Annotated in this window: 123 protein-coding genes, 4 tRNA genes and 2 pseudogenes (1 of these 129 only partly in view); 60 read left to right on the top strand and 69 right to left on the bottom strand. The window is 66.5% G+C overall.

All coding sequences use genetic code 11. From position 1 onward, the window contains the following. On the top strand, window positions 1–470 hold the 3' portion of the coding sequence (locus KUH32_RS11905) for a DUF4174 domain-containing protein (RefSeq protein WP_217778655.1). 61 nt of this gene lie to the left of the window's left edge; the window shows 470 of its 531 coding nt (coding positions 62–531); the start codon falls outside the window, past its left edge; the stop codon is at window positions 468–470. Window positions 471–506: 36 nt separating this feature from the next. Here the strand turns inward: KUH32_RS11905 and KUH32_RS11900 are convergent, their stop codons facing one another. The 9 genes from KUH32_RS11900 to KUH32_RS11860 form a co-directional block, all read right to left on the bottom strand. Then, a complete protein-coding gene (locus tag KUH32_RS11900) occupies window positions 507–2507 on the bottom strand; it encodes an acetyl-CoA carboxylase biotin carboxylase subunit (protein ID WP_217778653.1) in 2001 nt (666 codons plus the stop codon). Between the two features lie 119 nt (window positions 2508–2626). Next, window positions 2627–2833, bottom strand: coding sequence for a hypothetical protein (locus tag KUH32_RS11895; protein WP_217778651.1), 207 nt, complete (start codon window positions 2831–2833; stop codon window positions 2627–2629). 334 nt (window positions 2834–3167) lie between these two features. Further along, window positions 3168–3527 (bottom strand): hypothetical protein, encoded by a 360-nt coding sequence (locus tag KUH32_RS11890; protein ID WP_217778649.1) that lies wholly within the window; start codon window positions 3525–3527, stop codon window positions 3168–3170. Between the two features lie 69 nt (window positions 3528–3596). Beyond that, complete coding sequence (locus KUH32_RS11885) at window positions 3597–3851, bottom strand: hypothetical protein (protein ID WP_217778646.1); 255 nt, start codon at window positions 3849–3851, stop codon at window positions 3597–3599. 156 nt (window positions 3852–4007) lie between these two features. Next, entirely contained in the window at window positions 4008–4151 is a 144-nt protein-coding gene (locus KUH32_RS11880; RefSeq protein ID WP_217778644.1) for a hypothetical protein, read from the bottom strand. A 214-nt stretch (window positions 4152–4365) separates the two neighbouring features. After that, window positions 4366–4824, bottom strand: a complete 459-nt coding sequence (locus KUH32_RS11875) for a DUF6497 family protein (protein ID WP_284438339.1) — start codon at window positions 4822–4824, stop codon at window positions 4366–4368. After that, complete coding sequence (locus KUH32_RS11870) at window positions 4821–5159, bottom strand: hypothetical protein (protein WP_217778640.1); 339 nt, start codon at window positions 5157–5159, stop codon at window positions 4821–4823. The genes KUH32_RS11875 and KUH32_RS11870 overlap by 4 nt, the downstream gene beginning before the upstream one ends. Beyond that, entirely contained in the window at window positions 5156–5557 is a 402-nt protein-coding gene (locus tag KUH32_RS11865) for a cupin domain-containing protein (protein ID WP_217778638.1), read from the bottom strand. Before KUH32_RS11865 ends, KUH32_RS11870 begins: the two co-directional genes overlap by 4 nt. A gap of 33 nt (window positions 5558–5590) precedes the next feature. Continuing rightward, window positions 5591–7123 (bottom strand): acyl-CoA carboxylase subunit beta, encoded by a 1533-nt coding sequence (locus tag KUH32_RS11860; protein ID WP_217778636.1) that lies wholly within the window; start codon window positions 7121–7123, stop codon window positions 5591–5593. A gap of 175 nt (window positions 7124–7298) precedes the next feature. On the opposite strand from KUH32_RS11860, the gene KUH32_RS11855 reads away from it, so the two are divergent. Together KUH32_RS11855 and KUH32_RS11850 are read left to right on the top strand one after the other, a co-directional pair. Next, window positions 7299–8525: a multidrug effflux MFS transporter gene (locus tag KUH32_RS11855; RefSeq protein ID WP_217778635.1), complete on the top strand. Its 1227-nt coding sequence runs from the start codon at window positions 7299–7301 to the stop codon at window positions 8523–8525. A gap of 44 nt (window positions 8526–8569) precedes the next feature. Continuing rightward, window positions 8570–9964, top strand: coding sequence for a helix-turn-helix domain-containing protein (locus KUH32_RS11850; protein WP_217778634.1), 1395 nt, complete (start codon window positions 8570–8572; stop codon window positions 9962–9964). On the opposite strand, the gene KUH32_RS11845 is transcribed toward KUH32_RS11850, so the two are convergent. From KUH32_RS11845 to KUH32_RS11825, 5 genes are all read right to left on the bottom strand, one after another. After that, window positions 9949–10563, bottom strand: a complete 615-nt coding sequence (locus tag KUH32_RS11845; protein WP_217779803.1) for an N-acetylmuramoyl-L-alanine amidase — start codon at window positions 10561–10563, stop codon at window positions 9949–9951. The two genes, KUH32_RS11850 and KUH32_RS11845, sit on opposite strands and share 16 nt — an antisense overlap. A gap of 72 nt (window positions 10564–10635) precedes the next feature. Continuing rightward, complete coding sequence (locus KUH32_RS11840) at window positions 10636–11373, bottom strand: hypothetical protein (RefSeq protein WP_348541113.1); 738 nt, start codon at window positions 11371–11373, stop codon at window positions 10636–10638. Between the two features lie 32 nt (window positions 11374–11405). Further along, complete coding sequence (gene gatA / locus KUH32_RS11835) at window positions 11406–12893, bottom strand: Asp-tRNA(Asn)/Glu-tRNA(Gln) amidotransferase subunit GatA (protein WP_217778630.1); 1488 nt, start codon at window positions 12891–12893, stop codon at window positions 11406–11408. Further along, complete coding sequence (gatC, locus tag KUH32_RS11830; RefSeq protein ID WP_217778629.1) at window positions 12893–13180, bottom strand: Asp-tRNA(Asn)/Glu-tRNA(Gln) amidotransferase subunit GatC; 288 nt, start codon at window positions 13178–13180, stop codon at window positions 12893–12895. Before gatC ends, gatA begins: the two co-directional genes overlap by 1 nt. A 32-nt stretch (window positions 13181–13212) precedes the next feature. Further along, the gene (locus tag KUH32_RS11825) at window positions 13213–13875 is read right to left on the bottom strand and encodes a ceramidase domain-containing protein (RefSeq protein ID WP_217778627.1); all 663 of its coding nucleotides are present in this window, start codon (window positions 13873–13875) and stop codon (window positions 13213–13215) included. A gap of 118 nt (window positions 13876–13993) precedes the next feature. On the opposite strand from KUH32_RS11825, the gene KUH32_RS11820 reads away from it, so the two are divergent. Then, entirely contained in the window at window positions 13994–14692 is a 699-nt protein-coding gene (locus tag KUH32_RS11820; protein ID WP_217778625.1) for a metal-dependent hydrolase, read from the top strand. Here KUH32_RS11820 and KUH32_RS11815 read toward each other — a convergent pair. Further along, complete coding sequence (locus KUH32_RS11815; protein ID WP_217778623.1) at window positions 14689–14835, bottom strand: hypothetical protein; 147 nt, start codon at window positions 14833–14835, stop codon at window positions 14689–14691. The genes KUH32_RS11820 and KUH32_RS11815 overlap by 4 nt on opposite strands. 274 nt (window positions 14836–15109) lie before the next feature. On the opposite strand from KUH32_RS11815, the gene KUH32_RS11810 reads away from it, so the two are divergent. Together KUH32_RS11810 and KUH32_RS11805 are read left to right on the top strand one after the other, a co-directional pair. Continuing rightward, window positions 15110–16114 carry a hypothetical protein gene (locus tag KUH32_RS11810; protein WP_217778621.1) on the top strand — a complete coding sequence of 335 codons (1005 nt, stop codon included), beginning with the start codon at window positions 15110–15112 and terminating at the stop codon, window positions 16112–16114. A 61-nt stretch (window positions 16115–16175) separates the two neighbouring features. Further along, window positions 16176–17333 carry a sialidase family protein gene (locus KUH32_RS11805; protein WP_217778620.1) on the top strand — a complete coding sequence of 386 codons (1158 nt, stop codon included), beginning with the start codon at window positions 16176–16178 and terminating at the stop codon, window positions 17331–17333. A gap of 63 nt (window positions 17334–17396) precedes the next feature. Here the strand turns inward: KUH32_RS11805 and KUH32_RS11800 are convergent, their stop codons facing one another. Further along, complete coding sequence (locus KUH32_RS11800; protein WP_217778618.1) at window positions 17397–17957, bottom strand: hypothetical protein; 561 nt, start codon at window positions 17955–17957, stop codon at window positions 17397–17399. Between the two features lie 216 nt (window positions 17958–18173). Between KUH32_RS11800 and KUH32_RS11795 the strand changes: the two genes are divergently transcribed. Then, entirely contained in the window at window positions 18174–19466 is a 1293-nt protein-coding gene (locus KUH32_RS11795; protein ID WP_217778615.1) for an O-acetylhomoserine aminocarboxypropyltransferase/cysteine synthase family protein, read from the top strand. Between the two features lie 57 nt (window positions 19467–19523). Here KUH32_RS11795 and KUH32_RS11790 read toward each other — a convergent pair whose 3' ends face one another. After that, window positions 19524–20234, bottom strand: coding sequence for an SIMPL domain-containing protein (locus KUH32_RS11790; protein WP_254899157.1), 711 nt, complete (start codon window positions 20232–20234; stop codon window positions 19524–19526). A gap of 168 nt (window positions 20235–20402) precedes the next feature. On the opposite strand from KUH32_RS11790, the gene KUH32_RS11785 reads away from it, so the two are divergent. Continuing rightward, on the top strand, window positions 20403–23111 hold the full coding sequence (locus KUH32_RS11785) for a hypothetical protein (RefSeq protein WP_217778613.1): 2709 nt from the start codon (window positions 20403–20405) through the stop codon (window positions 23109–23111). A 114-nt stretch (window positions 23112–23225) separates the two neighbouring features. Here the strand turns inward: KUH32_RS11785 and hppD are convergent, their stop codons facing one another. Beyond that, window positions 23226–24335 (bottom strand): 4-hydroxyphenylpyruvate dioxygenase, encoded by a 1110-nt coding sequence (gene hppD / locus KUH32_RS11780; RefSeq protein WP_217778611.1) that lies wholly within the window; start codon window positions 24333–24335, stop codon window positions 23226–23228. Between the two features lie 133 nt (window positions 24336–24468). Here hppD and KUH32_RS11775 point away from each other — a divergent pair, with 133 nt between their 5' ends. Then, the gene (locus tag KUH32_RS11775; protein ID WP_217778608.1) at window positions 24469–24930 is read left to right on the top strand and encodes an Lrp/AsnC family transcriptional regulator; all 462 of its coding nucleotides are present in this window, start codon (window positions 24469–24471) and stop codon (window positions 24928–24930) included. An 80-nt stretch (window positions 24931–25010) separates the two neighbouring features. On the opposite strand, the gene KUH32_RS11770 is transcribed toward KUH32_RS11775, so the two are convergent. Next, window positions 25011–27365, bottom strand: coding sequence for an ATP-dependent helicase (locus KUH32_RS11770; protein WP_217778606.1), 2355 nt, complete (start codon window positions 27363–27365; stop codon window positions 25011–25013). 145 nt (window positions 27366–27510) lie between these two features. Between KUH32_RS11770 and KUH32_RS11765 the strand changes: the two genes are divergently transcribed. The 12 genes from KUH32_RS11765 (at window position 27511) to KUH32_RS11710 (ending at window position 38040) form a co-directional block, all read left to right on the top strand. Beyond that, window positions 27511–28665 (top strand): alpha-hydroxy acid oxidase, encoded by a 1155-nt coding sequence (locus tag KUH32_RS11765; protein ID WP_217778604.1) that lies wholly within the window; start codon window positions 27511–27513, stop codon window positions 28663–28665. Window positions 28666–28793: 128 nt separating this feature from the next. Beyond that, the gene (locus KUH32_RS11760; RefSeq protein WP_217778601.1) at window positions 28794–32252 is read left to right on the top strand and encodes a pyruvate carboxylase; all 3459 of its coding nucleotides are present in this window, start codon (window positions 28794–28796) and stop codon (window positions 32250–32252) included. A 616-nt stretch (window positions 32253–32868) separates the two neighbouring features. After that, window positions 32869–33294 carry a VOC family protein gene (locus tag KUH32_RS11755; RefSeq protein ID WP_348541137.1) on the top strand — a complete coding sequence of 142 codons (426 nt, stop codon included), beginning with the start codon at window positions 32869–32871 and terminating at the stop codon, window positions 33292–33294. 55 nt (window positions 33295–33349) lie between these two features. Next, window positions 33350–34078 carry a helix-turn-helix transcriptional regulator gene (locus tag KUH32_RS11750; RefSeq protein ID WP_217778592.1) on the top strand — a complete coding sequence of 243 codons (729 nt, stop codon included), beginning with the start codon at window positions 33350–33352 and terminating at the stop codon, window positions 34076–34078. A gap of 132 nt (window positions 34079–34210) precedes the next feature. Continuing rightward, a complete protein-coding gene (locus tag KUH32_RS11745; RefSeq protein WP_217778590.1) occupies window positions 34211–34726 on the top strand; it encodes an SH3 domain-containing protein in 516 nt (171 codons plus the stop codon). Between the two features lie 98 nt (window positions 34727–34824). After that, window positions 34825–34899: transfer RNA gene (locus tag KUH32_RS11740), tRNA-Gly, on the top strand. Window positions 34900–35122: 223 nt separating this feature from the next. After that, window positions 35123–35284: a hypothetical protein gene (locus KUH32_RS11735; protein ID WP_217778588.1), complete on the top strand. Its 162-nt coding sequence runs from the start codon at window positions 35123–35125 to the stop codon at window positions 35282–35284. 35 nt (window positions 35285–35319) lie between these two features. Then, the gene (gene hemP / locus KUH32_RS11730) at window positions 35320–35439 is read left to right on the top strand and encodes a hemin uptake protein HemP (protein ID WP_348541136.1); all 120 of its coding nucleotides are present in this window, start codon (window positions 35320–35322) and stop codon (window positions 35437–35439) included. Continuing rightward, complete coding sequence (locus KUH32_RS11725; protein ID WP_217778586.1) at window positions 35436–35912, top strand: hypothetical protein; 477 nt, start codon at window positions 35436–35438, stop codon at window positions 35910–35912. Before hemP ends, KUH32_RS11725 begins: the two co-directional genes overlap by 4 nt. A 137-nt stretch (window positions 35913–36049) precedes the next feature. Further along, window positions 36050–36637 carry an imidazoleglycerol-phosphate dehydratase HisB gene (gene hisB / locus KUH32_RS11720; RefSeq protein WP_217778584.1) on the top strand — a complete coding sequence of 196 codons (588 nt, stop codon included), beginning with the start codon at window positions 36050–36052 and terminating at the stop codon, window positions 36635–36637. Window positions 36638–36739: 102 nt separating this feature from the next. After that, window positions 36740–37375: an imidazole glycerol phosphate synthase subunit HisH gene (hisH, locus tag KUH32_RS11715; RefSeq protein ID WP_217778582.1), complete on the top strand. Its 636-nt coding sequence runs from the start codon at window positions 36740–36742 to the stop codon at window positions 37373–37375. Next, entirely contained in the window at window positions 37372–38040 is a 669-nt protein-coding gene (locus KUH32_RS11710; protein ID WP_348541112.1) for a Dph6-related ATP pyrophosphatase, read from the top strand. Before hisH ends, KUH32_RS11710 begins: the two co-directional genes overlap by 4 nt. Window positions 38041–38073: 33 nt before the next feature. Here KUH32_RS11710 and KUH32_RS11705 read toward each other — a convergent pair whose 3' ends face one another. Continuing rightward, a complete protein-coding gene (locus KUH32_RS11705) occupies window positions 38074–38463 on the bottom strand; it encodes a DUF2147 domain-containing protein (RefSeq protein ID WP_217778580.1) in 390 nt (129 codons plus the stop codon). A gap of 107 nt (window positions 38464–38570) precedes the next feature. Continuing rightward, complete coding sequence (locus tag KUH32_RS11700) at window positions 38571–38957, bottom strand: DUF2147 domain-containing protein (protein ID WP_217778578.1); 387 nt, start codon at window positions 38955–38957, stop codon at window positions 38571–38573. Between the two features lie 135 nt (window positions 38958–39092). Here KUH32_RS11700 and hisA point away from each other — a divergent pair, with 135 nt between their 5' ends. Together hisA and KUH32_RS11690 are read left to right on the top strand one after the other, a co-directional pair. Then, window positions 39093–39812 (top strand): 1-(5-phosphoribosyl)-5-[(5-phosphoribosylamino)methylideneamino]imidazole-4-carboxamide isomerase, encoded by a 720-nt coding sequence (hisA, locus tag KUH32_RS11695; RefSeq protein ID WP_217778576.1) that lies wholly within the window; start codon window positions 39093–39095, stop codon window positions 39810–39812. After that, window positions 39805–40686: a DMT family transporter gene (locus KUH32_RS11690; protein ID WP_254899156.1), complete on the top strand. Its 882-nt coding sequence runs from the start codon at window positions 39805–39807 to the stop codon at window positions 40684–40686. The genes hisA and KUH32_RS11690 overlap by 8 nt, the downstream gene beginning before the upstream one ends. A gap of 92 nt (window positions 40687–40778) precedes the next feature. Here KUH32_RS11690 and KUH32_RS11685 read toward each other — a convergent pair whose 3' ends face one another. Next, window positions 40779–41222 carry a DUF302 domain-containing protein gene (locus KUH32_RS11685; RefSeq protein WP_217778574.1) on the bottom strand — a complete coding sequence of 148 codons (444 nt, stop codon included), beginning with the start codon at window positions 41220–41222 and terminating at the stop codon, window positions 40779–40781. 91 nt (window positions 41223–41313) lie between these two features. Between KUH32_RS11685 and hisF the strand changes: the two genes are divergently transcribed. Together hisF and KUH32_RS11675 are read left to right on the top strand one after the other, a co-directional pair. Continuing rightward, complete coding sequence (gene hisF, locus KUH32_RS11680; protein WP_217779797.1) at window positions 41314–42075, top strand: imidazole glycerol phosphate synthase subunit HisF; 762 nt, start codon at window positions 41314–41316, stop codon at window positions 42073–42075. Next, window positions 42072–42383, top strand: coding sequence for a phosphoribosyl-ATP diphosphatase (locus KUH32_RS11675; RefSeq protein WP_217778572.1), 312 nt, complete (start codon window positions 42072–42074; stop codon window positions 42381–42383). The genes hisF and KUH32_RS11675 overlap by 4 nt, the downstream gene beginning before the upstream one ends. A gap of 127 nt (window positions 42384–42510) precedes the next feature. Here the strand turns inward: KUH32_RS11675 and KUH32_RS11670 are convergent, their stop codons facing one another. Further along, entirely contained in the window at window positions 42511–42978 is a 468-nt protein-coding gene (locus KUH32_RS11670; RefSeq protein WP_217778570.1) for a CoA-binding protein, read from the bottom strand. A 76-nt stretch (window positions 42979–43054) separates the two neighbouring features. Here KUH32_RS11670 and rlmJ point away from each other — a divergent pair, with 76 nt between their 5' ends. The 15 genes from rlmJ to KUH32_RS11595 all read left to right on the top strand — a co-directional run bounded on the left by rlmJ (window position 43055) and on the right by KUH32_RS11595 (window position 56121). Further along, window positions 43055–43849: a 23S rRNA (adenine(2030)-N(6))-methyltransferase RlmJ gene (rlmJ, locus tag KUH32_RS11665; RefSeq protein ID WP_217778568.1), complete on the top strand. Its 795-nt coding sequence runs from the start codon at window positions 43055–43057 to the stop codon at window positions 43847–43849. A 26-nt stretch (window positions 43850–43875) separates the two neighbouring features. Then, window positions 43876–44553, top strand: a complete 678-nt coding sequence (locus tag KUH32_RS11660) for a hypothetical protein (RefSeq protein ID WP_217778566.1) — start codon at window positions 43876–43878, stop codon at window positions 44551–44553. A 16-nt stretch (window positions 44554–44569) separates the two neighbouring features. Further along, window positions 44570–45016, top strand: coding sequence for a tellurite resistance TerB family protein (locus tag KUH32_RS11655; protein ID WP_217778565.1), 447 nt, complete (start codon window positions 44570–44572; stop codon window positions 45014–45016). A gap of 40 nt (window positions 45017–45056) precedes the next feature. Then, complete coding sequence (locus tag KUH32_RS11650) at window positions 45057–45494, top strand: tellurite resistance TerB family protein (RefSeq protein ID WP_217778563.1); 438 nt, start codon at window positions 45057–45059, stop codon at window positions 45492–45494. Continuing rightward, a complete protein-coding gene (locus KUH32_RS11645; protein WP_217778561.1) occupies window positions 45491–46222 on the top strand; it encodes a phosphate/phosphite/phosphonate ABC transporter substrate-binding protein in 732 nt (243 codons plus the stop codon). The genes KUH32_RS11650 and KUH32_RS11645 overlap by 4 nt, the downstream gene beginning before the upstream one ends. A 124-nt stretch (window positions 46223–46346) precedes the next feature. Continuing rightward, window positions 46347–47123 (top strand): ABC transporter ATP-binding protein, encoded by a 777-nt coding sequence (locus KUH32_RS11640; RefSeq protein ID WP_217778559.1) that lies wholly within the window; start codon window positions 46347–46349, stop codon window positions 47121–47123. A 46-nt stretch (window positions 47124–47169) separates the two neighbouring features. After that, complete coding sequence (locus tag KUH32_RS11635) at window positions 47170–47898, top strand: transporter substrate-binding domain-containing protein (RefSeq protein WP_217778557.1); 729 nt, start codon at window positions 47170–47172, stop codon at window positions 47896–47898. A 37-nt stretch (window positions 47899–47935) separates the two neighbouring features. Next, window positions 47936–48217 carry a hypothetical protein gene (locus tag KUH32_RS11630; protein ID WP_217778555.1) on the top strand — a complete coding sequence of 94 codons (282 nt, stop codon included), beginning with the start codon at window positions 47936–47938 and terminating at the stop codon, window positions 48215–48217. A gap of 15 nt (window positions 48218–48232) precedes the next feature. Continuing rightward, window positions 48233–49114: an ABC transporter permease gene (locus KUH32_RS11625; protein WP_217778553.1), complete on the top strand. Its 882-nt coding sequence runs from the start codon at window positions 48233–48235 to the stop codon at window positions 49112–49114. Continuing rightward, window positions 49111–49917, top strand: coding sequence for an ABC transporter permease (locus KUH32_RS11620; RefSeq protein WP_217778551.1), 807 nt, complete (start codon window positions 49111–49113; stop codon window positions 49915–49917). Before KUH32_RS11625 ends, KUH32_RS11620 begins: the two co-directional genes overlap by 4 nt. Before the next feature lie 76 nt (window positions 49918–49993). Beyond that, window positions 49994–51328, top strand: a complete 1335-nt coding sequence (locus tag KUH32_RS11615) for a glutamine synthetase family protein (protein ID WP_217779796.1) — start codon at window positions 49994–49996, stop codon at window positions 51326–51328. A gap of 56 nt (window positions 51329–51384) precedes the next feature. Beyond that, window positions 51385–52065: a type 1 glutamine amidotransferase gene (locus KUH32_RS11610; protein WP_217778549.1), complete on the top strand. Its 681-nt coding sequence runs from the start codon at window positions 51385–51387 to the stop codon at window positions 52063–52065. Next, window positions 52065–53429, top strand: coding sequence for a glutamine synthetase family protein (locus KUH32_RS11605; protein ID WP_217778548.1), 1365 nt, complete (start codon window positions 52065–52067; stop codon window positions 53427–53429). Before KUH32_RS11610 ends, KUH32_RS11605 begins: the two co-directional genes overlap by 1 nt. Window positions 53430–53521: 92 nt before the next feature. Further along, on the top strand, window positions 53522–54826 hold the full coding sequence (locus tag KUH32_RS11600) for an NAD(P)/FAD-dependent oxidoreductase (protein ID WP_217778546.1): 1305 nt from the start codon (window positions 53522–53524) through the stop codon (window positions 54824–54826). Window positions 54827–54939: 113 nt separating this feature from the next. Then, window positions 54940–56121 carry a DegT/DnrJ/EryC1/StrS family aminotransferase gene (locus KUH32_RS11595; RefSeq protein ID WP_217778545.1) on the top strand — a complete coding sequence of 394 codons (1182 nt, stop codon included), beginning with the start codon at window positions 54940–54942 and terminating at the stop codon, window positions 56119–56121. 55 nt (window positions 56122–56176) lie between these two features. Here KUH32_RS11595 and phaR read toward each other — a convergent pair whose 3' ends face one another. The 8 genes and pseudogenes from phaR to KUH32_RS11560 form a co-directional block, all read right to left on the bottom strand. Continuing rightward, window positions 56177–56728 carry a polyhydroxyalkanoate synthesis repressor PhaR gene (phaR, locus tag KUH32_RS11590; protein ID WP_217778544.1) on the bottom strand — a complete coding sequence of 184 codons (552 nt, stop codon included), beginning with the start codon at window positions 56726–56728 and terminating at the stop codon, window positions 56177–56179. Window positions 56729–56831: 103 nt separating this feature from the next. Beyond that, window positions 56832–57797 (bottom strand): Gfo/Idh/MocA family protein, encoded by a 966-nt coding sequence (locus KUH32_RS11585; RefSeq protein ID WP_217778542.1) that lies wholly within the window; start codon window positions 57795–57797, stop codon window positions 56832–56834. Window positions 57798–57948: 151 nt separating this feature from the next. Beyond that, window positions 57949–58845: an RNA polymerase sigma factor RpoH gene (gene rpoH, locus KUH32_RS11580; RefSeq protein WP_217778540.1), complete on the bottom strand. Its 897-nt coding sequence runs from the start codon at window positions 58843–58845 to the stop codon at window positions 57949–57951. A gap of 178 nt (window positions 58846–59023) precedes the next feature. Beyond that, window positions 59024–59260: pseudogene (locus tag KUH32_RS18485) on the bottom strand (Rid family hydrolase); the annotation flags it as partial. Between the two features lie 15 nt (window positions 59261–59275). After that, window positions 59276–59419, bottom strand: a complete 144-nt coding sequence (locus KUH32_RS18480) for a RidA family protein (RefSeq protein ID WP_254899154.1) — start codon at window positions 59417–59419, stop codon at window positions 59276–59278. Then, on the bottom strand, window positions 59416–60450 hold the full coding sequence (locus KUH32_RS11570) for an RluA family pseudouridine synthase (RefSeq protein ID WP_217778537.1): 1035 nt from the start codon (window positions 60448–60450) through the stop codon (window positions 59416–59418). The genes KUH32_RS18480 and KUH32_RS11570 overlap by 4 nt, the downstream gene beginning before the upstream one ends. Before the next feature lie 184 nt (window positions 60451–60634). Next, window positions 60635–60711, bottom strand: a tRNA-His gene (locus tag KUH32_RS11565). Window positions 60712–60771: 60 nt separating this feature from the next. After that, window positions 60772–61251: a GNAT family N-acetyltransferase gene (locus KUH32_RS11560; RefSeq protein ID WP_217778536.1), complete on the bottom strand. Its 480-nt coding sequence runs from the start codon at window positions 61249–61251 to the stop codon at window positions 60772–60774. A gap of 78 nt (window positions 61252–61329) precedes the next feature. On the opposite strand from KUH32_RS11560, the gene KUH32_RS11555 reads away from it, so the two are divergent. Then, window positions 61330–61524, top strand: coding sequence for a DUF6324 family protein (locus KUH32_RS11555; protein WP_217778534.1), 195 nt, complete (start codon window positions 61330–61332; stop codon window positions 61522–61524). Between the two features lie 54 nt (window positions 61525–61578). Here KUH32_RS11555 and KUH32_RS11550 read toward each other — a convergent pair whose 3' ends face one another. Further along, on the bottom strand, window positions 61579–62034 hold the full coding sequence (locus KUH32_RS11550) for an MmcB family DNA repair protein (protein WP_254899153.1): 456 nt from the start codon (window positions 62032–62034) through the stop codon (window positions 61579–61581). Window positions 62035–62129: 95 nt separating this feature from the next. Here KUH32_RS11550 and KUH32_RS11545 point away from each other — a divergent pair, with 95 nt between their 5' ends. From KUH32_RS11545 to KUH32_RS11530, 4 genes are all read left to right on the top strand, one after another. Beyond that, on the top strand, window positions 62130–63425 hold the full coding sequence (locus KUH32_RS11545) for a hypothetical protein (RefSeq protein ID WP_217778532.1): 1296 nt from the start codon (window positions 62130–62132) through the stop codon (window positions 63423–63425). Next, window positions 63422–64156: a COG3904 family protein gene (locus KUH32_RS11540; protein WP_217778531.1), complete on the top strand. Its 735-nt coding sequence runs from the start codon at window positions 63422–63424 to the stop codon at window positions 64154–64156. The genes KUH32_RS11545 and KUH32_RS11540 overlap by 4 nt, the downstream gene beginning before the upstream one ends. Before the next feature lie 87 nt (window positions 64157–64243). Next, window positions 64244–64570, top strand: a complete 327-nt coding sequence (locus KUH32_RS11535; protein WP_217778529.1) for an ArsR/SmtB family transcription factor — start codon at window positions 64244–64246, stop codon at window positions 64568–64570. Beyond that, entirely contained in the window at window positions 64567–65004 is a 438-nt protein-coding gene (locus KUH32_RS11530) for an SRPBCC family protein (protein ID WP_217778527.1), read from the top strand. The genes KUH32_RS11535 and KUH32_RS11530 overlap by 4 nt, the downstream gene beginning before the upstream one ends. Window positions 65005–65262: 258 nt before the next feature. Here the strand turns inward: KUH32_RS11530 and KUH32_RS11525 are convergent, their stop codons facing one another. From KUH32_RS11525 to KUH32_RS11500, 6 genes are all read right to left on the bottom strand, one after another. Further along, window positions 65263–65592, bottom strand: a complete 330-nt coding sequence (locus KUH32_RS11525; protein ID WP_217778525.1) for a hypothetical protein — start codon at window positions 65590–65592, stop codon at window positions 65263–65265. 86 nt (window positions 65593–65678) lie between these two features. Next, on the bottom strand, window positions 65679–66152 hold the full coding sequence (nusB, locus tag KUH32_RS11520; protein ID WP_217778523.1) for a transcription antitermination factor NusB: 474 nt from the start codon (window positions 66150–66152) through the stop codon (window positions 65679–65681). Further along, window positions 66149–66697: a 6,7-dimethyl-8-ribityllumazine synthase gene (locus tag KUH32_RS11515; RefSeq protein ID WP_217778521.1), complete on the bottom strand. Its 549-nt coding sequence runs from the start codon at window positions 66695–66697 to the stop codon at window positions 66149–66151. Before KUH32_RS11515 ends, nusB begins: the two co-directional genes overlap by 4 nt. Beyond that, window positions 66697–67824, bottom strand: coding sequence for a 3,4-dihydroxy-2-butanone-4-phosphate synthase (ribB, locus tag KUH32_RS11510; RefSeq protein ID WP_217778519.1), 1128 nt, complete (start codon window positions 67822–67824; stop codon window positions 66697–66699). Before ribB ends, KUH32_RS11515 begins: the two co-directional genes overlap by 1 nt. 120 nt (window positions 67825–67944) lie before the next feature. Continuing rightward, the gene (locus KUH32_RS11505) at window positions 67945–68283 is read right to left on the bottom strand and encodes a hypothetical protein (RefSeq protein WP_217778517.1); all 339 of its coding nucleotides are present in this window, start codon (window positions 68281–68283) and stop codon (window positions 67945–67947) included. A 43-nt stretch (window positions 68284–68326) separates the two neighbouring features. Then, window positions 68327–69100, bottom strand: a complete 774-nt coding sequence (locus KUH32_RS11500; protein WP_217778514.1) for a TrmH family RNA methyltransferase — start codon at window positions 69098–69100, stop codon at window positions 68327–68329. A gap of 128 nt (window positions 69101–69228) precedes the next feature. Between KUH32_RS11500 and KUH32_RS11495 the strand changes: the two genes are divergently transcribed. Next, window positions 69229–69312: transfer RNA gene (locus tag KUH32_RS11495), tRNA-Tyr, on the top strand. A gap of 40 nt (window positions 69313–69352) precedes the next feature. On the opposite strand, the gene KUH32_RS11490 is transcribed toward KUH32_RS11495, so the two are convergent. The 4 genes from KUH32_RS11490 to KUH32_RS11475 form a co-directional block, all read right to left on the bottom strand. Then, window positions 69353–69982: a dienelactone hydrolase family protein gene (locus tag KUH32_RS11490; RefSeq protein WP_217778512.1), complete on the bottom strand. Its 630-nt coding sequence runs from the start codon at window positions 69980–69982 to the stop codon at window positions 69353–69355. An 82-nt stretch (window positions 69983–70064) separates the two neighbouring features. Further along, window positions 70065–70850 carry a metal ABC transporter permease gene (locus KUH32_RS11485; protein WP_217778511.1) on the bottom strand — a complete coding sequence of 262 codons (786 nt, stop codon included), beginning with the start codon at window positions 70848–70850 and terminating at the stop codon, window positions 70065–70067. Then, the gene (locus tag KUH32_RS11480; protein ID WP_217778509.1) at window positions 70843–71583 is read right to left on the bottom strand and encodes a metal ABC transporter ATP-binding protein; all 741 of its coding nucleotides are present in this window, start codon (window positions 71581–71583) and stop codon (window positions 70843–70845) included. The genes KUH32_RS11485 and KUH32_RS11480 overlap by 8 nt, the downstream gene beginning before the upstream one ends. After that, window positions 71580–72065, bottom strand: coding sequence for a Fur family transcriptional regulator (locus tag KUH32_RS11475; protein WP_217778508.1), 486 nt, complete (start codon window positions 72063–72065; stop codon window positions 71580–71582). The genes KUH32_RS11480 and KUH32_RS11475 overlap by 4 nt, the downstream gene beginning before the upstream one ends. 82 nt (window positions 72066–72147) lie before the next feature. On the opposite strand from KUH32_RS11475, the gene KUH32_RS11470 reads away from it, so the two are divergent. Next, a complete protein-coding gene (locus KUH32_RS11470; RefSeq protein ID WP_217778507.1) occupies window positions 72148–73107 on the top strand; it encodes a zinc ABC transporter substrate-binding protein in 960 nt (319 codons plus the stop codon). A 3-nt stretch (window positions 73108–73110) separates the two neighbouring features. Here KUH32_RS11470 and KUH32_RS11465 read toward each other — a convergent pair whose 3' ends face one another. The 14 genes from KUH32_RS11465 to hisD form a co-directional block, all read right to left on the bottom strand. After that, window positions 73111–73881, bottom strand: coding sequence for a LamB/YcsF family protein (locus KUH32_RS11465; protein WP_217778505.1), 771 nt, complete (start codon window positions 73879–73881; stop codon window positions 73111–73113). Between the two features lie 11 nt (window positions 73882–73892). After that, a complete protein-coding gene (locus KUH32_RS11460; RefSeq protein WP_217778503.1) occupies window positions 73893–74903 on the bottom strand; it encodes a 5-oxoprolinase subunit C family protein in 1011 nt (336 codons plus the stop codon). Then, on the bottom strand, window positions 74900–75625 hold the full coding sequence (locus KUH32_RS11455) for a 5-oxoprolinase subunit B family protein (RefSeq protein ID WP_217778501.1): 726 nt from the start codon (window positions 75623–75625) through the stop codon (window positions 74900–74902). Before KUH32_RS11455 ends, KUH32_RS11460 begins: the two co-directional genes overlap by 4 nt. Window positions 75626–75658: 33 nt before the next feature. Further along, window positions 75659–76918: an aminotransferase class V-fold PLP-dependent enzyme gene (locus KUH32_RS11450; protein ID WP_254899152.1), complete on the bottom strand. Its 1260-nt coding sequence runs from the start codon at window positions 76916–76918 to the stop codon at window positions 75659–75661. Continuing rightward, entirely contained in the window at window positions 76915–77106 is a 192-nt protein-coding gene (locus KUH32_RS11445) for a DNA gyrase inhibitor YacG (protein WP_217778499.1), read from the bottom strand. The genes KUH32_RS11450 and KUH32_RS11445 overlap by 4 nt, the downstream gene beginning before the upstream one ends. Next, window positions 77103–78137, bottom strand: a complete 1035-nt coding sequence (locus KUH32_RS11440; protein ID WP_217778497.1) for a ribonuclease E/G — start codon at window positions 78135–78137, stop codon at window positions 77103–77105. The genes KUH32_RS11445 and KUH32_RS11440 overlap by 4 nt, the downstream gene beginning before the upstream one ends. After that, window positions 78134–78721 carry a Maf family protein gene (locus KUH32_RS11435; protein WP_217778496.1) on the bottom strand — a complete coding sequence of 196 codons (588 nt, stop codon included), beginning with the start codon at window positions 78719–78721 and terminating at the stop codon, window positions 78134–78136. Before KUH32_RS11435 ends, KUH32_RS11440 begins: the two co-directional genes overlap by 4 nt. A gap of 70 nt (window positions 78722–78791) precedes the next feature. Next, window positions 78792–79010: a translation initiation factor IF-1 gene (infA, locus tag KUH32_RS11430; protein ID WP_005978431.1), complete on the bottom strand. Its 219-nt coding sequence runs from the start codon at window positions 79008–79010 to the stop codon at window positions 78792–78794. A gap of 82 nt (window positions 79011–79092) precedes the next feature. After that, complete coding sequence (locus KUH32_RS11425; protein ID WP_217778494.1) at window positions 79093–79977, bottom strand: carbon-nitrogen hydrolase family protein; 885 nt, start codon at window positions 79975–79977, stop codon at window positions 79093–79095. Continuing rightward, window positions 79974–80567 (bottom strand): GNAT family N-acetyltransferase, encoded by a 594-nt coding sequence (locus KUH32_RS11420; protein ID WP_217779793.1) that lies wholly within the window; start codon window positions 80565–80567, stop codon window positions 79974–79976. The genes KUH32_RS11425 and KUH32_RS11420 overlap by 4 nt, the downstream gene beginning before the upstream one ends. Then, window positions 80567–80962 (bottom strand): ketosteroid isomerase-related protein, encoded by a 396-nt coding sequence (locus KUH32_RS11415; RefSeq protein WP_217778493.1) that lies wholly within the window; start codon window positions 80960–80962, stop codon window positions 80567–80569. Before KUH32_RS11415 ends, KUH32_RS11420 begins: the two co-directional genes overlap by 1 nt. Beyond that, window positions 80959–81405, bottom strand: a complete 447-nt coding sequence (locus tag KUH32_RS11410; RefSeq protein ID WP_217778491.1) for an arsenate-mycothiol transferase ArsC — start codon at window positions 81403–81405, stop codon at window positions 80959–80961. The genes KUH32_RS11415 and KUH32_RS11410 overlap by 4 nt, the downstream gene beginning before the upstream one ends. Before the next feature lie 2 nt (window positions 81406–81407). Then, window positions 81408–81887, bottom strand: coding sequence for a UPF0262 family protein (locus KUH32_RS11405; protein ID WP_217778489.1), 480 nt, complete (start codon window positions 81885–81887; stop codon window positions 81408–81410). Window positions 81888–81992: 105 nt separating this feature from the next. Then, on the bottom strand, window positions 81993–83294 hold the full coding sequence (hisD, locus tag KUH32_RS11400) for a histidinol dehydrogenase (protein WP_217778488.1): 1302 nt from the start codon (window positions 83292–83294) through the stop codon (window positions 81993–81995). A gap of 99 nt (window positions 83295–83393) precedes the next feature. Between hisD and KUH32_RS11395 the strand changes: the two genes are divergently transcribed. Then, complete coding sequence (locus tag KUH32_RS11395; protein WP_217778486.1) at window positions 83394–86597, top strand: 4Fe-4S dicluster domain-containing protein; 3204 nt, start codon at window positions 83394–83396, stop codon at window positions 86595–86597. Here the strand turns inward: KUH32_RS11395 and KUH32_RS11390 are convergent. Genes KUH32_RS11390 through KUH32_RS11380 form a run of 3 tightly spaced genes read right to left on the bottom strand, consistent with a single transcriptional unit; the run spans window position 86594 to window position 88506 of the window. Then, complete coding sequence (locus tag KUH32_RS11390) at window positions 86594–87073, bottom strand: DUF2948 family protein (RefSeq protein ID WP_217778484.1); 480 nt, start codon at window positions 87071–87073, stop codon at window positions 86594–86596. The two genes, KUH32_RS11395 and KUH32_RS11390, sit on opposite strands and share 4 nt — an antisense overlap. Continuing rightward, entirely contained in the window at window positions 87070–88341 is a 1272-nt protein-coding gene (gene murA / locus KUH32_RS11385) for a UDP-N-acetylglucosamine 1-carboxyvinyltransferase (RefSeq protein WP_217778483.1), read from the bottom strand. Before murA ends, KUH32_RS11390 begins: the two co-directional genes overlap by 4 nt. Window positions 88342–88344: 3 nt before the next feature. Then, window positions 88345–88506, bottom strand: a complete 162-nt coding sequence (locus tag KUH32_RS11380) for a hypothetical protein (RefSeq protein WP_217778482.1) — start codon at window positions 88504–88506, stop codon at window positions 88345–88347. 100 nt (window positions 88507–88606) lie between these two features. On the opposite strand from KUH32_RS11380, the gene KUH32_RS11375 reads away from it, so the two are divergent. The 5 genes from KUH32_RS11375 (at window position 88607) to KUH32_RS11355 (ending at window position 92550) form a co-directional block, all read left to right on the top strand. Further along, a tRNA-Thr gene (locus tag KUH32_RS11375) sits at window positions 88607–88681 on the top strand. Between the two features lie 117 nt (window positions 88682–88798). After that, a complete protein-coding gene (locus tag KUH32_RS11370) occupies window positions 88799–90028 on the top strand; it encodes a 3-deoxy-D-manno-octulosonic acid transferase (protein ID WP_217778480.1) in 1230 nt (409 codons plus the stop codon). A 51-nt stretch (window positions 90029–90079) separates the two neighbouring features. Next, window positions 90080–90511 carry a DUF1178 family protein gene (locus tag KUH32_RS11365; RefSeq protein WP_217778478.1) on the top strand — a complete coding sequence of 144 codons (432 nt, stop codon included), beginning with the start codon at window positions 90080–90082 and terminating at the stop codon, window positions 90509–90511. A gap of 1 nt (window position 90512) precedes the next feature. Continuing rightward, entirely contained in the window at window positions 90513–91157 is a 645-nt protein-coding gene (locus tag KUH32_RS11360; protein WP_217778477.1) for an SDR family oxidoreductase, read from the top strand. 154 nt (window positions 91158–91311) lie between these two features. Then, window positions 91312–92550 (top strand): aspartate kinase, encoded by a 1239-nt coding sequence (locus KUH32_RS11355; protein WP_217778475.1) that lies wholly within the window; start codon window positions 91312–91314, stop codon window positions 92548–92550. A gap of 115 nt (window positions 92551–92665) precedes the next feature. Here the strand turns inward: KUH32_RS11355 and KUH32_RS11350 are convergent, their stop codons facing one another. Further along, entirely contained in the window at window positions 92666–93094 is a 429-nt protein-coding gene (locus tag KUH32_RS11350; RefSeq protein ID WP_217778473.1) for a GFA family protein, read from the bottom strand. Between the two features lie 214 nt (window positions 93095–93308). Between KUH32_RS11350 and ptsP the strand changes: the two genes are divergently transcribed. Beyond that, window positions 93309–95549 (top strand): phosphoenolpyruvate--protein phosphotransferase, encoded by a 2241-nt coding sequence (gene ptsP / locus KUH32_RS11345; protein WP_217778470.1) that lies wholly within the window; start codon window positions 93309–93311, stop codon window positions 95547–95549. A 172-nt stretch (window positions 95550–95721) separates the two neighbouring features. On the opposite strand, the gene KUH32_RS11340 is transcribed toward ptsP, so the two are convergent. Together KUH32_RS11340 and KUH32_RS11335 are read right to left on the bottom strand one after the other, a co-directional pair. Continuing rightward, window positions 95722–96477, bottom strand: coding sequence for an EcsC family protein (locus KUH32_RS11340; protein ID WP_217778468.1), 756 nt, complete (start codon window positions 96475–96477; stop codon window positions 95722–95724). A 47-nt stretch (window positions 96478–96524) separates the two neighbouring features. Then, complete coding sequence (locus KUH32_RS11335; RefSeq protein WP_431358191.1) at window positions 96525–97070, bottom strand: GNAT family N-acetyltransferase; 546 nt, start codon at window positions 97068–97070, stop codon at window positions 96525–96527. Window positions 97071–97098: 28 nt separating this feature from the next. Between KUH32_RS11335 and KUH32_RS11330 the strand changes: the two genes are divergently transcribed. Further along, window positions 97099–97704 (top strand): flavin reductase family protein, encoded by a 606-nt coding sequence (locus tag KUH32_RS11330; protein WP_217778465.1) that lies wholly within the window; start codon window positions 97099–97101, stop codon window positions 97702–97704. Window positions 97705–97717: 13 nt separating this feature from the next. Here KUH32_RS11330 and KUH32_RS11325 read toward each other — a convergent pair whose 3' ends face one another. The 3 genes from KUH32_RS11325 to KUH32_RS11315 form a co-directional block, all read right to left on the bottom strand. Beyond that, entirely contained in the window at window positions 97718–98488 is a 771-nt protein-coding gene (locus tag KUH32_RS11325; RefSeq protein WP_217778464.1) for a class I SAM-dependent methyltransferase, read from the bottom strand. Window positions 98489–98535: 47 nt separating this feature from the next. Then, window positions 98536–100170, bottom strand: coding sequence for a SulP family inorganic anion transporter (locus KUH32_RS11320; protein WP_217778462.1), 1635 nt, complete (start codon window positions 100168–100170; stop codon window positions 98536–98538). Between the two features lie 144 nt (window positions 100171–100314). Next, window positions 100315–100935, bottom strand: a complete 621-nt coding sequence (locus tag KUH32_RS11315) for a hypothetical protein (RefSeq protein WP_217778460.1) — start codon at window positions 100933–100935, stop codon at window positions 100315–100317. A gap of 104 nt (window positions 100936–101039) precedes the next feature. Between KUH32_RS11315 and KUH32_RS11310 the strand changes: the two genes are divergently transcribed. Further along, window positions 101040–101918: an S-methyl-5'-thioadenosine phosphorylase gene (locus KUH32_RS11310; protein WP_217778458.1), complete on the top strand. Its 879-nt coding sequence runs from the start codon at window positions 101040–101042 to the stop codon at window positions 101916–101918. Here KUH32_RS11310 and KUH32_RS11305 read toward each other — a convergent pair. Then, the gene (locus tag KUH32_RS11305; RefSeq protein WP_217778456.1) at window positions 101908–102516 is read right to left on the bottom strand and encodes a hypothetical protein; all 609 of its coding nucleotides are present in this window, start codon (window positions 102514–102516) and stop codon (window positions 101908–101910) included. The genes KUH32_RS11310 and KUH32_RS11305 overlap by 11 nt on opposite strands. A 110-nt stretch (window positions 102517–102626) precedes the next feature. On the opposite strand from KUH32_RS11305, the gene KUH32_RS11300 reads away from it, so the two are divergent. Then, on the top strand, window positions 102627–103250 hold the full coding sequence (locus tag KUH32_RS11300) for a LysE family translocator (RefSeq protein WP_217778454.1): 624 nt from the start codon (window positions 102627–102629) through the stop codon (window positions 103248–103250). Further along, entirely contained in the window at window positions 103247–103777 is a 531-nt protein-coding gene (locus tag KUH32_RS11295; RefSeq protein ID WP_217778452.1) for an adenine phosphoribosyltransferase, read from the top strand. Before KUH32_RS11300 ends, KUH32_RS11295 begins: the two co-directional genes overlap by 4 nt. A 151-nt stretch (window positions 103778–103928) precedes the next feature. Here KUH32_RS11295 and phaZ read toward each other — a convergent pair whose 3' ends face one another. Continuing rightward, the gene (gene phaZ / locus KUH32_RS11290) at window positions 103929–105197 is read right to left on the bottom strand and encodes a polyhydroxyalkanoate depolymerase (RefSeq protein WP_217778451.1); all 1269 of its coding nucleotides are present in this window, start codon (window positions 105195–105197) and stop codon (window positions 103929–103931) included. 132 nt (window positions 105198–105329) lie between these two features. On the opposite strand from phaZ, the gene phaC reads away from it, so the two are divergent. Next, window positions 105330–107132 (top strand): class I poly(R)-hydroxyalkanoic acid synthase, encoded by a 1803-nt coding sequence (gene phaC, locus KUH32_RS11285; RefSeq protein WP_217778449.1) that lies wholly within the window; start codon window positions 105330–105332, stop codon window positions 107130–107132. Between the two features lie 131 nt (window positions 107133–107263). Continuing rightward, window positions 107264–107713: a phasin, PhaP gene (locus tag KUH32_RS11280; protein WP_217778448.1), complete on the top strand. Its 450-nt coding sequence runs from the start codon at window positions 107264–107266 to the stop codon at window positions 107711–107713. A 114-nt stretch (window positions 107714–107827) separates the two neighbouring features. On the opposite strand, the gene KUH32_RS11275 is transcribed toward KUH32_RS11280, so the two are convergent. Beyond that, the gene (locus KUH32_RS11275) at window positions 107828–108118 is read right to left on the bottom strand and encodes a GNAT family N-acetyltransferase (RefSeq protein WP_217778446.1); all 291 of its coding nucleotides are present in this window, start codon (window positions 108116–108118) and stop codon (window positions 107828–107830) included. Then, window positions 108111–108246, bottom strand: a pseudogene (locus KUH32_RS18475) (succinyl-CoA--3-ketoacid-CoA transferase); the annotation flags it as partial. The gene KUH32_RS11275 and the pseudogene KUH32_RS18475, both read right to left, overlap by 8 nt.

The raw sequence follows: 108246 nt of genomic DNA, 5'->3' as shown, positions 1-108246 counted from the left end.
CGGCGCAGGACACCGTTGCCGCCGCCGGAGCGGCACCGCTCGAGACGGCCGAAGAGATCGCCGAGACCGCTCCGTCGCCGGACGATCCGGCCGAAACGATGATTCGCCCGGCTGGCGATGTCACGCTGGCCGAATACCAGTGGATCAAGCGCCCGGTCATCGTTTTCGCCGACAGCCCGGCCGATCCGCGCTTTGTCCAGCAGATGCAATTCATCTCGGACCGTCTTGATGCGCTGGCCGAACGCGATGTCGTCGTCATAACGGACACCGATCCCGCTTCGCGCAGCGAGGTGCGGCAGAAATTGCGGCCTCGCGGTTTCATGCTGGTGGTGATGGCCAAGGACGGCACCATCGTGATCCGCAAGCCCGCGCCCTGGGACGTGCGCGAGATCAGCCGGTCGATCGACAAGCTGCCGCTGCGCCAGCAGGAAATCCGCGATCGCCGCGCGACCGGAGACACGCTGCAATAACGTCGGGGATATGCGGGTTGCGCGATCACGCGGGCCTCACTCGAACTCCATGATGACGTCGTCCACCGCCAGGCTGTCGCCCGGCCCGGCATTGATCTTGGACACCACGCCCTTGCGTTCGGCGCGCAGGATGTTTTCCATCTTCATCGCCTCGACGGTGCACAAGGCCTGGCCTTCCTGCACCTCCTGGCCTTCCTCGACGTTGATCTTCACGATCAGGCCGGGCATCGGACAGAGCAGCATCTTGGAGGTGTCGGGCGGCAGCTTTTCCGGCATCATTCGCGCCAGTTCCGCCTGGCGGGGCGTGCGCACATGCACCTTCAGATCGGCGCCGCGGGTGCGGATGCGGAAACCGCCCGACACCTTGCCGACCTTCATCACCAGCGGGCCGCCGTCGACCCTCATCCGCGCCAGCGCATCGCCCGGCGTCCAGTTGCCCTCGACCCGGTGCACCGTGCCGTCCTCGAACGTCACCGTGGATCCGCCGTGATCCGCCGCGATCACCATGTCAAAGCTCGCGTTCTGCAGCGCCACGTTCCAGGCCTCGCCGACATGGCGTTCGTGGTTGTCCAGCGTGCCCGAGATGCGCGCGCGCCGGATTTCCGCCACCCGGTTCATCGCGGCGCAGGCTGCCGCGACCCTGCGCAGCGCCGGTTCGTCCAGCGTCACGCCCTCGAACCCGTCGGGATATTCCTCGGCGATGAAGGCGGTGGTCATGTCGCCGCTGATGAACTTGGGATGATCCATCACCGCCGACAGGAAGGGCAGGTTGTGGCCGATCCCTTCGACCTCGAAACTGTCCAGCGCGTTGCGCATCACCTCGATCGCGCCCTCGCGGGTGGGCGCCCAGGTGCACAGCTTGGCGATCATCGGGTCGTAATACATGCTGATCTCGCCGCCCTCGTAGACGCCGGTATCGTTGCGCACAACGCCGCCGCCCATCTCGCCCTCGGCCGGCGGGCGATACCGGGTCAGTCGCCCGATCGAGGGCAGGAACCCGCGATAAGGGTCTTCGGCGTAAAGCCGGTTTTCGATGGCCCAGCCGTTGATCTTGAGATCGCTTTGCTGGAACGGCAGCTTTTCGCCGCTGGCCACCCGGATCATCTGTTCCACGAGGTCGACGCCGGTGATCAGTTCGGTGACCGGGTGTTCCACCTGCAGGCGGGTGTTCATCTCGAGGAAATAGAAATTCTTGTCGCCGTCGACGATGAATTCCACCGTCCCGGCGCTGGCGTAGTTCACCGCCTTGGCCAGCGCGACGGCCTGTTCGCCCATCGCCTTGCGCGTCGCCTCGTCCAGAAACGGCGACGGCGCCTCCTCGACGACCTTCTGGTTGCGGCGCTGGATCGAGCATTCGCGTTCGTGCAGGTAGACGCCGTTGCCATGACTGTCGCACAGCACCTGGATTTCGATGTGGCGCGGCTGCGTCACGAATTTCTCGATGAAGATGCGGTCGTCGCCAAAGGAACTGGCCGCCTCGTTCTTGGAACTCTGGAAGCCTTCGCGCGCCTCCTCGTCGTTCCAGGCGATGCGCATGCCCTTGCCGCCGCCCCCGGCGGACGCCTTGATCATCACCGGATAGCCGATGTCGTTCGAGATCTTCACCGCCTCGTCGGCATCCCCGATCAGGCCCATGTAGCCCGGCACCGTGCTGACCTTGGCCTCCTGCGCGATCTTCTTCGAGGTGATCTTGTCGCCCATCGCTTCGATGGCGCCCTTGGGCGGGCCGATGAAGGCAACCCCGGCTGCCTCGAGCGCTTCGGCGAATTTCGGGTTTTCCGACAGGAAGCCGTAGCCGGGATGCACGGCCTGCGCACCGGTCGCCTTGATCGCCTCCATGACCTTGTCGATCACGATATAGGACTGGTTCGCCGGAGGGGGACCGATATGCACCGCCTCGTCGGCCATCTGCACATGCAGCGCCTGACGGTCCGCATCGGAATAGACCGCCACCGTCTTGATGCCCATCTTGCGGGCCGTCTTGATGACCCGGCAGGCGATCTCGCCCCGGTTGGCAATCAGGATCTTCTCAAACATCTCTGTCCCTTTCGTGGTCTTCTCTGGCCGCTCGCGGCAGCAGCGAGCGCGCATGAAAAGACCCGCCGGGGGCAGTGCCCCGGCGGGTCGCAGTCTGGAAACGGTCCGGTGCGCCGCGCTTAGCGGCAGCGGCTGGGATATTGCTGGCAATAGGCGAGGTTGGCCGCGGCGCCCACGGCCGCGCCGGTGATGATATTGCCATCGGTGATGACGGCCGCGCCGGCCCCTGCGCCGCCGCCATACAGCAGCTGTTCGCCGACCGTGTCGCCGCAAGCGGCCAATAGTGCCAGTGCCAGTACGGCGCATGCCGTTCGGATGGGTGCCATGGTTCTGCCTCCTTGGTTGCGGGATAGGTCCCTCGCAGCCATTCGGCAGAAATCACCGCGCAGTTCCAGAGTTTTCGGAACCCGACAGCACGATCGGCAAGTCTTTGCCCAGAAACGGTATTATTGGTCGGACGAAAAAAAACGGGCGGCCGGTTTGGGGACTTACCGGTCCGCCCGTCAGGGGAAGGGTCACGGTGATCGGACCGCGCAGAAGTTGCGCGGATCACTCGCACATCCCAACCCTGACGATGGCATTCCGCTACGGCAACAACGGATTTGCAAACCCTTCCGCGATCGGCTTTTTCCCGCGCAAATTGTGTTGGCATCGGCAGATTCATGCTGACGCGCCTCCCTCGAACGCTTCGGGAAAGGCGGCACGGGCCGCGGCTTCGTCGATGATCAGGCGGGCTTCGTAATCCTGCGGATCGAACGGGTCGTCATAAGGCAGGACTTCGCGGCCGAACAGCCAGCTGAGCCGCCCGGCATCGAGGTTGCGGCGCTCGAAGGGTTCCGGGCCGAAATGCGTCCACAACGCAGCCAGGAACGCGACATCCGCCTTGCGATCAGGGGTGCGGCGGTCGCGATAGCGTTCGCGTCGGGTGATCGGCGTGGCGCCCTTGGGATTGGCGCGTCGAATGACGAACTGGAAATCGGTTCCGGGCAGACGTCCGGGAAATCCGCGATGCTTCAACATGGCGCGCCCCCGCTGACGAAGGCGCGATTCATGGCGTTGGTCGCGTCGAACCCGAAAACGGGTTGCGGTTTATCCGCGAGCCGGTCCCTGATTTCGTCCCGGATCCCGGTCGCCGTCCTCGCCGTTTTGGCCGGACCTGTCAGGCTCTCTTTGCGGCACAGGCACACATACCAGGTTGTCGAACACGTAGTTGTCGGGACATTCGGCATCGCCGAACTTGTCGTAAACCGGCTGCACCGTGACCGGTTCCGGCGGCGGCGCGGCGCAGGCGGCAAGCCCGATGAGGCACGCGTATATGGCGCTGTTTCTGACGATGGTTTGCATGGTATCCCCCTCTTGAAATCGACCGTGCGGACACCCCGCACGGTGCACCCTTCACAGTTACTCAAGCCGGGATTTGCCCCTTGATCGCGATCAAGGCCCAATTGCCTGGGACTGGCACAAAGCGGGACGGGCGCGGGCGCCCGTCCCGATAAAGCGTTACTTGTACTTGCCGGTGTAGGCCGGCTCGGTGCTGATCGGCTCCGGGTCGACCACAACGAATTCTTCTTCCTGCTGCTTGCCGCAGGCTGCGACGCCGACGACGAGACCCAGAATGGCCAGCAACTTGATGCTCTTGGACATCTCTTACTCCTGTCAAATTCAACGAAACCGGCAACGCCTTTCGGCCCTGCCCGTCCCGGTTTCGAGGTAACGATTGCTTGGGTGCAACCAAGGCGAACCATAGCGTCAAGCCGGGCGAAAAGATATCCGGATCGCGGTGTGCGGTTTTTCTGTGACGGGAAAGCCTCAAATACTTGTCCACATGAGAAGCGACCCGCAACATATTGTGTAAGCATCAAAAAGCCTCCCAGATGCAGAGGTCGTTCTCGATGCTGAAGCTTTCGAAAAACTGCGTGATATCGGGGTTCGCTGCGCCGAATTCCGCCGGTTCGGACATGAGCGTGACGACGATCCGCTGCGGTGCAGGGTCGGCCGAGGCGAGTTGCGGCAAGGCGTCCCCGCGGCAAAGGATTTCCATGTCGGCCGCCACCGATTCGTAGTCCAGATCGTCCAGCGCGATACCAGGCGCCACATAGCGGGCGCGATACACCGCCGGGCCGGCCTCTTCGTCGCGAAACAGGTCGTGCAGCGTCACGTCCAGCCCGGACGTCAAGGCGGGGGTGTCGGCCCAAGCCGTTGATCCCAATAGAAAGAAAAGTAAAACGAGGCAGCTCCGACCCGTTGCCGGTCCTCCCGCCGGAGCTGCCTTAAGCCGGAGCGCACCCCGGTGTGTTCTTTCGCGCCGGTAACTCATGGCGCAACCCTTGCCCATCGCGCCCAGCGGGAACGCCGGACGCTGTTTTCGAGCAGGTCCCGGATACGATCGGCCGCGTCGCCCGGAGCGCGCATGCAGCGTCCTCCGGCCCGGACCGCCAGACCGGTTTCCGTGACGGTGATGTCTATCACGGGCGAAAAGCCGCGCAAGTCCCTTAATGCGCGCCACAAATCCTGGCGAATCTGCCGGGCGAGCCGGCCCGGATCGAGCACGGGGAACTGCGCTTCGGCCACTACGTCGAATCGCGGCGGCCAGTGGCGCGCCACCGTGAAGCGCCCGCTCTCGCGGCGCAGATGCCAGCCGTTCCGGCTCATTGCGGCGCCTCTTCGTCATGCGTGGCGAAATCCGCAGGGCTGGTGATCTCGATCAGTTCCATGTCATCGGAATGGCGCACCTCCCGGTGCCTGATCCCGGGCGGTTGCAGTACGCAGGATCCGGCGCGCAGCACGTGTTCGCCCTGCCCTTCATATTCGAAGACCACCCAGCCGTTGGTGACATAGACCATCTGGAAATCCAGGTCATGGCTGTGCCAGGCGCCGGGGCTTTCCATCCCCGGCACGGCGCGGATCACATGCGCGCCGAATTTGCCCTGCGTCGCCTCGGCGATGCCAAGCCGGCGATATTCGAAGAACGCCCGCAGCCCCTGCCCGACGAACTTGCCGTCATCGGCATGGGCGATGGTGAAGGCCTGGTTTTTCCAGAGTCCGGTCATGGCATGTCCCCCAGGACCACGCGCCGCGGCGCGTCACAGCGGAATGTTGTCGTGCTTCTTCCACGGGTTCGTCACGCGCTTGCCCCGCAACGCAGCGAAGGCCCGCGCCACGCGGCGGCGGGTCGAGCGCGGCTGGATCACCTCGTCGATAAAGCCGCGCTCGGCGGCGACGAAGGGATTGGCGAAGCGCGTCTCGTATTGCGCGGTATGGGCGGCGATCTTCTCGGGATCGTCCAGATCGGCGCGGTGGATGATCTCGGTCGCACCCTTGGCGCCCATCACCGCGATTTCCGAGGTCGGCCAGGCATAGTTCACATCCGCCCGCAGATGCTTGGACGCCATCACCACATAGGCGCCGCCGTAAGCCTTGCGGGTGATCACCGTCACCTTGGGCACCGTCGCCTCGCCATAGGCGAACAGAAGCTTGGCGCCGTGCTTGATGACGCCGCGGTATTCCTGTCCGGTCCCCGGCAGAAAGCCCGGCACGTCAACCAGCGTCAGGATCGGGATCTCGAAAGCATCGCAGAAGCGAACGAAGCGTGCCGCCTTGCGTGCGCTGTCGATGTCCAGAACGCCCGCCAGCACCAGCGGCTGGTTCGCCACCACGCCGACGGTCTGCCCCTCGAGCCGGATGAAACCGGTGACGATGTTCTTGGCGAAATCCTCCTGGATCTCGTAGAAATCGCCCTCGTCGGCAATCTTGAGGATCAGTTCCTTCATGTCGTAGGGCATGTTGGGGTTGTCGGGCACCAGCGTGTCGAGGCTGGGCTCCACCCGGTTCACATCGTCGAAGAACGGCCGGACGGGCGGCTTTTCGCGATTGTTCAGCGGCAGGAAATCCACAAGCCGCCGCACCTCGGCCAGCGCCTCGACATCGTTCTCGAAGGCACCGTCGGCGACCGAGGATTTCTTGGTATGCGTGGACGCCCCGCCCAGTTCCTCGGCAGTGACCTGTTCGTTCGTCACCGTCTTGACCACGTCGGGCCCGGTCACGAACATGTACGAGCTGTCCTTGACCATGAAGATGAAGTCGGTCATCGCCGGGCTGTAGACCGCGCCGCCCGCGCAGGGCCCCATGATCAGGCTGATCTGCGGCACCACGCCCGAGGCCATGATGTTGCGCTGGAACACCTCGCCGTAGCCGGCCAGCGAATCCACGCCCTCCTGGATGCGCGCGCCGCCCGAATCGTTCAGCCCGATCACCGGCGCACCGTTCTGCATCGCCATGTCCATGATCTTGCAGATCTTCTGGGCATGGGTGGCGCTGACCGACCCGCCGAGGACGGTGAAGTCCTGACTGAAGACATAGACCATGCGGCCATTGATCGTGCCCCAGCCGGTGACGACGCCGTCGCCGGCGGGGCGGTTCTTGTCCATGCCGAAATCGGTGCAGCGGTGCGACACGAACATGTCGAATTCCTCGAAACTGCCCTCGTCCAGCAGCAGTTCGATCCGTTCGCGCGCGGTCAGTTTGCCCTTGCCGTGCTGCGCGTCGACGCGGTTCTCTCCGCCGCCCAGACGCGCCCGTTCGCGCCGCGATTCCAGTTCGTGAAGGATATCTTTCATGGCCGCCCCTTTCGCTATGGCGCGGACCATACAGCGGCACCGGATTGCCTCAAGCGGAAATCGGCAAATTTGCAAATTTGGCAAAGCGTTGGATTGGAAAAACGCAAAATTGCAAAACTGCCCAAGCTGACCCAACCCATGGACAAACCCGCCGCGGCAGCCTACCGATCTAGGCATGCACGACACAGTCAAGGTCCGTTTTCTGGACCGCGCGACCCCGCCGCATATCGCCACCCTGATCCTTCTGGCCGGTCTGTCCGCGCTGGCGATGAACATATTCCTGCCCAGCCTGCCGGGCATGACCGCCTATTTCGACACCGAATACCGCCTGATGCAGCTGTCGGTAGCGCTCTATCTCGCCGTCAATGCGGCCTTGCAGATCGTGATCGGCCCGATCTCGGACAAACTGGGGCGGCGGCCGGTGATCCTGGCGGGCATCGTGCTGTTTCTGCTGGCGACGCTGGGCTGCATCTTCGCCCCCGACGCCACCACCTTCCTGATCTTCCGCATGGGCCAGGCCATCATCGTCACCGGCATGGTGCTGAGCCGCGCGGTGGTGCGCGACATGGTCCCGCAGGACCAGGCGGCATCGATGATCGGCTATGTCACGATGGGCATGGCGGTGGTGCCGATGGTCGGGCCATTCTTCGGCGGCATTCTTGACGGGCTGTTCGGCTGGCAGGCGAATTTCTGGGCGCTTTTCGTGCTGGGCGCGATGCTGTTGTGGTTGACATGGCGCGATCTGGGGGAAACCGCCACCGCGTCGGGCCTCAGCCTGGGACGACAGTTCCGGCAATATCCCGAACTCTTCCTGTCGCCACGGTTCTGGGGCTACGCCCTGGCCTGCGCCTTCGCGTCGGGCACGTTCTTTGCCTATCTGGGCGGCGCGCCTTTCGTCGGCTCCGAGATTTTCGGGCTGAACCCGGCCGAACTGGGCTTTTTCTTCGGCGCCCCGGCGGTCGGCTATTTCCTGGGCAATTGGGTGTCGGGCAAGTATTCGGCCCGGTTCGGCGTCAACCGGATGGTTCTGGTCGGAGCCTCGATCAACGCCGCGGGTGTCGCCCTGTCCATGGCGGTCTTCGCGATGGGACACGGTTCGGTCCTGAGCTTTTTCGGCTTCATGTGCTTCGTGGGTCTGGGCAACGGCATGACGATTCCCAACGCGACCGCGGGCATGCTATCGGTGCGCCCGCACCTGGCGGGCACCGCATCGGGCCTGGGCGGCGCGATCATGATCGGCGGCGGCGCGGCGCTGTCTGCTTTGGCGGGCGCATTGCTGGCCCCGGGCACCGGCGCCTGGCCATTGTTGTGGATCATGTTCCTGTCGGCGGTGCTGGGCGTCGTGGCGATTTTGCTGGTCATCGCCCGGGCGCGGCAATTGGCCGGACTGGACGACGCCTAGATGATTTGCAAATCTGCGCCGACATAGCGCAAAGGTGCAAAGACATGGCGGCCACCAAACTCTATGCCGGGGCAAAACTGCGCGATCTGCGCACCCGGCTGGGCCTGACGCAAAAGGATTTCGCCGCAAAGCTGGGGGTTTCGCTGCCCTATCTCAACCAGATGGAAAACAACAACCGCCCGGTTTCGACCACGGTGGTCCTGGCCTTGGCGCAGGAATTCGGGTTCGACGTCACCGAATTGGGCCAGGGCGACAGCGAACGGCTGGTGACCGACATGCGCGAGGCGCTGGCCGACCCGGTCTTTACCGAGACGCCGCCGCTGGCCGACCTGCGCTTGTCGGCGGCCAACGCGCCCGCGCTTGCGCGCGCCTTCCTCGAACTGCACCGCGCCTACCGCCAGACCCATGAACGGCTTGCCTCGCTGGACGAAGCCCTGGGACGCGAAGGGGCGCAGCTGCAACCCAGCCCCTGGGAAGAGGTGCGCGATTTCTTCCACTATTGCGACAACTACATCGATGCCGTCGACCGCGCGGCCGAACATTTTGCCCAGGGCCTGAGCGGCGCCGACATCCGCAGCGCCGTCACCGCTCGCCTGCGCGACCAGGGGATCGGTATCCGGCTGGAGCGAGACGCGCCGTTGCGCCGCTTTGACACCGAAACCAGGTCCTTGACGCTGTCCGCGCTGTCGCCGCCCGAAACACAAAGCTTTCAGATGCTCGTGCAGGTCGCGCTGCTGAACCAGGACGCGCTGCTGGATGCGACGCTCGATCTGGCACGGTTCCAATCCGACGCCGCCCGCGCCATCGCCAAGCTGGGCCTGGCCAACTACTTCGCCGGGGCGGCTATGATGCCCTATGGCACCTTCCTGGCCGCCGCGCGCGAGACGCGGCACGACCTGGAATTGCTGGCCGCAAGGTTCGGCGCGTCGATCGAACAGGTCTCGCACCGGCTGTCGACATTGCAACGCCCCGGCGCCAAGGGCATCCCGTTCTTCTTCGCCCGCGTCGACCAGGCCGGCACGATCACCAAGCGGCATTCCGCGACCCGGCTGCAATTCGCGCGCTTCGGCGGCGCCTGCCCGCTGTGGAACGTGCACCGCGCCTTCGAGACACCGGGCCGGTTCCTGCGCCAGCTGGCCGAAACCCCGGACGGTGCACGCTATATCCTGCTGGCCCGCGACGTGTCGAAATCCGGCGGCCATTTCGGCGCCCCGGTGCGGCGCTTTGCGATGGCGCTTGGTTGCGAAGTGCGACACGCGCAATCGGTCGTATACGCCGACGGCATGGATCTGGGCCGCGACGGCGCGTTCGAACCCATCGGCATTTCCTGCCGGATCTGCGAACGCACCGCCTGTCACCAGCGCTCGGTCCCGCCGCTGGAACGGCGCCTGACGATCAGGCCCAACAGCCGCGGCGTCCTGCCCTACGAGGTCGACTGATCCGCCCGGCAGGGAAAGCGCGCGGCAAGATCGGCCATCAGCGCCCGGTCGGTCGCGTCCAGCGGCCCCGTGGCCCACGGTCGAAAGCGCATCCGGAACGCAGCCAGCAGCGCGTCACGGCGGTCTGCATCGAAGCGATAGCCGAACCGCGCGGCATCGGCGTGGAAATCGCCCGGCTCCGCCATCTCGGGCCAGACCGCCAACCCCGCGCGCGCCAGCCTGCGCCAGTCGAAGCGCGGGCCGGGATCGATCTTGCGCCCCAGGGCCGTGTCGGAATGGCCGACCACCCGTTCCGGCGCGATCGACCATCGCGACAGGATGCCCGCCAGCAAAGTCTCGAGCGCGGACATCTGCGGCTCGGCGAAGGGGTGAAAGCCGGTATTGGCGATTTCGATCCCGACGGAATGCGAATTGACATCCTCGACCGCACCCCAGGCGCCTGCCCCGGCATGCCAGGCGCGCGCCGCCTCGTCGACCAGCTGCCAGACCTGCCCGGTCTCACCGATGACGTAATGGGCCGACACCTCGGCCTGCTTGTCGCACAGCCAGTCGCGCGCTTCTTCGGCGCTCGCCATGGCTGTGTAGTGCAGCACCACCATGTCCGGCGTCACGCCGCCGCGCCGCTCGCCGCAATTCGGCGACGGATGCCAGCACGCGCTGTCGGACAAGACTCAGCCGCCGCGAACGGCCCGGAACGGCCGCGGGTTCCAGCCGCAGGCGAACCCGTCGCCGTCGGGGTCCATCCCCATACGGTCGCGTTCCGGCCCGCCCTGTGCCAGGAATTCCTCTTGCGCCAGGTCGTCCGAGGCGAAACCCGCGCAAGCGCGTTCGAACTTGGCCTGCGCATTGAAGCTCGATCGCCGATAAAGCGGCGTTCCCACGGGGTTGTTCGTCCGCAGGGCGTATTCGACGATGTTGGGCCGTTCCGTCCCGGCCCGGGTCGGCAGGTCGGTCGGTGTGATCAACTGGTACTGCGCGCGGTTGCGGGCGATCAGGGCCGCGTCATCCTCGATGTCGCGCTGCGCCGAGACCGCGTCGAAATTGTTCTCGTTCGAGATGCCCGCCGCATTGGTCACCACCTGCGGCGCCGGGTTCGACGGCGACGCGTCGACCGGCGCCACTCCGGAATTGTTCTGCGCATCGAGCGCGCGCGCCGCTGCTTCGGCAACGGTTTCGCTGCGGCCCGCATCCACCGGCGTGGACTGCACCGCCGTCGTCTGGACATCCGAAGGTGGGCGGACCGTCGTGACCGAACGGTTGCCGATCAGCGCCTCTTCGCGGCGGGCCTGGTATTCGGCGTAGTTTCCGAACCCCACACCGGCGCCGGGGTTGGGGGCTGCACTGTTCGGCACGGCCGGTTCGCAACCGGCCAGCGCAAGGGCGGCGACGCCAAGGAGATAGAACCGCATCATCTGTCCTGCCTTTGTCTTTTCCGGCGCGTCTACCACCATTTCGCGGGCTTTTCCACAAAGCCCGCAGCGCGTTCCAGCGCGTAAGCGGTATTCAGCAGATCGCCTTCCTCCCACGGACGGCCGATCAGTTGCAGACCCAGCGGCAGCCCCTGACGGTCCAGTCCGGCGGGTACCGAGATACCCGGCAAGCCCGCCAGGTTCACCGTGACCGTGAAGACGTCGTTGAGATACATCTGTACCGGATCGGCATCCGCCATCTCGCCCAGGCCAAAGGCCGCGGACGGCGTGGCCGGGGTCAGGATCGCGTCGACACCATCGGCGAAAGCCTGTTCGAAATCGCGCTTGATCAACGTGCGCACCTTGCGGGCGCGGTTGTAATAGGCGTCGTAAAAGCCCGCCGACAGCACGTAGGTACCGACCATCACGCGGCGCTGCACCTCGGCGCCGAACCCTTCGGCGCGGGTCTTTTCATACATCTCGGTGATGCCGTCGCCCTGGGACAGCCTGGCGCGGTGGCCGTAGCGCACGCCGTCATAGCGCGCCAGGTTCGACGAGGCCTCGGCAGGCGCGATCACGTAATAGGCGGGCAGCGCGTATTTGGTGTGCGGCAGGCTGATATCGACGATCTTGGCGCCGGCATCCTGCATCATCTCGCGCCCCTTGGCCCACAGCGCCTCGATTTCTTCGGGCATGCCGTCCATCCGGTATTCGCGCGGAATGCCGATGGTCTTTCCGCGGATATCCCCGGTCAGCATCGCCTCGAAATCGGGAACGGGGATGTCGGCACTGGTGGAATCCTTGGGGTCGTGCCCGCACATCGCCTGCAACACGATGGCCGCGTCGCGCACGTCCTTGGCCATCGGCCCGGCCTGGTCCAGAGACGAGGCAAAGGCGACGATGCCCCACCGCGAACAGCGCCCGTAGGTCGGCTTGATCCCGGTGATGCCGACAAAGGCGGCGGGCTGGCGGATCGACCCGCCGGTATCGGTCCCGGTCGCCGCAAGGCACAGATCGGCGGCCACGGCGCTGGCCGAGCCACCCGACGACCCGCCCGGCGTCAGCGCCGTTTCGTCATTGCCGCGCCGCCAGGGATTCACCGCGTTGCCGTAGCACGAGGTCTCGTTGCTCGACCCCATGGCGAACTCGTCCATGTTGAGCTTGCCCAGCATGACGGCGCCCGCATCGAACAATTGGGTGGTGACGGTGGATTCGTATTCCGGCCGAAAGCCCTGCAGGATGCGGCTGGCGGCCTGGCTGGGCACGCCCCTGGTGCAGAACAGGTCCTTGATTCCCATCGGAATGCCACACATCGCCGGCGCATCGCCCGCCTTGATCCGCGCATCGGCCGCCCGCGCCTGATCCAGCGCCAGATCGGGCGTGTGGTGGACAAAGGCGCCAAGCGCGCCGGCGCCGTCGATGGCCTTGAGACACGCCTCGGTCAGTTCGACCGAGGTCACGTCGCCTGCGCGCAGCGCATCGCGCGCCTCGGCTACCTTCATCGCGTTCAGTTCCGTCATCACTCGACCACCTTCGGCACCGCAAAGAACCCCTCGCGCGCATCCGGCGCGTTCGACAGAACCTTGGCCTGCTGGTCGCCGTCCGTGACCCCATCCTGCCGGCGCTTCAGCCGCATCGGCGTCACCGACACCATCGGCTCGACGCCGTCGATATCGACTTCGTTCAATTGCTCGATGAAGTCGAGGATGTTGCTGAATTCCTGCGCCAAGCCGGGCAGCGCGTCGTCTTCTACCTTGATGCGGGCCAGCTTGGCCACGCGGGCGGCTGTCTCGATGTCGATCGACATGGGGGCCTCGTGTCTCAGATCACCCGCTGCCTCTAGCGCGCAGCGCGCCCGCCTGCAAGGACGTGTCGGCGCCAGACCTCGATCATCCAGCCCAACATAAGCGCGTTCAGGCAATGCCACAGGAAATGCGTGCCAAGCGGGAAAGCGTCGCAAAGCGGCAAGTCGATCGTGCGCGCGGTCAGCGAAGCCGCAAGAATGGCGGACCCGATCAGCAGGCCGCGACCCGTGTCCGGTGCCCGACGCTGCAGGAAAACGCCGTAGCCCGAGATCAGCAGCAGCACCGGCACGTAACCCGCCGTCCCGCCCAGCCAGTCGAGCGGCGCCAGCAGCGCGCCCACGCCCGCGGCATAGGGGAAATAGCCCACCATCCCCAAAGCGGCCGCCCAGACCGGCCAGCCCAGGAAATCCCGATTGGCGGCGAAGAGATAGACCAGGATGAACAGCAGGATCGGGATGACGTCTGCCGCCGCTGCCCAGCGGGTCGCCAGGGTATGGAACAGGAAAGACCCCACCCCGATCGCCGCCAGGATCGCCACCAGCACCCAGCCGGTGACCAGGCCGCTGCCGCGCAGGCGGCGCGCCATCACCAGCGCGGCCAGCAGAAAGGCCGCGTTGGTCACGGCGTTGACCGGTTCGGCCCAAAAGGCGAACCCCATCCTTTCACAATAATTGTCGACCTGGCTCGACCAATCCATGCTTCTTCTCTTTCGAAAATACGCCTTGCACGGCCCGCCCCGCCGCCGCGCCGATGCCACCTAGCGCGCCGCCGCCGCCATGCTAGTCTGGGAACGGCAACGCAAGGGGAGATGCGCGATGAAGATCATCTGGTTGGGACACGGGTCCTTCCGCTACGAAATCGGCGACCAGGTTCTGCTGGTCGATCCCTGGCTGACCGGCAATCCCATGCTGCCCGAGGAAGACCACGCGGCGGCCATCGCGGGCGCCACGCAGATCCTTGTCACCCACGGCCATTTCGACCACACCGCCGATATCGTCGACATTTCCAAGAAAACCGGTGCTCCGGTGACTGCGATCTACGAACTCGCGGCGATCCTGAAAGGCCGGGGCGCGGTCGAAGGTCACGGCATCAACAAGGGCGGCACCGTGGCTTTCGGCAACGTGACCGCCACGATGGTGCCCGCCTCGCATTCCTCGTCTATCCAGGCGGGTGACCGCGCGGTCTATGCCGGAATGGAGGTCGGCTTCATGATCGCGGGTGAAGGTCATACGTTATATCATTCCGGCGATACCGCGATCATGGCCGACATGGACTGGATGGGCGCCTATTTCACGCCCGATATCGGCGTGTTGTCGGCGGGCGGCTATTTCACCATGGACATGAAACAGGCGGCTTGGGCGGCGCGGCGTTATTTCGACTTCAAGACGGTGATCCCCTGCCACTACCGGACCTTTCCGCTGCTCGAACAATCCGCCGAAATGCTGGTCGCCGGCCTGCCCGGCGTCGAGGTGATCGAACCGCAGGTGATGACCCCAGTCGAAATCCGGGCCTAGGGCGACCGGATGGCGGTGCGCTCGAAACCGGCGCTGTCGGCGGTCGGGTCGTCACGGGTGATCGTCACGGGCTCCGACGCCACCGATCCGGGCGCAAATGCCGGATAGGGCAAGCGGCCGTCGGGCGTGATCGCGTTGGACAAGGCGTTGTCCTCGCGGCCCGCAGGTACGGGCCGGCCCGGCAAGGGCCACCGTTCGCCGCGCAACCCAGCCGCACCGTCCCGCAGCGCCAGACCAGCCAGTGCGTGGCGTTCGGCAGGTGCGCTCGCAGCACCACCCGGTTGTCGCCCGTCCCGGTCAGGATCGGGGGAATTCCGGCATCGCGCTGGCCATTTCTTCCGTTCGCCGCGCATCGCGTCTTTTGGCGCCGCCGGCGACCGCCTATAGTGGCGGCGGAAATACAGGGGCCAGGGCAGTATGGCACGAAAAAAGGCGGCGCCGGAAACCGTCAACATCGTCATCGTCGGGCAATCGGGACGCCTGCAATACGAGGCGCTGCTGTTCGCCGCCTCGCTGCGCGACACCACGCCGGGCGACCGGTTCCGCCTGTTCGTGGCCGAACCGCAGCCCGGCGCGCTGTGGGACAACGACCCGCGCATTCGCGACGAAGACACCCTTGCCCTGCTGGACGACCTGGGTGCAACGATCCTGCCCTTCGAAAGCGTTCATTTCGGCAAGGCCTATCCCTATGGCAACAAGATCGAGGCGCTGCTGGCGCTGCCCAAGGGCCAGCCGTTCATCTTTTTCGACACCGACACGCTGGTCACCGGCGATCTGAACACGGTGCCGTTCGATTTCGCCCGCCCAACGGCATCGATGCGGCGCGAAGGCACCTGGCCCACGATCGAGCTTTACGGCCCCGGCTACACCCAGACCTGGAAGGCGCTGTACGACCGGTTCGGGCTGGAATTCGAAACCTCGCTCGACCCGTCCTGGCCCGACGAATACTGGCAGCGCTATCTCTATTTCAACGCCGGGTTCTTCTTTTACGAATGCCCGCATGTCTTCGGCCGCCGTTTCCTCGACTATGCCTTGTCGATCCGAGACGATCCGGTGTCCGAGCTTGTCTGCCAGAGCCTCGACCCCTGGCTCGACCAGGTGGCGCTGCCGCTGGTGATCCATTCGCTGGGCGGGGGTCGCGATACGCTGCCGGCGGGGCTGATCGACGGCGACATCACCTGCCATTACCGCGTGCTGCCCCTGCTCTACGCACGCGAGGATCAACGCGTTGTCGAAACGCTGGAACGGGTCACCGCGCCGAACAGGATCAAGAAGGTGCTCAAGCAATACGAACCGTTCAAGCGGATGATCTACCAGGGCCGCGGCCACAAGGTGCGGGCGCTGTTCGACCGCAACGACCTGCCCGGCCGCGAACAGGCGATCCGCAACAAGATCAAGCGCGAAGGCTTCTGGATGCGCTGAGCCGTCTGGGCCGACTCGGGGCACCGTGATATCGTCGCGACACGCGATGAAAGGATGCGCCATGCCCCAGCCCGTCACCGTGCTTGCCGGCACCACCAAGGGCCTGTTCCTGCTGACCGCTGATGGCGATCGCGCTGATTGGCAGGTCAGCGGACCGCATTGCGACGCGGCGATCAACCACGCCATCGGCGATCCCGGCAACGGCACGATCTGGGCTGCGGGAGGCGACGAATGGTCGGGCGCCGCGGTCTGGCGCAGCGGCGATGGCGGCGCGACCTGGCAGTTGTCGGCCTTTACCAACGGCCAGCGCGACGACTGGATCAAGGCCGAGCCCGAGGTCGCCGCGCAGCTTGGCATGACCGCCTCGCCGCCCGCCCCTTTCACCGGCGAACTCGATGCGCTGTGGTCGCTGGGGCTGTCGGACGGCGCGCTTTATGCCGGCGCCAAGCCGGCCAACCTGTTCGTGAGCCGCGACGGTGGCGCCACCTGGGAACGCAACGCCGCGCTGGCGGATTTTCCCGGACGCGACGATTGGAACCCCGGCGCCGCGGGGCTGACGCTGCACACCATCGTCGCCAACCCCGACGAACCCGGCCGGATGTGGCTGGGCGTTTCTGCGGCAGGCGTCTTTGCCACGGAAGATGGCGGCGCGACCTGGGATCGGCGCAACCGGCTGTCGAACGCCGAGGCCTGCGCCCATCACAACCACCCCGCCGGGCCGCGCGACGGCGAAACCGGGCATTGCGTGCACAACATCGTGCGGGCGAAGGGGGGCGAAGACCTGCTCTACCAGCAAAACCATCATGGCGTGTGGCGATCCCGCGATGGCGGCCGCAGTTGGGACGACATCACCGAGGGTCTGCCGTCGACCTTCGGCTTTCCCATCGCGGTGCATCCCGACGACCCGCAGACGATCTGGGTGCTGCCGCTGAACGGCGACAGCCAGGGCCGCTTTCCGCCCGATGCCTCGGCCGCGGTCTGGCGGTCGCGCGATGGCGGCGACAGCTGGGAACGCCTGGGCAACGGGTTGCCCGAAAGGAATTGCTACTTCACGGTCCTGCGCCAAGCCATGGCCACGGACCGGTCGGACCGGCCCGGCCTGTATTTCGGCACCAATTCGGGATCGGTTTTCGCCAGCTTCGACGACGGCGACAGCTGGTCGGAAATCGCCCGCCACCTGCCCACCGTATTGTGCGTGGAAACGCTGGTTCGGCACTAGCGGACACCGGCAACGGAAAGGGCCGGGCGATGCGCCCGGCCCCGCATTGCCGTTTGCCCGAGGTCAGCCCTGCTTGGTCAGCAGCGTGTAGGACGAGATGATTTCGTCGGCGACCTGCGCGCGGGCGACGGTGCCCTTGTCGGTGCGCATGCCCCGGGCGCCGACCGTCTTGCGGATCAGCCGGCCCAGCTGCTGGTTCAGTGCCTTCTGGGCGCTGCGATTGTCACCGACGGCGGTCTTGTACAACGCCATGAAAGCGTCGTCCTGAGACGCGGTCTTCATCACGGTCAGTACGAAATGCTCGTCGAACTTGCCATCGGCGTCCAGCGCCTGCGCGAACCCGATTGTCTGGTCGATCACGGCGCGCTTGGCGCTGAGCCGTTCGGCCAGTTCGTCGCCCTCGGGCGCGCTGACCACGACGTGGGTTTCCAGCACCTTCTGCAGGTAATGGCCCAGGTCCAGGCCGTCCTCGCGCGCCAGTTGCGTCAGTCGGGCGCGCACCTTGGGCGGCAGGCTGAAGGCGACGTTGGATGCCTTGGCCAGACGCATGGCCCGCTTTTCGCGGGCGGCCTTTGCGCTGTCCTTGGTTTCGGTGTTTTCCGTGGTTTTGCTTGTGGTTGCCATGCTCGGCTCCTTTGCCTCAACATACTCTGTGTATATGTTGATCGGAATTCGGTCAACATACTTTCTTTGTATGGTGAAAACCGTGTTCCCGGTTGTGCGCATTGCCCGGAGCGTCGTTCTGCCAAAACCGGCTTCGGCGTGAAAATCGCCTTTCCGACTTGGCAGCGGACGGGGGCCGTGCCATCCCTGCCGCCATGCAATTTCGGGGAGAAACCCATGACCGACGGACCCAGCTACGGCTTTGACACGCTCCAGATTCACGCCGGCGCCCGGCCAGACCCGGCCACCGGCGCGCGGCAGACGCCGATCTACCAGACCACGGCCTTTGTGTTCCGCGATGCCGAACACGCCGCGGCGCTCTTCAATCTGCAGGAGGTCGGCTACATCTATTCGCGCCTGACCAACCCCACCGTGTCGGTGCTGCAGGAACGCATCGCGACGCTCGAAGGCGGGGTCGGCGCGGTGTGCTGTTCGTCCGGCCATGCCGCGCAGATCATGGCGCTGTTCCCGCTGATGGGACCGGGAAAGAACGTCGTGGTCTCGACCCGGCTTTACGGCGGCACGGTCACCCAGTTCAGCCATACCATCAAGCGTTTCGGCTGGTCCGCCACCTTCGTCGATTTCGACGATCTGGACGCTGTCAAGGCGGCGATCGACGACAACACCCGCGCGGTGTTCTGCGAATCCATCGCCAATCCGGGCGGCTACATCACCGATCTGCCCGCCATCGCCAAGATCGCCGATGCCGCAGGCATCCCGCTGATCGTCGACAACACGTCGGCCACGCCGTATTTGTGCCGCCCGATCGAACACGGCGCGACGCTGGTCGTGCATTCGCTGACCAAGTACCTGACCGGCAACGGCACCGTTACCGGCGGCGCGGTGGTCGACAGCGGCAAGTTCGACTGGTCCGCCAACGACAAGTTCCCGTCATTGGCGGCGCCCGAACCGGCCTATCACGGTCTGAAGTTCCACGAGACCTTCGGCCCGCTGGCCTTCACCTTCCACGGCATCGCCGTGGGCCTGCGCGATCTTGGCATGACGCTGAACCCGCAAGCGGCGCACTACACCTTGCTGGGCACCGAAACGCTGAGCCTGCGGATGCAGAAGCACGTGGAAAACGCGATGGAAGTCGCGACCTGGCTGGAAAAACACCCGGCCGTCGAGGCCGTCACCTATGCCGGGCTGCCCTCGTCGCCCTACAACAAGCGGGTCAAGTCGATCTGCCCCAAGGGCGCCGGCGCGCTCTTCACCGTGGCGCTCAAGGGCGGCTACAACGCCTGTATCAAGCTGGTCGACTCGCTGGAGATCTTCAGCCATGTCGCGAACCTGGGCGATGCGCGCAGCCTGGTCATCCACTCGGCCTCGACCACGCACCGGCAGCTGACCAAGGAACAGCAGGTCGCTGCGGGTGCGGCACCGAACGTGGTGCGCTTCTCGATCGGGATCGAGGACGCCGCCGACCTGATCGCCGATCTGGACCAGGCCTTGGCGCGCGCCTCGGCCTGATCGAATGCAGACAAAACGGAAAAGCCGGCCCTGCGCCGGCTTTTTCGACCCGCCGGCTCAGTTCCCGAGCGCAAAGACCATCATCACGCTGGCGGAAAACGTCGCTTCGCCCGCTGCGACGGGCACCGCATCGGCGCCGCGGGCCATGCTCATCATTTCGGGAAAGGGACCGGTCTGGCCGCCGCCTTCGGTCAACGACAGCACGGGCCCCAGCGTCACTCCGGCGGCCTCGGCGAAAAGCTCGGCCTTGGCGCGCGCATCGGCCACCGCATCGCGGCGCGCGGCATCCAGCACCGGCCGCGGATCCTGTACGCCAAAGCTCAGCCCGTCGAGCTGGTTGGCGCCGTCGTCCAGCACCGCCGACAGCACATCACCCAGGTCGTCCAGGTTGCGCACGCGCACGGTCAGCCGGTTATAGGCCTGGAAACCCACGATATCGCGGCCCCCTTCGTCATTTTGACGGTTGCCGTAGATCGGACCGAGCGACAGGTCGGATGTCTGGCGGTCGGCGGCGGCAATGCCGAACGCGTCGAGCCGTGCCAGGATCGCGTCGACCACTGCCGAAACCTGCTGCATCGCCGCGTCCGCGGCATCCGCCTGCGCGGTCATGCCCAGCGTCACGGTCGCCATGTCGGGTGCGGCAAAGGCCTCGCCCTGCCCGGTCACCGTCAGGCGCGCCGACTCGTCGGATTGCGCCATGGCGGGCGTCACCAGCGCCAGCGACACCAGCATCGCGGCCAATCCAAGAAACAAACGAAAACCGGGCATCTCCATTCCTCCGGATCAGGGCCATCGCTGACGGCAATGTGACCGTGCACGGCCTTTGAAACAAGGCCCGTGTCGGCGCATTTCTTTTCCTCGGCAACACCTTGCTGTAACATGCCGACCGGCGTCAAAGGACTCCCTGTCCCCCGGACGCAATGCTAAAGACGCTCCATGGTACCGAATTTCGCGCTGTCACTGTCATCGGAAGGAATCACTCTGCTGCGCCGGGCGGGGGACGTCTGGCTGCGGGGCGAAACCGTCGCGCTGGACACCGACGATCTGGATACCGCCCTTGGCGACCTGCGCGACCGCGCCCTGACCCAGGACGACACCGCGCGCGAAGTGCTTCTGTTGTTGCCGAACGAGCAGATCCGCTATCTCGACTTTGCCGACCCGGGCGGCGACCGCGCCAGCCGCGATGCCGCGCTGCGCCGGGAACTGGACGGCGCCACTCCCTACCCGATCGATGCACTGCGCTACGACTGGTCGTTGGCCGGCGATCGCATCCGGGCTGCCGCCGTGGCTCTGGAAACGCTCGACGAGGCAGAAGGCTTTGCCCGCGCCCACGGCTTCGTGCCGGTCGGTTTTTCGACGCTGGCGCCCAGGGATGCGTTCGTGGGCGCGGTCGATTTCGGCAAGGCCAAGTCGTGGGACGGGCCGGCGCCCGAACGGATGGACGAATTCGTTGTGCAGGACGCCACCGAAATCGCCGTGTCCGCGTTTCTCGACGCCGGACAGGACGACGCATCCGAGGCCGATGCAGACCGCCCCGAACCGATCGGCACGCCCGAAGACGCGGTTCTGGCCCGGGCCCCCCTCGACAAGCCGGTCACGCGGCCGGATCCCACTCCCGACCCGGCCCCCGTGCCCGAAACCAGTCATGCGACGGTGTCGCCCGACCCGGCAGACGCTGCGGAGCAGCCGGCAGCGGGCAATCCGACCGTGCCGGTTTCGTCGCTGGCCACCGTCGCAGGACGCGTGTCGTCCAACGCTGTCAAGAACGCGGCGCAGGACGGGCCTGCCGACGATCCGGACGCGGAACCGACGGCCGCCGCCCCGAAAGAGCCCGGACCGTCCTTCAGTTCGATCCGGGCCGTGCGAACGGCCGAACCCTCGGCAAAGGCACCGCGCCTTTCTGTCACCGCTGAACCGCCATTACCGAGTAGATCACGCATTACCCCGGTTGCCTCTCCCGACCAGGCGCTGCGCGAGGCCGGAATCTCGGCCCCCGGCCTGGCGACCGACCCCGACACCGCGCCCGATGCGCAGGCGTCGCGAAACGGGTTCTTTTCGCGGCGTCCCAAGCCCCCAGCCCGGACAGAGCCGCCGAAAACTCCGCCGCCGGCACCGAAACCGGCGGCCAGGCCCGCAGCACCGGTGCCTGCGGCCACGACCGCACCTGCCAATCCGCCCAAGCCACCACGGTCGCTAGCCAGCCTCGGCAAGTCCACCGCACCCGCGGCAAGCGACGAGGCCGCGCCGACCGGCGCGCGCAGCCTCGCCGCGCTGCGCAAATCCGCTCGCGCCCCCGAAGGATCGAGCGCGGCGGCCGCAGCTTTGGCGGACGAACGCCGCCGCATGACGATCTTCGGCGCGCGCGAAGAACCAAAGATCGGTGGCAAGCCCCGGTTCCTCGGCCTGATGCTGACGACCGCCCTGCTGCTGTTCCTGCTTGGCGTCGCCGCCTGGGCCGCGGTCTTCGTCGATGAAGGCCTGGCGCGGTTTTTCGGCAGCGGCCAGGACCGCGCGATCGTCCAGGCGCCCGTATCCGAAACGGCACCTGCCATGGCCGAACCCGCTGAACCGGTCACCAACGACGAAGGGCAAGACGTCCAGATCGCCGCCCTTCAGGACGCCGACACGTCCGACACAGCGCCAGCTGCGCTGAGCCCGGTGCGTCAACCCTATGCGATGACACCCGAACAGGCAGAGGCGACCTATGCCGCCACCGGCATCTGGCCCCGCGCGCCCACCGCGCCGCTGGACTTGCAGCAGGACCAGGTCGAGGACATCTACATCGCTTCTATCGATCCCGCGGTCGGCCAGTTCGACGCCGTCGCCCTGCCCGATCCGCGGCTTTTGGCGCAGATCCCCGCGCCCGCCGATCCGGGCCTGCCACCAGCCGCCGGTTTGCGTTTCGATTTCGACGATCGCGGCCTTGTCCGGGCCACCGCGACCGGTGCGATGACGCCCGATGGCGTCCGCGTCTTCACCGGCCGCCCGCCCGTCATTCCGCCTTTGCGCACCGCGTCGGCCTCGGCCCAGGCGCCGCTGGCGCTGCCAGACGCTCCGGCCCAGGCCAGCGCCGCGCTGGCCGCCTTCCGCCCGCGGCTGCGCCCCGACACCGTGGTCGAAGACCGTGAACGCGCGCTGCTGGGCGGCGTGTCGCGCGCAGAATTGGCGCGGATGCGTCCGGTCATGCGTCCGCGCACCGCTCAGGAAGATGCGACTGCCGCCGAACCCGACGAACCGGCCACGGCTCTGGCAGTGCGCGCCTCGCTCAACCCGTTGAAACGCCCCAACAACATGGCGGCGATTGTCCAGCGCGCCGAGCGCGTGACACCGCAGGCCGAGGCCGAGCCGGTGCGCACCGCCGCGGCGGTCGCGCCGCGCACGGTCACGCCCACTGCGCCGTCCCCATCCTCGGTCGCGCAGCAAGCCACGATGCGCAACGCGATCAATCTCAACCGGGTCAACCTGATCGGGGTTTTCGGCAAACCGTCCAGCCGCCGCGCCTTGGTGCGGCTGCCCAGCGGCCGTTACCAGAAGGTCAAGGTGGGCGACGCGATCGATGGCGGCCGGGTTGCCACGATCGACGATGACGAACTGCGCTACACCAAGGGTGGCCGCACCATCGTCCTGAAGATGCCCCGCAGCTGATCCCGCACCGCCGCGGCGCCGCGCAGGGGCGTGCGGAGTCCCGACGCGCTTGCAGACCCACGGGGGCGATCCGTCGCCACGCGCAGCGGCGATTTCATGGCCGATGGATCTGGATCAGGCCGCCGGTTTCGTCGCGCCGGGGATCTCGCCATTGGCGATCTGTTCGGCTTCGATGGATTCGAAAAGCGCCTTGAAGTTGCCCTCGCCGAAACCGTCATCGCCCTTGCGCTGGATGAACTCGAAAAAGATCGGACCGATCACGGTCTTGGAAAAGATCTGCAGCAGGATCCGGGTTTCGCCGCCATCCACCACGCCTTCGCCATCGATCAGGATTCCGTGCTTCTTCATCCGGTCAACGGGTTCCTCATGGCCGCGCACCCGGTCAAAGCTCTGGTCGTAGTAGGTGTCGGGCGGGCCCGGCATGAACCGGATGCCATTCGCGGCAATGGCATCGGTCGCGTCGTAGATGTCGCGCGCGCCAACAGCGATGTGCTGGATGCCCTCGCCCTTGTATTTTTTCAGATAGGCCACGATCTGCCCGGTTTCGCCCCGGTCCTCGTTGATCGGAATGCGGATGCGCCCGCAGGGCGACGTCAGCGCGCGGCTGAACAGCCCGGTGAACTTGCCCTCGATGTCGAAGAACCGGATTTCACGGAAATTGAACAGCCGTCCGTAGAACCCGAACCAGGTATCCATGTTGCCCTTGAACACGTTGTGGGTCAGGTGATCGAGATAGTAAAAGCCCACGCCGCGCGGCTTGCTCTGCTCGATCCAGGTGAATTCGGCGTTGTAGGGAGAGGTGTCGTAATACTGATCGGTGAAATAGATCAGGCTGCCGCCGATCCCCTTGATCGCCGGCCAGTCCACGGTTTTGTCAGCGCTTTCATAGGGTTCTGCACCGTTCTTCACGGCATGGTCAAAGGCATGTTGCGCATCGACGACACGCCAGGCCATCGAAGGCGCGCACGGCCCGTGTTCGGCGACGAACCGCGCGGCAAAGCTGTTCGGCTCGGCGTTCAGCACATAGGTGATGTCGCCCTGCTGCCATAGCTCGATCGCCTTGGACTTGTGGTTGGCGACGTGGACATAACCCATTTTCGCGAACAGATCGCGCAATTCCTGCGGATCGGGATGGGCGAATTCCACGAACTCGAAACCGTCGGTGCCGGCCGGATTGTCGACGGTGATCTTGGCTTGCGGGGCGTCGTGCGGGAAAGGGCCCATTGCGTCTCTCCTGTTGAATGATTTACCCCAAGTATATCTTTACCCACGCGCGAAGAGCGCGCATTCTTGACGCAGTTCAGCGCACATGCGGGCGATATCCGCAAGATGAGTGGTAAACGTGCACGAAAAACGCATGAAATTCGACAAAGCCGATATCGCGCTGCTGGAAACGCTGCAACGGGATGGCCAGGCCACCGCACAGACCCTGGGCGAGGCGTTGAACCTGTCGCCCAGCCAGGCCGGGCGCCGGCGGCAACGTCTGGAAGAGGCCGGCGTCATACGCGGCTACACCGCGCGCCTCGATGCCGAAAGACTGGGCCTCGACGTGCAGGCCTTTGTCCAGGTGCAACTGGCGCGCCACGGCGCGGCGGAAGGCGCCAGTTTCACGCGCCTCCTGGCGACCCGACCCGAGATCACCTCGGCCTGGACCATGACCGGCGAAGCCGACTACCTGCTGCGGGTGTTCTGCGCCGACCTTCCGGCACTCAACCGGCTCATCCATGAGGTGCTGTTGGCCCATCCGGTCGTGGCCCGCGTGCACAGCCAGATCGTGCTGGGCCAGACCAAGCCGGACGCGCCCCTGCCGGTGGCCTAGCGTCCGGGCCGCTCGATAGCGCGAACGGGGGCGCCCGGAATGGCAAAGCTGTGGGTTGCGCGCGCCGGAAAGCGCGCGGCCTAGAACGGAATGTCGTCGGCGGCGTGGATGAATCGCGCCACCACCTTTTTCGTGCCGGCCTTGTCGAACTCGATCTCGAGCTTGTCGCCTTCGATGCCGACGATCCCGCCATAGCCGAACTTCTGGTGGAACACCCGGTCGCCCACGGCAAAGGCCGATACCGCCTCGAGATCGATCACGGTATTGCGCGACTCGCGCGGCTGGCTGACAGGGCGGTCCGCGGCCCGCGCCTGCAGGCGTTTCCAGCCCGGTGAATTGTAGACATTCGCCTCGGCCGCACGGGCTTCCAGCCCCGACCCGGCCCCGAGCGCCATGCCCGCCGCGCCGTAGCCGCCGCCATACAGGCCCGGCGGCGTAAGCACCTCGACATGCTCCTCGGGCAACTCGTCGATGAACCGCGACGGCAGCGACGACTGCCATTGGCCGAAAACCCGCCGGTTCGAGGCAAACGAAACCGTGCAGACCTCCTCGGCCCGGGTGATGCCGACATAGGCCAGCCGGCGCTCCTCTTCGAGCCCCTTGACGCCCGACTCATCCATCGACCGCTGCGACGGGAACAGGCCGTCTTCCCAGCCCGGCAGGAACACGGCCGGAAATTCCAGCCCCTTGGCGGCGTGCAGCGTCATGATCGACACCTTGGCGCCGCCATCGTCGCTGTCATTGTCCATCACCAGGCTGACATGTTCCAGGAACCCTTGCAGATTCTCGAAGCCTTCCAAGGCCTTGACCAGTTCCTTGAGGTTCTCCAGCCGCCCCGGCGCCTCGGGTGTCTTGTCGTTCTGCCACATCGCGGTATAGCCGCTCTCGTCCAGGACGATCTCGGCCAGTTCCATGTGCGACAGATCCTTGTCGCCGGTCATCCGGCCCCAACGCGCCACACCATCCAGCAGGGCTTGCAGTTCCATCGCGCCCTTGCCGCCCAACCCCTTGAGGTCCAGCAGGATCTGCGCCCCCTCGATCAGGCTGACGCCGTGTTCACGCGCGGTCATCTGGATCTTCTGTTGCGCCTTGTCGCCCAGGCCGCGCTTGGGCGTATTGACGATACGTTCGAAGGCCAGGTCATCCTCGGGGCTGACCACCAGGCGGAAATAGGCCATCGCGTCGCGGATCTCCATCCGCTCGTAGAACCGCGGCCCGCCGATCACGCGATAGGGCAGACCGATGGTCAGGAACCGGTCCTCGAAGGCGCGCATCTGGTGGCTGGCGCGCACCAGGATCGCCATCTCGTCCAGCGAAAACGCCCGCAGGCCCCGCGTGCCGCGCTGCATCGCCTCGATTTCCTCGCCGACCCAGCGGGCCTCCTCCTCGCCGTCCCAATGGCCGATCAGGCGCACCTTCTCGCCGCCCTCGGCCTCGGTCCACAATTCCTTGCCCAGCCGCGAGGCATTGCCGCGGATCACGCCGGACGCGGCGGCCAGGATATGCGCGGTCGAGCGGTAATTCTGTTCCAGCCGGACCACATGGGCGCCGGGAAAGTCCTGCTCGAAGCGCAGGATGTTGCCCACCTCTGCGCCGCGCCAGCCATAGATCGACTGGTCGTCGTCGCCGACGCAGCAGATGTTCTTGTGCCCGCCCGCCAGCAGCCGCAGCCACAGGTACTGGGCGACGTTGGTGTCCTGGTATTCGTCCACGAGGATATAGCGGAACCAGCGGCGGTATTGATCCAGCACATCCGCATGGGTCTGAAAGATCGTGACCATGTGCAGCAGCAGATCGCCGAAATCCACCGCGTTCAGCTCGCGCAACCGCACCTGGTACTGCGCATACAACTCCGGTCCCCGGTGATTGTAGGCCCCGGCATCGGCGGCGGGTACCTTGTCGGGCGTCAGCGCGCGGTTCTTCCAGCCGTCGATGATGCTGGCCAGCTGCCGCGCAGGCCAGCGCTTGTCGTCGATCCCCGCCGCGCTCACCAGCTGCTTGAGCAACCGCAGCTGGTCGTCGGTATCCAAAATGGTGAAATTGGACTTCAGATCCACCAGCTCGGCATGACGGCGCAGCAGTTTCACGCAGATCGCGTGGAAAGTGCCCAGCCACGGCATCCCCTCCACCGTCTGACCCAGCAGGCCCGAGACCCGCATCTTCATCTCGCGCGCCGCCTTGTTGGTGAAGGTGACCGCCAGGATCTCGTTCGGCCGCGCCCGGCCGGTGTTCAGCAGATGCACGATGCGCGTGGTCAGCGCCTTGGTCTTGCCGGTGCCCGCACCGGCCAGCATCAGCACCGGCCCGTCCAGCCGCTCCACGGCTTCGCGCTGCGCCGGGTTCAACCCGTCGAGATAAGGCGCCGGTCGCGCCGCCACCGCGCGCGCCGCCAGCGAAGCGCCCTCGAAGGCGTCGATATCGTCGAAACTGCTCATGGAGCAAACCTAGCGCGGTCGGCCCGCAAGATAAAGACAATGTTCCCGACCTGTTCTTCTTCTCTTTGAAAAATACGCTGACCCGCCACCGGCCACCCCGCGCCGCGTCTGGACAAGCGCGCGACCGCCGGCACAAATGCCGTGCATGGATCTCGACCTGACCTACCCGGCCGTCTCGGACCTGCGTGCGCGCGCCCGCCGGCGCATCCCGCATTTCGCCTTCGAATATCTCGACAGCGGCACCGGTACCGAGCTGCAGGTCGCGCGCAATCGCCAGGCGCTGGACGATGTGCTGTTCCTGCCAGACATCCTGCCGGGCCGGGTCGCGCCGGATTTCACCACGCGTTTCATGGGCACCGACTATGCCCGTCCCTTCGGCATCGCACCGCTGGGCATGTCCGGGCTGATGTGGCCCGGCGCCGAGGCGATCCTGGCGCGCTTCGCGCAAGCCGCGCGCATCCCCTACGCGATCTCCACCGTCGCCACCCGGCTGCCCGAGGAGATCGGACCGCTTTCCGGAGACATGGGCTGGTTCCAGCTCTATTGCCCGGCCGACGCGGGGATCCGCCGCGACATGCTGCGCCGCGCCCGCGACAGCGGCTTCACCAAGCTGATCCTGACCGTCGACGTGCCCGACGACAGCCGCCGCGAACGCCAGCGCCGGGCCAAGCTGACCCTGCCGCCGAAAATCACGCCGAGGGTGATCTGGGAAATCCTGACCCATCCGCGCTGGTCGCTGGGCACGCTGAAGGTCGGTCAGCCGCGCCTCCGACTGCCCGAAAGCTACCTTGACCGGGTCGAATCCCTGTCGTCGCTCGCCCATGCCGGCCACATCATCCGCGGCGCCCCGGACTGGGACACGCTGAAGGCGTTGCGCAGCGAATGGGATCGCGATTTCCTCGTCAAGGGCGTGATGTGCCCCGACGCCGCCAAACGGCTGGTCAGCGAAGGGGTCGATGCGATCTGGGTGTCGAACCATTCCGGGCGGCAATTCGAACCCGGCCCGGCGGCGATCACCCAGCTTCCCATGATCCGCGACGCCGTCGGCCCGGACATGCCGCTGCTTTTCGACAGCGGGGTCAGTTCCGGCATGGACGTTCTGCGTGCCCTCGCGCTCGGCGCGAATTTCGTCATGCTTGGCCGGGCCTGGCATTACGCTGTCGCCGCGCTCGGCGATGCCGGTCCGGCGCATCTGATGCACATCCTGACCGACGACATGCAGCTCAACATGGCCCAGATCGGCACGCACGCCCTCTCCGATCTGCCGCGCCGCCTGATCCGGCAGGCGTCAAATTCCTGAAAGGAATTTGCAAATCCCTTGCAAGGGATTTGCTCGCACCCCGCCGATACCCAGTTCTACGAGTTGTGACGCCGGTGCGAATGCCCTAGACCTCGGCCAACCCTTTCGTAAGGTCAGGAACCCTGCCCATGCCCGATTTCCAGAAAATCCTTGTTGCCAACCGGGGCGAGATCGCCATCCGCATCATGCGCGCCGCCAACGAGATGGGTAAGAAAACCGTCGCGGTCTATGCCGAAGAGGACAAGCTGGGCCTGCACCGGTTCAAGGCCGACGAGGCCTATCGCATCGGCGAGGGGCTGGGCCCGGTCCAGGCCTATTTGTCGATCCCCGAGATCATCCGCGTCGCCAAGGCCAGCGGTGCCGACGCGATCCATCCCGGTTATGGCCTGCTGTCGGAAAACCCCGAACTGGTCGACGCCTGCGACGCCAACGGCATCACCTTCATCGGCCCAAGGGCGGAAACCATGCGCGCGCTCGGCGACAAGGCCTCGGCCCGGCGTGTCGCCATCGCCGCCGGCGTGCCTGTCATTCCCGCCACCGAGGTGCTGGGCGACGACATGGCCGCGATCCGCAGGGAAGCGGCCGAAATCGGCTATCCGCTGATGCTCAAGGCGTCCTGGGGCGGCGGCGGCCGTGGCATGCGGCCGATCCTGTCCGAAGACGAGGTCGAGGAAAAGGTGCTCGAAGGCCGGCGCGAGGCCGAAGCCGCCTTCGGCAACGGCGAAGGCTACCTGGAAAAGATGATCACCCGCGCCCGCCATGTCGAGGTGCAGATCCTCGGCGACAAGCACGGGCAGATCTATCACCTCTACGAACGCGACTGCTCGGTCCAGCGCCGCAACCAGAAGGTCGTCGAACGCGCCCCCGCCCCTTATCTCTCCGAAGCGCAGCGCGAAGAGCTGTGCGAACTGGGCCGCAAGATCTGCGCCCATGTGAACTACGAATGCGCCGGCACGGTCGAATTCCTGATGGATATGGAAACCGGCAAGTTCTACTTCATCGAGGTCAACCCGCGCGTCCAGGTCGAACACACCGTGACCGAAGAGGTCACCGGCATCGACATCGTGCAGGCGCAGATCCTGATCGCCGAGGGCAAATCGCTGGCCGAGGCCACCGGCAAGGCGTCGCAATACGACATCCGCCTGAACGGCCACGCGCTGCAGACCCGCGTCACCACCGAAGACCCGCAGAACAACTTCATCCCCGATTACGGCCGCATCACGGCCTATCGGTCGGCCACAGGCATGGGCATCCGGCTCGACGGCGGCACGGCCTATGCCGGCGGCGTGGTCACGCGATTCTACGATTCTCTTCTGACCAAGGTCACCGCCTGGGCGCCGACGCCGGAAAAGGCGATCCGCCGGATGGACCGCGCCCTGCGCGAATTCCGTATCCGGGGCGTCAGCACCAATATCGATTTCGTCATCAACCTACTGCGGCACCCCACCTTCCTGACCAACCAGTACACGACGAAATTCATCGACGAGACGCCCGAGCTGTTCGATTTCAAGCCGCGCCGCGACCGCGGCACCAAGGTGCTGACCTATATCGCCGACATCACGGTGAACGGGCACCCCGAGGTGCAGGGCCGACCGCGCCCGGCCGAAGACCTGAAACCGGCCCGCCCGCCGAAGCCGCGCGTCGAACAACCGGCTTTCGGCACCAAGAACCTGCTGGACAGCAAGGGGCCGAAAGCCCTGGTCGACTGGATCAACGACCAGACCCAGGTCCTGGTCACCGACACCACGATGCGCGACGGGCACCAGTCGCTGCTGGCCACGCGGATGCGCTCGCTCGACATGATCAAGGTGGCGCCGGCCTATGCCGCCAACCTGCCGCAGCTGTTTTCCGTCGAATGCTGGGGCGGCGCCACCTTCGACGTGGCCTACCGGTTCCTGCAGGAATGCCCCTGGCAGCGCCTGCGCGACCTGCGCGCCGCGATGCCCAACCTGATGACCCAGATGCTGCTGCGCGGCGCCAACGGTGTGGGCTATACCAACTATCCCGACAACGTCGTTCAGGCGTTCGTCAAACAGGCGGCCGAAACCGGTGTCGACGTGTTCCGCGTCTTCGACAGCCTCAACTGGGTCGAGAACATGCGCGTCGCGATGGATGCGGTTCTGGAAACCGACCGCGTCCTGGAAGGCACGATCTGCTATACCGGAGACATCCTCGACCCTGCCCGCGCCAAGTACGACCTGAAATACTACGTCACCATGGGCAAGCAGCTGCGCGACGCCGGTTCGCACCTCCTTGGCCTCAAGGACATGGCCGGGCTGCTCAAACCGTCCGCCGCGGCAGCGCTCATCAAGGCGCTGAAGGAAGAGGTCGGCCTGCCCGTGCATTTCCACACCCACGACACGTCCGGCGCGGCCATCGCCACGATCATGGAAGCGCAGCGCGCCGGGGTCGACATCGTCGATGCGGCGATGGACGCGCTGTCCGGCAACACCTCGCAACCCACGCTTGGGTCGGTGGTCGAGGCGCTGCGCCACACCAAGCGCGACACCGGCCTGGATATCGGCGCGATCCGCGAGATCTCGAACTATTGGGAAGCGGTGCGCGGCCAGTACGCGGCTTTCGAATCCGGCATGCAGGCGCCTGCCTCCGAGGTCTACCTGCACGAAATGCCGGGCGGCCAGTTCACCAACCTCAAGGCGCAGGCGCGGTCGATGGGCCTGGAGGAACGCTGGCACGAGGTCGCCCAGACCTATGCCGATGTGAACGCCATGTTCGGCGATATCGTCAAGGTCACACCGTCGTCCAAGGTGGTGGGCGACATGGCGCTGATGATGGTCAGCCAGAACCTGACCCGCGCCCAGGTCGAAGATCCCGACACCGAGGTCAGCTTTCCCGACAGCGTCATCGGCATGATGCGCGGCGATCTGGGACAGCCCCCGGGGGGCTTTCCCGAAACCATCGTCAAGAAGGTGCTGAAGGGCGAGAAACCCAATACCGAACGCCCCGGCAAACACCTGCCCCCCGCCGATCTCGAAGCCGCCCGCGCCGAGATCGCCAAGGTCCTGGGGATCGACATCGACGACGAGGACCTGAACGGCTATCTGATGTATCCCAAGGTCTTCACCGATTACATGCAGCGCCATGCGATCTATGGCCCGGTGCGCACCCTGCCGACGCGGACGTTCTTTTACGGGATGGAACCGGGCGAAGAGATCAGCGCCGAGATCGATCCGGGCAAGACGCTGGAGATCCGCCTGCAAGCCATCGGCGACACCGGCGATGACGGCCAGGTCAAGGTGTTCTTTGAACTCAACGGGCAGCCCCGCACCATCCGCGTGCCCGACCGCAAGGCCAAGGCCGTCGCCGCCGCCCGCCCCAAGGCCGAAACCGGCAATGCCAACCATGTCGGCGCGCCGATGCCGGGCGTGGTCGCCTCGGTCGCGGTCACGCCGGGCGCCAAGGTCAAGGAAGGCGACCTGCTGCTGACCATCGAGGCGATGAAGATGGAAACCGGCCTGCACGCCGACCGCGACGCGGTGATCAAGGCGGTGCACGTTTCGCCCGGGGCGCAGATCGACGCCAAGGATTTGCTGGTGCAGTTTGAGCAGCCCGACCCTTACCCCTGAGCTGGCCCAGCGTCTTTGGGACGATTTCGGCGCGTCGCATTACCAGCGTTTTCGCAGCTGGTACGAACGCGGCGCCGCGACACCGTCCCTGCTAACCTGCCCTGACTGTTTTGCAACGTTTTGTTCTGAATATTCGGTGTCGCGGACGATCAAACGGGACAATCAAAAAACGGTTCAAATCGAACTCTGTCGTTTGTTTCTTGAATCGCATTTGTGCGATCCCAAAGAGTTGGACAGTCCGGCAAAGGCACTCGCGCCGTTTTGCAATGGCGTTCCCAATTCACTCGTTTCGAAGGTCGCGGCATTTCTCCATCCGGAAAGCGTGCTTCCTTTTGACCGCTTTGCCCACGCAGGCCTGCGAAGTTTGATGAGTAAACGGCTTGAGAACAACGAGGGCATCTTGAAAGGGTATGCTCACGGTTGGGTACAGCTGCGAGCAACCGTGCGGGAGGCCGCGTGTCAGGTCTGGGATGGTCTTGATGCAGCGTCTCGCCCGAACCGAGAAGTCCTCACGATGCGATTGCTGGATTTATGGCTGATGGCCGAAGGCAATCGGTTCAACCTCGATTTTCACTATATAACTGGCAGAAAAACTGTCAAAATTCCCAAGCAATCGATCTGCGAAACGCATCTACTCCCACTAGCGAAGTATTTCCAAAAGACCCAACGCCTCGCCCTCGTCGCCATCCTCGTTCCCGACTACGCCGCCGGCCTCGCCTTCTATGTCGACACGCTGGGCTTCTCGTTGATTGAAGACACCGACCAGGGAGGCGGCAAACGCTGGGTAGTCGTCCGCCCCGGCGCGGGCGCAACCGACATCCTGCTGGCCCGCGCCGTGGGCGACCAGCGCGCCGCGATCGGCAACCAGGGCGGCGGGCGGGTGTGGCTGTTCGTCGAAACCGACGATTTCGCCCGCGACCACACCGCCTGGAAAGCCGCGGGCGTGCATTTCGAGGAGACCCCACGCCACGAATCCTATGGCACGGTCGCGGTCTTCCGCGATCCCTTCGGCAACCGTCTGGACCTGATCCAATACCGCTGAGCGGCCTCCGGTATTCCTGACTGGCGCCGATCTGCCCCGGCGTCAGGATGGGGTCATGGTGCATCGCGATCCCTTGTTGCCACCCCATTTTTCGGACCTGCTGCCGTTTGCCCTGGTCCGGGCGCTGACCCTGTTCGACGCCGCGGCGACGATCGACGCGGTCTGGACCGCGCTGATCGGGCTGGGGCAGGATTCCGGGCTGCCTCTGGTGGACTACTGGCATTGGAATCCCGCGCCGCCACGGCTGATCCGCAGCACCCATCCCGCCAAGGCGCCACAGCGCGGGGATCGCCTTGCGGCCGCGCACACCGGCGACACCGGTGCTTTGCTGCCCGGGATCACCACGGCCTTGCCCGGCTTCGACGCGGCGGTCGTGGTTCCGGTGCGCGATCTGTCACCCTGCCGGCAGGCACTGGTGATCTTCGGCGGCGCGTCGGCGCCGGATGCTGCCGGGTCGGTCCTGAAACGCCACGGCTGGGCGCTGCAGGCCGGCGCGCAAGCGGCCCATCTGCGCCATCTCGCCTTGACTCACGCGGCGTTCCTGACCCACGCCCGGCTGACGCAAAAACACAAGGACGTGCTGCAGCTGATCGCGCGCGGCATGATGGACAAGCAGATCGCGCATACGCTGGGCATCTCCTTCTCGGCCGTTCGCCAGCGGCTTGCCTCGGTGCAGCGGCGCACCGGGGCGCAGAGCCGCGCCGAACTGGCGGCGCTGGCGGTCCAGATGGGGTTATACGCCGATCCGTTCCCGTTCGGCGACGACAGCCAGGCGCCAGAGTGACATAGGCCCGGTCAAACGAACCGGGGGGCCGCGCCGCGTCGCGTGCGACTGGTACCGAAGCGCCGAGTTTCCCCGCAAACCGCCGCGTTGCGGTCGATATGGTCCTGCAAGACGAATGCCGAAGGACCAAAGATGCGCCTGCTGACCATGACCGCCACCACTGTGTTGGGACTCCTGCTCGTGCTGGGCTTTGCCGGCGATGACGGCGCGACCACGCAATTCGCGGCCGCACCGGAAGTTGTCAGGCTGGAGTCGCGACCCGGGCCGGACGCCACCGTGACCCGGGCGGCGCAATCCGTCCTGGCCGGATCGATGCGGATGATCGAATCCGCGCCGCGGGCGAACCCCGCGCCGACGGTGGTTGCCGAATCTGCCCAACCGGCTCTTTGGACGGTCCAGACCGGTCCGGCGACGGCCCGAACCGCGGTCACGCCGGACGAAACGGCACGATTTGCGACCGTGACCGGCAACCGCGTGAACCTGCGCTCCGGGCCGGGCATCGCGTACGATTCGCTGGGAAAACTGCACCGCAGCGACCGGTTCCGCGTGCTATATGTGCGGGACGGCTGGGCGAAATTGGATACCGCCGCGTCGCTGGGCGATGCGGGCTGGATGACGGTGCAATTCCTGGCATTCGACGACGGCTGACGCCGCCACGCGGCCGGTCTGCGGATTTCCTCGACCGGCGCATTTTTGGCCTTGCACAGCGCGCCGCATCCTTTTACACGACATCCACCATTTGGCACGCGGGCGTAGCTCAGGGGTAGAGCATTACCTTGCCAAGGTAAGGGTCGTGAGTTCGAATCTCATCGCCCGCTCCAGATGGTCCTCCCGACAGACGAAACTCCAGGGCGGTGCGCCGCCGTCCCGGCTTGGCACTTCAAAGCCGCGCCGACAGGGTCGGCAGGGTCGGCACCCTGCCCCGATTTCCGATGGAAATCGTCAGGATTGACTTTTCCGATTCTTTCACTCAGGATTGTGCCGTCAGCCATCCGGGATCTACCGGACCAGCCAACGGATCTCAGGAACCGACAGGATATCGCGATGACCGACCGGCCGAAGCGGGCGCCGTCTCTGCGGGAAGCGCCCCTGGACCGCTGCGAGTTGATCTGCCGCGCCTTCGATTTCGGGGCCGGCCCGGCCCTGAGCATCGAAGCGATGCTGGACGCGCTCGAGGCCCGGAACTGGAGCCTGCGCCCGTGGTGACGCCCGCTTCCGCCAAGCAGTCCGATGCGGACGACATACCGATGCACGACGCCGCCGCGCTGACCGAAGGCGGGCCGGTCGCGCGCATCCGCCTGGGCCAGCAGACATATGTGCTGCGCATCACCCGGGCGGGCAAACTGATCCTGACCAAATGACCGCCGTCCGGACATCGCGGGGTGGCGTCGCTGTCGGTCTTGTCGCCGACATGGACCGCGTCGAAGCGCAGGCGGTGCATTGCCTGCGGCTCTGGCATGGCGGCCCGCCTGCCCAGGCCCGGGTCTGGAACGACTTCGCCACCGCGCTCGGACCCGCCGCGGGCCGTCGGGCCCTGAAAAGCGTCGAGACCATGTGTGGCCTCTGGAACCGCCATGCGCGTCGCCCGCCGGTCATCCGGCCGGCCGAATGCCCCTGTCTCGGGGCGGACGAGGCCTGTTTCGGGCATTGCGTCGCCGCCGCCAGCGACGGCGCCCATGACGATGCCCTGATCATCGCCTGCGCCATGGTTCGCGCCGATGTGGCGCCGCTGCTGGTGGGGCTGGCAGAAGAGCTCGGACTGGCCCTGCGCCGCGCCGCACTGGCCGCGCAGCCGCGCCCGCGGCCCCCCGGACACCGCGGCACGCTGCATTGACCCATGCCACGCTTCGGCGCCGCAACCGCCAGCCATCTGTTGTTTTTCCGCGCCGCGCCGGGCAGACCGTGCGACAGCGTCTTTCCCCGACCCGGCCCAGCCCCTATAAGGCGCGGGCAGATCAGGAGGATCCCGCGATGCGCAAGGCCAGCATCATCCGCAAGACCGCCGAGACGGAGATCTCGGTCGAGCTCGACCTGGACGGCACCGGCGCCTACGCAATGGCCACCGGCGTCGGTTTCTTCGATCACATGCTGGACCAGCTGGCCCGGCATTCGCTGATCGACATGGCGGTAACCTGCAAGGGCGACCTGCATATCGACGACCATCACAGCGTCGAGGATTGCGGCATCGCGCTCGGCCAGGCCCTGGCGCAGGCGCTTGGCGACAAGCGCGGCATCCGGCGCTACGGGTCGTGCCTGCTGCCGATGGACGACGCGCTGGTGCGCGCCGCACTGGACCTGTCGGGCCGCCCCTACCTGGTGTGGAACGTCGCGATGCCCACGGCCAAGATCGGCAATTTCGACACCGAACTGGTGCGCGAGTTCTTTCAGGCCTTCGCCACCCATGGCGGCATCACGCTGCATGTGGATGGGTTGCACGGGATCAACAGCCACCACATCGCCGAGGCCGCCTTCAAGGCGGTGGCGCGGGCGCTGCGCGAGGCGGTCGAGACCGATCCGCGCAAGGGCGACGCGGTGCCGTCGACCAAGGGCATGCTCTGAGCGGCAGATGTCGGAGCGAGGGGCCAGCCCGTCGCACCGCAGGTGCGCTGACCGACCAGACACTCCCCGGGATATTTTCGAACCAGAGAAAATCGGACCCTCATGCTGACGGCGATCATCGACTACGAAAGCGGCAACCTGCACTCGGCCGAGAAAGCGTTCCAGAAGATGGCGCGCGAGACCGGCGCGGGTGATGTCGTCGTGACCGACAAGGCCGAAACAGTGGCCCGCGCCGACCGCATCGTGCTGCCCGGTGACGGCGCCTTTCCGGCCTGCGCGCGGGCCTTGCGCGCCTCGGGCTGTTTCGACGCGATGGTCGAGGCGGTCGAGACCCGCGGCCGGCCTTTCCTGGGCATCTGCGTGGGCATGCAGCTGATGGCGCGGCGCGGTCACGAATACGAACCCTGCGAAGGCCTGGGCTGGATCGACGGCGAGGTCGAGCGCATCGCGCCCGCCGACCGGGCGCTGAAGGTCCCGCATATGGGCTGGAACGACCTGGTGATCGACCGCGCGCATCCGGTGCTGGACGGCGTGACCACCGGCGACCACGCCTATTTCGTGCATTCCTACCAGATGCGGCTGGCCGATCCCGGCCAGCGCATCGCGCATGTGGATTACGGCGGCGACGTGACCGCCATCGTCGCCGAGGGCACGAAGATCGGGCTGCAGTTCCACCCCGAGAAATCCGCCGCCACGGGTTTGCGGATGATCGCCAATTTCCTGGCCTGGCGGCCGTGACCGCACCGCGCGCGGCGCTGTCCTGGTCGTCGGGCAAGGATTGCGCCTGGGCGCTGCATGTCTGCCGCCGCGACGGGCTGGCGGATGTGGCGCTGCTGCTGACCACGGTGAACGCCGAATTCGATCGGGTGGCGATGCACGGCACGCGGCGCACGATCCTCGAGGCACAGGCCCGCGCGGCGGATCTGCCGCTGATGGCGGTCGATCTGCCCTGGCCCTGTTCGAACGCCGACTACGAGGCGCGCATGCACGGCGCCTGCCAGGCACTGCTGTCGCGGGGCATCACCCATATCGTGTTCGGCGACCTGTTCCTGGAAGACGTGCGCGCCTATCGCGAGGCGCAGCTGGAGGGCACCGGTCTGACCCCGCTCTTCCCGCTCTGGGGCCAGCCGACCGACGCGCTGGCCGAAGCGATGATGGGTGCCGGGCTGAAAGCCCGGGTCGTCACCTGCGATCCGGCCAAGGTACCGGCGGACGCTGCGGGCCGCGTGTGGGACAAGGCGCTGCTTGACGCCCTGCCGCCGGGCGTCGACCCCTGTGGCGAAAACGGCGAATTTCACACGGGCGTCTGGGACGGGCCGATGTTCCGACATCCCATCGCGCACCACATGGGCGAAACGGTCACCCGCGACGGCTTTGTCTATGCCGACATGATCCCGGCCTGACCCCCGGCCCGAGCCGGTCCGGTCACGCGCGGCTCAGTTCACCCGGGTCCAGGTCTGGCCGTCGCAGACCAGCGCCTTGCAGCCGGTCACCTTGAAGGTATTGCCCGACAAGGTCGCCTTGGCCTTTGCGGTCACGTCCAGCAGCGGGACATAGACCGTGCCGCCGTCGTACTTGCCGCCGCCCACCGGCTTGAGATCCCAGAACAGCTCCTTGCCGACATTCTTGGTGACCACCTCCTTGCCGGAAGGGTCGAACGCCCTGAGCACCTTGCCGCACAGCGCCGCGCCGCAGGCGCGCACCTGGATGTGGCTGGTCAGGTTTTTCCTGTCGGGTTCGGTTTTCCAGGTGCCGATGGCGGGATCACCGGCAAGCCCGGCGGTCGGAAACGCAACCAGCATGGCGACGCAAAGCAGCTTCTTCATGGCCGAACACTCCTGTGACACCATCGAGAGCACTCTAGAAATAGGAAACGGGCCGGCAATTTGCCAGCCCGCTGGATGGTTTGTCCGCCGTTTTCGCGAAATTCGGCTTACTTGACGCGGGTCCAGGTCTGGCCGCGGCAGATACCCAGCACGCAGCCTTCGACCTTGAGCTGGTTGCCCGAGAGCGTCATCTTGGAATTGTAGGTCTTGTCGCGGTCCGGCGCCCAGATCTTGCCGCCGGAATACTGGCCGCCGCCATTGGGTTTCATCGCCCAGATCATCCGCTTGCCGATATTGGGCGAGTCGATCTTCTTTCCGGCCTTGTCATAGCCCTGGCCCAGCACACCGCAGATTTCCGCGCCGCAGGCGGAAATCGTCACCAGCCCGAAATTGCCGTCATCGCCCGGCTGCGTCTTCCACACGCCTTCGACGGGGTCGGCCATCGCCGCACTTGCCGCCAGGACCAGCCCGGCCGCGATGCTCAGAATCTTCATGTCTCGGTCTCCTCCCGAAATGGTGGTTGCAGAGTGACGCCAGGTCGGCCCGCCGATCAAGTGTGACGCGGGGTCCGGTTGCATCTGTCGTTGCGTCATGATTAAGCAGCGGCGACTTTGAAACAGGCATCCGCAATGATCCTCTATCCCGCCATCGACCTGAAAGACGGCAAGGCCGTGCGCCTGCTGCGTGGCGACATGGAAAAAGCCACCGTGTTCAGCGACGATCCCGCCGCGCAGGCGCTCGATTTCGTCGCCGCCGGCTGCGAATGGCTGCACCTGGTCGATCTCAACGGCGCCTTCGCCGGCGAACCCGTCAACGGCGCCGCGGTCGAGGCGATCCTGAACCAGACCCGCACCCCGGCGCAACTGGGCGGCGGCATCCGCGACATGGCGACGATCGAGATGTGGCTGTCCAAGGGCTTGGCCCGGGTGATCCTGGGCACCGTCGCGGTCGAAAACCCCGCCCTCGTGCGCGAGGCGGCGCGCGCCTTTCCCGGACAGGTCGCCGTCGGCATCGACGCGCGCGGCGGCCGGGTGGCCACCAAAGGCTGGGCCGAGGTCACCGATGTCGACGCCACCGACCTTGCCCGCAGCTACGAGGATGCCGGCGTCTGCGCCATCATCTACACCGATATCGACCGCGACGGCGCCATGCAGGGGCCGAACGTCGCCGCCACCGCGGCGCTGGCCCGGGCCGTGACGATCCCGGTCATCGCGTCCGGCGGCGTATCCTCGCTGGCCGATCTGCGCGCCCTGCGCAATTGCGGCGCACCGCTCAACGGCGTGATCTCGGGCCGGGCGCTCTATGACGGCGCCATCGACCTGAAAAAGGCCATCGAGGTCCTTGCCTGACGCCCCCTCCCTGACCGGCGGCCGGTTCTGGCTGATCCTCGGCGCGGTCTTTTCGGCGATGACGCTGATCGTTCTGGGCGACACCGCCGGAAAGGCACTGACCCAGCACGGCGTTCCGCCGCTCTACGTCGCCTGGGCACGGTTCACCCTGGGCGCGCTGATCGCCCTGCCGTTCTGCGGGCTGCGCCGGGCGGAGTTGCCACTCCTGACGCACCGCAAGATCATCCTGCGCGGCCTGCTGATCGGCAGCGGCGTGGCCTGCATCGTCACCGCGCTCAGCACCGAGCCGCTGGCCGATGTCTTCGGCGCCTTCTTCGTCGGTCCGATCGTGTCCTACATCCTTGCCGCGTTGTTCCTGCGCGAGCCGATCACGCGCTGGCGGTCGGCGCTTCTGGCGATGGGCTTTGCCGGGGTGCTGCTGGTGGTCAAGCCGGGCTTCGGCGCCGGCCCCGGCATGGTCTTCGCGCTGCTGGCGGGGGTGTTCTACGGCGCGTTCCTGGCCATGACCCGGGCGGTGGCCGGGCAATACCGCCCGCGCTTCCTGATCCTGACCCAACTCGGTTACGCAGCGGCGCTGCTGATGCCGGTGCCGGTCCTGCTGTCCGCTCCCGCCCTGACGCCCTGGCTGACGCTGCTGTTCGTGGTCAGCGCGCTGTGCTCGGCCGGTGGCAACCTGTTCCTGGTCTGGGCCAACCGCCAGGCGCCGGCCAGCGTCATCGCGCCGCTGATCTATACCCAGCTCATCGCCGCCACGATCCTCGGCTGGCTGGCCTTCGGTGACTGGCCCGACGCGGTGGCCTTCGCGGGCCTCGCGGTGATCTTCCTGTCGGGCATCCTGTCGCTGCGCGCCGCCGGCCGCGAGGGACGGCGCTAGAGGGCCGTTCCCCGGCCTGCGAACCAAGGGCCGGAAAGCCCAGCCTCCATCCCGCCCCGGCCCCCGCGCCCGCCATCAACGGCCAGACCGGATCACGGATTGGCCGCCGCCCCGGTCAGCTTGCTCAGCGCGCCGGACATCGTCGCAAGGTACCCGGCTTCCGCGCCGATGCCCTCAAGCCCGGCCAGCATGGCCGCAGGGTCCTCGTAGGACAGGTAGGTCTGGCCATCCTTTTCATAGACCAGAACCCGCAGCGGCAGGTCGAGCCCGGCCAGGATATTGTCCTGCATCGCCGGCGTGCCCAGTTTCGGGTTGCCGAAGATCAACAATTGCGCCGGCGCCAGCGCCATGTCCACCGACGCCGCCCCGGCGCCATGATCGACGCGCGCAAAGACCGTGGCACCCGCGCCTTCGACCGCCGCCTGCAACGCATCCGCGGTGCCGGCCACGTCACCCGCAGCCTCGATGGTGATGATTTCGGCCGAGACCAGGCTTGCAGAGGCAAGAAAGGCCAGGGCCGCGAACCGCGTTTTCATGTCTACTCTCCCTATGCGTGCGACCAAGCCTCTGGCATGGCCGGGACTTTGCCCATAAACAATGCCGTGATCCGAACGAAACGGCGTGGCCATGCTCAAGACCCGCATCATCCCCTGCCTCGATGTCGCCGATGGCCGCGTGGTCAAGGGCGTCAACTTCGTCAACCTGGTGGATGCCGGCGATCCGGTGGACGCCGCCCGCGCCTACGACGCCGCCGGCGCCGACGAGATCTGTTTTCTCGACATCCACGCCACCCACGAAAATCGCGGCACGATGTTCGACGTGGTGACCCGCACGGCGGAACAATGCTTCATCCCGCTGACCGTGGGCGGCGGGGTGCGCAGCGTCGCGGATGTGCGCGCGTTGCTGCTGGCCGGCGCCGACAAGGTCAGCTTCAATTCCGCCGCCGTGGCCGACCCCGACGTGGTCGCGCGTGCCGCCGACGCCTTCGGCAGCCAGTGCATCGTCTGCGCCATCGACGCCAAGACGGTCGCACCGGGCCGCTGGGAAATCTTCACCCATGGCGGTCGCAAGCCCATCGGCATCGACGCGGTGAGCTTCGCGACCACCATCGCCGCGAAAGGCGCGGGGGAAATCCTGCTCACCTCGATGGACCGCGACGGCACCAAGGCGGGCTTCAACCTGCCGCTCACCCGGGCCATCGCCGATGCGGTCGACATCCCGGTCATCGCCTCGGGCGGCGTCGGCACGCTCGACCACCTGGTCGAAGGCGTGACCGAAGGGCACGCAAGCGCCGTGCTCGCCGCCTCGATCTTCCACTTCGGCACCTTCACCATCGCCCAGGCCAAGGCCCATATGGCCGCCGCCGGCATCCCCGTGAGGCTGACATGACCCTCGACGACCTCGAAACGATCATCGCCGCGCGCGCACAGGCCGACCCCGACGACAGCTGGACCGCACGGCTGCTTGCCAAGGGCCCCGAAAAAGTCGCCGAGAAATTCGGCGAGGAAGCCATCGAGGCGATCATCGAAGCGGTCAGGGGCGACCGCGCCCGCCTGGCATCCGAAGCGGCGGACGTGCTCTTCCACCTGCTGGTCATGCTGCAATCCCGCTACGTGCCCCTGTCGGATGTCATGGCCGAGCTTGCCCGCCGCCAGGGCCAGTCAGGCTTGCAGGAAAAGGCCGCCCGCAAGGACTGACCTTCCCCCTTCTTCTCTTTTCCAAATACGCGGCGCAGCGCAGGCCACCAAAGCACGCTGCGGCAAACGCGCCCCGCGGGACGGCGGGCGGGGCGCCTTCGGCGCAGCCGAACAGCGCCGCCCGCCGTCACAGCTTCGACGAGATGATCCCGGTGGCGAACCCGCCCATGCGCAGCTCGCCGAACAGCCGCTGGTATTCGATCTTGGGACAGCGGTTCATCACCACGTCCACCCCCGCCGCGCGCGCCTTCTCCGCCGCGCCGTCATGCATCACCCCGATCTGCATCCAGATGGTGCGCAACCCCGGCAAGATCGCCAGCGCCTCGTCCACGATCTCCGGCACGGCATCCGACCGGCGAAAGATGTCGACCATGTCCACATCCTTCGGACATTCGGCCAGCGACGCGCGCACCTCCTGACCGAACAGGCGCTTTCCGGCATGGCCGGGATTGACCGGGATCACCCTGTAGCCTTTCAGCGACAGGTAGCGCGCCACGTAATAGCTGGGCCGCACCTCGTTCGGCGACACGCCCACCACCGCGATCACGCGGCTGCGTTTCAGGATATCGCGCAGAAAGCTGTCGTCGTAGGTCATGGCGCCACCCTATCCAAGCCGGGTGAAAAGAAAAGCACCGCTTGCACCGCGTCCCGGCCCGGCCTAATCGGGCGCCATGCTGTCCTACCAACACGCCTATCACGCCGGGAACCTGGCCGATGTCCACAAGCACGCGCTGCTGGCCTGGATGCTGGGTTACCTGACCCGCAAGGACAAGCCGCTGAGCTATATCGAAACCCATGCCGGGCGTGGGCTTTACGACCTCTCCGGCCCCGAAGCGGCGCGGACAGGCGAGGCGGTACAAGGCATCGCCCGGGCGGTAGACTGGTTTCCGGCCGATCACCCCTATGCCCGCGCGCTGGCGCAGATCCGCGCACAGCACGGGGTCGACGCCTATCCCGGCTCGCCGCTGATCGCCGCGACGCTGTTGCGCCCGACCGACCACATTCATCTGGCCGAACTGCACCCGGCCGAGCATTCCGCCCTGAAATCGGTCGTTTCGGGACGGATTGGTCAGGTCCGCAAGACCGACGGCGCGGCGCTGGCGCACAGCCTCTGCCCGCCCGAGCCGCGCCGCGGGCTGATGCTGATCGACCCCTCGTGGGAAGTGAAGACCGACTACGACACCTGGCCCAAGCTGCTGCGCCAGCTGCACGCCAAGTGGAATGTCGGCATCCTGTGCCTGTGGTACCCGGTCCTGATCTCGGGCGCGGAACGGGCGATGGTGAACCGGCTGGGCGCCGAATTGCCGCAAGGCTGGCGCCACGAGGTCCGCTTTCCCCCCGCCCGCCCCGGGCATGGCATGGTGGGGTCCGGGCTGTTCGTGCTGAACCCGCCCTTCGGTCTCGACGCCGAAGCCGCGCGGCTCAGGGCCCGGTTCGACGGGCTGGGCAGATCGGCATCGCGTTGAGCCGCGCGCCGCGCTAGCCTGACGCCATGCTTGTCCGCGTGCTGATCCTGTCGCTGCTGCCGGTTCTGGCCCGGGCCGATCCCGCCCTGCGCGCGATCGCCTGGGACGACCTGATCGCCACGCCGCACCGGGTCATCCGCTTCGACGACCTGCCCGCCAGACCCGAGCCAGGTCACGTGATCGACGCGCCGCTGCGTGCCCCGGGGCTCTGGATGGGCGAGGCGCTGCAGGGACAGATCACCAGGGCGCGGGACGGCTTCGACGGCTTGTCGGGGGCGCCGCTGATGCCTCTGGCGGTGCGCGCCGGGGCGCCCGGACAGTCGCTGGCCATCGCCCTGCATCGCGGGTTCGGCTCGATGGCGGTGTTTCCGCTCGGGCCTGCCGGGGCGCAGGCGCGGGACGGCCGGGGCGAAGGCAGTGCCGCGCTGGTATTCGATGTGCCGCAAGTGGTGTTCGGCCTGAAACTGCACGCCGAATACGCCGACCCGCTGGGCCGCGCGGCCGATCCCGGCACCGTGACGCTGACCTTCTACGACGCGGAGGGCGTCCGGCTGGCGCGCCAGGTCCTGCGACCGGGGCCGGATGTGATCCCGCTGGCCTGGACCACGCGACACCCCGTCGCGGCATTGACGATCGAGACCACCGACCCCGGCGGGATTGCGCTGGACGATGTGGTGATACAGACTGAGGAAAAGACCGGATAAAACGAACAGGCGCCCCATGCTCGAACGATTCACCGCGCTGTTGAAACGCAAGGCGGCAAAACCCGAGCCGCTGCCGAAACCCGACGCCGAATTGGCGCTTGGCACCCTGCTGGTTCGGGTCGCGATGGCGGACAAGTCCTATCTGTTCGAGGAAATCGCCCAGATCGACCGGATTCTTGCCGCCGCGTATGGTCTGAAACCCCTGGAGGCGGCGAAAATGCGGGCCACCTGCGAAAGACTCGCCTTCGCGGTCGACAACGAAGACGAACTGATCGCCCTGATCCGAGACCAGGTCGACTACGAGCACCGTCGCGAAAAGGTCGAGGCGATGTGGCGCGTGGTCGTGGCCGATGGCATCACCGACGAACGCGAAGACGCGCTGATGACGATGATCGAACACCAGATGGGCGTGGCCCGCAGCGATTCCGAAGCTGCCCGCGCCGCCGCCGCCGTGATCCCCTGACGGACTTCCCCTTTCCCCGCACCGGACCTATATCCCTGCCATGTTTGCCGATTTCATCAAGCGACTGACCGCGCCCGAACCCGCGCCCCTGCCGGATGAAGATGCGCGGCTTGCGCTGACCGCCCTGCTGGTGCGCATCGCCCGTTCCGACGGCCATTACGACCAGTCCGAACGCGACCGCATCGACCGCATCGCCGCCCGGCGTTTCGCCCTGTCGCCGTTCGAGGCGGCGAAGCTGCGCGCCGAGGCCGAGGCGTTGGAGGCCGAGGCCCCCGACACCGTGCGGTTCACCGGTGCGATCAAGGACGCGGTGGCCTACGAGGACCGCATCGGCGTGATCGAGGCACTGTGGCAAGTGGTTCTGGCCGACGGCGTGCGCGAGGCCGAGGAAGACGCGCTGCTGCGCATGGTGTCGAATTTCCTGGGCGTCAGCGACCGCGACTCGGCCCTGGCCCGGCAAAGGGTCAGCGGCGGGTGATCGCCACCCTGCCGATGTACGACTTTCCCGAATTGCGCGCCGAGACGGATGCGCTGTGGCAGGCGATCCGCCGCGATCTCGGCGATGCGCCCGACGCGCTGGATCGCGAGATCGACCCGTGGGAGGCCTGGCAATCACCCGGGCTGCTGCTGTCGCAGACCTGTTCGCTGCCGTTCCGCAAGCACCTGGTGGGGCGGGTGACGCTGGTGGCCAGCCCCGACCATGCCCTGCCCGGCTGCGCGCCGGGATATTACCGATCGGTCCTGGTGGCGCGCCGCGACGATGCCCGGGGCCTGTCCGATCTACTTGCCGCCCGCATCGCGGCGAACGGCACCGACAGCCAGTCGGGCTATGCCGCGCTGATGAGCCATGCCACCGGGCTGGGCCTGCACCCGTCCGTCGCGCTGATCACCGGCAGTCACCGGGCCTCGGCCCGCGCCGTCGCCGAAGGCCGCGCCGATCTGGCGGCGCTCGATGCGCAAAGCTGGCGGCTGATCGCGCGCCATGATGCCGCCGCGACGGCCCTGCGCGTGGCCGACGAGACCGCGCCAAGCCCGGCGCTGCCCTACATCACCGCCCGCGGCCGCGACCCCGAAAGGTTGCGCGCCGCACTGTCCGCCGCCATTGCCGCGCTGCCGCAGTCGAGCCGCGACGCGCTTGGACTTCAGGGTGTCGTGGCGCTGCCGGAACGCGCCTACACGGCGCTGCCACTGCCGCCCGAGTGCTGACGAAACGGGCTTCCGTGCCGTCACTTTGCCGCTTGGCGCCTTATCGCCGTCGTTTTGCACGTTGCATCCCGCGTTTGTTTCGCGCCATTCTGCGCCGCAACGTCAAACGCTGCCCGGGTATCCCTTGACCGACACACCCCCCGTCATCGCCATCCGCAACCTGCACAAGAGCTATGGCGCTCTGGAGGTGCTGAAAGGCGTCGACATCACCGCGCCGCGCGGTCACGTGGTGTCGCTGATCGGGTCGTCCGGGTCTGGCAAGTCGACGCTGCTGCGCTGCTGCAACCTGCTCGAGGACAGCCAGCAGGGCGAAATCCTGTTCGACGGCGAACCGGTCCTTTGGAAAGGTGAGGGCCATCACCGACGCCCGGCCGATCCCAAGCAGGTGCTGCGTATCCGGACCAACCTGTCGATGGTGTTCCAGCAATTCAACCTGTGGGCCCATATGACCATCCTGCAAAACGTGATGGAGGCGCCGGTCACCGTGCTGGGCCGCGACCGTGCCGAGGTCGAGCATGCCGCGCGCGGTTATCTCGACAAGGTCGGCATCGGCGACAAGTGCGACGTCTTTCCGGCCCAGCTGTCCGGCGGCCAGCAGCAACGCGCCGCCATCGCGCGAGCGCTTTGCATGGAGCCGCAGGCGCTGCTGTTCGACGAACCGACCAGCGCGCTGGACCCCGAACTGGAACAGGAAGTGGTGCGCGTCATCAAGGGGCTGGCCGAGGAAGGCCGGACCATGCTGATCGTCACCCATGACATGAAGATGGCCGCTGATGTGTCTGACCACGTTGTCTTTCTTCATCAGGGGCTTGTCGAGGAAGAAGGCGCACCGGGTTCACTCTTCGGCGCGCCCAAATCGGAGCGACTGCAGGGCTTCCTGCAGTCGACCGTTCACGCATAGGGCGGGGACGCGCCGCCCGACACTTGCACTCAGGGAGCATAATGCAATGAAAAGACTTCTCATCGGCACCGCGGCGCTGGCCATGTCCGCAACGCTGGCCATGGCCGCCAGCCATTCGGTCGTGCGCATGGGCACCGAAGGCGCCTATCCTCCGTACAACTTCCTCAACGACAAGGGCGAGGTTGACGGCTTCGAGCGCGAGTTGGGCGACGAGCTTTGCGAGCGCGCCGAACTGACCTGCGAATGGGTGACCAACGAATGGGATTCGATCATCCCCAACCTGGTCAGCGGCAACTACGACACCATCATCGCCGGCATGTCGATCACCGCCGAGCGCGACGAGGTGATCGATTTCACCCAGAATTACACCCAGCCCGACCCGTCGGCCTATGTCGTCAAGGCCGGCAATGAAGGCCTGGACATCAAGGGCGCGGTCATCGCCGCCCAGACCAACACCATCCAGGCGGCCTTTGTGGCCGAGATGGGCGCCACATTGGTCGAATTCGCCACGCCCGACGAAACCGTCGCCGCCGTCAAGAACGGCGAAGCCGACGCGGTTCTGGCCGACAAGACCTTCCTGACGCCGATCGCCGAACAGGACGCCGACCTGGTGCTGCTGGAGCAGGAAGAGCTGATCGGTGGCGGCATCGGCATGGGCCTGCGCGAAAGCGACACCGAGCTCAAGGCCAAGTTCGATGCGGCGATCCAGTCGATGAAGGATGACGGTTCGCTCAACGCGCTGATCCAGAAATGGGAAATCGGCGCCACGTTCTAGGACCATGCGGGGGCTGATCATACGTTTGCGACGCTGGTTGGCCCCCCGACCGCATGCCGGATTCATCGTCACCCTGGCCGCGCATGATGGCGCGCAGGCCGAGATCGAAATCGATGTGGGCGTTCGCACCGACAGCCCCGAGGATGCGCGCGATCGCGGTTTGCGGTTCACCGAAACGCTGATGCCCGACTTGCGCTTTCGCCCGGTGGCCATGCGGCACGCCGATGACCGCGATCTCAAGAGCGGCGAAAGCGTCGCGCAGCTGGGTCCGATTCGGCACACCAGTCTGCCCGAGCCGGGCCTGACCCCGCCGCCCTAGGAGCCGGAACGAGCGATGTTTTCCTTCTGCACCGATCCCTCTGCGCTGGCCGATCTGGCCTGGATGGCCTGCTACCTGGCGACCGGCAAACACATGTCGCTGTACTGGTCGGTGGGCACGGTGCTGCTGTTGCTGGCGATCACCGCGCCGACGGCTTTGTTGTTCGGCTTTTTCGGCGCGACTGCCGCGCGATCGCGCATCGCGCCGCTCAGCTGGCTGGGCAAGGGTTATGTCGCCATCGTGCGCGGCGTGCCCGACATCGCCTTTTTCCTGTTCTTCGTGATCGCGCTGGACCAGCTTTTCGAGTGGGTCCGGCACGAGATCAAATGCCCCGACTGGGACCAGCCGATCCGGCAGGGGAACGACTTTGTCGTGTGCGCCGAGGCCAAGCTGCCGCTTGGGAACGCCGCGCAATGGGTGCACGAGACCTATGGCTTTTTCCTGGCGGTGCTGACCTTCGCCATCGTCTTCGGCGCCTTTGCCGCCAACGTGCTCTATGGTGCCATGCGCGCCGTGCCGCGGGCACAGATCGAGACCGCCGAAGCCTATGGCATGAGCCCGCGCCAGACCTTTTGGCGCATCCTGGTTCCGCAGATGTGGGTATTTGCCCTGCCCGGCCTGTCGAACCTGTGGATGGTGCTGATCAAGGCGACGCCGCTGCTGTTCCTGCTGGGGATCGAGGATATCGTCTATTGGGCGCGCGAACTGGGCGGATCCAAGACCCCACGCTTTACGGAATATCCGCATGGCGACTGGCGCATGTGGTATTTCCTGGCGCTGCTGGTCTTCTACCTCGCGTTCACCCGGGTCTCCGAGATCGTGCTGGACCGGGTGATGGCGCGGCTGACCAAGGGGCAGGCGACGATGGGTGGTGATGCCCAGAGGAAGGCGGCATGAGCTGCTGGGAAACCATCGCCGACTACGGGCTGCGGTCGCTGGGCATCGGCGAACGGTTGCTGCCGCGCGACAATTTCACCCTGTGCCAGCAATTCACGCTGATCGGCTCGGGGCTGATCTGGAACGTCTATTTCGGCACGCTGGCGCTGGTTTCGGGCTTTTTCCTGGCCACGGCGGTCGCGCTTGGCAAGGCTTCGTCGGTCTGGCCGATCCGCAAGGCCAGCGAGTGGTTCATCTTTGTCTTTCGCGGCAGCCCGCTCTTCATCCAGTTCTTCTTTGCCTATTTCGTGTTCCTGTCGCTGAAATCGGTCTCGCCGGTCTTCGACGCCTTCTCGGCCGCGTGGCTGGGGGCGCTGATCGTGCTGTTTCTCAACACCGCCGCCTATTCCGGCGAAATCTTCTACGGAGCGCTGTTGTCGATTCCGCGCGGCGATGTCGAGGCCGCCGACGCCTATGGCTTTCACGGCTGGCAGAAATTCCGCAAGATCACCTGGCCCACCATGCTGCGGCTGGCCTGGCCGGCCTATACCAACGAGGCGATCTTCCTGTTCCACGCCACGACGCTGGTGTATTTCAGCGGTTTCCCGGCCTGGCAGCAGAAGGGCGACGCGCTGTATTACGCCAGCTACTTCGCCGACAAGACCTTCAACCCGTTCATCCCCTACCCGATCCTGGCGGGCTATTTCATCCTGCTGACGCTGGTCATCATCGGGCTGTTCGGGCTGGTGAACCGGCACCTGAACCGGCACCTGCCGCAGGACGGGCGGGCGCGGCTGAAACTCCGCCCGAACCTGATCCGCTGAGGGTGCTTGCGCGGCGCCGAGCGCGGCGCTATCAATTTGATCAAATTCCATCAACGAGGCCATCATGCCCTCCCCCATCGCCGATTGGTTGCGTGCCCGCCCCCAGGTGCGCACCATCCGTGCCGCGGCCTGCGATCTGAACGGCATCGCACGCGGCAAACGCCTGCCCGCCCACTCCGCCGAGAAGATCGCCAGCGACGGCACCCGGTTTCCGATGTCGGCGCTGAACCTGGATATCTGGGGCGAGGATATCGACGACAGCCCACTGGTCTTCGACAGCGGCGACCGCGACGGGGTGCTGTTTCCCACCGAACGCGGCCTGGTGCCGATGCCCTGGCTGGAAGCGCCGACCGCCCTGCTGCCGATCTGGATGTATCGCGAGGATGGCCGGCCCTATGACGGCGACCCGCGCCACGCCCTGGCCCGGGTGGTCGAGCGCTACCGCGAACGCGGTCTGACGGTGGTCGCGGCGGTCGAACTGGAATTCTTCCTGATCGACGACAGTGGCAAGACGTTGCAGGTGCCGATCAGCCCGCGGTCGAACAAGCGGCGCAAGGCGGCGGAAATCCTGTCGATCCGGGCGCTCGATGCCTTCGACGCCTTCTTCACCGATCTCTACGACGCCTGCGAGGCGATGGACATTCCCGCCGACACCGCGATTTCCGAGGCCGGTCTGGGACAGTTCGAGATCAACCTGGTGCACCAGCCCGACCCGCTGCGCGCCGCCGATGACGCCTGGCTGTTCAAGATGCTGGTCAAGGGCCTGGCCCGGCGGCACGGCTTTGCCGCCTCGTTCATGGCCAAGCCCTACGAGGACTACGCCGGATCGGGCATGCACGCGCATTTCTCGGTCATCGACAAGAACGGGCGCAACATCTTCGACAATGGCGGGCCCGAGGGCACGGACACGCTGAAACACGCGATCGCGGGCTGTCTCAACGGCATGTCCGCCTGCACGCTGATCTTCGCCCCGCATCTGAATTCCTATGACCGGATGGTGCCGGGCGCGCACGCGCCGTCGGGGCTGTGCTGGGCCTACGAGAACCGCACCGTGGCGATCCGCGTTCCCGCCGGCGCACCCGCCGCGCGGCGGATCGAGCACCGGGTGTCGGGCGGCGACGTGAACCCCTACCTGGCGCTGGCCGCGATGCTGGGTGCCGCGCTGAACGGCATCGAGGACGCGGCCGAACCACCCGCCCCGGTCACCGGCAATGCCTATGCGCTGGATCTGCCGCGGATTCCCACCGACTGGGCCGGCGCCATCGCCGCCTTCGAGGAAAGCCCGGTGGTGCCGCGGATCTTCCCGGACGAACTGATCCGCAACCTGCTGCTGACCAAGAAACAGGAGCTGCACTACATGGCGGAACTGACGCCCACGGAACAGGTGGAAATCTATCTCGACACGGTCTGAGGCTTGCGGGCCGCTTCGCGCCGCCTTACCTCAAGCCTGAAATCAAACGGTGTTTCATGAAAATCGGCATCCTTCAAACCGGCCTTGTTCCCGAAAACCTGGCGCAGACCAGCGGCGAATATCCCGCGATGTTCGAACGGCTTCTGGGCGGTCATGGCTTTGAATTCCAGACCTGGGCGGTGGTGAACGGCGCGTTTCCCGACGGGCCCGGCGATGCCGATGGCTGGCTGATCACCGGATCGCGGCACGGCGTCTACGAGGACCACCCCTGGATCGCGCCGCTGGAACAGCTGATCCGCGATATCGTCGAGGCGGACAAGCCGCTGATCGGGGTCTGTTTCGGCCACCAGATCATCGCCCAGGCCCTGGGCGGACGGGTCGAGAAATTCGCCGGCGGCTGGTCGGTCGGGCCGCAGGATTACGAGTTTCCCGATGGCCGCAAGACCGTGCAGGCCTGGCACCAGGACCAGGTGGTCGAGGCGCCCGCCGGCGCGCAGGTGGTCGCATCGAACGATTTCTGCCGCAACGCCGCGCTGGTCTATCCCGGCAAGGCCTATACCGTGCAACCGCATCCCGAGTTCGACGACACCTTCATCGCCGGCTTGATCGAGACCCGCGCGCCCGGCGTGGTGCCGCAGGACCAACTGGAAGCCGCGACGAAACGGCTTGGCGAGCCGCTGGACAGCGCGGGCTTCGGCGCGCAGTTCGCACGGTTTTTCCGCGAAAGGCGGCTGTGATGAGCGACGATTTCCTCGAAAAACTGCCGCCCGCGGCGATGGCTTATCTGGAAGGACGGCGGCTGGACGAGGTGGAATGCATCATCGCCGACCTGCCCGGCATCGCCCGGGGCAAGGCTGTTCCGGCGTCGAAATTCGCCCGCCAGCAGTATTTCCACCTGCCCGACTCGATCTTCTACCAGACCATCACCGGCGACTGGGGCGAAGCGGCGGACGAGCACGAGGGGTTCATCGAACGGGACATGATCCTGCGTCCCGATTACAGCACCGCCACCGCCGCACCCTGGACCGGCGACTGGACGTTGCAGGTGATCCACGACGCCTATGATCGCAAGGGCAACCCGATCCCCTACGCGCCGCGCAACGTGCTGAAACGGGTCGTGGCGCTGTACGAGGCGCAAGGCTGGAAACCGGTCGTGGCGCCGGAAATGGAATTCTACCTGATCGCCCGCAACCTCGACCCGGCCAAGGCGATCGAGCCCATGGTGGGCCGGTCGGGCCGCCCCGCCGCCGCCCGCCAGGCCTATTCGATGACCGCGGTGGACGAGTTTGGCCCGGTGATCGACGACATCTACGACTTCGCCGAGGCCCAGGGTTTCGAGATCGACGGCATCACCCAGGAGGGCGGCGCGGGCCAGCTGGAAATCAACCTGCGCCATGGCAGCCCGGTCAAGCTGGCCGACGAGGTGTTCTACTTCAAGCGGCTGATCCGCGAGGCGGCCCTGCGGCACAATTGCTTTGCCACCTTCATGGCCAAGCCCATCGCGGACGAACCGGGCAGCGCGATGCATGTCCACCATTCGATCATCGACATGGAAACCGGACAGAACCTGTTCGCGGGCCCCCAGGGCGGCGAAACCGACGCGTTCTACCACTATATCGGCGGGTTGCAGCACCACCTGCCCTCGGCCATCGCGGTGCTGGCGCCCTACGTCAATTCCTACCGCCGCTACGTCAAGGACCACGCCGCACCGATCAACCTGGAATGGGGCCGCGACAACCGCACGACCGGCATCCGCATCCCGCTGTCCGATCCGCCCGCGCGGCGCGTGGAAAACCGGCTGGCGGGCATGGATTGCAACCCCTATCTGGGCATCGCGGCGTCGCTGGCCTGCGGCTATCTGGGGCTGATGGAGGAACGCCGCCCGACCAAGCAATATCGCGGCGACGCCTATGAAGGCGAAGGCGACATCCCGCGCGTCATGGGCGAGGCGCTGGACATCTTCGACGAGGCCAAGGCGCTGCATTCTGTGCTTGGCCCGGATTTCGCGCGGGTCTATTCCATCGTCAAACGCACCGAATACGAGGAATTCCTGCAGGTCATCAGCCCGTGGGAACGCGAACACCTGCTGTTGAACGTCTGAGCCTTGTGGCACGAGCAGAGCGAGGGGGCTGTCTGCCCCCTCGCGCTCCCCCGAGGATATTTGTGAACCAGAGAAGACAAGGGACCGGGTCTGTGGCCAACCTGCTGTTTTCCAACGATGAACGCGGCGAATACCCCGACAGCTGGTATGCCGCGACGACCGATTTCCTGCCGGTCTTCGCGCCCCTTCAGGGCGAGACGCGGGCCGATGTCTGCGTGATCGGCGGCGGCTATACGGGCCTGTCCGCGGCCTTGCACCTGGCCGAAGCGGGCGCCGATGTCGTGCTGGTCGAGGCGCATCGCGTGGGCTTCGGCGCGTCGGGGCGCAATGGCGGGCAGCTGGGATCGGGCCAGCGGCAGGACCAGCTCTGGCTGGAAAAGACGCTGGGCACCGACACGGCGCGCTTGCTGTGGCAGCTGGGCGAGGACGCGAAGGCGCTGGTGCGCGACCTGGTGCGGCGCCACGGCATCGACTGCGCGCTGCGCGACGGCATTGCCTGGGCGGCCCGCAGTCCCGGTTCGCAGCAGGACATGGCGGATTATGCCGAACACGTGCTGGACGCCTATGACCACGAGATGCAGGTACTGGACGCCGAGGCCTTTCACGCGCTTTGTCCGTCACCGGATTACTGCGGCGGCGTGCTGGACATGAGTGCGGCACATCTGCACCCGCTGCGCCTGGCGCTTGGTCTGGCGCGGGCGGCCGACAAGGCCGGGGCACGCATCCACGAACACACCTGGGTGCATGACATCAAGACCGGCCCGAAGCCGGTCGTGCGCACCGAGGGCGGGCTGATCCGCGCCGATGCGGTGATCCTTGCGACCAACGGCTATGTCGGCGGGTTGCACCGGCGCGTGGCGTCCCGGGTCATGCCGATCAACAATTTCGTCACGGTGACCGAACCGCTGGGCGCGCTGGCCGACACCGTGCTGACCCGCGACGTGGCGGTGGCGGACGATCGCTTTGTCGTGAACTATTTCCGCCTGACCGAGGACCGGCGGCTGTTGTTCGGCGGCGGCGAAAGCTATGGCTACCGGTTTCCCGCCGATATCCGCGCCAAGGTGCGCAAGCCCATGCTCAAGGTGTTTCCCCACCTGGCCGATGTGCCGCTGGACTATGCCTGGGGCGGCACGCTGGGCATCACGCTGTCGCGGCTGCCGCATTTCGAGCGGATCGGCGAAACGGTTCTGTCCGCCGCCGGCTATTCCGGCCATGGCATCGGCAACGCGGTGCAGGCGGGCAAACTGATGGCCGATGCGCTGCGGGGCCGCGCCGAGGGGTTCGACACCTTCGCCGACCTGCCCACCCCGCCCTTTCCGGGTGGCGGTGCGCTGCGCCATCCGATCCTGGCGCTGGCCATGAGCTGGTACGCGATGCGCGACCGGCTGGGTTTCTGAGACGTCACATATCCGCCACAGCCCGGCGGGAACCCGCCGGCCACCGGGTTGCGCTATGATTTTGCCACAGTCTCGGTTTAAGTAAATCGAAACAGGCAATTCAGGAAATCGAAATGAACAAGATCCCCGACATGCATGATGCCGAACCGATCCCCGACGCCGCGCGGGCCGAGATCGACCGTCTGCTCGCCAGCGGCGACCTGTTCCGCTACACCGCCGCGCAGGATGCGCCGGTATCCCTGCTCGAGGCCGAATTCGCCGCGCTGATGGGGTCGCGCTATGCCGTCGCGGTGGCCAGCTGTTCGGCGGCGCTGTTCCTGGCGCTCAAGGCGCTGGATCTGCCGCGCGACGCCCGCGTGCTGATCCCCGGCTTCACCTTTGCGGCGGTGCCGTCGTCGGTCGTGCATGCAGACTGCGTGCCGGTGCTGTGCGAGGTGGGCGAGAATTACCGCATCGACATCGCCGATTTCGAGGCGAAGCTGGACGGCGTTCAGGCGGTCATCGTCAGCCACATGCGCGGCCATACGTCGGACATGGACGCGATCATGACGTTGTGCGACGCCCGCGGCCTGCCTGTCATCGAAGACGCGGCCCACAGCCTGGGAACCACCTGGGGCGGGCGCAAGATCGGCACGATCGGGCGGATCGGCTGTTTCAGTTTTCAATCCTACAAGCTGCTGAATTCCGGCGAAGGCGGCATCCTGATCACCGACGACGCCGATATCGCCGCGCGGGCGGTCATCATGTCCGGCGCCTACGAACACAACTGGAAAAAACACCCGGTGCTGCACGACGCTTTCGCGCGCTGGCAAAACAGGCTGCCGCTCTACAACACGCGGCTGTCGAACCTGGCCGCGGCCGTCATCCGCCCGCAACTGGCCGAGATCGACCGGCGGGTCCGCGACGGACGGCGCAACCACGACCAGGTGGCGGCGCGACTGAATCAAAGCCCCTGGATCGCCGTGCCGGACAAGCTGGCGCCCGAGCAACGCGCACCGGATTCGCTGCAATTCAACCTGCTGGGCATGAGCGACGCCGAGGTGCGGGCATTCGTCGCCGAAGCGGCCAAGGCGGGCGTCAAGGTGCAGGTCTTCGGGCTGACCGAGGACAACGCACGCGCCTTCTGGAACTGGCAGTTCCTGCCCGAACGGGTCGAACTGCCGCGCACGCGCGCGATGTTGATGCGGGCCTGCGACACCCGCCTGCCGGCGCGGTTGACCCCCGCGGATTGCGACGCGGTGTCGGAGGTGCTGATGCGCGCTGCCGATGCGGTAAAGGGTCAGGCGGCGGCCTGAAAACGGCAGGGTCGGCGGGGCAAACCCCGCCCGGCCCCGTCCAGTCCCGTCCGGATCACTTGTCGAGTTTGGACAGCTTCTTTTGCAGCTCGGCCAGTTGTGCCTTGATGGCGTCCAGGTCTTCGGGCTGTTCGGTCGGCGCATCTTCCGCCGGGCCGGACCATTGCTTGCCCATGCCGCCGGTCATCGCCTTGAGAAACGCCTCCTGCTGCGCCTGCATCGCTTCGAAGCCGGGCATCTTGGTCAGCGGGTTGGCCTTGTTCATGTTCTCCAGCCATTTCGACTGGCTGTCGCGGAACATCTCGAAACTGGCGGCCAGGAATTGCGGCACGACCGAAGTCGCCTGCGTGGTGTAGCTGCGCACCAGGTCGGTCAGCACGCTGATCGGCAGCACCGACTCGCCGCGGCTTTCGTGTTCGGCGACGATCTGCAGAAGATATTGCCGGGTCAGGTCATCACCCGATTTCAGATCGACGATCTGAACTTCGCGGCCATCGCGAATGAATCCCGCGATATCCTCGAGCGTGACGTAGTCGCTGGTCTCGGTGTTGTAGAGCCTGCGGCTGGCATACCGCTTGATCAGCAACGGTTTTTCCGTGTCGGCCATGGGCTCCCCTTCCCCGATGCAGCACTGCGGCAAAGCTTGATGCACTCGCAGCGGAAAAGCAAGCCTTGGCCGATTCGCCGTGGCGTCGCCAGAATGAACCGCCCTAGCCCGCCGCGGCGTAGACCGCGTCCATCATCGCCTGCGTGCCGCGCGAGAATTCCAGCGGCAGGGGCCAGGGCACACCACGCAAGAGCGTGTCGTTGAACGCCTCGACCTGCAGCACGTAATGGTTGGCGGCCGGGTAGCGCCAGGTTTCGACATGCTGGCCGCGCTGCAACTCCACCCGCGCCTCGCCATAGACCTGGGCGTTGAACGGCACCGGCATGCGGATATGTCCCTCGGTGCCGTGAAACTGCATTTCCTGCCAGGGCGCGGCGCGCATCGACACGGTGCCCTTGAAGACAAAGCCGGGAAACTGCGCCAGCACATGGGCGGTCGCGTCGATCCCCGCCTGCCAGTCGATCTGCGCCGCGATGATCCGTTCGGGCTCCTTGCCGGTCGCCAGCCGTGCACCGCCCAGGATGTAGACGCCGATATCGCGCAACGCGCCCCCGCCCGTGCCGGCCTGGTTGCGGATGTTGTCGGGATCGGGATTGTTGAAGGTGAAGTTTCCGTCGACCCGCAGCAGATCGCCGATCGCGCCTGACGAAATCAGGTTGCGGACGCGGTGCCATTGCGGGTGATGCGCGATCATCCACGCCTCGGAGGCCAGCAGCCGGTTGGCATCGCGCAGCGCGATCAGATCGTCAATCTCTTCGGCTTTCATGGCGATGGGCTTTTCGCACAGCACCGCCTTGCCCGCCGCCAGCGCCTTTTTCGTCCATTCCACGTGGATGTGGTTCGGCAAGGGGATGTAGACGGCGTCGATCTCGGGATCGTCGAGCAGCGCATCGTAGCCGGTATGGTGGCGCAATCCCGGCGCGAAGGCGGCAAAAGGCGCGATCTTGGCCGAACCGGAGGTCGCCAGCGCCGCCAGCGTCCCGCCGCGTGCCGCATGGATCGCCGGACCCATGTATTCGCGGGCGAACTTGGCCGCGCCCAGGATACCCCAACGGATATGTCGCGCCATGACACCCACCCCTTTTTTTCGCTGTTGGTCACAACCTAGGCGGTTGGTGCCGCCGAACAAGCGCCAAGTCGCGACCGGCCGTCAACCACACGCAAAAAGGGCGCCCGAAGGCGCCCTTTGGCGATTGCACCAGCCGCGGTCGCGGCGTCGGTCAGGCCGAAACCAGCATGCCTTGTTCGCGGGCCAGTTCGCGCATCCGTTTCTGCAGCTTCTCGAAGGCGCGGACCTCGATCTGGCGGATCCGTTCACGGCTGACATCGTACTGGCCGCTGAGATCCTCGAGCGTCACCGGCTGATCGGCCAGGCGGCGCTGCGTGAGGATATCCCTTTCGCGGTCGTTCAGCACGTCGAAGGCCTGCGCCAGCAGGGCGCGGCGCGCTTCCAGCTCGTCCTTTTCGGCGTAATCCGCGGCCTGGTCGGCATCTTCGTCTTCCAGCCAGTCCTGCCATTGCATCGCGCCTTCGCCGTCGCTGCCGACGGTGGCGTTCAGCGACGCATCACCACCCGACAAGCGCCGGTTCATCGAGATCACCTCGTCCTGGGTCACGCCCAGATCATGCGCGATCTTTTCCACGTGCTCGGGACGCAGGTCGCCCTCTTCCAGCGCACCGATCCGGTTCTTGGCCTTGCGCAGGTTGAAGAACAGCTTTTTCTGCGCACTCGTCGTGCCCAGTTTCACCAGCGACCAGGACCGCAGGATGTATTCCTGGATCGAGGCGCGGATCCACCACATCGCGTAGGTGGCCAGGCGGAACCCCTTTTCGGGGTCGAACCGCTTGACGGCTTGCATCAGGCCGACATTGGCCTCGGAAATGACCTCGGCCTGCGGCAGGCCATAGCCGCGATAGCCCATGGCGATCTTGGCGGCCAGGCGCAGGTGGCTGGTCACCAGCTTGTGCGCGGCGCTGCTGTCCTGATCTTCGACCCAGCGTTTGGCCAGCATGTATTCTTCTTCCGGCTCCAGCAGCGGGAATTTCCGGATCTCCTGCAGGTAGCGGCTGAGACCCGCTTCCGGCGTCGGGGCCGGTAGGTTCGCATAATTGCTCATGTCCCTGTTCGCTCCAATGTAACGAGGCTTAACATCCAGATAGGACAACCGCCCGCGGGTTTCAAGAGGCCGTGACGGTCATGATATGACACGAAGTTATGGCAGTTTTCCGTCGGTGCGAGACACATGTCAGTGCGTTCACGCGCATGTGCTGCGTTGTAACCACGCCACCGCGCGCTCATGCACAGCTGTGCAAGGCAGCGATGGCCCGGATCTCGACCAACGCGCCGGGCCGCCGCAGCAAAGGCACCTCGACCGCCGTCCAGGCCGGGTATGGCGCCGAAACGCGGCTCCGGCGCACCGTGTCGAACAGTTCGAAATGATCGCGCAGGCCGACGTGGTAACTGGTCATGTCCACCAGGGCCTCCAGACCCTGCCCGGCCTCGGCCAGAACCTCGGCGATCTTGTCGAAACAGGCATCGAACTGGGTTCAGGGATCGGCGGGCATGGTGCCGTCCGGACCGCTGGCCGTGACGCCGGTCAGAAAGACATGCCCGTTCGACAGGATGCCCGGCGACATCGCCAACCGTTGCGCCGTCTCCGCGAAGGCCGGCGGGACCAATGCGCGCTTCATGGCGCGACCCCGCCCAACCCGGCCAGCAGGCCCGCCATGTCCTTGGGCAACGGACAGGTGAACAGCATCGCCTCGCCGGTGACCGGGTGGTCAAAGCCCAGTTCAGCCGCATGCAGCGCCTGGCGGCCGAACCCGTCCACCGCCGTTGCCGCCGCCGGGCTCAGCGCGCCGCGTGGCAGCTTGCGGCGCCCGCCATAGACCGGATCGCCAACCAGCCCGTGCCCGGCATGGGCCATGTGCACCCGGATCTGATGCGTGCGCCCGGTTTCCAGCCGGCATTCCACCAGCGCGAGGCATGGCGGCGTTCCGAACGCCTGCAAGACCCGCGCCCGGGTGATGGCGTGGCGCCCCTGCCCGTCGAAATACACTGCCTGGCGTTGCCGATCGGTCCTGTGCCGCGCCAGCCCGCTGGTGATCTTGATCACGCCGCCCGGTTCCACCGACACGCCGCGCACCCCGCGCAGACGCGGATCGCCCACATCCGGCACGCCATGCACCAGTGCCAGATAGGCACGGCGCGTCGTGTGCGCTTCGAACTGCGCCGCCAGACCCTGATGCGCCCGGTCGGATTTCGCCACCACCAGCAGCCCGCTGGTCTCCTTGTCGATCCGGTGCACGATGCCGGGGCGCCGTTCGCCGCCCACGCCCGACAGCGCCCCACCGAAATGGTGCAGCAACGCGTTGACCAACGTGCCGTCGGGAGAACCGGGTGCGGGATGCACCACCATGCCGGCGGGTTTGTTCACCACCACCAGGTCGTCATCCTCGAACAGGATCTCCAGCGGGATATCCTGCGCGACCACGTCATACGCCGCGGCTTCGGGCACGGCGATCTCGATCACCGTGCCTTCCGCGACACGCGCCTTGGGATCGCTCAGCACCGCGCCACCGCTGCGCACCGCGCCCTCGGCGATCAGACGTGCCAGCCGGGTGCGGGACAACGCCGCCTCGTCCGGCACGTCGCGCGCCAGCGCCTTGTCCAGCCGCGGCGGCGGATCGGCCGCGATGGTCACGCGCACGGTCTGGGTCATGTCGTCTCCTCACGCTCCGGAACGCGGCACCCCACCGGCCGGACAGATCGCGACGATCGTGACACCGATCGCCATCCACGACCAGTCCACCCGGGCGCCACGCGATGACAGGGGATCGCCCCGCCTCTTCTTCTCTTTGGAAAATACGCAAGCCCGGGGTCGGATCAAAGCCACATCGGGGGGGTGGTACCGCCTCCCCGGCTCGAACGGGGGACCTCTAGATCCACAATCTAGCGCTCTAACCAACTGAGCTAAGGCGGCACTGGCGGGCGGGATAAACCCGCCCCGCGCCGATTGCAAGAGCCAAGCCGCCCGAGCCGCTCAAAGATCGACCTCCCAGGCCTGCTCCACCAGGTCGACACCGAAGGACCGCACCGGCACGGAGCGGGTCAACCGCCAGCCCGCCTTGCGGTAAAGCGCGCAGGCCGCCTGGTGGCTTTCATGGGTCCACAAAACCATCCGCCGATAGTCCCGCCGCCGCGCCCAGCCCATGCATTCCTCCAGCATCCGCTGCCCCAGGCCCAACCCGCGCACCTGCGGCACCAGCAGGAAAAGCCGCAGCTTGGCGGTATCGGCATCCACCCGCACGCAAAAGATGCTGCCCAGGCGCGCGCCGCCCTGCCACGCGATCCAGGCGCGTTCCATCGCCGGGTCTCGATGCGCCTCGAAATCCCGCAGGATGTCGGCCACCAGCGCGCCGAAGGTCTCGTCGAACCCTTCCGCCCGCGCGTACAGGTCGCCATGTTGTTGCACCAGCCAACCGGCATCGCCCGGCCCGAAATCCCTGAACGTGACATCCATGGCCCGATCTGACCTGGCAGCGGCTTGCAAATCAACCCCGCCGGGGCTACTTCGCCCACACGGCGCGGAGACAAGACGATGGGCATCAACACCGAACGCGATATCGAAGCCAACCTGCAGATCGGGCCTACCGACCAGGGCATGGTGCGGCTGTTCATCAGCGCCGACGGAATGGAAGTGCCGATGGATTTCGAACCCGACGAGGCCGAGGAGATCGCCGAGGAAATCCGCGCCGCCGCGCAGGCCGCGCGCAAGGTCAAACCCCGGCGCTGACCCGCAAATCCCTCGCAAGGGATTTGCAAATCTCTCACGAGAGATTTGTCCGCCCTACCCGAACGTCCCCGCATCCGGGTCGCGCAGCCCGTGCAGACGCCGCGCCGCATGCACGGCGAAGCGCCGGATCAGCGCATTGCGGCGCGCGCCGGCCAGCTTGACCTCGGGCGCCATGCGCAGGATCTCGGCGTCATAGCCATCGGCGACGATTAGCCCGGTGCCGTCGGGCAGCAGGTCGGTCGGGAAATCCTGGTCGACCGCCCAGAAATACCGGTCGCACCAGTCCAGGTAACCTTCCCACTTGCCGTCGCTCTGGAAATCGGCGCGGCTGGACTTGCACTCCACCACCCAGATTTCGCCCTTTTGCCCAAGCGCCATCACGTCCACCCGCTTGCCCCGCTCGGGCACGAATTCCTCGACCACGGCAAAGCCATGCCCGGCCAGGTGCCGGCAGACGCCACGGGCCAGAACCTGGCCCGGCATGAGGCTGGGTTGCAGGACGCTTTGCATGGGTGAAGAATGAACAAAGTGTGAACAAAACGCAAGCCGGGTTTTACCGCGCCGATCCGGTGCTACAGTGACCGGCGGACCACAGGGAGAGCGCGATGGCGGACGAAACAGGACTGACGCGGGCCGAGGCGCGCGGCGTGCGCCATGCCCGCGAACTCGAGGCGCATCTGAGCTGGCTCGACACCTTCTCCGGCACAGCACTCGGCGTGCTGGCCACCGCATCGGGCATCTACACCTATCTCGGCGTATCGTCGTTGCTGGACGAAAACGGCGCCATGTCGGTCTTTGCCGCGATCGCCTATTCGGTCGCCGTGTCCGTCGGCATCTTCGTCTTCTGGTCCTACCTGATGCGCTTGTTCCCGGCGGTGCGCACGGCGCGGGCGCGGGCCGGGCTGCTGGCATCGATGGGGCTGGGATCGCTGGCCATCGTGGCCATGTCGTCCTGGCTGAACGCAGCCGCTCTGGCCGGGTCCGCGGCCGTGGAACAGCACCTGGCCAGAACCGTGCAGGATTACCAGCTCAGCCTCGAACGCGCCCACGAGGTCGCCTTGTCGGCCCAGGCGCTGCAGCGCGACGTGGCGCGGGTGCGCCAGAGCTTCGAGGATTTGTCCGAACAAGAGGCCGCAGGCGGGCTGTCGGGCCTGGCGGGGCGCGGCGCGGTGTTCCGCGTGCTGCGCCAGAAAGCCGCCGAACTGACGGCGCTGGAAACCCAGATCGCCGCGCAGACCCCGCTGGTCGAACAGGCCTTTGCCGAGGGCAACACGATCCTGTCACGGATGCGCGCCCTGACCGTCGAACCCGGCCCGGTCGAGGCACGCTCGGTCGAGTTTTCCGAAGCCGCGGTGCGCCTGCAGGGCCTCATCACGTCGCTGCGGCAATTGTCGGTGGCGCCGCTGGTGGAACGCGCGGCGCAGGATCTGTCGGCCTCGGTGGTGCTGCCGGAACTCGACGGGCGCACCGAAGAAGGCCGCACCGACCAGGCCGCCACCATCACCTCGGTGCTCGACGTGCTGGCCAGCCGCGCCGCGACGCTGGAGCGCGCCGCGCAGGTGGTTCAGTCCATGGCCCCGGCGACCGATGTGACCTACACGCCGATTTCCGCCGCCGACGCGGTGATCCTTTATGCCGGGAACTTCGTGCCGTCCTGGGCCGGCGCCATCGCCATCGACCTGTTGCCCGCAGTGCTGGTCTTCATCCTGGCCATCACCCAGGCGGCGATCCGGCAGGGCCGCGAATCCGCGGCCATCGAGGACACGCTGACGCTGGCGGAATTGCGGGCCGCGCTGGCGGCCTTGCGCGACGTCGAGCGGGCGCAGGCCGCGTTGCCGGAACTTGACGAAAAACCCGATTCCGCGCCGCCGGTGTCGCATATCGGCGGCAAATCGGCATGAACGCGCGCACGGTTTCGCGCGTGATGGCGGGCGTGCTGATCTTCCAACTGGGGATCGGTGCGCTGCTGGTGCTGGGCGACATGTCGCTCGGCACCCCGCGCCTGCCCGGCCTGTCGCCCGCCGCGCCACGACTCAGCGAACCGGTACGCCCCGGCGACCAGCGCCGCCGCTTCGCGCCGGGCCGCGACGGCAGCCCCGTGCAGCCGCTGCGCGACCCCGGCACCCTGCCTGACCGCCTGACGCTCACGCAGCAGGACGGCACCTGGCGGCTGGAAGGCGCCATCGCCGACGGCGATGCCGCGCGTCTGGCGGATCTGATCGCGCAGAGCGATCCACGGATCGAAACGCTGATCCTGCAATCGCCGGGCGGATCGGTGCGCGATGCGCTGTCGCTGGGCCGGTTCCTGCGCGAGGCCGGCATCGGCACGCGGCTGCTGGCGGGCGAGTTCTGCTATTCCGCCTGCCCCTACCTGTTCGCCGGCGGCACCAACCGCACGGTCGAGGACGGCGCGCAATTGGGCGTGCACCAGCACGCCTTCGGCGAAAACACCCTGTTGCCGGCCTTTCTGGCGGTCGAGGATATCCAGCGCGGCCAGGGCGACGTGATGGTCTATCTCGATGCGATGGGAATCGATCCGATGGTCATGAGCCACGCGCTCAGCACGCCGGCCGACGAGATCTATGTCCTTCTGCCGGACGAGATCGACCGCTATGGCTTTGTAACGCAGTAGAAATTCCGCCTCGCAGATATCGTGCTTGACTCGATACCATTTGGTGTCATTTTAAGTGATACCAAATGGTATCTTGATGAGAGCGCAATGACCGCACCCCTGCAACCCGCCTTTCGTGCCTTGGCCGACCCCACGCGCCGCGACATCCTGCACCGCCTCTCGGCGCGCGAGATGACCATCGCCGAAATCACCGAACATTGCGCCATGACGCGCGCCGCGGTGAAAAAGCACCTGACCGTGCTGCAGGACGGCGACCTGATCCGGATGCGGCGGCAGGGGCGCGAAACCTACAGCCGGCTGAACGCGGCGGCCTTGCGACCCGTTGTCGACTGGCTCGGCTTTTTCGAAACGTTCTGGGACGATCGCCTCGACGCGCTGCACGCCACCCTGTCCCAAAAGGAGCCAGACCAATGACCACGATCACGAAAACCGTTCATCTGCCTGCCGCCCGGCACGTCGTCTGGGATCACCTGACCAGGGCCGATCTGCTGGGAAAGTGGTTCCACCCGGCCGAGGCCGATCTCGCGGTGGGCCGCGATTTCGTGCTGCGATCGGCGCGCGATGGCGACCGTATGTGCTGGGGTCGCGTCGTTTCGGCCGACCCGGTCGCGCATCTGCGCTGGACCTTCACGGTCGGGCCGCTGAACGGGCGGATGACCCGGGTCGACTGGCATCTCGCCGAGCTGCCCGGCGGCACAAGGCTCACGCTGGAACACTCCGGCCTGCCGGACGATGCCGACGCGTTCGGACTGATCCTGGCCCTCGACAAGGGCTGGCACGGTTTCGTCGGCGATCTTCAGGGAATCGCGATGCAGGACTTGCCGCGCCCGGTGGCAGAGACTACCTAGGCGACTGGCGGGTTCTGCCCTTCTCGTGACACGGCAACATTCCGGTGGCCTTAAGCAAATCCGAGGGAGCTGGCTCTGACACGGTCCTGGCCGCGTTACCTGGCGCCCACCTGTAGTAACAGGTCCTCGGGAATGCGCTTGCCCCACGGTTGGTGTGGTTCCCGCCGCTGCGTTTCCGCGCCGGCTTTCCGCGTGGTCTTTCCGCCCTGACCAATCCGTCCCGAAATCCGCCCGAACAGGACGGATCGGTGGTTGCCGTCAGACCCGCCGTCCCAGCACGCGACGGGTGCGCGCGCCGGCTTCGACCGGCACCGGCACCGGATCGGCCGGAATTGCGTCGCGCTTGCCACCGCCGTCCCGGTCGTCATCGCCGCCCATGCGCATGATCGCGATGCCGAACTGCACCCCGGCAAAGACGATGCCGTTGAACAGCCAGAACATCAGCACCGCCAACGCGCCACCGGGGCTATGGGTCACGAGATGCCAGAGATTGGCGATGTTGAACCACAGGACAAGGCCCACAAACACCGCCGACAGGGCAAAGCCTATCAGCACCTGGCGGATGTAGAGACGGATCAGTTTCGGCATGGGTGTTTCCCCTTGAGACATATCCCAAGGTTAAGATGCGACGGGAAATTGGCAAGCCCACACGGCGGAAATCCGCGAAGATCGCGTCAGAACGCCTCGGGCCTCGCCTCGCGCGCCATGTGATCCAGAACGGCGTTGACAAAGCTGGGCTCCTTGCCGTCGGGAAAGAACGCCCGCGCCACATCGACGAATTCGCTGATCACGACCTTGGGGGGCGTGTCCATCGCCAGCATCTCGGCGCCCGCGGCGCGGAACAGCGCGCGCAGGGTCGGGTCGATGCGCGCGATGGGCCACTTCGCCACCAGCGCGCGGTCGGTCATCTGGTCGATCTTCGCCTGCAGGCTGACCGCCTCGCGCATCAGCGTGCCGAAATGGTCGACATCGCCATCGATCATCTCGGTCCCTTCCTCGATCTCGGCGCCAAAGCGGAATTCGAGAAATTCGCGATGCACCTTGTCCAGGTCCTGGCCCGACTGTTCCATCTGGAACAGCGCCTGCACCGCGTAAAGCCGCGCCGCCGAGCGCATCGCGCGTTTCTGGTTGCCGGACAGCTGGGTCATGCCTTGGCCGGCCCCTTGGCCTTGCTGGCGATCTGGTATTCGTCTCGCGCAGGCATGAACCCCACATCCTTGCGCGCCCCGCCCCATCTCCGCGCCAGCGCGATCAGGTGCAGCGCCGCCTCGGCCGCGCCGCCCGCGGTGTTCAGCCGCTTGGCGTCGGCGCGTTCCTCGGCCTGGTCGCGGGTCTCGACGGTGATGATGCCGTTGCCGATGCAGACGCCCTGCAGCCCCAGCAGCATGATCCCCCGCGCGCTTTCGTTGACGACGACATCGTAATGGCTGGTGGCGCCGCGGATCACGCAGCCAAGCGCCACGTAGCCGTCGAAATTCGACAACCGCTCGGCGATGCCGATGGCGGTGGGGATTTCCAGCGAGCCGGGCACCTCGACGGTCTCATGGGTGACACCGGCGCGGTCCAGCACCGCCCGCGCGGCGGCCAGCTGCGCCTCGGCGATGGCGGTGTAATAGGGCGCGATGGCGATCATCACCTTGACCGGCTTGTCAAAGCTCGGAAGCCCCAGATCGTTGTCAGAATGTCCGGCCATCAGCCCAGCTCCGATATCTTGCGGGTGCCGACGATCTCGAGCCCATAGGCCTCGAGCCCCACCACCTTGGGGGTCGGCGAATTGGTCAGAAGGATCAGCCTGGACAGCCCCAGAGACGACAGGATCTGCGCGCCCAGCCCGTATTGCCGCAGCGTCTTGGGGCTGACCTCGTCATGCACGTCCAGCTTCATCGAGGTGTCGCGCAGCAGCACGACCACGCCGCGTCCCTCGGCGGCCACGGCTTCCATCGCGTGCTGGAATTCATGCGCGCGGCCCTTGGGGCCGGTACCGATCACGTCCAGCATCGGGTCCATCGCATGCATCCGCACCAGCACCGGATCATCGCCCGACACGTCGCCCTTGGTCAGCACGATATGTTCGTCGCCATGGGTCTCGTCGGTGTAGATGCGCATCGCCCAGTCGCCACCGAATTCCGAGGTGATGGTCTGCTCCGAGCGCACCCGCACCAGGTTGTCGTTGCGGCGGCGATAGGCGATCAGGTCGGAAATCGTGCCGATCTTGATGCCGTGCCGCTGGGCAAAGGCCACCAGTTCCGGCAGCCGCGACATGGTGCCATCCTCGTTCATGATCTCGCAGATCACGCCGGCCGGGTTCAGCCCGGCCAGCCGCGCGACATCGACCGCGGCCTCTGTATGGCCGGCGCGCACCAGCACCCCGCCATTGCGCGCGCGCAGCGGGAACACGTGGCCCGGCGTCGCGATATCGGCCGCGCCCTTGGACGCGTCGATCGCCACGGCAATGGTGCGCGCCCGGTCGGCGGCGGAAATGCCGGTGGTCACGCCCTCGCGCGCCTCGATCGACACGGTGAACGCGGTCTCGTGACGCGAGGAATTCTGCGTCGACATCAGCTGCAGACCCAGCTGGTCGATCCGGTCTGAAGTCATCGCCAGGCAGATCAGGCCGCGGCCATAGAGCGCCATGAAGTTGATCGCGTCCGGCGTCGCCCATTGCGCGGGGATCACCAGATCGCCCTCGTTCTCGCGGTCCTCGTGGTCGACAAGGATGAACATGCGCCCGTTGCGCGCGTCCTCGATGATCTCCTCGACCGAGGAAATCGCATCCCGCCAGTTCTCTTCCACGGGGCCGGGTTTTTCAAAGGCTGTCATGGCGCACCTCTCTGCGCCCGCAGATAATCCACGCCCGCCGGAATGGCCAGAGCCTCGGGGAAAAACCCCGCGTCTTCTTCTCTTTGAAAAATACGCGAACCGGCCGCGGCCACAGGCGCGTCAGTCGAAGATGTCTTCCAGCGCGTCAAAGGCCTCGTCGAAGAACCGCTTGGCCAGACTCTTTCGCTTTTTCTTCTTCTTGCGCTTCAGCCCACCCGATTGCGCGGCGCGTTCCCAGACCGGCAGCGGCGTGGCATGCACCTCGGGACGTTTCTTGCGGCCCGGCGCCGGCGGAGTGTGGGCGGCGGCATCGACCTGGCCAAGTGGCAGCATCTTGAGATCGTGCAACGGAGCACCGCAGGCCGAACAGCTCAACTCGTGGCGCACCGTGCCGGTCAGGACCAGCGCCGCGCGGGTGCCGCAATAGGTGCAGGTGGCGATTTTCGTGCCGTGGGGCATGGGCGTCTCCTTTGGCCAGAGCTAGGACCCGTGCCGGGCCAACTCAAGGCCGCGCGGCATAAAGCGCCACCGCGGCGGCGTTCGAGACGTTGAGCGACCCGAACGCCCCGGCGAAGGCGATACGCACCAGCCCGTCGCAGACCTCGCGCGTGCGCGGCCGCAACCCCGGCCCCTCGGCCCCCAGCACCAGCGCGACGGCGCGGTCGCGCTGCCCGTCCAGCGCGTCTTCGACGGTCTGCTCGGCCTCGCCCGCCAGGCCCAGCACCAGCCAGCCGGCTTCGCGCAGCGCCTCGATCGCGTCGCCCAGGTTGGTGACGCGCAGATAGGGTTGGCGTTCCAGCGCGCCGCTGGCGGTCTTGGCCAGCGCCCCGGTTTCGGGGGCGGCGTGGTGGCGGGTGCCGATCACCGCGCGGGCGCCGAACACCTCGGCCGAGCGCAGGATCGCGCCGACATTGTGCGGATCGCTGACCCGGTCCAGCAGCACCAGACGCGCGCCGGGGCTGGGATAGGCCACCGCGTCCAGTTTGCCCCAGTCCAGCGGTTTCACCTCCAGCGCCGCGCCCTGGTGGACCGAGCCGGGATCGAGCGGTGCCGAGAAACCGCGCGGATCGCTGATTTCCGGGGTCATGCCCGAGGCGGCGATGGCATCCTCGAGCTTGGTTGCGGCGTTGGGCGTCACGATCAGGCGCAGCCTGTCGCGGGCGGGGTTCTCCAGCGCGTCACGCACCGCGTGCAGCCCGAAAAGCCACACGGTTTCCGCCGCCGAGGCCTTGCGCCCGCGTTCTTTCTCGACCACCCATTTCGGTTTCTTCGCCATCGTCCGATCCCGGCTCTGCCTGTCGGGTTTTGCATGCACGGGGCACCGTCCGACCGCAAGCGACTTTCGCCTTGACGTGTCCCCGACGCGATTGTAATTCCGCCTTCACGCCGATTTTCGGCGCGTGTGGGCGACAGGCCGCAAGGTGTGGCAGGGGACTGTAACTCCCTCGCGGAGACGCACGCCTGGTTCGATTCCAGGGTCGCCCACCATCCCCCCCTTTCCGTGACACCGAAAAGACCCGGCCCGGGTTCAGCGCCGCAGGGTTTCGGCCAGAAAGTCGCGGTCGCGCTTCAGCGCGCGGGCGGCACAGGCGGCGTCATAGGTATCGGTCCGGTCGGATTCGGCGAACCAGTGCCCGGTGCCGGGATAGTCGAAGCCGCGATAGTCGCACCCCGCCCTGGCGATGCTGCGCTCCATCGACTTGCGCGCGGATGCGCTGACCCAATCGTCGGTTTCGGCGAAATGCGCCTGGATACGCGCCCGGCACGAGGCAAAGCTGCCACCCCGCGCCGCGTAATAGAGGATCGTGGCGGCAATGCCGTATTCCGGCCTTTGCGACAGCCAGACCGCCCAATGTCCACCCATCGAAAACCCCACAAGGCCGACAGGCGCCGTTTCGCCGCCAAGCCGCGCCCGCAGTGTTTCGAGATCGGCGCCCAGTTGCCTGTACATCGGCACGCGGCGGGGCCGGCTGCGCAAGCGCCTGGCTTCGGCTTCGGTTTCCGCCGTGGCGCCGTCGAAGAGATCGGCCAGGCCGACCAGGTATCCCGCCCGGCTCAGCGCCGTGCCGTAGCGGCGGAACGACGGGGTCAGGCCCCACCATGAATGGATAACCAGAACGGCGGCCCGCGGTCGGGTATCGGGTGCAACGATCTCCATCGGCGCAGCCCCCTTGCGCATTTCGCTGCCCAGCCTATCGCTGGACCCGGATCGGGGAAAGAGGATCGCAGGCCGCCCGCGCTCAGGCCACACCGCGCCGCAGCGTCGACAGCGCGAACAGCAGCGCCGCAGCACAGACGATGGCGGGACCGGCCGGCGCGTCGAAGACCAACGCGCCCTGCAAACCGCCGAGCGCCGCCAGCACGCCCGTGACGACGGCGATGGCCGCCATGGTTTCCGGACCGCGCGACAACCGCCGCGCCGTGGCCGCCGGGATCAGCAGCATCGCGCCGATCAGCAGCGCGCCCACCACCTTGATCGCCACCGCCACCACGATGGCCAGCGCCAGCGTCAGCACCAGCTGTTCGCGCCTTGGATCAATGCCGCTGGCCCAGGCCAGCTCCGGCGACAGGGTGGCGGTCAGCAGCGCCTGCCACCGCCAGGCCAGAAGCGCCAGGACCAGCGCCGCCCCGCCCCAGATCACCCCCAGGTCACCGCGGCTGACCGCCAGGATATCGCCGAAAAGATAGGCCGACAGATCGGCCCGCGCGCCCGGCACGAAGGCCACCGCCACCAGGCCCACCGCCAGCGCCGAATGCGCCAGCACGCCCAGGGCCGTGTCCATCGCCAGCCCGCGGCCGGCCAGACGCGACACCGCCAGCGCCATGACCACCGCCACCGCCAGCGCCCCGGCGAAAATCGGCACCGACAACGCCAGCGCCAGCGCCACGCCCAGGATCGCCGCATGCGCCGTGGCATCGCCGAAATAGGCCATCCGTCGCCAGACCACGAAACAGCCCAGCGGCGCCGCGGCAAGGGCCACGCCGACCCCGGCCAGGGCGGCACGGATCAGGAAATCGTCAAGCATGATCGTGGTCGTGGTCGTGGTCGTGGTCGTGGTGGTGATGGTGGTGTTCGTGGCGGTAAAGCGCCAGCGCGCCCTGCGTGCCGGTGCCGAACAGCGCCCGGTATTCCGCCGCCTGGGCCACGACCTCGGGGTGGCCTTCGCAACAGACATGGCCGTTGAGGCAGATCACCCGGTCCGAAGCGCTCATGACGACGTGCAGTTCGTGACTGACCATCAGGATCGCGCAGCGGTGGCGGTCGCGGATGTCCTCGACCAGCCGGTAGAAGGCCGCCGAACCGGGCTGGTCCAGCCCTTGCGTCGGCTCGTCCAGGAACAGCACTTGCGGATCGGACAACAAGGCGCGCGCCAGCAGCACGCGCTGTCGCTGTCCGCCGGACAGTTGCGTCATCTGCCGGTCAACCAGCGCTTCGGCGCCAACCTCGGCCAGGGCCGCCAGCCGCGCGGCACGCGGTATCCGGCGCGGCAGGTTCAGGAACCGCGCCACGCTCAGCGGCAGGGTCGGGTCGATCACCAGGCTTTGCGGCACATAGCCCACCCGCAGGCCGGGCGCACGGTCGACGGTACCTTCCGCCGGCACCGCACCCAGCAAAGCCTTGAGAAAAGTCGATTTTCCCGACCCGTTCGGGCCGACGATCGTGACGATCTCGGCCGCATCCAACGCGAAAGACACGTCGTGCAGCACGGTCTGCCCGCCATAGCGGACGGTCAGGTTCTTCGCTGTGATCAGGCTCATGCCGCGGCTTTGTCCCGGCAGGACGGGCACAGCCCCTCGGCTTCGATCACCATGCGTTCGACTTCGAATTCCAGCGGTTCGGCGGCGCTGCGCACCGCCCGCGACACCCGAAATCCCGGCGCTTCGGCGACCGTCGAACAGGCGCGGCAGATCAGGAAGGCCGGCGTGTGATCCAGCCCCGGATGCACGCAGCCGACAAAGGCGTTCAGCCGCTCGATCCGGTGGGCAAAGCCGTTCTTGGTCAGGAAGTCCAGCGCCCGGTAGGCCACCGGCGGTTGCGAGCCCAGACCTTCGGCGCGCAGCACGTCCAGCACCTCATAGGCCCCCATCGCCCGGTGTTCGGCCAGCAGGATCTCAAGCACCCGCCGTCGCACCGGCGTCAGTTGCAGTCCGTGCTCGGCGCAGGCCGCCTCGACGGTTTCCAGGCTGCCCGAAATGCAGGCGCTGTGATCGTGTTTTTCGAACCCGGTGATCTCGCTCATCTCCGCCCCCTCGATTTTCTATTGATATGTTATATCATCCATTATAGCACTCGGGCCGGTTCGTTGACAAGCGAGGTGTGCCATGCGCGTTCTGCCCGTCCTTTTCTGCCTGTTTGCCCTGCCGCTCAAGGCCGAATCGCCCAGGGTGATGACAGATCTGCTGCCGGTCGAATCGCTCGTGGCGCAAGTGATGGAGGGCATCGGCGCGCCCGGCCGGCTGATCGAGCCAGGCGGTTCGGCGCACGATATCGCGCTGCGGCCGTCGCAGGCGCAGGCCCTGTCCGAGGCCGACCTGGTGGTCTGGCTGGGGGCCGATCTGATGCCCGGCCTGGACCGCGCGGTGTCGGCGCTGCCGGCCGATGCCCGCCGGCTCGACCTGAGCGCCATCGCTGGCGTGACGATCCTTGAGCCGCGCGAAACCGCCGTTTTCGAGATCGACGCGGATCACGAGGATCACGGGCACGAGGATCACGGGCACGACGATCACGGGCATGACGAAAAAGCGCATGACGATCACGATCACGCCCATGGCGCAGCCGATCCGCATGCCTGGCTGGACCCGGACAACGCCGCGCTGTGGCTGAGCGCGATCGCCGCCGAACTGGCCGCGCTCGACCCCGCAAATGCCGACACCTACCGCGCCAATGCCGAAACCGGGATCGCCGCCGTGTCAGCCGCCCGGGACGAGGCGCGCGCGGCTCTGGACGCGGCGCAGGACAAGCGGTTCGTCGTGTTGCACGACGCCTACCACTATTACGAGGACGCGATGGGGCTGACGGTGATCGGTGCTCTGTCCGCCAGCGACGACGCCCCGCCCTCGCCCGCGCGTCTGTCGGAACTGCGCGCGCATCTGGCAGAAGAAGCGGTCACATGCCTGTTCACCGAACCGCAGGCCAACCCAAAGCTGATCGCCGCACTGACCGAAGGCCAGATCGTGCCCGTGGCCGAACTGGACCCGCTGGGCGCGCATCTGGAACCCGGACCGGGTTTCTATCCTGCGCTGATCCGCGACCTCGCGACCCGCATCGCCGGGTGCAAGTGACCCTCAACGCCGCCCGTCAAAGGGTTTGAGCGCGATTCCCGCGGCTTCCAGCGCCGCGCGGGTGGCGCGCGCGATGGCCAGCGCCGTGGCGCCGTCGCCATGCAGGCAGATCGTGTCCACCGCCGCCGGGATGCGCGCGCCGCTTTCGGCGATGATCGCGCCCTCCTGCACCATCGCGACGATGCGGCTGGCGGCGTGGTCGGGATCGTGGATCACCGCGCCGGGCAGGCTGCGGTCGACCAGGGTGGCGTCGTCGTTATAGGCGCGGTCGGCGAAAATCTCGCCCGCCCAGGCGCAACCCAGGCTTTCCACCGCGCGCTGTTGCGCTGTGGCGGCCAGCACCATGACGATGATGTCGGGATCCACCGCCAGCGCGGCCTCGTAGCAGGTGCGCGCCATCGCCTCGTCCTCGGATGCCATGTTGGCCAGCGCACCGTGCAGCTTCAGATGCCGCACCGTGCCCCCCGCCACCCGCGCCATGCCGATCGCCGCGCTCAGCTGGTATTGCACCAGCGCGCGCAGGCTGGCCGGCGGAAGGTGCATCCGCCGCCGCCCGAAGCCCTGAAGGTCGGGAAAGCCTGGATGCGCGCCGATGCCGGTGCCGCGCGCCACGGCGGTCTTCATCGTCGCCGCCATGACGTCGGGGTCGCCGGCGTGAAAGCCGCAGGCGATGTTGGCCGAGGTCACCACCTCGAGCAGCGCCGCGTCCTGGCCCATCACCCAGGGGCCGAAACTTTCGCCCATATCGGCGTTCAGGTCGATGCGTGCGCTCATGGTCGTTCCTTTCAGAGATCGTCGCCGGCGGTGACGCCGCCGATCAGCGTATAGGCCAGAAGATCGGGGATCGACGCCGGGTCGCGCAAGAGCGGATGCGCCTTGCGACGCAATCCCCCCAGATCGGCATGGAACCGCGCCACCGCCGCGCGGCCTTCGTTCAGGGTGACGAAGCGGAAGCGCAGCCCGCTGCCGGGCGGGGCCTGCACCACCCGCGGCAGGTCGGGCGCGATCACCGTGCCGATCCGGGGATAGCCACCGGTGGTCTGACACTCGGCCAGCAGCACGTAGGGCGCGCCGTCGCCGGTCATCTGGATGTCGCCGGGGCTGATGATGTCGGACACGATCGACAGCCCGCCCTCGGCGTGAAATCCCCCGCCCTGCGGATCGAGCCGCGCGCCCATGCGCGAGGCGCGCGTGTCCTTTACGAATGCGGTCTCGGCAAAGCGGGTGCGTTCGACATCGGCGAATAGGCCCGTCTGGTAGCTGGGCACAACGCGCAGCGTGCCGCCGTCGAAGCGCGGCGCGATCGGCAGCGTCAACCCGACGGGCCCGCCCCGGTCGTCGCCGATGGGCAGCCGGTCGCCCGCCGCAACCGGCGCACCGATCCGCGCCGTCAGATGGGCCGAACGCGAGTTCAGGAAAGGCTTGGTCGCGATGCCGCCACCGACATGCAGATAGCCGTACATCCCCGCCTCGCAGGGCCCGATTTCCAGCCGCGCGCCCGCCGGCATCGCGTGCGATGCGCACCAGGCCAGCCGCTGACCGTCCAGCGCGGCGCGCATCGGCGCACCGGTCAGCGCGATGCGGCAATCCTGCGTCGCCTCGAACGTGCCGCCGGTCCCGCCCATCTCCAACGCCGCGCAATCCGCGCCCTGCCCCAGCAGTGCAGCGCCCTCGTGCAGCGCCAGCACATCCAGCGCACCGCCGCGCGACAGCCCCTCGGCGATCCAGCCCGGGCGGCCCAAATCCTGCACGGTCACGGCCGGTCCGGCGCGGTGGACGATCAGCGCGGCGCTCATAGCGGCTCCCACGTGCAGCCGCCGTCGGGGTCGCCTTGCAGGTCATCGAAGCGGTTGCGCGGCACGGCGGGAAAGACCACCTCGTCGCCGGGGCGCAGCAGGAAGGGGCGGTCATGGCCGGGGCGAAAAAGCGGCGCGGCGGTCTGGCCCACATGGCGCCAGCCGGTGGGCGCCCGGGTCGCGAACAGCACCATCTGCCGGATCGCCAGCACCAGCGCGCCGGTCGGCACGGTGGGCGTCAGCCCCTGCTGGCGCGGGATGTCCCAGGCCGCGGGCAGTTCGCCCAGATAGGGCTGGCCGGGCGCGAACCCCAGGGCCGTGACGCGCAACCGCGCCGAGGACAGCACCGCGATGGCGGCATCCGCATCACAGCCCGCCAGGCCCGCGGCCTCGTCCAGCTGCGGGGCCAGGTCGGTGCCGTAGACGGTGGGGATGCGGTGCAGCCTGCGGCCCGCTGGCAGCGGTTCGGCGAACCAGTCGCGGCTGGCCATCAGCCTGGACAACCGATCCTCGAGCGCATCGGGGTCGGCCTTCGGCGTCATGCGCAGATAGGCCGAGACCAGCGTCGACGAGGTTTCGGCCACGCCGTCCCAACCTGCGCCCTCGATCGCGGCGCGAAAGGCGATGGCGGCGCGGTTCGCCGGTTCCGACAAGGCCGGGCCGAAGCTGACCAGCAGCCCGTCGGCGCCGGCGTTGCGCAATATGGGAAAGCCCGGGATCATCGCGGCGCTACAGTGCCGCAACGCCGGCCGGCGTCAAGCCGCGATCAGCCGCTGCATCGCCGACAGGAAGGCCGCGACCTCGGCCCGGGAATTGTAGTGGCAGAACGACACCCGCACGCAATGCTCCTGACCCAGCGGGGTCAGGATGTTGCCCGAATAGTGGTCGGCCTTGCGGGTGTGCACGCGGATGCCGTGATCGTTCAGCCCGGCCACGATCTCCGGCGCGGGCCGTCCGTCGACCCAAAAGCTGACCAGCCCCTCGCGCGCGGGATTCTCGGCGCCGCCGATGATGGTGACGCCCGGCATCTCGGCCAGGCCCGGCAGGTTGCCGGTGCCGTGGATCATGGCCTGTGCCAGGTCCGCCTCCTGCGCGTGGATGGCCGCGCCGGCCGCTTCGATCCGGGCGCGGGGGTCGGCGGCATCGGACACCTGCCCGCCCAGCCAGTCGAAATAGGCCACCACGTCGGACATCGTGGCGTAGGACCCGGTGTCGCGGGTGCCCAGTTCCCATCCCGTCGTCGGGCCGCCGACCAAGGTGTCATGCGGCAGCGCCGTCAGCCGGTCGGACACCCAGGCCACGCCATAGCCGTGGCGGGAAAACACCTTGTAGGGCGAGATGACATAGCCATCGATGTCGTAGGATGCGACGTCGATCCGGCCGTGACAGGCATGCTGGATGCCGTCGACCAGGATGAAACACGCGGGCGCCACGGCGCGGATCGCGGCGGCGATGGCGGCCACGTCATTGCCCATGCCGGTGACGGGCGAGGTGTGCAGGATCGTCGCCACGCGCGTGTCTGGTGTCACATGCGCGGCATAGTCCTGCGCCGTGACGCGGCCCGTGGCGTCGTCATGCGGGATCAGCACATGGCGTTTGCCCGCCTCGCCCGCCCACCGCGCGGCGGCAGACCGCGAGGCGGGATGTTCGACGGTCGAGCTGAGCACCACGCCCTGTGGCGTTCCAAGACAGGCGGCGGCCGCCAGGCGGAACAGCAATTCGGTGCCGCTTTCGCCGACGAAGATCTGGCCCTCGGGTGCGTTGAACAGGGTGGCCGTGTCGGCCCGGGCCTTGGCGATCACGTCCATCAGCGCCCGTGAGGCCGGGTTGTCGCGGCCCTGGTTGTCGGGGATGGCGGCGAAGCGCGCCGAGGTATCGACCACCGAATTCAGCGTCAGCGCGCCGCCGGCATTCTCGAAGAAAATCCGCGGGCCGGTGAAGGGGCAGGCATCGACATGGGCAAAGCGGCTGCGGATCGCGTCCAGCAGGCCGGGCGTGTCGGCGATCGGGTTCAATGTGGCTTGTCCTGTTGCTGCAAGGCGTCTTCCATCGCCTCGATCACCGCGTCGGCATCGTCGGGATCCTGTGACGGGATGGCGTAGGAGCCGGTCATCCACTTGGCCAGGTCCACATCGGCACAGCGTTTCGAACAGAACGGGCGGTATTCGCTTGTCGAGGCGCGTTGGCAGATCGGGCAGGTCACGTCAGCATCTCCGTCACGGGCGCGCGGTCGCGCTTGCGTTGCAGTTCCATCAGGCCCAACTGGGTCCAGCCGGTCAGCACCGTCTCGACGCTGTCGCGCTTGAGCGCGGCGCGCAAGACCTGCTCGAGCTGGCGGCGGTCCTTTTTCGGCACCGGCGCGGGATCGACCAGCACCTGCCCGCCCAGGCCGCGCAGCCGCAATTGCCGCGGCAGGTCGCGCAGCGCGGCGATGTTGGCCTTGAGCCCCGCGGCGGGCGAGGTGTCGCCGCCGGTATTGATGTCGACGGCCACCAAAGCACGGGTCGGCTCGATCCACATCGACGCGGTTCCGCCCAGATCGACACGGGCATGGCGCAGCGCGTCGATGGCCTCGGTCACGCCGTGACGGTCGAAGGCGCCCGCGCCGTCGTCGATCGCCGCCGGGTCGGTCCAGTCGCGCCAGGCCAGCGCGTGCGGGCCGTCGCCCTCGACCAGCAATTCGGCATCGCCCGCGGTATCGGCCAGAACCTGCATCGCCAGCCGCGCCATGGCGGCGATATCTTCGGCCACCGCGTCGGAATCGGCCGCCTCGGCGGCGGAACGCAGGATCAGCCCCGCGCCGTCCGGCAAAGGCGCCGACCCGACCGTCTCGCGCGCCAGAAGGGTCAGCGCGTCTCTCGCCTCGTCCTCGCGGATCTGGCGCGACACGTTCAGCCCCGGCGCACCGGGCGTGACGATGGCATGGCGCGACTTGAACAGCAGTCGCGTGGTGACGGGGATCGCCTTGCCCGGCTCTGCGAAACCAGTGACCTGCACGAGCACCGCATCACCGGGCGCCAAACCCTTGACCTGGCGCAGAAAGGCGTTGCCGTCGGGGGTACGCAGGAACATCCCGCCCTGGCCCTTGACTGGCCGGTCGGCGATGGCGCGGTAGATCGACCCGGGCCGGGGTCCGTCGGGATCGAGAAACAGATCCTCGAGCCGCCCGTCGACGATCAGCGCCGCGGCTTCGCGTTCCCCAAGATGGTCCAGTGCAATCGTGCGTCCCTTCATGGGGCGGCGTTGTAGAGCGGATATCCGGCGGCGAGAAGCAGATTCGCCGTCTCGGCCAGGGGCAGCCCGACGATGGCGGTGAACGATCCGCTGATCCACGGAATGAACGCTCCGGCCGGTCCTTGGATGGCATAGCCGCCCGCCTTTCCGCGCCAGTCGTCGCTGGCGATGTAGGCGTCGATCTCCGGTTGCGACAGGTGCTTGACGCGGACGGCGCTGACGACGTCGCGTTCCCAAATCCGGTCGCCGCGACGCACCGCGATGGCGGTCACGACCCGGTGACGCCGCCCCGACAACGCAGCCAGGAAACCGCGCGCCTCGTCGGCATCCTGCGGCTTGCCCAGGATGCGGCGGCCAAGCGCGACGGTGGTGTCGGCGCTCAACACGATCTCGTCCGGTGCGGCGTCGATGGCCTGCGCCTTTTCGCGCGCCAGCCGCACGCAATAGGGCCTCGGCAATTCGCCGGGCCGCGGATCCTCGTCGATCTCGGGCGGGCGGATGTCGTCGGCCACCACGCCCAGCTGCGCAAGCAATTCGCGGCGGCGCGGGCTGCCGGAGCCCAGAATCAGGCGGGGATGGGACATGCCGGGTCGGCCCTTCTGACACGACAACGCCGGGCGTTGGCCCGGCGCCTGTCTTTGCGGTGTGACCCGCTTACTTGAAGCGGTAGTTGATGCGGCCCTTCGTCAGGTCGTAGGGCGTCATCTCGACTTGCACCTTGTCGCCAGCCAGAACCCGGATGCGATTCTTGCGCATCTTTCCTGCCGTATGTGCGATGATCTCATGGCCATTCTCAAGCTCGACCCGAAACGTCGCATTGGGCAGGAGTTCCTTCACGACACCGGGAAATTCGAGCGTATCTTCCTTGGCCATGGTCTCTCCTTCATACACGCCCCGCCATTGCGCGGAGCATGGCGTCATATGCGCCCATCACGCCTGTTTTTCAAGGGGCTAATCAGCGCAGGCGTCGAAGTGCGGCGGCGCCGTCACGGCCCTGCTGATCGGCCCAGTCGCGCCTGTTCAGCACGCCGCCATCGGCGCGCACCCGCGCAATCGCGGCAAGGTCGATCTCTGCATAGGTCCAGCCCGGCGCATCGCGGCTGCCCTGCGCCAGGATACCCGTTTCCGGGAAACCCCGGTCAGGCGGGCCGTAAACCCCGCCTGCGCCCGTATTGGTGTCCACGGCAGGCGACCACGGGCATGATCCGACAGTCGAAGACATGACCGTAACACATTGATTTTCCAAAGCACGCGCCATCGCCCCGATGCGAACGCGGGAATAGCCGGTCAGGGCCTCGGTGCAGGATGGCACGAGGATGACATCGGCTTGTGACAGCGCCCGGCCCAACAACGGGAACTCGGCGTCGTAGCAGATCAGCACGCCGATCCGGCACAGCGCGGTGTCGAAGATCTGCAACGCGCCACCGCCCTGCACATGCCATGTCTCGCGCTCGAACCGGGTCATCACCTGCTTGTCCTGCTGCGCGACCGCACCGGACGGAGCGAAAAGCCGCGCGCGGTTGACCGGGCGCACGCCCAATGCCGGATCGAAAACCGGCGCCGACGCGGCAAGGATGTGCACGCCGAAGCGGCGGGCGAGGTCCGCGTGCAGCGCGTCGGCCATCGGCACCCGCTCGGACACGGCGTGCAGCGACGCTTCGAGATCGGCGGCGATATCGGCGCCTGCCAGGGTTGCCAATTCCATCGCGCCGTATTCGGGAAACACCAGTAGCTGCGCGCCCTCGCCGGCCCCACGGCTCACCCAATCGGTAAGCTTTTCCCGGTAAGCCTCTTCGTTGTCGAAGAAATCCATCGGGTAAGCTGCCGCCGCCACTTTCATGCCGGGTCCTCCAGATCGCGCATCCAGAATTGCAGGTCGTGCACGGTTTCACCCGCCTGATCCACGTCCTTCCACCGAAACGCGGCGACGACGCCCGGCATAGGCGCATAGCCGCGCTTGCGCCAGAACGGGTCGAGCGATGCGTAATCCGCGGGGCGCAGCGGATGATCGGCGGGCCGGATCACGGCGCAGAACGCCGTCCGCCGCCGACCGAGCGCGCGGGCATGCGCCTCGCGCAGATCGAAGAACCGGTGTCCGATGCCCTGCCCGCGCCAGCCCGGCAGCAGCACCGACTCGGCGCAGTAGAACACGTCTTTAAGGTCGATGCCGGTGCCATCGAAGGCCGCGGCGAAATCGTCGGCGTGATCCTCCATCGGCGTGCCCGTCGCGGCCCCAACCAGGCGATCGCCGTCAAAAGCGCCGATCAGCACCGCCTCGGCGCTGTCGCGGTAGGATTGCAGATAGCGTCGTTCATAGTCCGGATCGCCGTCATACAGGTAGGGCCAGTCGCGAAACACCGCGATGCGCAGCGCGGCCACCGCGTCCAGCGCCCGCTCCAGCGCCGCACCGGTCAGCGCCGCGACCCGAATCACGACACCTGCCCGATCCAGTCGGCCAGGTTGTAATAGGTCACGACGCGGGTGATCCGGCCATCCGCCAGCGAAAAGAACGACCCGGCGGGCAAGCGGTAGGTCTGGCCGCGCGCCTCGGGCAGGCCCGAATCGGTTTTCAGATAGGTGCCGTTGACGATGTATTCGGCGGCCGCGCGCGTGCCGTCCTCGGTCGCAAAGATGACCATGTCGGTCAGCGTCTCGTCATAACAGGCCGACATGTGATCGCAGAACGCGGCGAACTTGTCGCGGCCGATCCGCACCTGCCCCTCGTTGACATGATGGGCGACATCGTCGGCCAGGCAATCCAGCATCCCGGCCGTATCCTTGGCATTGAAGGCATCGAAATAACGGCGGATCGTGTCGGCGCTCATGTCTCGGCCCATTTCTGCTTCAGTCGGTCGACGATCTGGTCGCGGGTCTGACGATAGGCGTTCAGCTTCTGCTCGCGGGTCTCGCCGATGCCGGTGGGGTCCATCACCGGCCAGTATTCGACCGTCAGGTGATAATAGCGCGTCAGGTCCAGCGCGGCGCGCTGGCTGGCGGGCGACAGCGCGACGATCAGGTCGAAACCCGACAGCGCCTCGCCCATCTGTTCCAGTTCCTCGAAGCTGCGCGACCGGTGACGGGCCAGTTCGACCCCGATTTCCTTGCAGGCGGCGATCGCGAAGCCGTCGATCTCGAGATCATTCCTGACCCCAACGGATTGCACGTAGGTATCGGTACCGAAAAGCTTTTTCATGATGCCCTCGGCCATGGGCGAGCGCACCGCGTTGTGATCGCAGCAGAACAGGACGGATTGGGGCAGTTCGGCCAAATTCAGGCCCCGAAATGCAACACGCAGATCAGCGTGAAAAGCCTGCGGGCCGTTGCATCGTCGATCTCGGCCTTGCCCTCCAGCCGTTCCTGCAGGATCCGCGCGCCTTCGTTGTGGATGCCGCGCCGGGCCATGTCGATGGTTTCGATCTGGCTGGGCGGCATCGTCTTGACCGCGTCGAAATAGCTCTTGCAGATCTGGAAGTAGTCCTTGACCACCTGGCGGAAGGGCGACAGCGACAGGTGAAACTCGGCCGCCTTTTCGTGACCCTCCGTGCTGACGTCGAAAACCAGACGCTTGTCGCGGATCGACAGCCCCACATGGTACGGCCCCGGCGGAACCTCGCGATCGTCGCGCGCCGGCAGAACGAACGAGTTCTCCTCCATCAGGTCGAACATGGCGACGCGGCGCTCCTGTTCGATCTCGGGCGTCGGAGGCGGCAGGTTGGCGTCATCCAGCTGGATATGGGCGATACGGGTCATCGGCGGCGTCCCTTGGCACAGGTGCCCCCGTTCTATCGCCGCGCCCGCGTTTCCGCAATCGGACCTAGGGACGAGTTTCTGCATTGCAGCGTGGCGGCCACGGGATCAGTCGTTAAGCCGCGCCAGCCGCGCCGTGACCGACAGACCGTGCGCTTCCAGGCTTTCGGACCGCGCCAGGGTTTCCGCTGCCGGGCCGATGGTGCTCAGCGCCTGCGGCGTCATCCGCGTCAGCGTGGTGCGCTTGAGGAAATCCAGCACCGACAGGCCGGAACTGAACCGCGCCGACCGCGCGGTGGGCAGCACGTGGTTCGGCCCGCCGACATAATCGCCGATGGCCTCGGGCGTCCACTGGCCCAGAAAGATCGCACCGGCATGGGTGATCTTGGCACTCAACCCATCGGCATCGGCCACGCACAATTCCAAGTGTTCGGGCGCGATGCGGTCGGACAGCGACGCTGCCTCGTCCAGGTCGCGCACCGTGATGATGGCGCCGTAATCGCGCCAGCTGGCCCCGGCGATGGCGCGCCGCTCCAGCGTTTCCAAGCGCTTGTCCACCGCCCGAGCCACCTTGCGGCCGAACCCGGCATCGGTGCAGATCAGGATCGACTGGGCGCTTTCGTCATGCTCGGCCTGGCTGAGCAGGTCCAGCGCGATCCAGTCCGGATCGTTGTCGGCATCCGCGATCACCAGGATTTCCGACGGCCCGGCGATCATGTCGATCCCGACCTTGCCGAACACCCGCCGCTTGGCCGCGGCGACAAAGGCGTTGCCCGGCCCGGTGATCTTGTCCACCGGCGCGATCGTTTCGGTGCCATAGGCCAGCGCCGCCACCGCCTGCGCCCCGCCGATGCGATAGATCTCGTCCACGCCGGCGATCCGTGCGGCCAGGATCACCGCCGGGTTCACCACGCCATCGGGCGTGGGCACCGTGATCGCCAGACGCCCCACACCCGCCACCTTGGCGGGAACGGCGTTCATCAACACCGAAGACGGATAGGACGCCAGCCCGCCCGGCACGTAGAGCCCGGCGGCCGAAACGGGCGTCCAACGCCAGCCCAGGGTGGCCCCCTGGGCGTCGGTCCAACTGGCATCCTCGGGCATCTGGCGATCGTGATACGCGCGGATGCGCGCCGCCGCGGTTTCCAGCGCGGCGCGCTCGGAGTCGGGCACCTTGGCGCATTCGGCCTCGATCTCGGCGGGCGAGAACCGCATGGTTTCGGTTGTCAGGTCCAGCCGGTCGAATTTCGCCGTCAGCTCCAGCACCGCCGCGTCGCCGCGCGCGCGAACGTCGGCGATGATTTCGGCCACCACCGCGTCGACGTCCGGGCTGTCCTCGCGCTTGGCGCCCAGCAGCGCGGCGAAGGCGGGCTCGAAACCGGGATCGGTCGTGTCCAGAAAGACGGGCATGGCGGCACTCCTTTGCCGCGCTGATATAGCGCCCGGCCCGCGTCCTCAAGCGCTTGCCCCCCGGCCCGTGCGCGGTAGGGTGGCGCAGGGGAGGACGCCATGGCGCTGCGCATTTTCTCGGACCGCGATCGCCCGGTGCATCTGGGCCCCTATCCGCTCGAACGGCTGGCGCGCGCCGCGCTGCCCGATCTGTCCGCCCTGCCCGCCTTCCGGCCGGTGCCGTTCGACCGCCCCGCAACACGCGAAAGCCTGGTCAACGCCATGGTAGAGCATCAGGCGATGATGGACGCGATCCGCGACGGGCTGGTCAACAAGGCGCGCTCGGACATTCCCGAAGACCCCGTCGCGCGCACCAACCACCTCAAGGCGTTCGGCTATTTCAACGATGCCTCGATGGTCGGATGCGCCGCCCTGCCCGACGCCGCGCGACTGCAGGCGCCCGTGGTCAATCCCGGCATCGCCGCACTGGCCCAGGCTTTGCGCACCCGGCAGACCAAGACGCTGGCCGCCGGGATCGATCTGATCATGGCCGATCTGCGCGAATCGATGGAGGCACCGCCCGCGTCGATCGACGCGCATACCCATGTGCTGGTCTTCCTGGTCGAGCACCCCCGCGACCCGGTGCCGGACGAGCCCGGTTTCGACTGGATCGCGGATGCGCTGCCGCAGCGTGCCTGCCTGCGCGCCACCGAAACCGCCTGCGTGATCGCGAACTACATCCGCCTGCTGGGTTGGGATGCCAAGGCGCATTCCGGCACGACGACCGACCTGCACCTGGATCGGCTGGCGGTCGCCGCGGGGCTTGCGGTAATCGAGGACGGCGCGGCGGTGGCGCCCTGGCTGGGCCGGCGTTTCGGCCTGGCCGCGGTGTCGACGACCCTGGCGCTGGCGGCCGACGCGCCTCTGGCACCGTTGGCGGGTCAACCACGCGACATCCTGACCGGCTGGCGCTGGAAGACCGGCCTGCATTCGGCCAAGTCCGCCCGCACCCGCGACCCGTTCGCCACCCGCCGTTATGCCGATGGTCCGCAACCGTTCGAGACGCTCAGGCGCGTCGACCAGCCCACCACTTATATCGACGAAGCCAACGTGCCCCGCGTGCCGAAACGCACCGACATGTTCGCCCGCGCCCAGTTCGGCGACATGGGCCCCAAGCTGCAAAAGGGCGCGACCCGCGGGCATTACGTCAACAAGGCCGCGCCCTCGGCCGCGCAGCGCCGCGCGCTAGGCGCCTTCGTGCTGCTGCAGGACGGCGCCCCGTCGCCGGACCCGCATCCGGCCGACCCCGCCAACCATGCCGCCGCGATCAAGGCGGCCTGCTATTTCCTGGGCATCGACGCGGTGGGCATTAGCCGCTGCCCCGCCTGGGCCTGGTATTCCCACGACGCGACCGGCGCGCCCATCGACCCGCCGCACGACGAGGCGATTTCGATGATCGTCGACCAGGGCTTCGAGACGATGGAGGGCGCCAGCGGCGACGACTGGATCAGCGTCGCGCAATCGATGCGCGCCTATCTGCGGTTCTCGCTGCTGGGCGGGGTGATCGCCGCGCAGATCCGGCGCCTGGGCTATTCCGCCAAGGCCCATTCGGTGATGGATGGCGAAGTGTTGCAGCCGCCGCTCTTGCTGCTGAGCGGCCTGGGCGAGGTCAGCCGCATCGGCGAGGTGATCCTGAACCCCTTCCTGGGCCCACGGCTGAAATCCGGCGTGGTGACGACCGACATGCCGCTGGCCCATGACAGCCCCATCGATTTCGGTCTGCAACGCTTTTGCGAGGGCTGCAACAAATGCGCCCGCGAATGCCCCTCGGGCGCGATCACCGCCGGGCCGAAGGTCATGTTCAACGGCTACGAGATCTGGAAATCCGACAGCGAGCGTTGCGCCACCTACCGCATCACCACAGAAGGCGGCGCGATGTGCGGGCGCTGCATGAAAACCTGCCCGTGGAACCTGGAAGGGCTGTTCGCCGAGGCGCCGTTCCGCTGGGCCGCGATGCACGTGCCCGCCGCAGCACCGCTGCTGGCCTGGGCCGATGATGCCGCCGGCCGCGGCGGGCTGAACCCGGTCAAGAAATGGTGGTGGGATCTGGAACTGCAGCAGGGCGGACACTACGCTCCCACGAAAAAACCCCTGAACGAAAGAGGGTTGCAGCGCGATCTGCGTGTGAAACACGAAGACCAGACCTTGGCCGTCTACCCAGCACCCCTGGCGCCACATCCCTGGCCCTATCCGTTCCCGATGGACCGCGAGGCCGGGATCGAGGCATTCCAGGCCCTGGTCACCGCCGAGGAATACCAGCTGCGCCAGGCAGCGGGCGACGACAGCGTCCTGCACCGCTATACCGCCGCGGGCGAAAGCCCGGTGCTGCGGGTCGAGATCGCCGAGGCCGATGTCATGGCGCCGGGCCTCACCCGCTATGTTCTGCGCGACGTGCAGGGCCGCGACCTGCCCGATTGGGACGCCGGGGCGCATATCGACATCGTCGTGGCACCGGAATACCTGCGGCAATACTCGCTTTGCGGCGATCCCGCGGACCGGTCGCGTTACGAGATCGCGGTACTGCGCGAAGACGATGGCCGCGGTGGATCGGCCCTTCTGCACCGGATATTCACACCGGGCCGCAAGGTGTTCGTCTCGAAACCGATCAATCACTTCCCGTTGGCCGAGGACGCGCCCTACAGCTGGCTGTTCGGCGGCGGGATCGGCGTCACGCCGATGATCGCCATGGCACACCGGCTGCACGCCCTGGGCCGCGATTTCGTCCTGCACTACTCGGTCTCGTCGCGCGCCGGCGCGGGCTTCCTCGACATGCTGGCGGGCGCCGACTGGGCGGACAAGGTGGCGCTGCACGTCTCGGACGAAGGTACGCGCTGTGATCTGGGCAAGATCCTGTCCCACCGGCCCGGCGCGCAGGTCTATACCTGCGGTCCGGACGCCTACATGCAGGCCGTTCTGGCCGCCGCCGAAGCCGCCGGTTTTCCCGAAACCGCGCGGCATTTCGAATATTTCTCGGTTCCGGCGATCCCGGATTACGTCAACCACCCCTTTGCCATCCGCTTGAAAGATGGCCGGGAAGTATCTGTTTCAGCGTCCGAATCCGCCACCGACGCCCTTGCCCGCGCGGGTGTGCATGTCGATGTGAAATGCAGCGACGGGCTCTGCGGGGTCTGCCAGTGCGGATTGATCTCGGGCGCGGTCGAGCACCGGGATTTCGTGTTGTCCAGGGCGCAGCGGGAAACCCGCATCATCCTGTGTCAAAGCCGCGCGGCACAACCCGGCGGCGTGATCGCGATCGACCTTTAATCGGGGTGTTTCGGCACCTTGCCCGAGGGTGCGAGATAGGGCCGCGTAACGTCGCGCAGCCCGACCTCCAGCGCTTCGACCCGCAGCCGGATCGCGCCATCGCCCGCCAGCGTCAGCAGCACCTCTCCACCGCCGTCCTCCTGCGCCTCGAAACTCACCGACAGCAGTTGCAGAACCGTGTCCTTGTCCGACCGGTCGATACCCTGGCTTGCGACGTGCAGCACATGATCGACGATCAGCATTGCGCGCACGCGTTCGGCCTTGCGACCCGCCCGCTCGGCCGCCGGCAAGTCTTCGCGCCGAAGGCGGTTGACCAGCATGGCGAAACGGCGGCGCCGCGCCTGCCATTGCATCTCGGTGATCGGCAGCACCGCGTCCTGCACCAGCGCCGACAAGACCCGAAGGTCCTCGACATCGAAGGCGCCCAGGTTCAGGGGCTTTTCGCCGCCGTCTTCGAATCGTGCGTCTTCGGTCATGCGCCGTGCACCCGTTCGATCCTGGCGCCCACGCCCGACAGCTTGCGCACCACGTGTTCATAGCCGCGATCCAGGTGATAGACCCGACTGACCACGGTTTCGCCCTCGGCCGCCAACCCGGCCAGGATCAGCGACACCGATGCGCGCAGGTCGGTCGCCATCACCGGCGCACCGCGCAACTTGCCCACCCCGGTGACCTTGGCCGTGCCGCCATGCACGTCGATCTTGGCCCCCATCCGCATCAGTTCCGGCGCGTGCATGAAACGGTTCTCAAAGATCTTCTCCTCCAGCACCGACGTGCCCTCCGCGGTGCACAGCAGCGCCATCATCTGCGCCTGCAGGTCGGTGGGAAAGCCCGGGAACGGCTCTGTCGTGACATTCACCGCCTTGAGCCGGCCGTTCTTGCGCGCCACCTTGAGGCCGGTCGGCGTTTGTTCGACCGAGATCCCGGCGGCGTCCAGCTTTTCGCAAAAGGCGCCGACCAGGTCGATCCGGCCGCCCAGGCATTCCACCTCGCCGCCGCAGATCGCCGGGGCCAGCATGTAGGTGCCCAGTTCGATCCGGTCGGTCACCACGCGGTGCGTCGCGCCGTGCAGCCGGTCGACGCCCTGCACCTCGATGGTCGATGTGCCGTCGCCCTCGATCTGCGCGCCCATCGCCCGCAGGCAGGTGGCAAGATCGACGATTTCCGGTTCGCGCGCAGCGTTGTTGATGACGGTGGTCCCCTTGGCCAGCGTCGCGGCCATCAGGATGTTCTCGGTCGCTCCGACCGAGGCGAAGGGAAAGTCGATCACCGCCCCCTTCAGGCTGCCGCCGCGGGCCTTGGCATGCAGGTATCCGTCGCGCAGCTCGATCTCGGCGCCCATCCGGGCCAGCCCGTCGGTGTGGATGTCCATCGGGCGCGACCCGATCGCGCAGCCACCGGGCAACGACACTTCGGCATGGCCCTCGCGTGCCAGCAGCGGCCCCAGAACCAGGTTCGAGGCGCGCATCTTGCGCACGATGTCGTATTCGGCGCGGGTGTTGATTTCGCCGTGGCAGGCCATCGCCAGCACCTTGCCATCCTGCATCGAGGTCACCTCGGCCCCCAGCGACTGCAGCAGCTGGGTCATGGTGCGGATGTCCGACAGGCGCGGCGCGTTGGTCAGTGTCAGCGGCTCTTCGCTGAGCAGCGTGGCCGGCATCAATGTCAGGCAGGCATTCTTTGCCCCGGCGATCGGGATCTGCCCCTTGAGCGGGCCGTTTCCCTTGACGATGATCTGATCCATGCCTCACGCGTCCTTGTCACTGCTCGGTGCACCGGTTTTCTCTGCCGACCCGGCACGCGCCTTGGCCTGCGCCTTGCGACGCGCCAGATTGGCCTTGAGCGCCGCCTTGAGCCGGTCGTCCCGGCCCGTTCTGGCAGACTTGCCTGTGTCGGATTTCGGTGCCATGCGCCCTCTCTATCGCAGGGGGCAAAGAGCGTCCAGATTGCGCTTGCGCCGCTGGAGATTTGCGTCTATCCACCCGCCACGCCTGATTTCGGGCACCGGCGCTGCTGTAGCTCAGAGGTAGAGCACTCCCTTGGTAAGGGAGAGGTCGAGAGTTCAATTCTCTCCAGCAGCACCATCGCAATCCTTAGTTTGCAACCGTGTAGCCAGGCATGGCGCCATCGGTCGGGTCGACACCCTTGCCAAAGCTATGTCGATGCGCCTAAGCCCTGCGGGTTGGGTTTCGGGGTGGGTCGTGCTGGCATACCGGGTGCTTTCATCGCTTTTCGCCCTTGCGGTCTGCGCCGGAGCGATCCTTCGCAGGGATTGGACGGGGCTGACCCAAAGGCTGGGTGGCGGGGCTGTAGCGGCTTCGGGCCATCATCTGTGGCTGCATGCGGCATCCAACGGCGAACTGGCCTCGGTCAAGCCGGTGATCGACCGGCTGCGCACCGCGCGCCCCGATCTGGATTGGCTGGTCACCTGCAACAGCCGAACCGGCGTCGCGCTGGCGCAAAGCTGGGGGCTGACCGCGCGGCTGGCACCGCTGGACCTGGCCTGGGTGGTCCGGCGATTTGTACGGAACTGGCGGATTTCGGGACATATTGCTGCCGAGGCCGAGTTGTGGCCGCACCGCATCCGGCTGTGCCCCGGCCCGGTCATCGTGCTGGGTGCGCGGATGAGCGCGGGCACCTCGCGAAACTGGGCGCGCTTTCCGGTGCTGGCCGGCCAAACGATGGGCCGGCTGGCGCTGGTCTCGCCGCAGGATGCGGGCAGCCGCGACCGGCTGGCCGGACTGGGTGTGCGGCCCGAGGCGATGGCCGAGGTGGTTGAACTCAAGGCGCTGTACGCAGCCACCGGACCTGATCCCGACGCCGCTTTGAGCGCCGCGTTTCCCCGCCACGGGACCTGGGCGGCGGTATCCACCCACCCCGGAGAAGAGGAGATCGTGCTCGAGGCGCATCGCATCGCGCGGACCGATGACCCGGACCTGAGGCTGATCCTTGTGCCGCGTCATCCCGCACGCGCCGACGACATCGCCGCGCTGATCGCCGCGCGCGGCTGGCCGGTGGCGCGGCGCAGCGCGGGCGACGCACCGGACGGGCCGGTCTACCTGGCCGACACGATGGGGGAAACCGCCCTGTGGTATCAGCTGGCGGGCCGCGTCTTCATCGGTGGCTCGCTGGTCTCGAAGGGTGGGCACACGCCGTTCGAGCCCGCCGCCTTTGGCTGCGCGCTGCTGCACGGTCCGGACATGCGCAATTTCGCCGCGCCGGCAGAGCGCCTTGCCGCAGCCGGCGCAAGCCGCGTCGTTGCGGATGCAGCCGGGCTGGCGGCAGCGTTGACCGCCCTGAGCGACGAAACGGCCCAGCACCACCAGGGCCTTGCGGCGCAAGAGGCCCTGCGAGGCGCGACCGATCCCGACCTGTTGATCGATCGCATCCTCGGATTGCTTTCACATGCCCCGACGGCGCGGCAGGCTTGAACCGGTGGTCAAGGTGACTATCCTATTCACAAAGCCACGACACGAACGGCCATGATCCAGTACACGTTGAAATGCGCCGATGGACACCAGTTCGACAGCTGGTTCCAGTCCGGCACGGCCTACGAGGCGTTGAAGACCGCCGGGCACCTGTCCTGCGCGGTCTGCGGCATGGCCGAGGTCGACAAGGCGGTGATGGCCCCAAGGGTCAGCACGTCCGAGGACAAGGCCGCGCCCGATCGTCGCCCGCTCAGCGCGCCGCTCAGCCCGGCCGAACAGGCCCTGGCGCGGCTCAAGGCGCATGTCGAGGCCAATTCGGACTATGTCGGCACCGATTTCGCCCGCGAGGCGCGCGCCATCCACACCGGCGACGCGCCGGAACGCCCGATCTGGGGCGAGGCGCGCGGCGATGAAGCGCGGGCGCTGATCGAGGACGGCGTGCCCGTCACGCCGCTGCCCTTTACGCCCAGCCGGAAAAGCAACTGACATGGATGTCCTGATCACCGGGGCGAACCGCGGCATCGGCGCGGCCCTGGCCGAGACCCTGCGCGCCCGCGGAGACACCGTGCTGGGCACCGCCCGCAACCATCCCGGCCTGCTGCCGCTGGACGTCACCGACCCCGACGCGCACAAGGCACTGGCCGACCGACTGGCCGGGCGCAAGATCGACGCGCTGATCTGCAACGCCGGGGTCTACGAGGACAAGGGCCATTCGCTGGAAACCGGCTACCCGGCAGAGATCTGGGAGCGCACGTTCGCGGTCAACGTCACGGGCGTGTTCCTGACCATCCAGGCGCTGCTGCCCAACCTGCGGCAGGCGTCATCGCCGCGGATCATGATCATCGGGTCGCAGATGGGGTCTGACACCCGCGCGCCCGGCGGCAGCTATGTCTACCGCGCCTCGAAGGCCGCCGTGCTGAACCTCGGTCGCAACCTGGCGGCCGATCTGCGCGCCAAGGGGGTGGCGGTGGGCGTCTACCACCCCGGCTGGGTGCGCACGGACATGGGCGGCGGGGCGGCAGATATTTCCGTCGACGAAGCGGCCCGGGGCCTGGCCGACCGGCTGAACGCGCTGTCGCTGGTCAATACCGGCTGTTTCGAGACCTGGGACGGGCGGGCGCATCCCTACTGACCGGGCAGCCCGTTGCCGCCGCCGGGAATGCGTATTTGCAAAAGAGAAGAAACAGGACCGGACCGGGCCGGCGCAACCGGTGCGCGGCAAACCGACGCTTGCTCTTTGCCCGCGGCTTGCCTAAACCGCCGCGCAGCCTGACCCGGGGAAGACCATGCCTGTTTTGGTGATGAAATTCGGCGGCACGTCCGTCGCCACGCTGGACCGCATCCGCCGCGCCGCCAAGCGCGTGGGCGTCGAGGTCGCCAAGGGATACGACGTGATCGTCATCGTTTCCGCCATGGCGGGTGAGACCAACAAGCTGGTGGGCTATGTCGACGAGACATCGCCGCTGTATGACGCGCGCGAATACGACGCCGTCGTCAGTTCCGGTGAGAACGTCACCGCCGGGCTGATGGCGTTGACGCTGCAGGAGATGGATATTCCCGCGCGCAGCTGGCAGGGCTGGCAGGTTCCGGTGCAGACCACCTCGGCCCATGCCTCGGCCCGGATCGAGGCGATCCCGGCGGACAACATATCCGCCAAGTTCGCCGCCGGCATGAAGGTGGCCGTGGTCGCCGGGTTCCAGGGCGTCAGCCCCGAGGGCCGGATCACGACGCTGGGCCGCGGCGGATCGGACACCACGGCCGTCGCATTCGCGGCCGCTTTCGGTGCCGAACGCTGCGACATCTACACCGACGTGGACGGCGTCTATACCACCGATCCGCGGATCTGCGAAAAGGCGCGCAAGCTGGACCGGATCGCGTTCGAGGAAATGCTGGAGCTGGCCAGCCTGGGCGCCAAGGTGCTGCAGACGCGGTCGGTGGAACTGGCGATGCGCTACAAGGTCAGGCTGCGGGTGCTGAGCAGCTTCGAGGAACAGTCGGACGAAGCCGGAACGCTCGTCTGCGACGAGGAGGACATCATGGAAAGCAATGTCGTGGCCGGTGTGGCCTATTCCCGCGACGAGGCGAAGATGACGCTGGCCTCGGTCGCCGACCGTCCCGGCATCGCCGCGGCGATCTTCGGCCCGCTGGCCGACGCGGGTGTGAACGTGGACATGATCGTGCAGAACATCTCGGAAGAGGGCCGCACCGACATGACGTTTTCCTGCCCCGTGGGCCAGGTAAAGCGCGCCGAAAAGGCGATGGCCGATGCCAAGGCCGCCGGTTCGATCAACTTTCACGACGTGATCGTAGACGAAGGCGTGGCCAAGGTTTCGGTGGTCGGAATCGGGATGCGGTCGCATGCCGGCGTCGCCGCCAAGATGTTCAAGGTGCTGGCCGGCGAGGGCATCAACATCAAGGTCATCACCACCTCCGAGATCAAGATCTCGGTGCTGATCGACCGGAAATACATGGAACTGGCGGTGCAGGCGCTGCACGACGCGTTCGAGCTGGAAAAAGCCGGCTGATCACACGGCCGCGGGACCGGTCTTCGTGATGCGACGTGGTGCGCAACGGCATCAGGCGAAGCCTGCGCCCCGAGCGTGCCGATGACCGCAATCGGTGGCACGCGTTGCGAACCGATCATTCGCCGATCAGCGTTCCGGTTCCGCCGGACCTTTCCGGCATGTCGCGGAACTTGGGCAATCCGTCCGGCATCGAGAGCACGCGTTCGGCGTAGTTGATGTGCATCGCCGGGCGGAAATCGAAATCGACCAAGACACCGTGAAAGACATCGTACAAACGGGTCTTCGGCAGAAACGTGCAGATCGCGCCACCGCATGTCCTGCAACTGAACTTGCCGCCCTCGGGGTGCTCCGTGATGGAAAACCTCAGCATCCGTTCCCTGCCCCGAACGAACCGCACACGGTCTTCGGGCCAAAGCAGGCAGGCGGTGACCGGCTGGCCCGACCAGCGCCGGCAAGAGCGGCAGTGGCAGAAACACTGCAGGACGGGATCACCCTCGACGACAAGAGCGACCTCGCCGCAGTAGCATTCTGCCCGATGGTCCAAGCGTCATCCTTTTCGCATCTATCCTGTGCAACAGGGTGAACAGCGGTCCGGCGGCGGTCAACGTCTTTCGGCGAAACCCGAGGATCGAAGGGTCTGCGTTGCACCGATCGCGGCAATCTGTGGTTGATTTCCCTCCCCTGTTCGGGTGATGGCTTTCCTGCCGGACCGGTTTCCCGGTATAACGGGCATCCGGGATCAGAAAGAGCCATGGATCATGACCAACGGTCTGGAAAGCGAAAGCCGCAAGCTGCTTGGACGGCTGCGCGACACGATGGCCGAAGAGGCCGCGGGTCAGGCGCGGCTGGACAAGATCACCCATCTGACCGCGGATTCGATGGGCACCGAGGTGTGCTCGATCTATTTGTTCCGTGACCCTGAAACGCTGGAATTGTGCGCCACGCAGGGTCTCAAGCAGGAAGCCGTGCACCAGACCCGGATGAAGCTGGGCGAAGGCCTGGTCGGCCGGGTCGCGCGCAGCGGCAAGACGGTCAACACCGCCGACGCACCCGCCGAGCGCGGCTTCCGCTACATGCCCGAAACCGGCGAAGAGATCTATTCGAGCTTTCTCGGCGTGCCGATCCAGCGGCTGGGGGAAAAGCTGGGCGTGATGGTCGTGCAGTCGAAACAGCAGCGCAAGTTCACCGATGACGAGGTTTACGCGCTGGAAGTCGTGGCCATGGTGCTGGCCGAGATGACCGAACTGGGTGCGTTCGTCGGCGAAGGCGCGGCGCTGAAGGCGCGCCATACCCAGCCGGCGCTGTTCCGGGGCGCAACCGGCCAGGAGGGCACGGCGATGGGCCGGGTCTGGCTGCATGAACCGCGCGTGGTGGTCACCAACCTGGTGGCCGACGACCCCGACCGCGAACGCGCCCGGTTGCAGGAAGCGGTCGACCAGCTGCGCGTCAGCGTCGACGAGATGCTGGCCGGCGCTTCGGGTGACAGCGAACAGATGCAAGTGCTGGAAGCTTACCGGATGTTCGCCAATTCCAAGGGCTGGATGCGCCGGATGGACGAGGATATCGCCCGCGGCCTGTCGGCCGAAGCGGCGGTTGAAAAGGAACAATCCGTCGCGCGTGCCCGCATGGCCCAGGCCACCGACGCCTATTTGCGTGACCGGCTGCACGACCTCGACGATCTCTCCAACCGGTTGCTGCGCATCCTGACCGGCCAAGGCAGCCAGACCGGTGCCGAGATGCCCGACGACCCGATCCTGGTGGCGCGCAATATCGGCCCGGGCGAACTGCTGGAATACGGCCGCAAGCTGAGGGGCGTGGTGCTGGAGGAAGGCTCGGTCGGCAGCCATGCCGCCATCGTCGCGCGCGCGTTGGCGATTCCGCTGGTCATCCATGCCGAACGGATCACCAACGAGGCGCTGAACGGCGATCGGATCATGGTCGACGGCGATCAGGGCATCGTGCACCTGCGACCCGATGACAGCGTGGCGACGGCGTTTCAGGACAAAATCGCGATGCAGGCCAAGGCGCAGGAGCGCTATGCATCGATCCGCGAGACACCCTGCGTCACCGGCTGCGGGACACGCGTACAGCTTTTGATGAATGCCGGGCTGATGGCCGATCTGCCGTCGCTGGAAAGTTCGGGCGCCGAGGGCGTCGGCCTGTTCCGGACCGAGTTGCAATTCCTGATCCGCAACCAGATGCCCAAGCGCACCGAACTGGCGGCGCTTTATGCGCGTGTGCTGGATGCGGCCAAGGGCAAGCGCGTTGTCTTCCGCACGCTCGACATCGGCTCGGACAAGGTGCTGCCCTACATGAAACCGCAGGACGAGCCCAACCCGGCGCTTGGCTGGCGGGCGATCCGTGTCGGGCTGGACAAGCCCGGTGTGCTGCGGATGCAGTTGCAGGCGCTGCTGCGCGCCGCCGATGGCCGGCCGTTGTCGGTGATGTTCCCCTTCGTCGCGCAGCACGAAGAATTCCAGCGCGCCCGCTGGGAGATGGAAAAGACCATCGCCCGCGAAAAGCGCCTGGGCCACACGGTGCCCGAGAGGCTCGAGATCGGCGCGATGCTGGAGACCCCCAGCCTGGCCTTCGCCAGCCGGCGGTTCTTTGAAGAGGTCGAGTTCCTGTCCATCGGCGGCAACGATCTGAAACAGTTCTTTTTTGCCGCGGACCGGGAAAACGAACGGGTCCGGCGCCGCTATGACACGCTGAATGTCAGTTTCCTGTCGTTTCTCGAAAACATCGTCGCCCGGTGCGGCGATACCGATACGCAACTCAGTTTCTGCGGCGAGGATGCGGGCCGCCCGCTCGAGGCGCTATGCCTGGCGGCCATCGGCATCCATACGCTGTCGATGCGTCCGGCGTCGATCGGGCCGGTCAAGAGCCTGCTGATGCGGGCCGATCTGGGCGCCGTGAAAGCGGCGATCGACGATGCGCGCGAGCGTGGCGAACAATCGGTCCGCGACGCCGTAACCGATTACCTGCGCGGAATCGGCTAGCCGCCGAAACGACAAACCCGGACCGACGCGTTCTGCATCGATCCGGGCACTGTCCGTTTTGGACCTGCGCGTCGGCGCATTCACAAGAGATCGCCTCGGGTCAAAGGCCGTCGCCCAAGGCCGTTCTGGCCCGGCGACGCGTCATGGATAAGCGGTTAACCTTAACGGGTCGTTAGCGGATCTGGCGCCGGATCTCGTCGCGCAGGGCGGCGCCCAGCGCCTCGCGGGTCTGGCCGCTGCGTTCGGCCAGGGCGAACAGGCCGAAATGCACATGCGCCATGGACTGGTAGTAGCTGGTATAGGCATAATTCGTCGCGGCCCCGGCGGCGGCGCCGATGATCGGGACGGTCTGCGCAGCAAGCTTTTGACCCAACACCGTGGCCAATCGCGGTGCGATGCGCGCGATCAGGCCATGCACCGTTGCGCCGGTCAGGGTGATGCGGGCCGTCAGAAACGCCATGTCCGCGCCGTCGTCATCGGCCAGCGGCCCGGCCGAGGCGAAGACGCTCAGCGCCTCTTTCTGGATCGCCGGATCGTCGGGGTCGAAACCGTGCTCGGCCGCGATGCCCTGGATCGCGCGCAACAAAACGGTGGTCGTGACCGGCAATTCCGCCAGCGCCGTCGGCAGGCCCCCGGCTCCGCCCATCGCGCCCATCGCCGTCGTCACCGCGGTGTTGAGCCAGCCTTTCTGGTCCGGGATCACGCCGCGCGATGCCTGCGCGGCGCGCAGCGCGCCTTCCAGCGCACGGCTGGTGGCGGTTTCCAGCTGATCCTTGACCGGGTCGGGCAGCCGCTCCAGCAGGTTCTCGGCACGGCCGCCGATCAGGTTCAGCACTTGCATTCCGACCGACCGCGCGGCGCGGTGGCGCCTGGCCAGCAAGGCGATGTCGCGGGTCACGTCGAGCGTCACCAGATCGGTTGGCGGCATGGGCGGCGTCCTCCTGCGCGATTAGATGTGGTCGCCCGACCGGCCGTTCAAGGCAGCGTGCCGTTGGCCTTTTGCACCTTGCCCGAGACGCCGTCCCAGGCGCCAGGCACCAGCGCCAGCCCCAGAACGCGGTCAGGATTGGTCGGCGGCGGCATCTCGACCCCGTCCAGCTTGCGAAAACCGAAGCGGTGGTAATAAGGAAGATCACCCACCAGCAGCACCCGTTCCCAGCCCGCATCGGACGCATCCGCCAGGCTTTGCCGCATCAGCGCCGACCCCAGCCCCGCGCCATGCGACACCGGGTGAACCGCGATCGGGCCCAGCAGCAAGGACCAATGCGGGCCGATCCGCACCGGCCAATAGCGGATTGCACCGCCCAGGATTCCCATCGGATCACGCGCGACATAGCACAGCTCGGAAACCGGCTCGACGCCATCGCGCAGCTGGTAGGAGGACAACAACTGGCGGCCCGGAAGAAAGCAGGTGTCGAACAGTGCCTCGACCTCCCACCAATCCTCGGGCGTTTCTCGTGACAGCGTGAACAGCCCTTGCCCCCCGCATCTATCGTTGCAAATGCCCGTAGCACGGGTCAAACCGCCCCGCAAACAAGGAGATGCGCCGATGTTCTATCGCCCCGAGGACGGCCACGGCCTGCCGCACAACCCGTTCAACGCCATCGTGACGCCGCGGCCCATCGGCTGGATCTCGACCCGCGGCGCGGACGGGCAGGACAACCTGGCGCCGTATTCCTTCTTCAACGCCGTGGCCTATGTGCCGCCGCAGGTGATGTTCGCCTCGACCAGCACCAAGCCCGACCGCGGCGACACCAAGGACAGCGTCGCCAATATCCGCGAGACCGGCGTGTTCTGCGTGAACGTCGTGGAATACGCAATGAAGGACGTGATGAACCACAGTTCCGGCCCCTGGCCGCGCGAGGTCGACGAGTTCGACAAGGCCGGGATCGTGCGGGCCGAGTGCGAAACCATCGCCTGTTCGCGTGTGGCACAGGCCCCCGCGAACCTGGAATGTCGGCTGACGCAGATCGTGCAATTGCCGGGCGACGCGAATTTCGCGGTCTTCGGCCAAGTCACCGGCGTTCATATGCGCGACGATTGCCTGAAGGACGGGATGTTCGATGTGCTGGCCTTCAACCCCTTGGCGCGGATGGGGTACCGCGACTATTCGGTCGTCCGAGAGGTGTTCGAATTGAAACGACCGGGCGAGTGAGAGAGCACGCCACTCAGCCGGTTTTTTGCAAGTGCCAGACCTGTTCAAACGGATAGTGCTTGGCCCAGTCCGCCGGGACCGAACCACGCACGCCGACCGCGTCTTCGGGGGCATAAACCTCGTGATAGCGCTCGACCACAAAACCGATCTTGGCAAACAGCGCCATCCAGTCGGCGAAGGTCAGGTTGAAGTTCACACCGCTCGGATCGATCTCGACCCCGGTCCAATCCGCGCCCCACATGCCGCGATAGGGGCGGTGAAGCGCGGTGTCGCAGGGCGCGCCATCTGCGGGTGAACAGATCAGCACCAGGGGATGGTTGCCGAGAAAAACCAGCCGCCCGCCCGGCCGCAAAAGGCGCCAGGCCTCGCGCAGCCAAAGCCCGGGCGGGCACCAGATCGCCGCACCGTATTCGCTGATGGCAAAGTCGAAGCTTTGTTCTGGCAGCCCGGTCGCTTCTGCGTTGCCTTCGACAAAGGTGATGTCGGCGCCGTGTTCGGCAGCCAATCTGCGGGCCGTCGCCAACTGCCTGGCCGAGACGTCGACCGCCGTGACCCGCGCGCCGCGGCGCGCCATCCAGCCGGCGACATATCCCGTGCCGCAGCCCAACTCGATCGCGTCAAGACCCTCCATCGGCTCGGGAAGCATCCCGAGCGCGGCCTCCGGCGCACCCCAACTGCCCCATTCCGGCGTCTGGGCCGCCCAGAGCCGTTCGCCGAAGGCGACCCAATTGGCGGCGTCTTCGTCCCAGACGTCGCGGTTGATGGCGACATGGTCAGGCGTCATGCGATACCCTCCGCTTCAGGCACCGCGACGTTACCGGATCCGGCGCCTCAATGCCCGCCCAGGATACCGGTCCGCACGCCGTAATCCACCGCCAGCGCGTAATCGGGGTCGTCGTCGCTGTCGACCATCAGGTGGCCGGCGCGCGACAGCAGCTTGTGGCAGTCCCGGGACAGGTGGCGCAGCTGGATCTGCTTGCCCTCGGCCTCGTATCGCGCCGCGACCGCCTCGATGGCCTGCAGGGCCGACTGGTCGACCACCCGGCTGTCGGCGAAATCGACGATCACCGTGTCGGGGTCGCCCGCCACGTCGAACAACTCGACAAAGCCGTCGCTTGACCCGAAGAACAGCGGCCCCTTGATCTCGTAGACCTTGGCGCCCTGCGCGGTGCGGGATTCGCGGGTCACGGCGTGGATGCGCTTGGCGTTGTTCCAGGCATAGGCCAGCGCCGAGACGATCACCCCCACGACAACGGCAACGGCCAGGTCCTCCATCACCGTGACCACGGTGACCAGCAGGATGACGAATGCATCAATGCGCGGCACCTTGCGCAGGATGGTCAGCGAATTCCAGGCAAACGTGCCGATGACCACCATGAACATCACCCCCACCAGCGCGGCCAGCGGAATCAGTTCGATCAGCGGCGCGGCGAACAGGATGAAGACCAGCAGGAACAGCGCCGCCGCGATCCCCGCCACCCGTGTGCGGGCACCGGATTTCACGTTTATCATCGACTGGCCGATCATCGCGCAACCACCCATGCCGCCGAAGAACCCGGTCAACAGGTTGGCCGCACCCTGGGCCAGGCATTCCTGGCTGGCGCCGCCGCGCTTGCCGGTCATCTCGCCCACCAGGTTCAGCGTCAGCAGCGATTCGATCAGGCCGATGGCGGCCAGGATCACCGCATAGGGCAGGATGATCTGGAAGGTTTCGAGTGTCGGCGGCACCACGGGCATGTGAAAGGATGGCAGCCCCCCTGCGATGGAGGCCAGATCGCCGACGCGCGGCACTTCAAGCCCGAAGGCGATGACCAGCCCGGCCACGACGGCGATCCCCGCCAGTGGCGCCGGCACGATGCGGGTGATGCGCGGCATCACCCAGATGATCGCCATGGTCAGCGCCGTCAGCCCCAGCATCAGCGCCAGCGGCAGGCCCGACAGCCATTCGCCCCCGCCCATGCCGTGGCCGGTGTTTTCCACGGTGCCCGGCACCTTGAACTGCGCCAGCTGCGCCAGAAAAATCACGATGGCCAGCCCGTTGACGAAGCCCAGCATCACCGGATGCGGTACCAGCCGGATGAATTTGCCCCATTGCATCAGCCCGACGAAAACCTGGATCGCGCCCATCAGGACGACGGTGGCGAACAGGTATTCCACCCCGTGCTGGGCCACCAGCGACACCATGACCACCGCCAGCGCACCGGTGGCGCCCGAGATCATCCCCGGCCGCCCGCCGATCAGCGCCGTCACCAGGCCGACCAGGAAGGCCGCGTAAAGGCCTACCAGCGGATGCACTCCGGCGACAAAGGCAAAGGCCACCGCTTCGGGCACCAGCGCCAGCGCCACGGTCAGACCGGCCAGCAGTTCGATCCGGATGCGCGACGGCGTCAGTTTTTCGTCGGGCATCAGGCTCAGGTCGGGAATGGCAAGGCGATTGGCGAAGCTCGCCAGCAGGGCGCGGGGCATGTCGGGGGGTCCTCATTCGTATCCGGACCGTCTACTGCAACAGGGCGCCGACTGATAGCGCTCTCACGCATAGCCGATATGCGTATTTCGCATATTACTCTTGCCTGAATGAACCGGATTGGTCGCCGGCTGCCATTGTCGGGTCTACCCTGCGGCCTCGTCGCGCGCCCAGAGCAGCAGGAGCAAGGCGCAATTCTTGAACTTGTTGAGCACGGGAGCACCCAGCACCATCATCAACAGATAGGCGTCTTCCGCCTCCGCTGCGGAAAGGCACACCAGCGCGCCAGACAAAGCGACCATCATCAAGGCGTGCCAAAGCACCGCGATATCGCTGTTTTGCCGCCATGATGCGCCATAGATCGGCAACCTGTGCCGGTCCTCGGGCCAGATCTTGCAAAACGCCAGGCATATGATCCCGCCCACGGCGTATCCGAGCGCGAAGACCCGCATGAGCAAGTCTGCGTCGACGCAAGCCAGCACAAGCCACAGCACGGCACTGAAGGCCAATCCGAATGCGCTCAGAATTGCCCGGTGTTCGCGCCATTCGAAGGTCACGCCAACCCCGAAAACCACGTTGCGGGACAAGCCAAGCGCAACGAAACACACCCAGGCCAGGACAAAGGCGGGGACGGCCCGGTCGCCCAACTGCACCGCGTTGGACAAAGACAGGGCGTATACCGCCAGGACCACCCAGGCGCCCACGGCAGTTGTCCAATGAATGCGCGGCGATTTCTGCCAGCTTTGCTCGATGCTGAACCAATCCATGCAACCCGCTTACGCGACATCACCGGCGGATTTGTGAGGATGACAAGGCTTTTCTTTGTCCTGTCGGCAAGGCAGTTTGGCGCCGCGGAACGACGGAGAGAACCATGACCCAAACCATGATCGGAGTGATCGGCGGATCGGGCATTTACGACATCGACGGGCTGGACGGCGCGGAATGGCGCGACGTGGACAGCCCCTGGGGCGCGCCGTCCGACCAGATCCTGACCGGCACGCTGGACGGCGTGCCGATGGCCTTTCTGCCCCGTCACGGCCGGGGTCATGTCCACAGCCCGACCACCGTGCCCTATCGCGCCAATATCGACGCGCTGAAACGGCTGGGCGTGACGGATGTCATCAGCGTCTCGGCCTGCGGGTCGTTCCGCGAGGCAATGGCGCCCGGCGATTTCGTCGTCGTCGACCAGTTCATCGACCGCACCTTTGCGCGGGAAAAGTCGTTCTTCGGCACGGGCTGCGTCGCCCATGTCAGCGTCGCCCATCCGACCTGCCCGCGCCTCGGTGACGCCTGTTTCACCGCAGCACGGGACGCCGGCATCACGATCCACAAGGGCGGCACCTATCTGGCGATGGAGGGCCCGCAATTCTCGACCCTGGCGGAATCGAGGATGTACCGAGAACACTGGGGCGCCGACGTGATCGGCATGACCAACATGCCCGAGGCCAAGCTCGCCCGCGAGGCCGAGCTTTGTTATGCCTCGATCGCCATGGTCACCGATTACGACAGCTGGCACCCCGACCATGGCGAAGTCGACGTGACCGAGATCATCAGGACGCTGATGGGCAATGCCGACAAGGGCCGCGAGATGGTCCGGCGCCTGCCCGCCCTGCTGGGGGCCGACCGTGCCCCCTGCCCGCATGGCTGCGACCGCGCGCTGGAATTCGCGATCCTGACCGCGCCCGAAGCCCGCGATGCTGCGCTGATGGCGCGGCTCGACGCGGTGGCGGGTCGGGTGCTCAGCGCTTGACGGGCTTTTCCGGCGTTTCGCGCCATTGCAGATAGGCCTGGTAGACCTCCTGCGTGGCCTCGAACCGGTAATGCGCATGCACCCAGAAGGCGCTCAACAGAACCGCGATGGACAGCGCGGCGATGCTCCACCATTCCAAGGCCGCCGCCAGCCCGGTCGTGACCAGCCCGCCAAGGGCCACGGCGCGGAACATCTTGGAAATCCCTTCCAGCATCAGCACCCGGTCGACCGGGCGTTCGGCATTGGCAAGCGCGCTTTTTGCATAGGTATAGGGCTGCGGGAACGCCACACCCTCGGCCGCGATCCTGTCGTCGAACCGCGCCTTGACGGGATCGCCCTTGCGCCGGCGCCAGGGTTTGTAGACCCGGTCATAGACCGGCTTGAAGACATGGCCCAGCATCTGCATCGCAACGCCCAGAACCACGATGAGCGCCACCGCGGCCGCACTGTCCAGCGCGGTGACCGGCCAATCCGCCGGCAGAAATCCGACGCGCGCCGCCTCGACCTGGACAAGCACCCACAGCAACAACGTGCCCGGTACCAGATAGGCCAGCGCGTCCAGCGTCGTGACCTTCAGCCCCACATTGTCCGGCTTCATCGCCTCACCTTCCCTGCCTCCGATTCCGCCTCTCGCAATGCGCCTTTGATCTTTTCGACGGGTGGATCGCCGTCTACGGTCGGCCCGACCGCTCGATGAGGATACCACACTTGGCCTTCGATCTCTGGCTCGCCTTCGTTGCCGCCTCGACACTGCTTCTGCTGATCCCCGGCCCCACGGTTCTGCTGGTGCTGAGCTATGCGCTGAGCAAGGGCCGGTCGGTGGCGCTGGCCTCGGCGGCCGGGGTGGCCACGGGCGATCTGATCGCGATGAGCCTGTCGCTGGCGGGTCTCGGCGCGCTGGTGGCGACGTCGGCCATGTTGTTCACGGTGCTGAAATGGGTCGGCGCCGCCTACCTGGTCTGGCTGGGGATCAAGCTGATCCGATCGGCGCCGACGCATGGCCTGTCGCTGCCACAGGCGACGATCACCAGCCGCGGCGTCTATGCCCACAACGCCGCCGTCACCGCGCTCAACCCCAAAAGCATCGCCTTCTTCATCGCCTTCGTGCCGCAATTCGTCGACGGCCAGCGCCCGCTGCTGCCGCAATTCGCGATCCTGACCGCAACCTTCGTGACGCTCGCGGCGCTGAACGCGCTGGCCTATGCGCTGGCCGCCGACAGGCTGCGCCGATGGGTCCAACGCCCCGCCCCGCTGACCTGGATGACCCGCGCGGGCGGCGCCACGCTGATCGGCATGGGCCTGCTCACCGCCACGCTTCGGAGACCTGCATGAAATCCGTCAAGGACTATATTCGCACCATCGTCGACTTCCCGCATGAAGGGATCCTGTTTCGCGATGTCACAACGCTTTTCGCCGATCCACGCGGCTTCCGCATGGCGGTCGACCAGCTGCTGCACCCCTATGCCGGGATGCGCTTCGACAAGGTCGTGGGCCTCGAGGCGCGCGGTTTCATCCTGGGCGGCGCGGTGGCGCATCAGCTTTCGGCCGGTTTCGTGCCCATCCGCAAGAAGGGCAAGCTGCCAGGCGCGGTGATTTCCGAAGACTACCAGCTCGAATATGGCGAGGCGGTCGTCGAGATCCACGACGACGCCATCAAGGCCGGCGAAAAGATCCTGATGGTCGACGACCTGCTGGCCACCGGCGGCACCGCCGAGGCGGGCATCAAGCTGGTCGAACGGCTGGGCGGCGAAATCATCGGCTGCGCCTTCGTCATCGACCTGCCCGATCTGGGCGGCCGGAAAAAGCTCGAGGCGATGGGCATGGATGTCCATGCGCTCTGCGCCTTCGACGGACTCTGACCTGCCCGTCGGCACGCGCGTCGGTTCGGATCGTCGGTCTTCTCTGGTTCAGGAAATATCCCGGGGGCGCGGGGGCAGCGCCCCCTGCCGCATCGGTCGCCGAAGGCGGCGATGCTGACACGGCGCGCGCCGTCAGGCGCGCACCTTCGGATCACGCGACGTTGACGTTCGCGGCTTTCGGGCTCCGCTTGCCGGAATTGGCGTCGATGAAATCCAGCACCAGCGGCCGGATATTGTTGCGCCAGCTCTTGCCGGCGAAGATGCCGTAATGCCCGGCGCCGGGTTCGACATGGCTGGCCTTCTTCGAGGCCGGCAGCCCGGTGCACAGATCCAGCGCCGCAACGCACTGGCCGGGCGCCGAAATGTCGTCCTTGTCGCCTTCGACGGTCTTGACGGCGACCTTGGTGATCGCGCCGATATCCACCTTGTGGCCGGCGACAACGAATTCGTTCTTGGCGATTTCGCGGTTCTTGAAGACGCGCTCGACCGTCGACAGGTAGAATTCCGCCGGCATGTCCATCACCGCAAGATATTCGTCGTAGAACCGGTTGTGCGCATCGTGGTCGCTGGCCTCGCCACGCGACACGCGCAGGATCTGGTCGGTGAAGGCCTTGGAATGGCGGTCGGCATTCATCGACATGAAGCTGGCCAGTTGCAGCAGGCCCGGATAGACCATCCGGCCCACACCCTTGTATTTGAAGCCGACGCGCTGGATCATCGTTTCTTCCAACTGGCCCATCGTGACGCGCCGGCCGAAATCGGTCACGTCGGTGGGCGTCGCGTCCGGGTCGATCGGGCCGCCGATCAGGGTCAGCGTGCGCGGCTGCGCGTCCGGGTCCAGTTCGGCCAGGTATGCGGTGGCGGCCAGCGTCAGCGGCGCCGGCTGGCAGACCGCGATGACGTGGGTGTCGGGCCCCAGCGTGCGCATGAAATCCATCAGGTAGAGGGTATAGTCCTCGATATCGAACTTGCCGCAGCTGACCGGAATGTCGCGGGCATTGTGCCAGTCGGTGATGTAGACTTCGCAATTCACCAGCAGACTTTTGACAGTCGACCGCAAAAGCGTGGCATAATGGCCCGACATGGGCGCCACCAGCAGGATCTTGCGGGGCTGCTCCTTGCGGCCGGAGACGTTGAAATGCACCAGATCGCCGAACGGCTTTTCGACCACCGTCTCGATATTGACGAGATGGTCCTTGCCATCCTCGCAGGTAAAGGTGCGGATGCCCCAGTCGGGCTTGGCCACCATGCGCTTGAAAGTGCGCTCGGTCACGTCGCCCCAGGCCGCCATCCATTGCAGCGCCGGGTTGGGCAACATCGCGAAAGCCGGATAGGACGCGACCGTGCGCGCCGTTGCGCCCAACCACTGGTTGGTGTTGCGCACCGTTTCCATAAGATCGTATGTCGCCATATAACGCATGACAGCCACTCCTTTTTTGCGGCACTGCGCCAGTCAACGAAACGGGGCATGAACCGAGCCAAAAACGCCGCGTTGCCCCCCCGAACAGGCGACGATATTCTGCAGGTGCGAGATTAAGGGGCTTTGAACTCAATGACAACAAACGAACTTGCCGCAGGCGAAAAGAACGCCGAGCTTGATGCAAATCTCGCACGGGTCGAGGATTTGTCGAAACGACTGGTCGCAGCGCTGACGCGGCGAACGCCGACGCCGCCGTCGCTGGGCGGGCCGGATGCCGAACTGTATGCAAAGGCGGCCCAGGCCTATTGGGCCGAATGGCTGGACGATCCGGCCAAGCTGTTGAGCCACCAGATCGAATACTGGGGAAAGTCGGTCACGCAATTCGTCGAGGCGCAGAAGGCCCTGTCTTCGGGCCAGTTCCGCGCGCCCGAGGATCCGGGCCCGAAGGACAAGCGGTTTTCCAACCCGCTCTGGGATACGCACCCCTATTTCAACTACGTCAAGAAGCAGTACCTGCTGAATGCCGACGCGCTGAGCAAGGCCGTCGACGCCATCGACGACATGGACGAAAAGGAAAAGCGGCGGCTCAAGTACTTTGCCCAGCAGGTGGTCGACATGTTCGCGCCGACGAACTTTCTGGCAACCAACCCCGATGCGCTGATGAAGGCGGTCGAGACCGAAGGCGAAAGCCTTGTGAAGGGGCTGGAAAATCTGGTCAACGATCTCGAGGCCAACAATGGCGAACTGATCGTGCGGCTTGCCGATGAAAGCGCGTTTTCGGTCGGCGAGAACATCGCAACCGCGCAGGGCGAGGTGATCTATCGCAACCGGATGATGGAGCTTATCCAGTATTCGCCCACGACCGAAAAGGTGCATGAAACGCCCGTCGTTCTGTTCCCGCCCTGGATCAACAAGTACTACATCCTCGATCTCAAGCCGCAGAACAGCCTGATTCGCTGGATCGTCGACCAGGGCTACACCCTGTTCGTCGTAAGCTGGGTCAATCCCGACAAGACCTACAGCGATGTCGGGCTCGAGGATTACATCCAGGAGGGCTATCTGACCGCGATCGACAAGGCCAAGTCGATCTGCAAGGTGAGCAAGGTCAACGCGGTCGGCTATTGCATCGCCGGCACCACGCTCAGCCTCACACTGGCGCTGCTCAAGGCGCGCGGCGACAAGTCGATCAAGTCCGCCACTTTCTTCACAACGCTGACCGATTTCTCGGACCAGGGGGAATTCACGCCGTTCCTGCAGGACGATTTCGTCGACGGGATCGAGCAGGAGGTGAACAATGTGGGCCTTCTGCCATCCTTCATCATGGCACGGACCTTTTCGTTCCTGCGGTCCAACGACCTGATCTACGGACCCGCGATCCGGCACTACATGATGGGCGAAACACCGCCGGCCTTCGACCTGCTCTACTGGAACGGTGACGGCGCCAACCTGCCCGGCCGGATGGCGATGCAGTATCTGCGCGGGTTGTGCCAGTCGAACGACTTTGCCGGCGACGGGTTCGAACTGATGGGTGAAAAGCTGAAACTGTCGGATGTCGACGTGCCGCTGATGTCGATCGCCACCGAAAGCGACCACATCGCCGCGTGGAAGGATTGCTACCGCGGCGTTCAGATGATGGGATCGAAATCCAAGGCCTTCATCGTCGGTCAGTCGGGTCACATCGCCGGCATCGTCAATCCGCCCAGCAAGAACAAGTACGGCCATTACGTGAACGAGGACGTCACGCTGCCGGCCGACGACTGGCTGGCCGGCGCCGAGTTCCATGAAGGCTCGTGGTGGCCGCGGTGGGAAGAGTGGCTGCGCCAGCGGTCCGGCAAGAAAGTCGCCGCGCGCCAACCCGGCGATTCGAAGCATCCGCCGATCGCACCTGCCCCCGGCAGTTACGTGAAGCTGAAGGCCGCCAAGCAAATTCAATGACTTGATTTGAACGCCCTTCGAGAAATGCTGCATTGCAGAAAAATCTTGCAATGCTGCAGTGCAGCATCTATATATCTCGCAGACGCAGAAACCGCGGGGTGGGCCCGCGATGCAGTCAAGGGATCAAGACAATGGCAAAGACGCAAGACTTCACCGCGATGATGAAAGACATGATGGGCGCGTTCCCGGTCGACACCAAAGCTTTCGAAGAAGCTTACAAGACCACCGCAACCCTGAACGAAAAGCTGTCGGCTGTGGCTCTGGAAGCCGCCGACAAGTCGACCGAAATCTCGGCCAAGTGGACCAAGGACACCCTGTCCAAGCTGGCCGACATGTCGAAAGCCAAGGCCGAGCCGGCTGACTACGCCAAAGCCATGACCGATTTCGCATCGGCCCAGGCCGAGGTTGCCGCCGAGAACATGGCCGCCTTCGCCGAGATCGCGAAGAAAGTCCAGATGGACACCGTCGAGCTGATGATGGCCGCCGGCAAGGACCTGACCGAAGACGCGACCGCCGCCATGAAGAAGGCCACCGAAGAGGTGACTTCGGCCGCGAAGAAAGCCACCGCCGCTGCCAAGTAAGCGGTGACGCACAGGACATTGCGCCCTCTCCTCCCTATCAGGCGCAATCCTGCGGGCGGGTTCTTCGGAACCCGCCCATTTTTTTGGTGGATCGGCGTGGCGACGCGCGAAGCGTCAGACCGCGAAAACGTCGGCCCAGTCGGGATGCTTGCGGCGCTGTGCGTTGACGAACGGGCACAGCGGCATGATCTTGAAACCTTCGGCCCGAGCGTCTTCGACCAGCCGCGTGACCAGTGCCAGACCGGCACCGGTGCCGCGAAACGCATCCGGCACGCCGGTATGATCGGCGATGCGCAACGTAGCCGACGCGATGGAATAGGTCAGTTCCGCCTCCGCGCCATTGCGCCGGATCACGTAGCGCCCCTTTGACCCCTGCTGTTCGTGGACGATCTCGCCGTCAGACAATCGTGGCCTCGGTCGCGGCGTGGATGTCGTCGCGGGTGACGCCGGGGGCGCATTCCAGGATGTGCAGGCCCTTGTGGCCGACCTCGAGCACGCCCAGGTTGGTGATGATCAGGTCCACCACGCCGCGG

The organism is Thalassococcus arenae (assembly GCF_019104745.1).
GTDB lineage: Bacteria > Pseudomonadota > Alphaproteobacteria > Rhodobacterales > Rhodobacteraceae > Thalassococcus_B > Thalassococcus_B arenae.
The sequence above is the reverse complement of the archived record's forward strand: the minus strand, read 5'-3'. Positions and strand labels throughout refer to the sequence as shown.

What these genes read in the sequence shown, in the direction of transcription:
- KUH32_RS11705 (WP_217778580.1), bottom strand. Translation starts at nt 38,463, where the DNA reads ATGAAGAAGCTGCTTTGCGTCGCCATGCTGGTTGCGTTTCCGACCGCC.
- KUH32_RS11570 (WP_217778537.1), bottom strand. Translation starts at nt 60,450, where the DNA reads ATGACCCAGACCGTGCGCGTGACCATCGCGGCCGATCCGCCGCCGCGG.
- KUH32_RS11425 (WP_217778494.1), bottom strand. Translation starts at nt 79,977, where the DNA reads ATGAAAGTGGCGGCGGCAGCTTACCCGATGGATTTCTTCGACAACGAA.
- KUH32_RS11700 (WP_217778578.1), bottom strand. Translation starts at nt 38,957, where the DNA reads ATGAAGATTCTGAGCATCGCGGCCGGGCTGGTCCTGGCGGCAAGTGCG.
- gatA (WP_217778630.1), bottom strand. Translation starts at nt 12,893, where the DNA reads ATGACGGAACTGAACGCGATGAAGGTAGCCGAGGCGCGCGATGCGCTG.
- KUH32_RS11280 (WP_217778448.1), top strand. Translation starts at nt 107,264, where the DNA reads ATGGCAAAGACGCAAGACTTCACCGCGATGATGAAAGACATGATGGGC.
- KUH32_RS11675 (WP_217778572.1), top strand. Translation starts at nt 42,072, where the DNA reads ATGACCCTCGACGACCTCGAAACGATCATCGCCGCGCGCGCACAGGCC.
- KUH32_RS11850 (WP_217778634.1), top strand. Translation starts at nt 8,570, where the DNA reads ATGGCGGCCACCAAACTCTATGCCGGGGCAAAACTGCGCGATCTGCGC.
- KUH32_RS11775 (WP_217778608.1), top strand. Translation starts at nt 24,469, where the DNA reads ATGAAATTCGACAAAGCCGATATCGCGCTGCTGGAAACGCTGCAACGG.
- KUH32_RS11820 (WP_217778625.1), top strand. Translation starts at nt 13,994, where the DNA reads ATGAAGATCATCTGGTTGGGACACGGGTCCTTCCGCTACGAAATCGGC.
- KUH32_RS11390 (WP_217778484.1), bottom strand. Translation starts at nt 87,073, where the DNA reads ATGACCGAAGACGCACGATTCGAAGACGGCGGCGAAAAGCCCCTGAAC.
- rlmJ (WP_217778568.1), top strand. Translation starts at nt 43,055, where the DNA reads ATGCTGTCCTACCAACACGCCTATCACGCCGGGAACCTGGCCGATGTC.
- hppD (WP_217778611.1), bottom strand. Translation starts at nt 24,335, where the DNA reads ATGGGCCCTTTCCCGCACGACGCCCCGCAAGCCAAGATCACCGTCGAC.
- KUH32_RS11515 (WP_217778521.1), bottom strand. Translation starts at nt 66,697, where the DNA reads ATGGCCGGACATTCTGACAACGATCTGGGGCTTCCGAGCTTTGACAAG.
- KUH32_RS11655 (WP_217778565.1), top strand. Translation starts at nt 44,570, where the DNA reads ATGCTCGAACGATTCACCGCGCTGTTGAAACGCAAGGCGGCAAAACCC.
- KUH32_RS11760 (WP_217778601.1), top strand. Translation starts at nt 28,794, where the DNA reads ATGCCCGATTTCCAGAAAATCCTTGTTGCCAACCGGGGCGAGATCGCC.
- phaZ (WP_217778451.1), bottom strand. Translation starts at nt 105,197, where the DNA reads ATGCGTTATATGGCGACATACGATCTTATGGAAACGGTGCGCAACACC.
- KUH32_RS11840 (WP_348541113.1), bottom strand. Translation starts at nt 11,373, where the DNA reads ATGCGGTTCTATCTCCTTGGCGTCGCCGCCCTTGCGCTGGCCGGTTGC.
- KUH32_RS11305 (WP_217778456.1), bottom strand. Translation starts at nt 102,516, where the DNA reads ATGAAGCCGGACAATGTGGGGCTGAAGGTCACGACGCTGGACGCGCTG.
- hisF (WP_217779797.1), top strand. Translation starts at nt 41,314, where the DNA reads ATGCTCAAGACCCGCATCATCCCCTGCCTCGATGTCGCCGATGGCCGC.
- KUH32_RS11295 (WP_217778452.1), top strand. Translation starts at nt 103,247, where the DNA reads ATGAAATCCGTCAAGGACTATATTCGCACCATCGTCGACTTCCCGCAT.
- KUH32_RS11750 (WP_217778592.1), top strand. Translation starts at nt 33,350, where the DNA reads ATGGTGCATCGCGATCCCTTGTTGCCACCCCATTTTTCGGACCTGCTG.
- KUH32_RS11465 (WP_217778505.1), bottom strand. Translation starts at nt 73,881, where the DNA reads ATGAGCGCACGCATCGACCTGAACGCCGATATGGGCGAAAGTTTCGGC.
- KUH32_RS11360 (WP_217778477.1), top strand. Translation starts at nt 90,513, where the DNA reads ATGGATGTCCTGATCACCGGGGCGAACCGCGGCATCGGCGCGGCCCTG.
- KUH32_RS11650 (WP_217778563.1), top strand. Translation starts at nt 45,057, where the DNA reads ATGTTTGCCGATTTCATCAAGCGACTGACCGCGCCCGAACCCGCGCCC.
- KUH32_RS11340 (WP_217778468.1), bottom strand. Translation starts at nt 96,477, where the DNA reads ATGCCGCCAACCGATCTGGTGACGCTCGACGTGACCCGCGACATCGCC.
- KUH32_RS11475 (WP_217778508.1), bottom strand. Translation starts at nt 72,065, where the DNA reads ATGAGCGAGATCACCGGGTTCGAAAAACACGATCACAGCGCCTGCATT.
- KUH32_RS11380 (WP_217778482.1), bottom strand. Translation starts at nt 88,506, where the DNA reads ATGGCACCGAAATCCGACACAGGCAAGTCTGCCAGAACGGGCCGGGAC.
- KUH32_RS11895 (WP_217778651.1), bottom strand. Translation starts at nt 2,833, where the DNA reads ATGGCACCCATCCGAACGGCATGCGCCGTACTGGCACTGGCACTATTG.
- KUH32_RS11320 (WP_217778462.1), bottom strand. Translation starts at nt 100,170, where the DNA reads ATGCCCCGCGCCCTGCTGGCGAGCTTCGCCAATCGCCTTGCCATTCCC.
- KUH32_RS18480 (WP_254899154.1), bottom strand. Translation starts at nt 59,419, where the DNA reads ATGAAGCGCGCATTGGTCCCGCCGGCCTTCGCGGAGACGGCGCAACGG.
- KUH32_RS11550 (WP_254899153.1), bottom strand. Translation starts at nt 62,034, where the DNA reads ATGCAAAGCGTCCTGCAACCCAGCCTCATGCCGGGCCAGGTTCTGGCC.
- ribB (WP_217778519.1), bottom strand. Translation starts at nt 67,824, where the DNA reads ATGACAGCCTTTGAAAAACCCGGCCCCGTGGAAGAGAACTGGCGGGAT.
- KUH32_RS11875 (WP_284438339.1), bottom strand. Translation starts at nt 4,824, where the DNA reads ATGAGTTACCGGCGCGAAAGAACACACCGGGGTGCGCTCCGGCTTAAG.
- KUH32_RS11800 (WP_217778618.1), bottom strand. Translation starts at nt 17,957, where the DNA reads ATGGCAACCACAAGCAAAACCACGGAAAACACCGAAACCAAGGACAGC.
- KUH32_RS11470 (WP_217778507.1), top strand. Translation starts at nt 72,148, where the DNA reads ATGCGCGTTCTGCCCGTCCTTTTCTGCCTGTTTGCCCTGCCGCTCAAG.
- KUH32_RS11330 (WP_217778465.1), top strand. Translation starts at nt 97,099, where the DNA reads ATGTTCTATCGCCCCGAGGACGGCCACGGCCTGCCGCACAACCCGTTC.
- KUH32_RS11595 (WP_217778545.1), top strand. Translation starts at nt 54,940, where the DNA reads ATGAACAAGATCCCCGACATGCATGATGCCGAACCGATCCCCGACGCC.
- KUH32_RS11555 (WP_217778534.1), top strand. Translation starts at nt 61,330, where the DNA reads ATGGGCATCAACACCGAACGCGATATCGAAGCCAACCTGCAGATCGGG.
- KUH32_RS11635 (WP_217778557.1), top strand. Translation starts at nt 47,170, where the DNA reads ATGAAAAGACTTCTCATCGGCACCGCGGCGCTGGCCATGTCCGCAACG.
- KUH32_RS11625 (WP_217778553.1), top strand. Translation starts at nt 48,233, where the DNA reads ATGTTTTCCTTCTGCACCGATCCCTCTGCGCTGGCCGATCTGGCCTGG.
- KUH32_RS11310 (WP_217778458.1), top strand. Translation starts at nt 101,040, where the DNA reads ATGACCCAAACCATGATCGGAGTGATCGGCGGATCGGGCATTTACGAC.
- KUH32_RS11325 (WP_217778464.1), bottom strand. Translation starts at nt 98,488, where the DNA reads ATGACGCCTGACCATGTCGCCATCAACCGCGACGTCTGGGACGAAGAC.
- infA (WP_005978431.1), bottom strand. Translation starts at nt 79,010, where the DNA reads ATGGCCAAGGAAGATACGCTCGAATTTCCCGGTGTCGTGAAGGAACTC.
- KUH32_RS11490 (WP_217778512.1), bottom strand. Translation starts at nt 69,982, where the DNA reads ATGGAGATCGTTGCACCCGATACCCGACCGCGGGCCGCCGTTCTGGTT.
- KUH32_RS11535 (WP_217778529.1), top strand. Translation starts at nt 64,244, where the DNA reads ATGACCGCACCCCTGCAACCCGCCTTTCGTGCCTTGGCCGACCCCACG.
- KUH32_RS11860 (WP_217778636.1), bottom strand. Translation starts at nt 7,123, where the DNA reads ATGAAAGATATCCTTCACGAACTGGAATCGCGGCGCGAACGGGCGCGT.
- KUH32_RS11890 (WP_217778649.1), bottom strand. Translation starts at nt 3,527, where the DNA reads ATGTTGAAGCATCGCGGATTTCCCGGACGTCTGCCCGGAACCGATTTC.
- KUH32_RS11395 (WP_217778486.1), top strand. Translation starts at nt 83,394, where the DNA reads ATGGCGCTGCGCATTTTCTCGGACCGCGATCGCCCGGTGCATCTGGGC.
- KUH32_RS11585 (WP_217778542.1), bottom strand. Translation starts at nt 57,797, where the DNA reads ATGGCGCGACATATCCGTTGGGGTATCCTGGGCGCGGCCAAGTTCGCC.
- KUH32_RS11560 (WP_217778536.1), bottom strand. Translation starts at nt 61,251, where the DNA reads ATGGATGTCACGTTCAGGGATTTCGGGCCGGGCGATGCCGGTTGGCTG.
- KUH32_RS11355 (WP_217778475.1), top strand. Translation starts at nt 91,312, where the DNA reads ATGCCTGTTTTGGTGATGAAATTCGGCGGCACGTCCGTCGCCACGCTG.
- KUH32_RS11670 (WP_217778570.1), bottom strand. Translation starts at nt 42,978, where the DNA reads ATGACCTACGACGACAGCTTTCTGCGCGATATCCTGAAACGCAGCCGC.
- KUH32_RS11620 (WP_217778551.1), top strand. Translation starts at nt 49,111, where the DNA reads ATGAGCTGCTGGGAAACCATCGCCGACTACGGGCTGCGGTCGCTGGGC.
- KUH32_RS11880 (WP_217778644.1), bottom strand. Translation starts at nt 4,151, where the DNA reads ATGTCCAAGAGCATCAAGTTGCTGGCCATTCTGGGTCTCGTCGTCGGC.
- hisB (WP_217778584.1), top strand. Translation starts at nt 36,050, where the DNA reads ATGCGCAAGGCCAGCATCATCCGCAAGACCGCCGAGACGGAGATCTCG.
- KUH32_RS11795 (WP_217778615.1), top strand. Translation starts at nt 18,174, where the DNA reads ATGACCGACGGACCCAGCTACGGCTTTGACACGCTCCAGATTCACGCC.
- phaR (WP_217778544.1), bottom strand. Translation starts at nt 56,728, where the DNA reads ATGGCCGACACGGAAAAACCGTTGCTGATCAAGCGGTATGCCAGCCGC.
- KUH32_RS11735 (WP_217778588.1), top strand. Translation starts at nt 35,123, where the DNA reads ATGACCGACCGGCCGAAGCGGGCGCCGTCTCTGCGGGAAGCGCCCCTG.
- KUH32_RS11865 (WP_217778638.1), bottom strand. Translation starts at nt 5,557, where the DNA reads ATGACCGGACTCTGGAAAAACCAGGCCTTCACCATCGCCCATGCCGAT.
- KUH32_RS11530 (WP_217778527.1), top strand. Translation starts at nt 64,567, where the DNA reads ATGACCACGATCACGAAAACCGTTCATCTGCCTGCCGCCCGGCACGTC.
- KUH32_RS11825 (WP_217778627.1), bottom strand. Translation starts at nt 13,875, where the DNA reads ATGGATTGGTCGAGCCAGGTCGACAATTATTGTGAAAGGATGGGGTTC.
- KUH32_RS11500 (WP_217778514.1), bottom strand. Translation starts at nt 69,100, where the DNA reads ATGGCGAAGAAACCGAAATGGGTGGTCGAGAAAGAACGCGGGCGCAAG.
- KUH32_RS11440 (WP_217778497.1), bottom strand. Translation starts at nt 78,137, where the DNA reads ATGAAGGGACGCACGATTGCACTGGACCATCTTGGGGAACGCGAAGCC.
- KUH32_RS11870 (WP_217778640.1), bottom strand. Translation starts at nt 5,159, where the DNA reads ATGAGCCGGAACGGCTGGCATCTGCGCCGCGAGAGCGGGCGCTTCACG.
- KUH32_RS11685 (WP_217778574.1), bottom strand. Translation starts at nt 41,222, where the DNA reads ATGAAAACGCGGTTCGCGGCCCTGGCCTTTCTTGCCTCTGCAAGCCTG.
- KUH32_RS11810 (WP_217778621.1), top strand. Translation starts at nt 15,110, where the DNA reads ATGGCACGAAAAAAGGCGGCGCCGGAAACCGTCAACATCGTCATCGTC.
- KUH32_RS11605 (WP_217778548.1), top strand. Translation starts at nt 52,065, where the DNA reads ATGAGCGACGATTTCCTCGAAAAACTGCCGCCCGCGGCGATGGCTTAT.
- KUH32_RS11405 (WP_217778489.1), bottom strand. Translation starts at nt 81,887, where the DNA reads ATGACCCGTATCGCCCATATCCAGCTGGATGACGCCAACCTGCCGCCT.
- KUH32_RS11545 (WP_217778532.1), top strand. Translation starts at nt 62,130, where the DNA reads ATGGCGGACGAAACAGGACTGACGCGGGCCGAGGCGCGCGGCGTGCGC.
- KUH32_RS11480 (WP_217778509.1), bottom strand. Translation starts at nt 71,583, where the DNA reads ATGAGCCTGATCACAGCGAAGAACCTGACCGTCCGCTATGGCGGGCAG.
- KUH32_RS11485 (WP_217778511.1), bottom strand. Translation starts at nt 70,850, where the DNA reads ATGCTTGACGATTTCCTGATCCGTGCCGCCCTGGCCGGGGTCGGCGTG.
- KUH32_RS11525 (WP_217778525.1), bottom strand. Translation starts at nt 65,592, where the DNA reads ATGCCGAAACTGATCCGTCTCTACATCCGCCAGGTGCTGATAGGCTTT.
- gatC (WP_217778629.1), bottom strand. Translation starts at nt 13,180, where the DNA reads ATGTCGATCGACATCGAGACAGCCGCCCGCGTGGCCAAGCTGGCCCGC.
- ptsP (WP_217778470.1), top strand. Translation starts at nt 93,309, where the DNA reads ATGACCAACGGTCTGGAAAGCGAAAGCCGCAAGCTGCTTGGACGGCTG.
- KUH32_RS11855 (WP_217778635.1), top strand. Translation starts at nt 7,299, where the DNA reads ATGCACGACACAGTCAAGGTCCGTTTTCTGGACCGCGCGACCCCGCCG.
- KUH32_RS11785 (WP_217778613.1), top strand. Translation starts at nt 20,403, where the DNA reads ATGGTACCGAATTTCGCGCTGTCACTGTCATCGGAAGGAATCACTCTG.
- KUH32_RS11660 (WP_217778566.1), top strand. Translation starts at nt 43,876, where the DNA reads ATGCTTGTCCGCGTGCTGATCCTGTCGCTGCTGCCGGTTCTGGCCCGG.
- KUH32_RS11415 (WP_217778493.1), bottom strand. Translation starts at nt 80,962, where the DNA reads ATGAGCGCCGACACGATCCGCCGTTATTTCGATGCCTTCAATGCCAAG.
- rpoH (WP_217778540.1), bottom strand. Translation starts at nt 58,845, where the DNA reads ATGAGCAATTATGCGAACCTACCGGCCCCGACGCCGGAAGCGGGTCTC.
- hisA (WP_217778576.1), top strand. Translation starts at nt 39,093, where the DNA reads ATGATCCTCTATCCCGCCATCGACCTGAAAGACGGCAAGGCCGTGCGC.
- KUH32_RS11505 (WP_217778517.1), bottom strand. Translation starts at nt 68,283, where the DNA reads ATGCCCCACGGCACGAAAATCGCCACCTGCACCTATTGCGGCACCCGC.
- KUH32_RS11885 (WP_217778646.1), bottom strand. Translation starts at nt 3,851, where the DNA reads ATGCAAACCATCGTCAGAAACAGCGCCATATACGCGTGCCTCATCGGG.
- KUH32_RS11455 (WP_217778501.1), bottom strand. Translation starts at nt 75,625, where the DNA reads ATGATCCCGGGCTTTCCCATATTGCGCAACGCCGGCGCCGACGGGCTG.
- KUH32_RS11765 (WP_217778604.1), top strand. Translation starts at nt 27,511, where the DNA reads ATGGATCTCGACCTGACCTACCCGGCCGTCTCGGACCTGCGTGCGCGC.
- KUH32_RS11725 (WP_217778586.1), top strand. Translation starts at nt 35,436, where the DNA reads ATGACCGCCGTCCGGACATCGCGGGGTGGCGTCGCTGTCGGTCTTGTC.
- nusB (WP_217778523.1), bottom strand. Translation starts at nt 66,152, where the DNA reads ATGACCCAGCTGTCCGGCAACCAGAAACGCGCGATGCGCTCGGCGGCG.
- KUH32_RS11790 (WP_254899157.1), bottom strand. Translation starts at nt 20,234, where the DNA reads ATGCCCGGTTTTCGTTTGTTTCTTGGATTGGCCGCGATGCTGGTGTCG.
- KUH32_RS11805 (WP_217778620.1), top strand. Translation starts at nt 16,176, where the DNA reads ATGCCCCAGCCCGTCACCGTGCTTGCCGGCACCACCAAGGGCCTGTTC.
- KUH32_RS11745 (WP_217778590.1), top strand. Translation starts at nt 34,211, where the DNA reads ATGCGCCTGCTGACCATGACCGCCACCACTGTGTTGGGACTCCTGCTC.
- KUH32_RS11435 (WP_217778496.1), bottom strand. Translation starts at nt 78,721, where the DNA reads ATGTCCCATCCCCGCCTGATTCTGGGCTCCGGCAGCCCGCGCCGCCGC.
- KUH32_RS11610 (WP_217778549.1), top strand. Translation starts at nt 51,385, where the DNA reads ATGAAAATCGGCATCCTTCAAACCGGCCTTGTTCCCGAAAACCTGGCG.
- hisD (WP_217778488.1), bottom strand. Translation starts at nt 83,294, where the DNA reads ATGCCCGTCTTTCTGGACACGACCGATCCCGGTTTCGAGCCCGCCTTC.
- hisH (WP_217778582.1), top strand. Translation starts at nt 36,740, where the DNA reads ATGCTGACGGCGATCATCGACTACGAAAGCGGCAACCTGCACTCGGCC.
- murA (WP_217778483.1), bottom strand. Translation starts at nt 88,341, where the DNA reads ATGGATCAGATCATCGTCAAGGGAAACGGCCCGCTCAAGGGGCAGATC.
- KUH32_RS11540 (WP_217778531.1), top strand. Translation starts at nt 63,422, where the DNA reads ATGAACGCGCGCACGGTTTCGCGCGTGATGGCGGGCGTGCTGATCTTC.
- KUH32_RS11845 (WP_217779803.1), bottom strand. Translation starts at nt 10,563, where the DNA reads ATGGTGGTGCTGCACTACACAGCCATGGCGAGCGCCGAAGAAGCGCGC.
- KUH32_RS11770 (WP_217778606.1), bottom strand. Translation starts at nt 27,365, where the DNA reads ATGAGCAGTTTCGACGATATCGACGCCTTCGAGGGCGCTTCGCTGGCG.
- KUH32_RS11460 (WP_217778503.1), bottom strand. Translation starts at nt 74,903, where the DNA reads ATGAGCGCCGCGCTGATCGTCCACCGCGCCGGACCGGCCGTGACCGTG.
- KUH32_RS11315 (WP_217778460.1), bottom strand. Translation starts at nt 100,935, where the DNA reads ATGGATTGGTTCAGCATCGAGCAAAGCTGGCAGAAATCGCCGCGCATT.
- KUH32_RS11900 (WP_217778653.1), bottom strand. Translation starts at nt 2,507, where the DNA reads ATGTTTGAGAAGATCCTGATTGCCAACCGGGGCGAGATCGCCTGCCGG.
- KUH32_RS11365 (WP_217778478.1), top strand. Translation starts at nt 90,080, where the DNA reads ATGATCCAGTACACGTTGAAATGCGCCGATGGACACCAGTTCGACAGC.
- phaC (WP_217778449.1), top strand. Translation starts at nt 105,330, where the DNA reads ATGACAACAAACGAACTTGCCGCAGGCGAAAAGAACGCCGAGCTTGAT.